This is a genomic window from Shewanella sp. S1-58-MNA-CIBAN-0166 (assembly GCF_040310085.1).
GTDB lineage: Bacteria > Pseudomonadota > Gammaproteobacteria > Enterobacterales > Shewanellaceae > Shewanella.
In genome coordinates this window covers 1-115,343 of record NZ_JBEOPN010000007.1, presented here as the reverse complement: position 1 = coordinate 115,343, position 115,343 = coordinate 1, and the positions used below count along the sequence as shown (strand labels likewise).

General features: G+C 40.8%; 103 protein-coding genes and 1 tRNA gene. 56 read left to right on the top strand and 48 right to left on the bottom strand.

The genetic code is table 11. From position 1 onward, the window contains the following. Positions 1-345: 345 nt before the first annotated feature. Positions 346-1,287: a chemotaxis protein CheV gene (locus tag AAEY99_RS06595; protein WP_101086918.1), complete on the top strand. Its 942-nt coding sequence runs from the start codon at positions 346-348 to the stop codon at positions 1,285-1,287. A gap of 25 nt (positions 1,288-1,312) precedes the next feature. On the opposite strand, the gene AAEY99_RS06590 is transcribed toward AAEY99_RS06595, so the two are convergent. After that, entirely contained in the window at positions 1,313-1,972 is a 660-nt protein-coding gene (locus tag AAEY99_RS06590) for a hypothetical protein (RefSeq protein ID WP_351009731.1), read from the bottom strand. A gap of 64 nt (positions 1,973-2,036) precedes the next feature. After that, the gene (locus AAEY99_RS06585; protein WP_041413601.1) at positions 2,037-2,396 is read right to left on the bottom strand and encodes a DUF2750 domain-containing protein; all 360 of its coding nucleotides are present in this window, start codon (positions 2,394-2,396) and stop codon (positions 2,037-2,039) included. A gap of 485 nt (positions 2,397-2,881) precedes the next feature. Here AAEY99_RS06585 and AAEY99_RS06580 point away from each other — a divergent pair, with 485 nt between their 5' ends. From AAEY99_RS06580 to AAEY99_RS06555, 6 genes are all read left to right on the top strand, one after another. Next, positions 2,882-4,129, top strand: a complete 1,248-nt coding sequence (locus AAEY99_RS06580; protein WP_351009729.1) for a lytic murein transglycosylase — start codon at positions 2,882-2,884, stop codon at positions 4,127-4,129. A gap of 84 nt (positions 4,130-4,213) precedes the next feature. Continuing rightward, positions 4,214-4,696 carry an FKBP-type peptidyl-prolyl cis-trans isomerase gene (locus tag AAEY99_RS06575; protein ID WP_101086921.1) on the top strand — a complete coding sequence of 161 codons (483 nt, stop codon included), beginning with the start codon at positions 4,214-4,216 and terminating at the stop codon, positions 4,694-4,696. Between the two features lie 99 nt (positions 4,697-4,795). Next, positions 4,796-5,023 carry a DUF3389 domain-containing protein gene (locus tag AAEY99_RS06570; protein WP_101086922.1) on the top strand — a complete coding sequence of 76 codons (228 nt, stop codon included), beginning with the start codon at positions 4,796-4,798 and terminating at the stop codon, positions 5,021-5,023. 130 nt (positions 5,024-5,153) lie between these two features. Then, positions 5,154-5,822, top strand: coding sequence for an alpha/beta hydrolase (locus AAEY99_RS06565; RefSeq protein ID WP_351009727.1), 669 nt, complete (start codon positions 5,154-5,156; stop codon positions 5,820-5,822). A gap of 311 nt (positions 5,823-6,133) precedes the next feature. After that, complete coding sequence (gene ushA / locus AAEY99_RS06560; RefSeq protein WP_101086924.1) at positions 6,134-7,852, top strand: bifunctional UDP-sugar hydrolase/5'-nucleotidase UshA; 1,719 nt, start codon at positions 6,134-6,136, stop codon at positions 7,850-7,852. 198 nt (positions 7,853-8,050) lie between these two features. Then, positions 8,051-8,224, top strand: coding sequence for a hypothetical protein (locus AAEY99_RS06555; RefSeq protein WP_174839642.1), 174 nt, complete (start codon positions 8,051-8,053; stop codon positions 8,222-8,224). Between the two features lie 182 nt (positions 8,225-8,406). Here the strand turns inward: AAEY99_RS06555 and AAEY99_RS06550 are convergent, their stop codons facing one another. The 7 genes from AAEY99_RS06550 to AAEY99_RS06520 all read right to left on the bottom strand — a co-directional run bounded on the left by AAEY99_RS06550 (position 8,407) and on the right by AAEY99_RS06520 (position 13,226). After that, positions 8,407-9,252: a D-hexose-6-phosphate mutarotase gene (locus AAEY99_RS06550; protein WP_101086925.1), complete on the bottom strand. Its 846-nt coding sequence runs from the start codon at positions 9,250-9,252 to the stop codon at positions 8,407-8,409. Between the two features lie 281 nt (positions 9,253-9,533). Next, the gene (locus tag AAEY99_RS06545; RefSeq protein ID WP_101086926.1) at positions 9,534-10,148 is read right to left on the bottom strand and encodes a DUF938 domain-containing protein; all 615 of its coding nucleotides are present in this window, start codon (positions 10,146-10,148) and stop codon (positions 9,534-9,536) included. Next, on the bottom strand, positions 10,148-10,810 hold the full coding sequence (locus tag AAEY99_RS06540; RefSeq protein ID WP_101086927.1) for a response regulator transcription factor: 663 nt from the start codon (positions 10,808-10,810) through the stop codon (positions 10,148-10,150). The genes AAEY99_RS06545 and AAEY99_RS06540 overlap by 1 nt, the downstream gene beginning before the upstream one ends. 182 nt (positions 10,811-10,992) lie before the next feature. After that, complete coding sequence (locus tag AAEY99_RS06535; protein ID WP_101086928.1) at positions 10,993-11,430, bottom strand: acyl-CoA thioesterase; 438 nt, start codon at positions 11,428-11,430, stop codon at positions 10,993-10,995. A gap of 167 nt (positions 11,431-11,597) precedes the next feature. Continuing rightward, positions 11,598-11,864, bottom strand: coding sequence for a Rho-binding antiterminator (locus AAEY99_RS06530; protein ID WP_162023310.1), 267 nt, complete (start codon positions 11,862-11,864; stop codon positions 11,598-11,600). A 95-nt stretch (positions 11,865-11,959) separates the two neighbouring features. Beyond that, positions 11,960-12,505, bottom strand: a complete 546-nt coding sequence (locus tag AAEY99_RS06525; RefSeq protein ID WP_162023309.1) for a SixA phosphatase family protein — start codon at positions 12,503-12,505, stop codon at positions 11,960-11,962. Between the two features lie 4 nt (positions 12,506-12,509). After that, positions 12,510-13,226, bottom strand: a complete 717-nt coding sequence (locus tag AAEY99_RS06520) for an SIMPL domain-containing protein (protein ID WP_162023308.1) — start codon at positions 13,224-13,226, stop codon at positions 12,510-12,512. A 390-nt stretch (positions 13,227-13,616) separates the two neighbouring features. On the opposite strand from AAEY99_RS06520, the gene AAEY99_RS06515 reads away from it, so the two are divergent. Beyond that, positions 13,617-14,840, top strand: a complete 1,224-nt coding sequence (locus AAEY99_RS06515; protein WP_351009722.1) for an HD-GYP domain-containing protein — start codon at positions 13,617-13,619, stop codon at positions 14,838-14,840. Between the two features lie 146 nt (positions 14,841-14,986). On the opposite strand, the gene AAEY99_RS06510 is transcribed toward AAEY99_RS06515, so the two are convergent. Both AAEY99_RS06510 and ppsR read right to left on the bottom strand, forming a co-directional pair. Then, positions 14,987-16,051 (bottom strand): 3-deoxy-7-phosphoheptulonate synthase, encoded by a 1,065-nt coding sequence (locus AAEY99_RS06510; RefSeq protein WP_101086933.1) that lies wholly within the window; start codon positions 16,049-16,051, stop codon positions 14,987-14,989. A 206-nt stretch (positions 16,052-16,257) separates the two neighbouring features. Then, a complete protein-coding gene (gene ppsR / locus AAEY99_RS06505; RefSeq protein ID WP_101086934.1) occupies positions 16,258-17,070 on the bottom strand; it encodes a posphoenolpyruvate synthetase regulatory kinase/phosphorylase PpsR in 813 nt (270 codons plus the stop codon). Between the two features lie 126 nt (positions 17,071-17,196). Here ppsR and ppsA point away from each other — a divergent pair, with 126 nt between their 5' ends. From ppsA to AAEY99_RS06475, 6 genes are all read left to right on the top strand, one after another. Beyond that, positions 17,197-19,566 carry a phosphoenolpyruvate synthase gene (ppsA, locus tag AAEY99_RS06500; RefSeq protein ID WP_101087220.1) on the top strand — a complete coding sequence of 790 codons (2,370 nt, stop codon included), beginning with the start codon at positions 17,197-17,199 and terminating at the stop codon, positions 19,564-19,566. 130 nt (positions 19,567-19,696) lie between these two features. After that, positions 19,697-22,744, top strand: a complete 3,048-nt coding sequence (ydiJ, locus tag AAEY99_RS06495; protein ID WP_101087221.1) for a D-2-hydroxyglutarate dehydrogenase YdiJ — start codon at positions 19,697-19,699, stop codon at positions 22,742-22,744. A gap of 9 nt (positions 22,745-22,753) precedes the next feature. Beyond that, positions 22,754-23,209: a DUF1285 domain-containing protein gene (locus tag AAEY99_RS06490; RefSeq protein ID WP_101086935.1), complete on the top strand. Its 456-nt coding sequence runs from the start codon at positions 22,754-22,756 to the stop codon at positions 23,207-23,209. Between the two features lie 128 nt (positions 23,210-23,337). Next, positions 23,338-23,754 carry a MarR family winged helix-turn-helix transcriptional regulator gene (locus tag AAEY99_RS06485; RefSeq protein ID WP_101086936.1) on the top strand — a complete coding sequence of 139 codons (417 nt, stop codon included), beginning with the start codon at positions 23,338-23,340 and terminating at the stop codon, positions 23,752-23,754. 152 nt (positions 23,755-23,906) lie between these two features. Next, complete coding sequence (locus AAEY99_RS06480; protein WP_351009718.1) at positions 23,907-24,539, top strand: 3'-5' exonuclease; 633 nt, start codon at positions 23,907-23,909, stop codon at positions 24,537-24,539. A 375-nt stretch (positions 24,540-24,914) separates the two neighbouring features. Continuing rightward, positions 24,915-25,400 (top strand): VOC family protein, encoded by a 486-nt coding sequence (locus AAEY99_RS06475; protein ID WP_101086938.1) that lies wholly within the window; start codon positions 24,915-24,917, stop codon positions 25,398-25,400. A gap of 688 nt (positions 25,401-26,088) precedes the next feature. On the opposite strand, the gene AAEY99_RS06470 is transcribed toward AAEY99_RS06475, so the two are convergent. Continuing rightward, positions 26,089-26,526, bottom strand: a complete 438-nt coding sequence (locus AAEY99_RS06470) for a SirB2 family protein (RefSeq protein ID WP_335692494.1) — start codon at positions 26,524-26,526, stop codon at positions 26,089-26,091. 412 nt (positions 26,527-26,938) lie between these two features. On the opposite strand from AAEY99_RS06470, the gene AAEY99_RS06465 reads away from it, so the two are divergent. Further along, positions 26,939-27,343 (top strand): NUDIX hydrolase, encoded by a 405-nt coding sequence (locus tag AAEY99_RS06465; RefSeq protein ID WP_335692480.1) that lies wholly within the window; start codon positions 26,939-26,941, stop codon positions 27,341-27,343. Here AAEY99_RS06465 and AAEY99_RS06460 read toward each other — a convergent pair. Together AAEY99_RS06460 and AAEY99_RS06455 are read right to left on the bottom strand one after the other, a co-directional pair. Beyond that, the gene (locus AAEY99_RS06460; protein WP_220487264.1) at positions 27,305-28,327 is read right to left on the bottom strand and encodes a Gfo/Idh/MocA family protein; all 1,023 of its coding nucleotides are present in this window, start codon (positions 28,325-28,327) and stop codon (positions 27,305-27,307) included. The genes AAEY99_RS06465 and AAEY99_RS06460 overlap by 39 nt on opposite strands. Before the next feature lie 3 nt (positions 28,328-28,330). Then, complete coding sequence (locus tag AAEY99_RS06455) at positions 28,331-28,645, bottom strand: putative quinol monooxygenase (RefSeq protein WP_242445139.1); 315 nt, start codon at positions 28,643-28,645, stop codon at positions 28,331-28,333. 129 nt (positions 28,646-28,774) lie between these two features. Here AAEY99_RS06455 and AAEY99_RS06450 point away from each other — a divergent pair, with 129 nt between their 5' ends. Together AAEY99_RS06450 and AAEY99_RS06445 are read left to right on the top strand one after the other, a co-directional pair. Further along, positions 28,775-29,644, top strand: a complete 870-nt coding sequence (locus tag AAEY99_RS06450; RefSeq protein WP_101086941.1) for a LysR family transcriptional regulator — start codon at positions 28,775-28,777, stop codon at positions 29,642-29,644. Between the two features lie 166 nt (positions 29,645-29,810). Further along, a complete protein-coding gene (locus tag AAEY99_RS06445; protein WP_351009715.1) occupies positions 29,811-31,532 on the top strand; it encodes a sensor domain-containing diguanylate cyclase in 1,722 nt (573 codons plus the stop codon). A 76-nt stretch (positions 31,533-31,608) separates the two neighbouring features. Here the strand turns inward: AAEY99_RS06445 and AAEY99_RS06440 are convergent, their stop codons facing one another. Genes AAEY99_RS06440 through AAEY99_RS06425 form a run of 4 tightly spaced genes read right to left on the bottom strand, consistent with a single transcriptional unit; the run spans position 31,609 to position 33,896 of the window. Next, positions 31,609-32,010 carry a CBS domain-containing protein gene (locus AAEY99_RS06440; protein WP_101086943.1) on the bottom strand — a complete coding sequence of 134 codons (402 nt, stop codon included), beginning with the start codon at positions 32,008-32,010 and terminating at the stop codon, positions 31,609-31,611. Then, positions 32,007-32,357 carry a P-II family nitrogen regulator gene (locus tag AAEY99_RS06435; RefSeq protein WP_011637728.1) on the bottom strand — a complete coding sequence of 117 codons (351 nt, stop codon included), beginning with the start codon at positions 32,355-32,357 and terminating at the stop codon, positions 32,007-32,009. The genes AAEY99_RS06440 and AAEY99_RS06435 overlap by 4 nt, the downstream gene beginning before the upstream one ends. Before the next feature lie 3 nt (positions 32,358-32,360). After that, positions 32,361-33,134, bottom strand: a complete 774-nt coding sequence (locus AAEY99_RS06430) for a DUF1538 domain-containing protein (protein WP_101086944.1) — start codon at positions 33,132-33,134, stop codon at positions 32,361-32,363. Positions 33,135-33,158: 24 nt separating this feature from the next. After that, positions 33,159-33,896: a DUF1538 domain-containing protein gene (locus AAEY99_RS06425; protein ID WP_101086945.1), complete on the bottom strand. Its 738-nt coding sequence runs from the start codon at positions 33,894-33,896 to the stop codon at positions 33,159-33,161. Between the two features lie 225 nt (positions 33,897-34,121). Between AAEY99_RS06425 and AAEY99_RS06420 the strand changes: the two genes are divergently transcribed. Continuing rightward, positions 34,122-35,228, top strand: a complete 1,107-nt coding sequence (locus AAEY99_RS06420; protein ID WP_351009711.1) for an energy transducer TonB — start codon at positions 34,122-34,124, stop codon at positions 35,226-35,228. A gap of 47 nt (positions 35,229-35,275) precedes the next feature. On the opposite strand, the gene AAEY99_RS06415 is transcribed toward AAEY99_RS06420, so the two are convergent. The 5 genes from AAEY99_RS06415 to AAEY99_RS06395 all read right to left on the bottom strand — a co-directional run bounded on the left by AAEY99_RS06415 (position 35,276) and on the right by AAEY99_RS06395 (position 40,488). After that, positions 35,276-35,620 carry a hypothetical protein gene (locus AAEY99_RS06415; RefSeq protein ID WP_101086947.1) on the bottom strand — a complete coding sequence of 115 codons (345 nt, stop codon included), beginning with the start codon at positions 35,618-35,620 and terminating at the stop codon, positions 35,276-35,278. A gap of 355 nt (positions 35,621-35,975) precedes the next feature. Then, positions 35,976-36,434, bottom strand: a complete 459-nt coding sequence (locus AAEY99_RS06410; protein ID WP_351009708.1) for a CBS domain-containing protein — start codon at positions 36,432-36,434, stop codon at positions 35,976-35,978. Between the two features lie 106 nt (positions 36,435-36,540). Further along, positions 36,541-38,280: a bifunctional ornithine lipid synthase OlsF gene (gene olsF, locus AAEY99_RS06405; protein WP_351009706.1), complete on the bottom strand. Its 1,740-nt coding sequence runs from the start codon at positions 38,278-38,280 to the stop codon at positions 36,541-36,543. A 13-nt stretch (positions 38,281-38,293) separates the two neighbouring features. Next, on the bottom strand, positions 38,294-39,196 hold the full coding sequence (locus AAEY99_RS06400; RefSeq protein WP_351009703.1) for a UDP-2,3-diacylglucosamine diphosphatase: 903 nt from the start codon (positions 39,194-39,196) through the stop codon (positions 38,294-38,296). 260 nt (positions 39,197-39,456) lie between these two features. After that, positions 39,457-40,488: a Glu/Leu/Phe/Val dehydrogenase dimerization domain-containing protein gene (locus AAEY99_RS06395; RefSeq protein WP_101086951.1), complete on the bottom strand. Its 1,032-nt coding sequence runs from the start codon at positions 40,486-40,488 to the stop codon at positions 39,457-39,459. A 284-nt stretch (positions 40,489-40,772) separates the two neighbouring features. Here AAEY99_RS06395 and AAEY99_RS06390 point away from each other — a divergent pair, with 284 nt between their 5' ends. Then, a complete protein-coding gene (locus AAEY99_RS06390) occupies positions 40,773-41,213 on the top strand; it encodes a DUF4826 family protein (protein ID WP_101086952.1) in 441 nt (146 codons plus the stop codon). A gap of 144 nt (positions 41,214-41,357) precedes the next feature. On the opposite strand, the gene AAEY99_RS06385 is transcribed toward AAEY99_RS06390, so the two are convergent. From AAEY99_RS06385 to AAEY99_RS06360, 6 genes are all read right to left on the bottom strand, one after another. Beyond that, a complete protein-coding gene (locus AAEY99_RS06385) occupies positions 41,358-42,500 on the bottom strand; it encodes a ribosomal protein uL16 3-hydroxylase (protein WP_351009743.1) in 1,143 nt (380 codons plus the stop codon). 93 nt (positions 42,501-42,593) lie between these two features. Next, positions 42,594-43,964, bottom strand: a complete 1,371-nt coding sequence (purB, locus tag AAEY99_RS06380; protein ID WP_182771164.1) for an adenylosuccinate lyase — start codon at positions 43,962-43,964, stop codon at positions 42,594-42,596. Between the two features lie 39 nt (positions 43,965-44,003). After that, positions 44,004-44,636, bottom strand: a complete 633-nt coding sequence (gene hflD / locus AAEY99_RS06375) for a high frequency lysogenization protein HflD (protein WP_281047853.1) — start codon at positions 44,634-44,636, stop codon at positions 44,004-44,006. Between the two features lie 3 nt (positions 44,637-44,639). Then, positions 44,640-45,758, bottom strand: a complete 1,119-nt coding sequence (gene mnmA, locus AAEY99_RS06370) for a tRNA 2-thiouridine(34) synthase MnmA (RefSeq protein WP_335692476.1) — start codon at positions 45,756-45,758, stop codon at positions 44,640-44,642. Between the two features lie 258 nt (positions 45,759-46,016). After that, positions 46,017-46,490: an NUDIX hydrolase gene (locus tag AAEY99_RS06365; RefSeq protein WP_182743905.1), complete on the bottom strand. Its 474-nt coding sequence runs from the start codon at positions 46,488-46,490 to the stop codon at positions 46,017-46,019. Positions 46,491-46,522: 32 nt separating this feature from the next. Further along, the gene (locus tag AAEY99_RS06360; protein WP_101086957.1) at positions 46,523-47,218 is read right to left on the bottom strand and encodes a pseudouridine synthase; all 696 of its coding nucleotides are present in this window, start codon (positions 47,216-47,218) and stop codon (positions 46,523-46,525) included. A 380-nt stretch (positions 47,219-47,598) separates the two neighbouring features. Here AAEY99_RS06360 and AAEY99_RS06355 point away from each other — a divergent pair, with 380 nt between their 5' ends. Then, positions 47,599-49,824, top strand: a complete 2,226-nt coding sequence (locus tag AAEY99_RS06355; protein WP_350978053.1) for an NADP-dependent isocitrate dehydrogenase — start codon at positions 47,599-47,601, stop codon at positions 49,822-49,824. Between the two features lie 155 nt (positions 49,825-49,979). Here AAEY99_RS06355 and cspD read toward each other — a convergent pair whose 3' ends face one another. Continuing rightward, positions 49,980-50,186 carry a cold shock domain-containing protein CspD gene (gene cspD, locus AAEY99_RS06350; RefSeq protein WP_011637711.1) on the bottom strand — a complete coding sequence of 69 codons (207 nt, stop codon included), beginning with the start codon at positions 50,184-50,186 and terminating at the stop codon, positions 49,980-49,982. A 196-nt stretch (positions 50,187-50,382) separates the two neighbouring features. On the opposite strand from cspD, the gene clpS reads away from it, so the two are divergent. Then, a complete protein-coding gene (clpS, locus tag AAEY99_RS06345; RefSeq protein WP_101086959.1) occupies positions 50,383-50,691 on the top strand; it encodes an ATP-dependent Clp protease adapter ClpS in 309 nt (102 codons plus the stop codon). 42 nt (positions 50,692-50,733) lie between these two features. Then, positions 50,734-52,992 (top strand): ATP-dependent Clp protease ATP-binding subunit ClpA, encoded by a 2,259-nt coding sequence (clpA, locus tag AAEY99_RS06340; RefSeq protein WP_101086960.1) that lies wholly within the window; start codon positions 50,734-50,736, stop codon positions 52,990-52,992. A gap of 398 nt (positions 52,993-53,390) precedes the next feature. On the opposite strand, the gene infA is transcribed toward clpA, so the two are convergent. The 3 genes from infA to aat all read right to left on the bottom strand — a co-directional run bounded on the left by infA (position 53,391) and on the right by aat (position 55,105). Next, entirely contained in the window at positions 53,391-53,609 is a 219-nt protein-coding gene (gene infA, locus AAEY99_RS06335) for a translation initiation factor IF-1 (protein ID WP_011496276.1), read from the bottom strand. A gap of 79 nt (positions 53,610-53,688) precedes the next feature. Next, positions 53,689-54,408 (bottom strand): arginyltransferase, encoded by a 720-nt coding sequence (locus tag AAEY99_RS06330; RefSeq protein ID WP_162023297.1) that lies wholly within the window; start codon positions 54,406-54,408, stop codon positions 53,689-53,691. Then, entirely contained in the window at positions 54,398-55,105 is a 708-nt protein-coding gene (aat, locus tag AAEY99_RS06325) for a leucyl/phenylalanyl-tRNA--protein transferase (protein WP_101086962.1), read from the bottom strand. Before aat ends, AAEY99_RS06330 begins: the two co-directional genes overlap by 11 nt. Before the next feature lie 52 nt (positions 55,106-55,157). Here aat and AAEY99_RS06320 point away from each other — a divergent pair, with 52 nt between their 5' ends. Continuing rightward, complete coding sequence (locus tag AAEY99_RS06320; protein ID WP_392343548.1) at positions 55,158-55,646, top strand: outer membrane lipoprotein; 489 nt, start codon at positions 55,158-55,160, stop codon at positions 55,644-55,646. Between the two features lie 234 nt (positions 55,647-55,880). Here AAEY99_RS06320 and AAEY99_RS06315 read toward each other — a convergent pair whose 3' ends face one another. Beyond that, positions 55,881-56,243, bottom strand: coding sequence for a hypothetical protein (locus AAEY99_RS06315; RefSeq protein WP_351009697.1), 363 nt, complete (start codon positions 56,241-56,243; stop codon positions 55,881-55,883). Between the two features lie 424 nt (positions 56,244-56,667). Between AAEY99_RS06315 and AAEY99_RS06310 the strand changes: the two genes are divergently transcribed. Together AAEY99_RS06310 and AAEY99_RS06305 are read left to right on the top strand one after the other, a co-directional pair. Further along, positions 56,668-57,420, top strand: a complete 753-nt coding sequence (locus tag AAEY99_RS06310; protein ID WP_310734189.1) for a Nif3-like dinuclear metal center hexameric protein — start codon at positions 56,668-56,670, stop codon at positions 57,418-57,420. 119 nt (positions 57,421-57,539) lie between these two features. After that, positions 57,540-59,465 carry a monovalent cation:proton antiporter-2 (CPA2) family protein gene (locus AAEY99_RS06305; RefSeq protein ID WP_351009694.1) on the top strand — a complete coding sequence of 642 codons (1,926 nt, stop codon included), beginning with the start codon at positions 57,540-57,542 and terminating at the stop codon, positions 59,463-59,465. A gap of 110 nt (positions 59,466-59,575) precedes the next feature. Here AAEY99_RS06305 and metG read toward each other — a convergent pair whose 3' ends face one another. Next, positions 59,576-61,627, bottom strand: coding sequence for a methionine--tRNA ligase (gene metG / locus AAEY99_RS06300; RefSeq protein ID WP_101086967.1), 2,052 nt, complete (start codon positions 61,625-61,627; stop codon positions 59,576-59,578). A gap of 156 nt (positions 61,628-61,783) precedes the next feature. Here metG and apbC point away from each other — a divergent pair, with 156 nt between their 5' ends. The 9 genes from apbC to AAEY99_RS06255 are packed head-to-tail and all read left to right on the top strand — an operon-like array spanning position 61,784 to position 68,875. Further along, positions 61,784-62,899, top strand: coding sequence for an iron-sulfur cluster carrier protein ApbC (apbC, locus tag AAEY99_RS06295; RefSeq protein WP_101086968.1), 1,116 nt, complete (start codon positions 61,784-61,786; stop codon positions 62,897-62,899). Positions 62,900-62,908: 9 nt separating this feature from the next. Further along, a complete protein-coding gene (gene udk, locus AAEY99_RS06290; protein WP_101086969.1) occupies positions 62,909-63,547 on the top strand; it encodes a uridine kinase in 639 nt (212 codons plus the stop codon). A 23-nt stretch (positions 63,548-63,570) separates the two neighbouring features. Next, positions 63,571-64,155: a dCTP deaminase gene (dcd, locus tag AAEY99_RS06285; RefSeq protein WP_101086970.1), complete on the top strand. Its 585-nt coding sequence runs from the start codon at positions 63,571-63,573 to the stop codon at positions 64,153-64,155. After that, entirely contained in the window at positions 64,155-64,988 is an 834-nt protein-coding gene (gene pabC / locus AAEY99_RS06280; protein ID WP_351009691.1) for an aminodeoxychorismate lyase, read from the top strand. The genes dcd and pabC overlap by 1 nt, the downstream gene beginning before the upstream one ends. Then, entirely contained in the window at positions 64,988-65,998 is a 1,011-nt protein-coding gene (gene mltG / locus AAEY99_RS06275; protein WP_392343636.1) for an endolytic transglycosylase MltG, read from the top strand. The genes pabC and mltG overlap by 1 nt, the downstream gene beginning before the upstream one ends. Beyond that, entirely contained in the window at positions 65,995-66,642 is a 648-nt protein-coding gene (tmk, locus tag AAEY99_RS06270) for a dTMP kinase (protein WP_351009688.1), read from the top strand. Before mltG ends, tmk begins: the two co-directional genes overlap by 4 nt. Positions 66,643-66,669: 27 nt before the next feature. After that, positions 66,670-67,653 carry a DNA polymerase III subunit delta' gene (gene holB / locus AAEY99_RS06265; RefSeq protein ID WP_059743857.1) on the top strand — a complete coding sequence of 328 codons (984 nt, stop codon included), beginning with the start codon at positions 66,670-66,672 and terminating at the stop codon, positions 67,651-67,653. Between the two features lie 51 nt (positions 67,654-67,704). After that, positions 67,705-68,031, top strand: coding sequence for a PilZ domain-containing protein (locus AAEY99_RS06260; RefSeq protein ID WP_182743898.1), 327 nt, complete (start codon positions 67,705-67,707; stop codon positions 68,029-68,031). Positions 68,032-68,086: 55 nt separating this feature from the next. After that, positions 68,087-68,875, top strand: coding sequence for a TatD family hydrolase (locus AAEY99_RS06255; protein ID WP_351009686.1), 789 nt, complete (start codon positions 68,087-68,089; stop codon positions 68,873-68,875). A gap of 483 nt (positions 68,876-69,358) precedes the next feature. Here the strand turns inward: AAEY99_RS06255 and rsmF are convergent, their stop codons facing one another. Beyond that, a complete protein-coding gene (gene rsmF / locus AAEY99_RS06250; RefSeq protein WP_192115046.1) occupies positions 69,359-70,813 on the bottom strand; it encodes a 16S rRNA (cytosine(1407)-C(5))-methyltransferase RsmF in 1,455 nt (484 codons plus the stop codon). A 124-nt stretch (positions 70,814-70,937) separates the two neighbouring features. Between rsmF and AAEY99_RS06245 the strand changes: the two genes are divergently transcribed. Then, entirely contained in the window at positions 70,938-72,164 is a 1,227-nt protein-coding gene (locus AAEY99_RS06245) for a spore maturation protein (RefSeq protein ID WP_162023288.1), read from the top strand. 90 nt (positions 72,165-72,254) lie between these two features. Here AAEY99_RS06245 and AAEY99_RS06240 read toward each other — a convergent pair whose 3' ends face one another. From AAEY99_RS06240 to AAEY99_RS06230, 3 genes are all read right to left on the bottom strand, one after another. Further along, a complete protein-coding gene (locus tag AAEY99_RS06240) occupies positions 72,255-74,900 on the bottom strand; it encodes a PqiB family protein (RefSeq protein WP_351009682.1) in 2,646 nt (881 codons plus the stop codon). Beyond that, the gene (locus tag AAEY99_RS06235; RefSeq protein WP_101087225.1) at positions 74,887-75,483 is read right to left on the bottom strand and encodes a paraquat-inducible protein A; all 597 of its coding nucleotides are present in this window, start codon (positions 75,481-75,483) and stop codon (positions 74,887-74,889) included. Before AAEY99_RS06235 ends, AAEY99_RS06240 begins: the two co-directional genes overlap by 14 nt. A 109-nt stretch (positions 75,484-75,592) precedes the next feature. Beyond that, complete coding sequence (locus AAEY99_RS06230; protein WP_011637688.1) at positions 75,593-76,219, bottom strand: paraquat-inducible protein A; 627 nt, start codon at positions 76,217-76,219, stop codon at positions 75,593-75,595. A 213-nt stretch (positions 76,220-76,432) separates the two neighbouring features. Between AAEY99_RS06230 and AAEY99_RS06225 the strand changes: the two genes are divergently transcribed. The 13 genes from AAEY99_RS06225 to AAEY99_RS06165 all read left to right on the top strand — a co-directional run bounded on the left by AAEY99_RS06225 (position 76,433) and on the right by AAEY99_RS06165 (position 97,322). Next, entirely contained in the window at positions 76,433-76,726 is a 294-nt protein-coding gene (locus tag AAEY99_RS06225; protein ID WP_101086979.1) for a YebG family protein, read from the top strand. Between the two features lie 49 nt (positions 76,727-76,775). Beyond that, on the top strand, positions 76,776-77,234 hold the full coding sequence (gene msrC, locus AAEY99_RS06220) for a free L-methionine (R)-S-oxide reductase MsrC (RefSeq protein WP_101086980.1): 459 nt from the start codon (positions 76,776-76,778) through the stop codon (positions 77,232-77,234). Positions 77,235-77,511: 277 nt separating this feature from the next. After that, positions 77,512-78,123, top strand: a complete 612-nt coding sequence (proQ, locus tag AAEY99_RS06215; RefSeq protein ID WP_011637685.1) for an RNA chaperone ProQ — start codon at positions 77,512-77,514, stop codon at positions 78,121-78,123. Between the two features lie 21 nt (positions 78,124-78,144). Next, positions 78,145-80,196 (top strand): carboxy terminal-processing peptidase, encoded by a 2,052-nt coding sequence (prc, locus tag AAEY99_RS06210; protein WP_162023286.1) that lies wholly within the window; start codon positions 78,145-78,147, stop codon positions 80,194-80,196. Positions 80,197-80,328: 132 nt separating this feature from the next. Next, positions 80,329-82,890, top strand: a complete 2,562-nt coding sequence (gene pepN / locus AAEY99_RS06205; RefSeq protein ID WP_351009678.1) for an aminopeptidase N — start codon at positions 80,329-80,331, stop codon at positions 82,888-82,890. A 90-nt stretch (positions 82,891-82,980) separates the two neighbouring features. Then, positions 82,981-83,196, top strand: coding sequence for a DUF2835 domain-containing protein (locus AAEY99_RS06200; RefSeq protein ID WP_162023284.1), 216 nt, complete (start codon positions 82,981-82,983; stop codon positions 83,194-83,196). A gap of 315 nt (positions 83,197-83,511) precedes the next feature. Beyond that, positions 83,512-85,560: a DUF1302 domain-containing protein gene (locus AAEY99_RS06195; protein WP_101086984.1), complete on the top strand. Its 2,049-nt coding sequence runs from the start codon at positions 83,512-83,514 to the stop codon at positions 85,558-85,560. Between the two features lie 13 nt (positions 85,561-85,573). After that, positions 85,574-86,938, top strand: a complete 1,365-nt coding sequence (locus AAEY99_RS06190) for a DUF1329 domain-containing protein (RefSeq protein ID WP_101086985.1) — start codon at positions 85,574-85,576, stop codon at positions 86,936-86,938. A gap of 58 nt (positions 86,939-86,996) precedes the next feature. Beyond that, positions 86,997-88,007, top strand: coding sequence for a WD40/YVTN/BNR-like repeat-containing protein (locus AAEY99_RS06185; RefSeq protein WP_101086986.1), 1,011 nt, complete (start codon positions 86,997-86,999; stop codon positions 88,005-88,007). A 49-nt stretch (positions 88,008-88,056) separates the two neighbouring features. Beyond that, positions 88,057-90,363, top strand: a complete 2,307-nt coding sequence (locus AAEY99_RS06180) for an efflux RND transporter permease subunit (RefSeq protein ID WP_101086987.1) — start codon at positions 88,057-88,059, stop codon at positions 90,361-90,363. A 328-nt stretch (positions 90,364-90,691) separates the two neighbouring features. Next, entirely contained in the window at positions 90,692-95,539 is a 4,848-nt protein-coding gene (locus AAEY99_RS06175) for an NAD-glutamate dehydrogenase (RefSeq protein WP_351009674.1), read from the top strand. Between the two features lie 61 nt (positions 95,540-95,600). After that, entirely contained in the window at positions 95,601-96,620 is a 1,020-nt protein-coding gene (gene pyrD, locus AAEY99_RS06170; RefSeq protein ID WP_101086989.1) for a quinone-dependent dihydroorotate dehydrogenase, read from the top strand. A 168-nt stretch (positions 96,621-96,788) separates the two neighbouring features. After that, complete coding sequence (locus AAEY99_RS06165; protein WP_192115040.1) at positions 96,789-97,322, top strand: cell division protein ZapC; 534 nt, start codon at positions 96,789-96,791, stop codon at positions 97,320-97,322. 88 nt (positions 97,323-97,410) lie between these two features. Here the strand turns inward: AAEY99_RS06165 and AAEY99_RS06160 are convergent, their stop codons facing one another. The 5 genes from AAEY99_RS06160 to AAEY99_RS06140 all read right to left on the bottom strand — a co-directional run bounded on the left by AAEY99_RS06160 (position 97,411) and on the right by AAEY99_RS06140 (position 102,123). After that, complete coding sequence (locus AAEY99_RS06160; RefSeq protein ID WP_192115039.1) at positions 97,411-98,160, bottom strand: SDR family oxidoreductase; 750 nt, start codon at positions 98,158-98,160, stop codon at positions 97,411-97,413. An 84-nt stretch (positions 98,161-98,244) separates the two neighbouring features. Next, the gene (locus AAEY99_RS06155) at positions 98,245-98,988 is read right to left on the bottom strand and encodes a histidine phosphatase family protein (protein WP_351009669.1); all 744 of its coding nucleotides are present in this window, start codon (positions 98,986-98,988) and stop codon (positions 98,245-98,247) included. A 2-nt stretch (positions 98,989-98,990) separates the two neighbouring features. Further along, positions 98,991-100,058, bottom strand: a complete 1,068-nt coding sequence (locus AAEY99_RS06150) for a phosphotransferase family protein (RefSeq protein WP_351009667.1) — start codon at positions 100,056-100,058, stop codon at positions 98,991-98,993. Further along, complete coding sequence (locus tag AAEY99_RS06145) at positions 100,058-100,891, bottom strand: SDR family oxidoreductase (protein ID WP_101086993.1); 834 nt, start codon at positions 100,889-100,891, stop codon at positions 100,058-100,060. Before AAEY99_RS06145 ends, AAEY99_RS06150 begins: the two co-directional genes overlap by 1 nt. An 11-nt stretch (positions 100,892-100,902) precedes the next feature. After that, positions 100,903-102,123 (bottom strand): acyl-CoA dehydrogenase family protein, encoded by a 1,221-nt coding sequence (locus AAEY99_RS06140; protein ID WP_351009665.1) that lies wholly within the window; start codon positions 102,121-102,123, stop codon positions 100,903-100,905. A 173-nt stretch (positions 102,124-102,296) separates the two neighbouring features. Here AAEY99_RS06140 and AAEY99_RS06135 point away from each other — a divergent pair, with 173 nt between their 5' ends. Further along, entirely contained in the window at positions 102,297-103,223 is a 927-nt protein-coding gene (locus tag AAEY99_RS06135) for a LysR family transcriptional regulator (protein WP_174839640.1), read from the top strand. A 309-nt stretch (positions 103,224-103,532) separates the two neighbouring features. Next, entirely contained in the window at positions 103,533-105,182 is a 1,650-nt protein-coding gene (locus AAEY99_RS06130) for a methyl-accepting chemotaxis protein (RefSeq protein WP_351009662.1), read from the top strand. A gap of 299 nt (positions 105,183-105,481) precedes the next feature. Here AAEY99_RS06130 and AAEY99_RS06125 read toward each other — a convergent pair whose 3' ends face one another. Continuing rightward, positions 105,482-105,796 carry a hypothetical protein gene (locus tag AAEY99_RS06125; RefSeq protein WP_101086997.1) on the bottom strand — a complete coding sequence of 105 codons (315 nt, stop codon included), beginning with the start codon at positions 105,794-105,796 and terminating at the stop codon, positions 105,482-105,484. Between the two features lie 193 nt (positions 105,797-105,989). On the opposite strand from AAEY99_RS06125, the gene AAEY99_RS06120 reads away from it, so the two are divergent. Both AAEY99_RS06120 and AAEY99_RS06115 read left to right on the top strand, forming a co-directional pair. After that, positions 105,990-106,484, top strand: coding sequence for a putative 4-hydroxy-4-methyl-2-oxoglutarate aldolase (locus tag AAEY99_RS06120; protein WP_101086998.1), 495 nt, complete (start codon positions 105,990-105,992; stop codon positions 106,482-106,484). Between the two features lie 25 nt (positions 106,485-106,509). Further along, a complete protein-coding gene (locus AAEY99_RS06115; protein WP_351009659.1) occupies positions 106,510-108,330 on the top strand; it encodes an AsmA family protein in 1,821 nt (606 codons plus the stop codon). Between the two features lie 530 nt (positions 108,331-108,860). Here AAEY99_RS06115 and AAEY99_RS06110 read toward each other — a convergent pair. Next, positions 108,861-110,414, bottom strand: coding sequence for a lytic transglycosylase (locus AAEY99_RS06110; RefSeq protein WP_101087000.1), 1,554 nt, complete (start codon positions 110,412-110,414; stop codon positions 108,861-108,863). 150 nt (positions 110,415-110,564) lie between these two features. Beyond that, positions 110,565-111,344, bottom strand: coding sequence for a hydroxyacylglutathione hydrolase (gene gloB, locus AAEY99_RS06105; protein WP_351009656.1), 780 nt, complete (start codon positions 111,342-111,344; stop codon positions 110,565-110,567). 176 nt (positions 111,345-111,520) lie between these two features. Here gloB and AAEY99_RS06100 point away from each other — a divergent pair, with 176 nt between their 5' ends. Next, a complete protein-coding gene (locus AAEY99_RS06100; protein WP_162023269.1) occupies positions 111,521-112,300 on the top strand; it encodes a methyltransferase domain-containing protein in 780 nt (259 codons plus the stop codon). A gap of 212 nt (positions 112,301-112,512) precedes the next feature. On the opposite strand, the gene rnhA is transcribed toward AAEY99_RS06100, so the two are convergent. Then, positions 112,513-112,986 (bottom strand): ribonuclease HI, encoded by a 474-nt coding sequence (rnhA, locus tag AAEY99_RS06095; protein WP_101087003.1) that lies wholly within the window; start codon positions 112,984-112,986, stop codon positions 112,513-112,515. Positions 112,987-113,063: 77 nt separating this feature from the next. Here rnhA and dnaQ point away from each other — a divergent pair, with 77 nt between their 5' ends. The 3 genes from dnaQ (at position 113,064) to AAEY99_RS06080 (ending at position 115,341) form a co-directional block, all read left to right on the top strand. Then, positions 113,064-113,792 carry a DNA polymerase III subunit epsilon gene (gene dnaQ, locus AAEY99_RS06090; RefSeq protein WP_101087004.1) on the top strand — a complete coding sequence of 243 codons (729 nt, stop codon included), beginning with the start codon at positions 113,064-113,066 and terminating at the stop codon, positions 113,790-113,792. A gap of 10 nt (positions 113,793-113,802) precedes the next feature. Next, positions 113,803-115,140 carry a TIGR03503 family protein gene (locus AAEY99_RS06085; protein WP_182743765.1) on the top strand — a complete coding sequence of 446 codons (1,338 nt, stop codon included), beginning with the start codon at positions 113,803-113,805 and terminating at the stop codon, positions 115,138-115,140. 127 nt (positions 115,141-115,267) lie between these two features. Then, positions 115,268-115,341: transfer RNA gene (locus tag AAEY99_RS06080), tRNA-Asp, on the top strand. Positions 115,342-115,343: the final 2 nt, after the last annotated feature.

The following is a 115,343-nucleotide window of genomic DNA, read 5'->3' as shown; positions in this document are numbered from 1 at the left end:
ATTAATTGAGTTAAATGGTTTTACAACAGTAACAGGCTTATCTATTAGGATAACAGCCGACAGACTTAACAAAGCAAAACCGAGGGTGAATTGATGCCGCGGTTTCAGGAGTCTTTTTATTGGTGTTAACTTTAGTAGAACGTTTGTGAGATGAAATAACTCGAGTTTCGAATTAAACATTTTACGTATTAGGGGTGTTTTTTGATCTTGTTTATATATATTTTTTATTTTTGCGGCATAAATCCTGATTCAACACTGTTTAATGATATTTTTTAAGTATAATTACCCTTGTTAATGATGACGCATCTTTGATGTTGCTTGTATGTTTTTAGGTGGAACCTGTTCATGAGAAAAGTGCTCGATACGGTAGATCAAAGAACTAAGTTAGTTGGCGAAAACCGTTTAGAATTGTTGTTGTTTCGCATTAACTCAACCCAGTTGTTTGCCATTAATGTATTTAAAATCAAAGAAGTGGTTAAGTTGCCACCCTTAAATAAGTTACCCGGCAGTAATCATAATGTTTATGGAGTAGCCAACATTAGAGGGATGTCGATCCCAGTGATTAATTTACGACAAGCGATTGGTTTCTCGCCGATGCCAGTGAATGACGATTGTAACTTGATTATTACCGAGTATAACCGCAGTGTGCAGGCTTTTTTAGTCGGGAAAGTCGAGAATATCGTTAACATGACCTGGAGTGATATTATGCCGCCGCCCAAAACCACTGGCGGACATAATTACTTAACCGCAATAACGAAAATTGAAGACCAAGGACACTTACGATTAGTGTCTATTATTGATGTTGAGAAGGTATTAGCTGAGATTATTGATTACGATGTGAAGTTATCTGACGGTGTGTTAGATGAAGCGCTCGTTTCTTACATGCCTGGTCGTAAGATATTAATTGTGGATGATTCGTCAACGGCGCGTAAACAAGTAAGGGACACTCTCAATCAACTTGGTATAGAGATTATTGAGGCGTCAGATGGATTACAAGCTTTGCGATTATTACAATCGTGGGCTGATGAAGGCAGACAGGTTGCCGATGAATTGCTAATGATGATTACCGATGCCGAAATGCCCGAAATGGATGGTTATAAGTTGACCTTTGAGGTGCGTAACGATCCTCGAATGGCGGCACTCTTTATTACTCTCAATACTTCTTTAAGCGGTAGCTTTAACCAAGCGATGGTGAAAAAAGTCGGCTGTAATGAGTTTATCTCTAAATTCCAGCCCGACTTATTAGTCAGCGTTGTTCAAGATCGTTTACGGAGTATTCTTAGTTAGGCCACAATTGAATGATTAAGTGGTTTTATTGATCCATATCTTCGATTAACTCGTCAAGAATACGCCGTTGATGCCCTGGGGTGATACCAATATTGAGTCTCGCTATTTTGACAGCATGGCCAAATTGAGCTTTACCAAGTAAGGTAACCAGTTGCTGTAAAAAACCACTGTCTAAAGATAAGGTCTTGCTATAGTGGCCAATGGCTTTTGTTAGAGAGGTAAACATTATATCGTCAAACTCGAAACCGGTATGATATTGACTACTGTCACCCGCTATTTCGCCTTCAAGTAAAACCCCGTCCAGACTTAATGGCCAGCCCCGTGCATTCATGCGACTTTGGGCTATTTGATACATCATCCAGGCACTTTTTTTAAATCCACCAAAAATCATACAATCAAAATCTGATTCTTCGAGTTCTTGCTCAGTCCAATTAATGCCAATCGCCAAGTCTTTGCTATATACATGCATTAAATTATCTTTAACCGCATCTCGACAATCCCAAATAGAGGTCAGCAGATTTTTCTTGGCTAACATATGGCATTCTTTACAAGCAGGAATGGCTAGAGAGGGGTGGGGAGTGTGAGTCATTCTATAGTAATCAAAAATATGATTACTGGGTTCGTTGCAAAACCAACAGGTGTGGCGTTTGTCAAAAGGAATATCAATCAGTGTAGGCATGGGCATAATAATATCAAAAAGCTGTTCAATGGCTGAACAGCTTGGGTAGTAAGATCAAATCAATTAATGATTATTCTTTTTCAAAATCAACTAATTCTTTAGCCAATACGATAGGGTCAATTTCTAGGCATTCTTGTTCAGCTTCCCAATCAACACCTATTAATACACCGTCATCATTTAAATCACTTACCCAGTATTCTAAAAACTCAGTCAGTGTAATAGTCACTGGGTTGTAGTCTGCCCACTCATCAGTGCAATGGCTTTTTGCAGCAGCTTCACTTGACCAAAGTGGCATAACATCAGTTTCTTCAAATTCTGATGAGTCACATACAACCCAACCTTCACCTGTTTCATCTTGTAAGCCCCATAAGACTTGATGTTGTTTTACGCTTTCGATAAAGCCTGTTAGTGCTGCTGTTTGTTCTGTCATGATAAATCGCTTAAATGAGTGAGAATTAACATCATTATACGGACTCAATGAATAAGGAAAAGGCTTAATTAATGACAATTTTGTTTATGAGGATCCTTGGTGGTCATTTAGAAACTAAATTGCCCCAGAATCTAGACGCAAATCGGGCATTTAGTCTCTTATTAGAAACTAACACGATTAAATGCGTCAATGTTGTAACTGTATTCGCTGTCGTTCGTTGGGTCATTTAAATCAATCGATAGTCTTGGCGTTATTGACCCGCTTATTTATCAAGCTGTTTGTATGACTCAAATCAAGTGCAGCGATTAAGACGAGTGTCTGTGGTTTTGAGTGACGGCTTCATTATTAATCACTTGTCATCGGTGTTGTTATTTTTCACTTGAATTTGGCATAAATAAACAGGGTTTAATGTTAACAGGTCTTGTTTACTGAAAGCCGATGCGTCACGATATTCAATATTCATTTTTGTAAAATAAGTGTTGTTCATGGCTCATAAAAGACGTTTTTCTGTGTTTATTGCTTCAATGTTTGTATCTAGTACCTTATTGAGTGCCTGTGCTGTGTCGGCATCACCCGATCCTGTTGTTGATGTTACTCCAGTTCAAGAGCATCCCGATTTTGCTACCTGTGTGATTAATTTACAGCAAAAAGCAAAAACGGCAGGGATTTCACAGCAGATTATCGATACAACGGTGGCAAATTTAAAGTTTGTCCCTAGGGTGATTGAATTAGATAATCAGCAGCCAGAATTTACCACTAGCTTTGGTGATTACTTCGACAAACGCGTCACACCATGGCGGGTTGAACAAGGCAGAAAAATGATGGCTAAACATGGGTCATTATTAACTAAGCTAACAAAAGAGTATGGCGTGCCTGGGCAATATATTGTTGCTTTTTGGGGCCTAGAAACCAACTTTGGTAGTTACAAAGGTAGCATGCCAGTGCTCGATTCATTGGCAACGCTAGCATGCGATCCAAGGCGTAGCGATTATTTCACTGGCGAGTTATTACAAGCGTTGAAGTTAAAGCAGCAATATAATTTCGCAGATAACAAAATGGTTGGATCGTGGGCTGGGGCGATGGGGCACACCCAATTTATGCCAACTAACTATCGTAAGTATGCAGTAGATGGTGACGGTGATGGTATTGCCGATTTATGGAATAGTGAAGTGGATGCATTAACTTCTGCAGCTAACTTTCTACAACACCTAGGTTGGAAAGCAGATGAGCGATGGGGACGAGAAGTATTATTACCTGTTGATTACCCGTTTGCTTACTTGGGCGGTAAACACCCGTTACCATTAGTAAAATGGCAAGCGCTTGATATTAAACAATCTAATGGTCAGCCGTTATCGACACCAGATATGCAAGCCGCTTTATATTTACCAGCAGGGCATACGGGTCCAGCTTTCTTAGGGTATGACAACTTTAATGTGATTATGCGTTGGAACCGCTCTGAATTTTATGCCATAGCAGTCGGTCATTTAGCCGACAGAATTAATGGCGGTGCGGAATTAACACGTGCGGTACCTAAGCAGCCAAGGTTAAGCCGAGAAACGGTAAAGCAGTTACAACAAAAACTGAATGATGCTGGGTTTGATGTCGGTAAGCCAGATGGCATTTTAGGTCGTAATTCAGTGCTAGGTTTGCAAGCTTTTCAGCAGCAAAAAGGGCTAATTGCGGATGGATTTCCTGACGAACAAACATTTAATGCATTAGGCATCAAATTATAATGGCCACCTAAAAGGCTACTTTTTTGTGGATGCATTAGCACGCTTTTGCTAAGCTTCGGCAAATTTTAGAGTTAAGGAACGATAATGATCATTAAAGACGATATGGTAGTGCAGTTTAATTACACGCTACGTGATGAAAAAGGCGATGTGCTTGAATCAAATGAAGGTCGTGAGCCGATTGCATATCTGCATGGGCATGACAACATGATGCCTGGTATCGAAGCTGCTATTAATGGTAAAGAAATTGGCGAAAAGTTTACTATTACTCCGCCAGCCGCTGACACTTATGGTGAACGCCAAGAAGATTCAGAGCAGCGTGTATCAGTTAAACATCTTGTCGGCGCAAAAGTATGGAAACCTGGCATGGCTGCAGTGGTGAACACTGAACAAGGTCAACGTCAAGTTACCATCATTAAAGTGGGTAAATTCATGGCAACGGTTGATGTTAATCATCCACTTTCTGGCCGTGAATTAACATTCGACATCGAAATTGTCGGTGCTCGTGATGCATCAGATGAAGAAATTGCTCATGGCCACGCCCATGGTGCCGGTGGTCATCACCACTAATGAGATTGATTTGCTGTTAATTCTTAATTTAACAGCAACTTAATTATTGTATAAATCCCAAGTGAATACTTGGGATTTTTGTTTTTACAGTGAGTTATTATGGTTATTGATTTTTCTTTGGGTAAAATTATTGTCACTGTGCATGAGATTCAATGCCGGTTTCATGATAGTCAACTGGTGCTTGCTGCGTCAGTAGATGATATTAGCTGTTTTCATCAAGGTTTAGTGATTGTTGCCGATGCGGGGACGGTGCGGTGGAGTCTCAAACTTGATAATCCAGCGCAATTAGAGGCGTTACTTGATCACACCGGGATCCACGCACAATAGCCATTAGTCATAAATCTATCTGAATACACTAGATTATTTATGATGTTTAAACGTGAATCGTTCGATGTTAAAAATCAATTAACGTAAGATAGCCACTAATATTGTGACTGTATTGATAGGATTAATAAATATGACTGCTCAGTTAGATAAAATCGTGATTGAACCGCAATCACCTGCAACATCTTGTGTCATTTGGTTACATGGTTTAGGCGATTCTGGTGCTGGTTTTGCACCAGTAGTACCAGTATTAGGCTTAAATAGTCAGCATAGTATTCGTTTTATTTTCCCTCATGCACCAGAGCAAGCTGTGACGATTAATGGCGGGTTTGTGATGCGTTCATGGTACGACATCAAAAGCATGGATTTGCATGACCGTGCAGATATCCAAGGTGTTATGGCGTCTGAGCAAGCAATACGTCAGCTAATCGTCGATCAAATCAGCAGCGGTATACCAGCAGATAAAATAGTCTTAGCGGGTTTTAGTCAAGGCGGAGTCATGAGTTTGTTTACCGGTCTGCGTTTTGAACAAAAACTGGCAGGTATTATGGCATTATCTTGTTATTTACCTAGTGGAGAAGCATTGCCAGAGCAACTTGCTGACGCCAATATTCATACTCCCATCTTCCAAAATCATGGTGAGCAAGATGATGTAGTCCCTATGTTTGCGGGGAAAATGGCACATGATGCTCTGATAACAGCAGGTTATCAGAGTGTTTGGAAAACCTATCCTATGGCTCACAGCGTATTACCTAATCAACTTGTTGATATTGGTCAATGGTTACAACAAGTTTTGAAATAATGCAAATAAGTATTGTTCTTGTTTTGGGATAATCGATGATGTTACGTAGTATTTAAAAAACCAATCTATTTAAATGGCTTAGCAGTAAAAATGCTTAAGCCATTTTTTTACTTTGCATTAACAAGCCCATTAACATGGTTATTGTTTTTCTCAGGGAATTGTTAAAGGGTAAGCTGCTGTTAAATAGTGTATTTAAAATCACATTCTGTCATAAAAGTGACATCAAAATCCGCCAATCTTTGTTATCATTCTGGCCGTGAATAGGATAATTCACGGATTTAAAAATATAAATTATAACATCGGGGTAAATCATGACAAATATGTTAATCAAAGGATTAGTCGCAACGGCTGTACTAGCAGCGTTAACCGGTTGTGGCAGTGACGACGACAATACAGCAGTCGTAGCACCAACAACATGTGCCGAAGCAGGTGCAGATTGTAAAATATTCACAGTATTACACACCAATGATAACCATGGCCGTTTTTGGTCTAACAGTGATGGCGAATATGGTATGGCAGCGCGTAAGACGTTGATCGACCAAATTCGTGCTGAAGTCAGTTCAAACGGTGGCGAAACGTTATTGCTATCTGGCGGTGACATCAACACAGGTGTTCCAGAATCAGATTTACAAGATGCATTACCAGATTTTATCGGTATGAACGAAATTGCCTATGATGCAATGGCTGTCGGTAATCATGAATTTGATAACCCATTAGCAGTATTAGATTCTCAACGTTCAGTAGCAAACTTCCCAATGCTTGCGGCAAACATTTATAAAGCAGACGGTACTCGTTATTTTGATGCTTATAAAGTGTTTGACGTTAACGGTGTTCGTGTTGCTGTTATCGGTTTAACCACCGAAGACACGGCTAAAATCGGTAACCCAGAATTTATTAAAGATTTAACCTTTACTGACCCAACAACTGAAGCAGCTAAAGTGATTGCAGAAATTAAAGCTGCAGATACCGCTGATTTAATTTTCGCAACGACTCATATGGGTCACTATGCTGATGCGCAAAATGGTAGTAATGCTCCTGGCGATGTAACATTAGCTCGCGCACTAGCTGCAGGTGATTTAAGTGCCATTATTGGTGGTCACTCACAAAACCCTGTATGTATGGAACCAGATACTAACGACTATGCAGAGTTTGCTCCTGGTGACGCTTGTACTCCTGACATGCAAAATGGCACTTACATTATGCAAGCTCATGAATGGGGTAAGTATGTTGGCCGTGCTGATTTTGAATATTTCAACGGTGAGCTTCATCTTGCAAGCTACAAGTTAATTCCGGTTAATTTGAAGAAAACGGTTGAAGATGCTGAAGGTAACAAAACTAAAGTTTTAGTTGCTGATGAAATCACAGCCGATGCAGATTTAAAAGCACTACTTTCTTATTACCAAGAACGTGGTCAAGGCCAACTTGATGAGATTATTGCTACTACAGATGCATTATTAGACGGTGAGCGTGCAAATGTACGTAATATGCAAACTAACTTAGGTCGTTTAGTTGCTGAAGCACAGCGTACTAAAGTGGGTGCAGATATCGGCGTGATGAACTCTGGTGGCGTACGAGCTTCTATTCAAGCGGGTGATATTTCTTATCGTGACGTGTTAACTGTGCAGCCTTTTGGCAACATGGTAACGTTGAGCACTATGACAGGTGCAGAAGTCACTGAGTATCTTAATACTGTAGCATCTTTCCAACGTGGTTCTGGTGCTTATGCCCAAATCACTGGTGTGAAAATGACGGTTGATTGTACTGCGCAAACAGTAGCTATCAGTGAAATTAATGGTAAAGATTACAGTGCCACTGATTCATATAGCTTCACTGTACCAAGCTTTAATGCTGCTGGCGGTGACGGTTATCCAACATTAGACCCAATCCAAACAGGTTATGTTGATGCTGAAGTGTTATACACTTTCTTCAAAGACAAAGGCACTATTGCTGCCGCTGACTATGCGCCAATAGGTGACATTGTTTATGAAAACTCAAACAGCCCACTAGGTTGTGAAGTTACTGCAAACTAATTAAACTCAATTTAGGTTAATAGATGGGGTACCCATTTATTATTCCGAGCTAAGGTTAGATTGCAACAAAGGCAGCTTCGGCTGCCTTTTTTATTGGCGAGAGTTTAGTTGACTCGTGGTTTAATAAAGCGGTAATGTAATCAATAGGTTTTGTTACTATTGCTGAACAGTGCATGTATAGGATTGAGAGAAATTAATATGACAGGTACCTACAGATTATTGTTGTTAGTCACTTTAATTGTGCTTGCACTAACGTGTTATCTAGCCGGTAGCCAAACGGGAGCGGTGACTTTTTTTGTGGCAGGTGGATTGCTTGAAACAGCCTTTTGGTTTGGCTTGTTTAAAAAATCTAAAAATAGAAGCATTAGTTAATATTAACTTAAACAGTTATCGGTTATCAGAGGTTGCTTGTTGAATTGCTTATGATGGTATTGGGCAGAGTATTGAAATCGTAAATGGATATTTGAAAGTAACAAAGGCAACCTAGGTTGCCTTTTCTATTATAAAGCTATGACGTTCTCTGAATGGCTGTTTATCTCACTCAATTAGGTGTGTTATTTCCAGCCAATATGAGTGGTTAATGTATGACTTTGTCCAGGTGCTAACACCACGCAGTCTTCCAACACGTTAGCGGCTTCTAAGCACACCATGGTTAAGTAATCGTCTGCATTAAAGCGTGAAAGGCGCATCGACTTGTCTATCCAAGGGTTCCAAAGAACCGCTGATTGACTGTTTTCGCGACTGACTACAATGGTGCCATTTTGTGTATGTAACTCCTGAGTATCACCTAATAGGGTATAAACCCTGTCGGTTTCTCGTTCAAATTTAACGACATCATCGACTTGTTTAAATGGCCCTTCACCAAATTCAATGTATTGTGACCCGCTAAAGCCACTCGCTTGCAATTGATGAATATCTTCAATAGGAAAGTAGCTATGCAATGCTTGGGTAAGCTTCACGTTATCATTTCCATTATTAGTATTCACCAAGCTGACTGATAAGGTTTCGCCTAAGGTGAATAACACCTTTACTTGGGTATTATGGGGCCAATATTGTTTATCCATTTCACTGGCGGGCAGGGTGAAAACTAAATCTACTAATTGGTTACGCATTTTGACGGATTCAAGCGACCAGGTTTTGTTTCGAGCAAAACCATGCTGCGGAAACCCTGGAGTGTCGCTCATACCAAACCAAGGCCAACAAATGGGTATTCCTCCTCTGATACCATTACCAGGTTGGTAATCATCTGCACTTGAAACCCATAATAGTGGTGCTTTACCTACAGGTATAAATTGATCTATTTGTGCACCTTGCATAAAAATACGTGCTTGGCAAAGTGCTGTGTCAACAGCAACATAATCAAGACCATTGGGATGTCTTTTAGTGGTAACCGAACCCATAGTGTGTGTCCTTGTGTATTTTGACTCTAGTCGATAGCTTACAAGGTTTTTGGCAAGTAAGTCACTAATCGTTTGGATGATTTAGAGGTGTTAACGGTCAACTTTAGTCAATAAGTAAACATCAAACCGCTATTGATTCAGTACCAAGCATTGCATCACTTGCCATAGATAAGCGATTACGAGTTCAATTCGCCTTGTTAGCAAAATAACGCGTTTTGATATTACAGATTTGAAATCATCACACTGTATCGATTTAACCCATCTCTAATGTAGAGTTGAGGTTATTTACTAAAATGTAGCAGACGGTTATTGGCTGGCATGGCGATGTCTTCTTGAAGTATTAGCCCTTGTTGTTGTGCTAACTGGCAGATCCATTCAATATCACGGATACCACTATCAGGGTTGTTGTGTTGCAGCCATAAATTGAATTGTTGATTACTGTCACTGGTAAATTGGCCTTGATAATTAAAGGGACCATAAACTGCTAATGAGCCTGAATTAAGCAATACACTACCAACGCCAGCAAAGAACGCTTCAACCATTGGCTTACTCATAATGTGCAAGGTGTTAGCACTGAATATGGCATCTATATCAGATACAAGCAGGGGCCATGGTTGAGTGACATCAAGCCCGATTGCCTGTTGTAAGTTGGGTTGTGTTTGCAAATTGAGCCGAGCTTGTAGGGTAGGTAAATAATGTTGTTGGTCACTTGGTTGCCAGCGGACATGAGGAAGGTGTTCAGCGAAATAGACGCTGTGTTGGCCTGTACCACTGCCTATTTCGAGTATATGTTGCCTATTGGCAAACCACTCTGCCAATAGGGTTAAGATAGGCTGTTTATTATTTTCACACGCTTGTGAAAAAGGCAGCTGTTGTAGCGATAATGATTGAGGCATTACGAGATATCAATTCTGTCCATTTCTAAGTGCTGCAATGCTATCACCGCTTGAGTGCGATTGCGAACACCCAGTTTACGGAATATCGCCGTGGCATGCGCTTTGATGGTTGCTTCTGATACCCCAAAATCATAAGCAATTTGTTTGTTGAGTAACCCTTCTGCAAACATCTGTAACACGCGATATTGTTGCGGGGTTAAGTCTGATAATCGGCTGGCCATTTTATCGGTTGGGTCATCAGAAACTGGCACGATTTGAGTACCTTTTGGCAACCAAATATCACCGTATAACACCGCATTTAATGCTTCTGCCAACGCTTCCATTGACGCAGATTTAGGAATGAATCCGCTACTGCCATAATGTATCGCTCGGCTGATGGTATTGATGTCTTCATGGGCAGATATCACCACTACGGGGATATCTGGATAATGAGTTCTAAGGTGGATCAGGGTTGAGTAACCGTGCGATCCAGGCATTTGTAGGTCCAGCAGGATTAAGTCAAATGGGGTCTCTTTTTGATCAAGAACCCTTTGTAACGCTTCGGCACTATCGGCCTCAAACCATTGAGTTTGTTCAAACGCATTACTCAGCGCTAGCCTTAAGGCATTACGGAATAATGGATGATCATCTGCAATGATGATGTTTAAATTTTCGAGCTTCATGGCGTTTTTTATTCTATGTTGCACGTGAAGATAAACTCAATGTAACAGAAAAGTAATCGAGTATTCTATTGCTTTATGTCACATTGTGATTGATTTGAATAAAAACCGTAAAATTATAGACTTTAGTCGAGTAAATAAAGTGCTAATGCAGCCATCTATCTGACTACATTAGCAAGGGTGTATTAATTGTGTGGCCACACTTGGGTTGGGTTTCTGTTTTCATCTACCGCAACAAAAGTAAATACTCCGCGTATTGCATGTTCTCGATGATCGTTGTACATATCTTCGACATAAATGTTCACTTCAACTTTGAGTGATGTATTACCAACATGAATCACATTAGCAATCAGCTCTGCTAAGCTGCCTGCGGGTATCGCTTTTTTAAAATCGATACGGTCAGAACTGACGGTCACTAATGATTTACGACAAAAACGGGTGGCGGCGATAAAGGCTGTTTCATCCATCCATGCTAAAGCATCACCACCAAATAAGGTGTTATGGTGATTGGTATTAGACGGGAAAATAGCCTTTATAACGCGCGCTTCTGATTGAGCAATACGTGCAGCAATGTCATCAGGGAAATGGTTTTGAGTTTGAGCAGGGTTTTGAGCAAGGGACATACAACTACCTAATGTTATGCAGTTCAACAAAGAATTCAGCGAAAAAAGCCGCGTATTATACTGTATTGCGCGGATCTCTGTCGATGTCGTAGCGCCTGTTTAGTCACCCAAGGGCCAAATTTCGCGGGCCTTTAGGGTACATATTCCGATGAGTTGGGTAGAGTAAACTATTCGATTAACGAGATATGGCTAAATGAGGCATTTTTGCTGAGAACATCAATTGAAGTGATATCGGTTAATATCACTTCAATCGCTTGCTGTTGTTGATTAATGCCCGCAATGGCTTCATGTTTTTGTTGATTGCGACTGACATACAATGTTCGATCAAATTGACCTTGAAGATGGGTTCCATCTGTTAATGTTAGTTTGACCCTATAGCGATACAAACAGATGATCTCAATATAATCGTAAATCTCACATTTAATTGGGTTCATGTCCGTCTCCTATTTGTCTGCTCTATATTTTGCTAAAAACCATCACTCACTCACAATCATTTACCAGCTATCATTTACTCACTTTCAATGACCCGTTAATAGCGTAACAACACAGTAGAAACCATTTGCTTGTTGGCATTGAGGGTCACTATGTATAAGCGATCAAACTCACTTGCATCTGCAATGGGTATTTGTTTTTCTGCCCCGAGACCTTCAACTAAATCTGTTGAAGTATTACTGTGTCCGACCACTAAAATACTACCCTGTTGAGTTAATAGATGTTGGGTAAATGCCGCCATATCACGTGGGTCATAAACACTTAAATCCACTTGCTGATCTTGCGTTACGGCGGTGGCTGTCTCACGGGTGCGATTATAGTCGGTTGTGTACACTTTATCTAAATGCGTACTGGATAGAACTTTAGCTAAACGCAGGGCTCTTAATTGTCCTTGTGCGGATAAGCTAGGGTCTTTGCCTGCAAGTTTTTCGGCATGTCTGACAATAAAAATAACTTGATTGCTCTTGCTATCTACGGCGGTATTGTTAAGCGCAATCGGAGCAACGATTGGCGTCTGTGCCATTAGTGATACGCTGATTAAACTCATACAGCCGAAAACGGCTCTAATGATTGATTGTTTCATGGTGTTAATCCGCTAAATAATATTCGATGGTAGATACGACCCGTACCTGTTTAATATATGGAGTGTTTTTATCTCTATTGTTAATGCTGAATTGTCCTTGAGTCGCTTTTTTTATCTTACCTAATCGGCTTTGTGAATCGGTAGCAAATTTTTCAGCAACTGAACGTGCATTAGTGGTCGACTCTTCGATCATTTTCGGTTTAACGTCATTTAAGCGGCTGAAAATATATTCGACTTGGGCATCATAGTTATTTTGTGAGAAAACAATTCCCATTTTACCTAGCTCAGTTAATTGAGGCATAGCCCCGCGAACTTTATCTATGTCATTAGAATATACCGTAATGGTTTGCGACGCCGTATAGCGCAATTCTATTGGTTGATTTCCACCATACTGTTGCGCCAATTTATCGGTAATAGTGGGCGCGGCGAGAGTGATCTGTTTGGGATCGATATTTTGTTCGGCTAAAAAGTTAACCACTTGGTTGTTTTGTGTTTCAAGCTGTTTGTAGAGTTCATCGAGATTATTATTGGCTGCGGTGAATTGTATCGGCCAAATGACGATGTCGGCAGGATATTCATTTTCTGCCAGGCCTTTTACCGTGACGCTGCGGTCGAGTAACTTGTACTCAACAATGGCTTGTTTGAGTAATACGCCTAATGCGCCTAAGCCCAGTGCAATTAATATTCCGAAAATAGCAGCACTACGAGACGAACTTTGCATAACAACATCCTTATTATAGGTGGGGAGTGATGGAGTAACGTTGGCTTTGTGGCTAACGTTACTTTTTGTTATAGCGTGTTAATTGTCGCATCACACCGTCATGAAACGTCAATATTTTCGCTAATATTATGGATTATTGGCAATGGTAAGCACCCAAATTAATGACAATCATAATCGAATATGAGTTGAATATTGGTTTTATGGATTAATTTTAATCCTAGTTTTGCTTAATGCTTGTCTAGCAACAATACTTAGGTTGGCGTATTACTGACTCATATTGTTATTTAAATCGATCTGACATTTATACGACTCGGTCATCTAAATAAGTCTGTTTGCGCGATTAATGGAATGTAATGGTGTTAGATTTACATCGTTTTAAAAGGAATTAATATGTCATCTCGGTTAACAGCACCGCTTATTCAACATGGTTTTGATGATGGTTTACCAATATGGCGTCGGATCATTTTCACGCGACTGTTTAGTGTGTTGGCTTTGTTATGTATCCCGATTTACATCACCAGCGTATATCTGTGTATTGTTCAAAACCTTTGGGGCATGGCACTATTTGATACTGTGGCTTACGGGGTATTATTATTCATTTTGTTTTATCCACGAATTAGCGATACACAAAAATTTACCATAGGGTGTTATCTTGCATTTGGTATCGGCATCGGGTTTTTACTCGCTATTGGCCCTTCTGGGGCAGGTTTTTTCTGGTTATTCGTTTTCCCTCCTTTGAGCAGTATTCTTCTTGGCGAAAAAATGGCGGTATGGGCCCAGGTGGCTAATGGTATATCGTTATTATTAATCGGTATCGCTTATCATTATGAGCTTGTTGTATGGCCTGATATAAACGGGTTTTCAACCTTAATTTGGTACGTAGTGGTGATTAACTTTCTCGTCACTAATGCAATAGTGACTCAGTCGACCTCTTATTTATTGGGTAAGTTAACTCACTCATTAGAGTCCACTTTAGCCTCTCGTACGGCAACGGTTATGGGCTTAGCTAAATTGGCAGAGTATCGTGATAATGAAACCGGTGCGCATCTGATTAGAATGCAGCAGTATGCCAATATGCTGGCAAAACAAAGATTAACCGATGAACATGTTCCAGAAGAGTTAACTGACGCTTTTATTCAAGAAATTAGCCTCTCAGCCATTTTGCATGATATTGGCAAAGTGGGTATCGCCGATCATATTTTGTTAAAACCAGCGCGCTTGTCGGGAGAAGAATTTGAGCAGATTAAGGCTCATCCAGTGATTGGAGAAAAAGTGCTTAACAGTTTATTAGCGTATGCCCCTCAGTGTACATTTATAAGAATGGGACGTGACATCGCCGGCGCCCATCATGAAAAGTGGGATGGCAGTGGTTATCCTAATGGGTTAGCAGGCGAATCTATCCCGTTGTCAGCCAGAATTGTAGCATTAGTCGATGTGTACGATGCATTAACCTCACCACGATGTTACAAAAGGCCTTTTAGTCATGAAGAAGCGATGGCGTTGATTCTTGAAGGAAAAGGCAAACACTTTGACCCTAAATTGGTCGATAGCTTTATGGTCATTAGTGAACAATTTTCTGTGTTGTCAAAAGCATCTTTACTCGAAGAGGATTAACGTTATTGATAGAGACGTATAAACAACAATGCCAGTCCTGGGGACTGGCATTGTTAAACAATATTATACAGTGTCGATATCAGCCGATATATAAACAGGATTGAGTTAGCTTTGGTGTGCTAGCCCATTAACCGGTAGTAGGGCGATTACTGTGCTAGTAAGGCTTTGCGTTCTTTCGAAGCTTGAGCTAAATCACGTAAAAGTTTTTCAGAATCAGCCCAATGCAAACACGCATCGGTAATACTTTGGCCATACACTAATGGTTCGTCTTTAACCACTTTCTGGTTGCCTTCAATCATAAAGCTTTCTGCCATAATACCTGCAATTGCGGTACTACCACTGCGCAGCTGAGCCATAATGCTATCGGCAACATTTAACTGATTTTTATGCTGTTTCTCACTGTTACCATGGCTAAAATCAACCACCATACGTTGAGTTACGCCCACTTGTTCAAGCTGTGCGCGTGCAACTTCAATATCTTCAGCTGAATAATTTGGGGTTTTACCACCACGCAAAATAATATGTCCAAATGGGTTGCCGTGGGTACGGTAAACCGCCATAGCGCCGTCTTTATCTGGAGAGTAAAAAATATGCGGCGCCTGTGCGGCACGTACAGCATCAACAGCGATATTGATGTTACCGTCAGTACCATTTTTAAAGCCAACAGGGCAAGACAATGCAGAAGCCATTTCGCGGTGAATTTGGCTTTCAGTAGTACGTGCACCAATAGCACCCCAGGTAATAAGGTCTGCGATGTACTGGCCGTTTACCATGTCTAAAAACTCAGTGGCGATAGGTAACTTGAGTTCAGTGATTTGTTGTAATAACTGACGCGCCATTCGCAAGCCTTTATTCGGGCTAAAGCTGCCGTCCAAATCTGGATCTGAAATTAAGCCTTTCCAACCCACAATGGTACGAGGTTTTTCAAAGTACACCCGCATTAAAATGCACAAGTCATCTTTTAGTTCATGATGTAAGGCCGACAAACGCTCTGCATATTCGAGTGCTGCTTTAGTGTCATGGATTGAGCAAGGGCCAATGATGACCAGTAAGCGCTGATCTTCTCCGGCAATAATTGCTTCTACTTCACGACGTTGCGCAACCAAGTAGTCTGCAGCATTTTGCGTTAATGGATATTCTGAAGCCAACTGAGCAGGAGAAATAACTTTGCTTAATAAGGTTGTTCTGAGTTCATCTGTTTTAATTGTCATGCATATTACCGAGAAATCGTGAGATGCATCTGCATCATATTGAACGGGATTATATACCCAAAGAAGTTCAAGATGCGAGGCTTAGCCTCGGATTCTAACGGTTAAAAAACAGATTGCCGTAAAAGGCAAAGACGAATCAACCTGGGTTAAGTTCGTCTTTTGGTGGTTTTTCATTCTATTTCATGCAAAAAATGATTGTTTATAAATTAGAACATATGACGTTCTAAACCGGTGATATCAAGAATTTTGGTGGCAATTTCTTCAACCGAATGGTTGGTGGTATTTACAAAGGGAATACGTTCTTTTTTATACAGCATTTCGACTTCTTTCACTTCAAGTCGACATTGTCTTAATGAAGAGTAGCGGCTATTTTCCATGCGGCTTTGACGTATCTCATGCAAACGATGAGGATCGATGGTTAAGCCAAAGAGCTTTGATTTGTTGCGTTTCAATGCTTCAGGTAACTTGAGGTTATCCATGTCATCTTCAGTAAACGGGTAGTTTGCAGCCTTTATACCAAACTGCATTGACAGATATAAGCTTGATGGCGTTTTACCGCAACGAGACACGCCTAGTAAAATAATGTCAGCTTTATCCATATGTTTCATGGTTTGGCCGTCATCATTCTCCATGGTGTAGTTAATCGCATCGATACGGGTTTCATAACCATGGTTACTTTTACCATGAGTTCGGTGTAATAAAGGCTTAGCTTGTACCCCTAAGTGTTGTTCTAGTGGCGCAACAAAGGTGTTCAAAAAGTCATAATCGACACATTCACTCGAAAAAATCACATTGCGGATCTCAGGATTAATGATTGAGTGGAACACAAGCGGCCTTTCGCCTGTTGTAATAAAACAATCATTTATTTGTTGCTTAACTTTTTGAGCTCGCTGAATTGTTTCAACGAATGGAATCGTAAGTGCTTCAAATTCTATAGGAAATTGCGAAAGTACGGCATGTCCAAAAACCTCTGCTGTGATCGCGGTCCCATCTGAAATATAGAATACTTTTGGTGTCATTCTGACCTCTTGTAGTAATAAAATTACAAATAAAATTATAGATTTACGCTTGTTGTATGGGAGTGTAAGATGCTCTTGCCCTCGTGTGAAGTGGCCACTGAAATAAAAACTTGCGGAGATAAAACTGTGCAGCAATACGTACTCTGGTATCAAGAATTAGGCATGGGCGATGTAAACAAGGTTGGCGGTAAAAATGCATCCCTTGGAGAGATGATCAGCAATCTGGCTAATGCAGGGGTTCAAGTTCCTGGCGGTTTTGCAACGACCTCGCATGCGTTCAATGAGTTCCTTGAACAAAGTGGAGTTAACCAGAAGATTTTTGACATTCTGGCGACATTGGATGTTGATGATGTCAATAAACTGGCAAAAGTAGGTGCGCAGATCAGACAGTGGGTTATTGAAACCCCATTCCAGCCGGCATTAGAAGACGCTATTCGTGAAGCTTACGAGCAGTTGTCAAGCGAAACTCAAGAAGCGTCATTTGCAGTGCGTTCATCAGCTACCGCTGAAGACATGCCAGATGCCTCTTTTGCAGGCCAACAAGAAACATTCCTAAACGTTAAAGGTTTTGATGCGGTCATGCTAGCAATTAAGCATGTTTATGCCTCGCTCTTTAACGACCGTGCAATTTCTTATCGTGTTCATCAAGGTTACGAACATCAAGGTGTGGCTTTATCTGCTGGCGTACAACGTATGGTACGTTCAGACAAAGCAGCTTCTGGTGTGATGTTTACCATGGACACTGAGTCAGGAAACAATGACGTTGTCTTTATCACTTCATCTTTTGGTTTAGGTGAAATGGTTGTACAAGGCGCGGTTAACCCAGACGAATTCTATGTGCACAAACCGATTTTAGCGCAAGGGCATAAAGCTGTTGTGCGCCGAAATATCGGCAGTAAGTTGATTCAGATGGTTTACTCTGATGATGCTGGCCATGGCAAGCAAGTTAAAATTGAAGATGTTTCTGCTGAACAGCGTCGTATTTTCTCGATTAACGATGACGAAGTCATGGAGCTTGCTAAGCAAGCAATGGTTATTGAAAAGCATTATGGCCGTGCGATGGACATTGAATGGGCAAAAGACGGTAACGACGGTAAGTTGTATATTGTTCAAGCTCGTCCAGAAACGGTTCGTAGTCGTGAAGATGTCCAGTTAATTGAACGTTATCACTTAAAAACGAAGGGTGACGTGATCTGTGAAGGTCGTGCAATTGGTCATAAAATTGGTACCGGTATCGCGAAGGTATTAACCTCGATTGATCAAATGGACCAAATTGAACCCGGTGACGTGTTAGTGACCGACATGACAGACCCAGATTGGGAACCTATCATGAAACGTGCTAGTGCGATTGTGACCAACCGTGGTGGTCGTACTTGCCATGCTGCAATTATTGCACGTGAATTAGGTGTACCCGCTGTAGTAGGTTGTGGTGATGTTACCGACCGTATCAAAACGGGCGACATCGTCACAGTATCTTGTGCAGAAGGTGATACCGGTTTAATTTATTCAGGTAAACAAGATTTTGAAATCATCACTAACCGTGTTGATACATTACCTCCTTTGCCAATGAAAATTATGATGAACGTGGGTAACCCAGATCGCGCATTTGATTTTGCACGTTTGCCTAACGAAGGTGTCGGTTTAGCGCGTTTAGAGTTCATCATTAACCGCATGATTGGTATTCACCCTAAAGCTTTGCTAGATTTCAACGGTCAGACTGCTGAACTGCAAAATGAAATCAACGAAATGATCGCGGGTTATGACTCGCCTGTTGAGTTTTATGTTGCGCGTTTAGTTGAAGGTATTGCCACTATTGCATCGGCTTTCTATCCGAAGAAAGTGATCGTACGTATGTCTGACTTTAAGTCGAACGAGTACGCAAACTTAGTAGGTGGTGACCGTTACGAGCCAGATGAAGAAAACCCAATGTTGGGCTTCCGTGGTGCTAGCCGTTATATTTCTGAATCATTCCGCGATTGTTTCGCGCTTGAATGTGAAGCGATTAAACGTGTTCGTAACCAAATGGGCTTAACCAACGTTGAAGTGATGATTCCATTTGTTCGTACCGTCAATGAAGCATCTCAAGTCATTGAGTTACTGAAAGAGCAAGGCTTAGAGCGCGGTAAAGATGGCTTACGCGTTATCATGATGTGTGAACTACCTTCAAATGCCTTGCTAGCTGACCAGTTCCTTGAGCATTTTGATGGTTTCTCTATCGGCTCAAATGACTTAACTCAGTTAACATTAGGGCTTGATCGTGACTCAGGAATCATCAGTCACTTGTTTGACGAGCGTAATGATGCAGTAAAAGCATTGCTTTCAATGGCCATTAAAGCGGCTAAAGCAAAAGGTGCTTATGTGGGAATTTGTGGCCAAGGCCCATCAGATCATTCCGACTTTGCTGCATGGTTAGTTGAACAAGGTATTGATTCTGTATCACTTAATCCTGATACGGTCATTGACACTTGGTTATATTTAGCCGAAGCACATGGCTAAATAAGAGTAAAAATTACAGGTTTATTTATTCTCCAACCTGTATTTTTATCAAGTTGTAATAAAAGCCGCTTTTTAGCGGCTTTTTTTTGTTTATAATGGTTACAATATGCCAATAAATAATAAGTCCTCTATGTTACCTTTGCTATCACATAAACAAACATTAGAACCTATCTATCTTGAGTATCTTGACGCGCTTGAACAAAGCGAGTTTGAAGGTGAAATAGACAAGCGTTACAGTGCGCGGCTTATTCAGGCAACCGATAATTCGGTGTATCAATTTTTGCCCCAAGCGGTGATATATCCTCTACATCAACAAGATGTCGAGCTGGTGTTATCGTTAGCGGCACAACCACAATATAAACAAGTGACCTTTAGTGCGCGTGGCGGCGGAACGGGAACAAATGGCCAATCGCTTACCCACGGATTAATTTTAGATGTGTCACGCCACTTAAACCAAGTGCTAGAAATTAATGCCGAGGAAGGTTGGGCGAGGGTACAAGCCGGTGTAGTGAAAGATGCGTTAAATGACGCCTTACGTCCACATGGATTCTTTTTCAGTCCCGACTTATCAACGTCAAACCGTGCAACTGTTGGTGGCATGGTCAATACCGATGCATCTGGTGCAGGTTCATTAGTTTACGGTAAAACCTCCGATCATGTGTTAGGCATAACCAGTGTACTGATTGATGGCAGCGTATTAACCACCACACCAATCGACCAAGACAAACTGGCTGAGCAACCTTTTGGTGACAACCAACTAGGAAATCGCATTGCCAGTCAAGTCGCAGAAGTTTGTCGCGTAAAGCGTGACACCATCATTGAACGTTTTCCAAAATTGAATCGTTTTCTAACGGGCTATGATTTAAAGCATGTGTGGAACGATGATTTAAGCCAGTTTGATTTATCGCGTATTTTAACGGGCTCAGAAGGTACGCTTGCGGTGATCACCGAAACCAAGCTAAACCTGACCCCATTGCCGAAAACCCGCATGATGGTCAACATCAAATATGATTCATTTGAATCTGCGTTGCGTCATGCCCCATCGTTGGTACAAGCTAAAGCAACGGTAGTCGAAACGGTTGACTCAAAAGTACTAAACCTTGCCCGCGAAGACATTATTTGGCATTCAGTTGCCGAGCAAATTAAAGCGGTACCTAATAAGACCATTGAAGGGCTTAATATGGTCGAGTTTGCTGGCGAAGATGACGATGTGAAACAGAAAGTCGCTTTGCTAGAAGATATGCTCAGTGGGCAGCTCAGCCAACAACAATTTGGTTTAGTGGGTTTTCAAGTTATTACCGACAGAACGGATATTGACAGTATCTATGCCATGCGCAAAAAGGCCGTTGGCTTATTGGGTGCAACAAAAGGCAGTCGTAAACCATTAGCGTTTGCCGAAGATACCGCCGTACCACCTGAAAACTTAGCCGACTATATTATGGAGTTTCGTGCACTGCTCGATAGCCATAATTTACAATACGGTATGTTTGGTCATGTGGATGCAGGTGTACTGCACGTGCGACCAGCATTAGATATGTGTGATGTTGCCGACGAGCAATTACTGAAAGTGATATCTGATCAAGTTGCCGCCTTAACGCTTAAGTATGGCGGTTTAATGTGGGGCGAACACGGTAAAGGTGTCCGTGGTGAATATGGCCCTGCGGTATTTGGTGATGAGCTTTATGCTGTGCTTGAGCAAATCAAAGGCTTGTTTGATCCTGATAATCGCTTAAATCCAGGTAAATTAGTGGCGCCTCCTAAATCTGGCCCATTAATGTTTAACGTCGACAGCGCCAAACGCGGCAGTTTCGACAGACAAATCCCCGTTCAAGTGCGTGATGCTTTTCCAGATGTGATGAACTGTAACGGTAATGGCTTATGTTTTAATTACAGTAGTTATTCACCTATGTGTCCGTCATTTAAAGTCACTGGCGATAGAGTACAATCACCTAAAGGCCGTGCTGGATTAATGCGCGAATGGTTGCGATTACTTGAAGCAGAAGGTGTTGATGTTGACGCGTTAGCAAAATCTAAACCACTAGGGTGGATGCAGCGTACTCAAAATACCCTCAATAACCAGCGCGACTATGATTACTCGCACGAAGTTATGGAGTCGCTTAAAGGTTGTTTAGCCTGTAAAGCCTGTTCGGGCCAATGTCCGGTTAAAGTTGATGTGCCTAAGTTTAGAGCCCAGTTCTTTAATATTTACTACAAACGCTATTTACGTCCAGCCAAAGATTATTTAGTTGCAGGTATCGAAGATTCCTTACCACTGATGGCCGCGATGCCTAAATTGACTAATTTGGCCTCGCAAAATCCGCTGAGCAAGTGGGTGATTAAAAAAGCCATTGGTTATGTAGATGCGCCTAAGTTATCCGTGCCGACACTAAAACAGCGTTTAGATGGTCATGCTAGCCGTGGTTACGATTTAGAAGCCTTGTGCGCAATTCCGCAAGCGCAGCGCAGTAAACATGTATTAGTAGTGCAAGATCCATTTAACAGTTTTTACGATGCAGGTTTGGTTTATCGGTTTATTCAATTAATCGAAAAGTTAGGCTTTAAACCCGTATTACTGCCATTCAAGCCCAATGGCAAACCGACTCATATTAAAGGCTTTTTAGACAAATTTGCTAAAACAGCGCAAAACAGTGCCGATTTCTTAAACCGCGTACATGCCCTTGGCATGCCGATGGTGGGGTTAGATCCTGCATTAGTGTTATGTTATCGCGACGAATACAAAGAGGTCTTAGGTCAGCGTCGTGGGCCATTTGAGGTGCTATTGGCCAATGAGTGGTTAACCGATGTAGTAGTAAACCGAAGTGAAGCATCTGCTTTAGCAACAGATGCACCGCAATTCACCTGGTTTAGTCATTGTACTGAATCGACAGCCAAACCTAATACGGCTAATGAATGGAAAGCGATATTTAGCCACTTTGGTGCCAAACTAAGCAGCGTTAATTTAGGTTGTTGTGGTATGGCGGGCACCTATGGCCATGAACTGGAAAACCTTGAACGCTCAGAGCAGTTATTTGAAATGTCTTGGCAACCAAGCATTGAGAAAATTGCTGAGCATAGCCAAGTATTAGTATCTGGTTATTCATGTCGTAGCCAAGTTAAACGCTTTGCTGGTTTTAAACCGCAACACCCTATAGAAGCGCTACTTAAATTACTCGGATAGGTAAGCATAATGACAGATGAAACAGCAGCATTAGGTTCGTATACTCACCCTCAAGGTGTGGCACTTTGCAGTGATGAAGCGCTGTTTCATATTCAAGCTAATGGCGATTGGCTTTACCTCAATAGTCCGTTGCCTGCAAAGTTTGCGGCTTTGTTCAGTAGTATTTTGCACTGTATCGACAATGAGTATTTATTAATCACCCCGGTCGAAAAAGTCAAAGTTACCGTTGAAGCCTATCCATTCCTGCTGGTGGACTATCATCAAGCCGCATTAACGGAAGTTCAGGTAAATGATAGTCAGTTGATATTTACCAGCAGCATAGGTACGCAGCTCTCAGCCATTAATATCGCAGATATTATCGTCACAGATGATGGCATATACGCGCCATTAATCAGAGGCTTGGTGGGGCAATTAAACCGAGCCTGTTATTATCGTTATATCAATGAATACTTATCTTTTGACTAAAAGAGCTTTTCTTAACGTATAGAGATGGTAATCTAAAATCTGTTCAAGTGTGGTTGAACTGCAGTGTAGGCATTAGTATTTGTCTTAACACAGTCAATTTATCTCACTGACGATGTAGGAGGTATCATTTGAAACGCTTTGAAAGTTTAAGTTACCTGATTTCTCATCTTAATATTGCCTTGCAGCAAGAAATTGATACGCGCTTAAAGCGCTACGACTTAGACAGTAAACTTTGGCCGGTATTATTTACCTTATGGCAAGAGGAAGGTTTAAGCCAAACTGAGTTATCTAAACGTTGTGATGTGGCTAATTACACCATGACTCGTCTGCTGGACCATCTGCAAGTCCAGGGATTTATCACCCGTCATCAAGAAGCGGATAACCGCCGCGCATTCCAAATATTTTTAACCGACAACGGTAAAGCGCTTCAACAAGATTTAATTCATGAAGCTGAGTGGGTCAATCAACGTTTTTTAGCGGCATTAGCTGATGACGAGCAAGATGAGTTTATGCGGCTGTTGAATAAAGTGAATCAGTTTAGTTAATAATTTTTAACGGTGACTAGCGCTCTTTATGGCCAAAGATCATGCAATTTGTCGTGTAAAGTTAGCAGGTTAAGTAAACCGTTACCTAATAATTTGGATGTGGCATCGGGCAAATCCAAGAAGCGATTTATGCCTTGTAAATAGCACAATGGATGAATACTGACTCTCTGGAAAATAAGGATCCAATGGAAAGGCCAACAAAGGAACAAATTCGTGATTTACCCATTTATAATGGTATTAGTCTAGATAATATAATCGTTGTCACAAACAAAGCAGACTCGATAAGTGTAATAGCGGAGTTAAGAACACACTCTTGTTTAGGGTTTGACACAGAGAGTAAACCTTGTTTTATAAAAGGTGAGGTCAGTGATGGACCTCATCTAATTCAGCTAGCCACAAAATCTAAAGTATTCTTATTTCCTACTAAATTTTATGAAAACTTTACTGCAATCGCAGAAATATTATCTGACCCAACAATTAGGAAGGTAGGTTTTGGGTTGAAAGAAGATAAAAAAATTCTTTTTAGAAAATTTGGAATTAAATTAGTCAATACAGAAGAACTATCTTCAAAAGTGATGCGTTTTACGCGAATTAAACAACGCGTTGGCGCTAGAGTTGCGGTTGCGATATTTTTTAATCAACGGCTCTCAAAGAGCGCACAACAATCAAATTGGTCAATATTTCCTCTACACGATCATCAAAAAAAATACGCAGCAAATGATGCACATACCGCACTATTAATAGAACTAGAAATTGAACGAGAAATAGAAAGACAGAGCCATTAATCTCCCTAAAGCATGTGAGTCTCTCACCAATCAATAGACAATATACAGTTATTTGGCCAAGTGAATATAGCTGATCGCGATGAGTTAGGTGCTTATAAACTGTCCGCTTTGGCTCTGCGCTTACCTACTCATTTATAAAACCTGCTATTTGATTTCTACTTGATTGCTTTCAAGCTTCTTTGCTGTGCTGAATCTGTCATATTAACTCTGGCTAAGCCATTACTTGATAAAACTTACTTTTTTGACCAATCAATTGTCATAAATTTTAGTTATTAATTTGATAATATTTGATAATTTTTATTTATTATTAGTTCACTGTAAGATTACTCCATCGAAACAAATGACGAATCAATCAATAGTTTTTAGGGGTAAGTTATGAAAATGAATCACGTAGGTTTGATGGTTGGCGACATGGATAAAGCGGTTGAGTTTTATACTAAAGCGCTGGGTCTAAGAGTGGTAATGGGTAACACTAAGGTTCAAGAAGAACGTGAAACTGCTATTGGCAGAATGTGTGTGGCAGTATTTGGTGAAGGCTTCAAAGGCTTTAACATTGCACATTTAGTCACGACTGACGGTATTGGTGTTGAGATGTTTGAAATGAAAGATCGTCAAGAACGTCATGAAGTTGATTTCACCCGTCTTGGTATCTTCCACTTTTGTTTGCAAACAGATGATTTTGAGGGGGCAATTGCACGTACTGTGCAATATGGCGGGAAAGCTCGTATGGATATCATGCGCTACCACCCAGAAGACGACAACAATCTAACCCAAATGGTGTACTTAGAAGATCCGTTTGGTAACTTGTTTGAACTTTACTCGCACACCTATGAAGAAACTTATTCTACTGATTACGAGTAATTTTTTAAGCTTCTCTGCGCAACATGAAAAAGTTACCAAAAGGTAGCTTTTTTATGTCTGGCGGTAAATTTTCTAGGCTACATTGGAGTATTTCAGGATTAGAAACTCCGTTCACATTAACCCATCAAACAAGTGGTAAAGCTTAATTAAGGTAATGCTTAGCTTCTCATCGCATATAAACCGAAAACTAACATGGCCAACGAAAGCTAGCCTGACTCTGATACGCAGGATGCCTTGAAGCACAGGATCAATGATGTTTCCGATATCATAACGACATTTCCAATATCCATATAGGTCAGATGCGCGAGAAAGGCCTGTCCGGCTCATGCATTCTATTGTAAAGAGTCTTCAACGTCCTCAAATTCACAGTTGAATTTGTCCATTTCTAAGTCAAGCAAACTAACTCGTTTATGTGCAATTCTGAGTTTGATGGCTGACACATTTATGTCCCTAAACGTGTTTGGACTATGGCCTGCTATCACTATCGCCGTGGCGCTTCACCCACACCAGACCAAGAGGAAGCCCACAGTTGTCCTAAATACTTGCGTAGACGTGACACACTCATGCCTAAAACAAGTGACTAATTATTATAAACATCTTAAATCGGCCTAATGAATAAACACCGCGCGCATAAGCATTTGTCTTATTAATAGTGGCTAAAATTAATTAACCACTTTAATAAAACAGCTTAGCAAATAGCAGTTAGCATAGACTGGCCTAAGTCATAAAAAATATTAGCACCTTCTTCAATTCCTTTTGATTTAAGATGGTCGGCAAAACCAAGTCGTGCAGTCATTGCTAACCAAAATATTGTGCTCAGTAAGCCGACAATACGCCACGGTGTTGACTTGGCCCACTTAAGTGCAAAAGTAATAGAGAGCACATACAGTACGAAACCACCTAATTTAGATGAAGCCCAACCATTCACAAAGGGGTACAGGTTAAGTGGATTTGCTACAACCAGATAAATAAAGGTGCAGATAAAGAGAGTATATAAAACATGCGGCCCGATTTTTAGTAATTTATGATTGACCTTGTCAGACCCTTTCATCGTTAACACAAAGTTAATCATAAAAAATATAAACGTAATCGCAATTATTGTTAGATGAGTGTGCTTAACTATCATGTACATATTGTTGTTTCCTAAAAGTAATTTTCATTTAAGACTTATACCGCCTCTAATTTAAAGCAAACCTTGTAACAAACAAGCGTTAGTAAGGTAGCGACTTTTTAAGCATCTTTACCTTTTTAATTAAAATTAATGCCATATGATTACGCAAAATACTGAACTTAAGATTAATCAGGTTGACTTGTCCTAATCAACATACCATGAGTATCGAATATGTGTATGTTTAGAATAGAATTTCTTTCATAAATGTTAGTTTTTTTTATCTATATTACTATGTTCTCAATTACTTATTGAGTAGAGTAGAGTTGATTTGATGTCGTATTCTGAACGATAGATAAAAGTCTAATTCGATTGTTTGAGTGTAGTAATCATCATAGCAATCACAACTAATTTAAAATGGAAAATCATCATGGCATTTAATGATTTATTTAGACTCAGTTCCCACGCTGTTATCACCAATGACGATGGGCAAGTGCTGTTGTTAAAAGCCAATTATGCTGACAAACATTGGGGTTTGCCGGGTGGTGGACTTGACCCTAATGAAACGATTCATCAGGCATTACAGCGAGAATGTTTAGAGGAGTTGGGTTGTGAGGTTGATGTGCAATATCTGTCTGGAGTGTATTTTCACAGTGCATATCAGTCGCAAGCGTTTATCTTTCGTTGTCAGTTACCGCAATGCGCGCAAATACAGCTTAGTGATGAACACAGCGAATATGCTTACGTTGCTGTTGCTGAATTATCGACGATTCAGCAACAGCGGGTGAACGAGTGTTTATCGTTCAGTGGTGTGGTTCGCAGCGCAGCTTTCTAACGCGGCGTTATGCCATGTTGTTAGCATTTGCATGACATCCACAGAGTCACTGAGCTGTACTAAGGGTCTTGGTACTGTGTATTGCTTAGTGTCTAATGCGTTAAGCACTGCTTCTACTTGATAGTAAAAACCATTGCCTTTGGCTTCAACGTCTACTACTTCAACATCTTGTTCATATAACCTAACGGTAAAATGATTACCCTGAGATTCTGGTAACCAAGGGTTTGAGGTGAACTCAATACATCCTAAGCTGCCCAAGATAGTAAAGCCTGCGTGCAGACCATAGTCTTCAGCGGTGTGAAGATGACATTGCACGCCATTGCTGTAACTGACGATGGCAGTCGATTCGCAAATATTACCGTCTTGACCACGTCTTCCGGTCGCTTCTATGTGGTATTGCTGGCTCAGCTCGGTGCCAAATTGTTGCTGCATCACTAGCTGCATTAATGATGCAGGGTAACAACCTAGGTTAAATAATGCCCCAAGGCTGGCAGGGTTAACAAACTGGCTAATGGCAGCGCAATATTGGCCGCGGATACTTTTAACTTCACCTATTACACCACTTGCTAGCGTTTTGCTTAGCTGTTGCATAAATGGGTGAGCTAAATACATTAAGCCTTCAAGGAAAAACACCTTGTTTTGAGCTACTGCCGCAAGACTTTCGATGGTTTTTGGCATATCTACGGACAGTGATTTTTCACATAAAATCGCTTTGCCAGCATCAGCAGCTTTTACCACGTATTCATGATGTAAGTGATTTGGCAGGGCAATGTATATAACATCGACTTCAGGGTTGTTGATTAACGCATCAAAATCAGTAAATTGATGTGGAATTTGATACTGGGTCGCAAACTCTGCCAATGTTGTGGTGTTGCGCCCTGCAACGCCATAAATTGTACTTTGACCTTGTGCTTTAATCGCATCGGCCATTACACCAGAGATAAAACTGGTGCCTAATATTGCCCACTTAATTGATCCAGACATTCATTATCCCTCAGTGGTTAATAGTTGATAGTCAAACGCTTGCTGTAGATCGGTTAATGCCGATTTGATAAATGCTTGGGTATGATCGGCTGCAAAGTGGGCATCAAACGCAGCTTGGTCATCATAACGTTCCCAAAAAACAAACTGTTTAGGGTTGGTTTTATTTTGCAGCGCCATTGCAAGCGAACAACCTGGTTCGCTATTCATATCCACACAAAATTGACGGACAGCTGCGATTCCCTGTGCTAATGGCACTTGGTCTTTAATGTGAATTTCGGCGGTGATGAACACGCCTTGTTGATCCAGTTTGTTATCCATATCGACCCCTTAATAATAATGGGTCATCGTAAACCAGTTCGGCGCAAGGCAAAATGGTTTGATGGTGTTTACAGAAAACACCATAGGTTTATAATTAACACTGGTTTGATGCAGGATTAGGGATATTCAGTGGATAAATTAACCGCGATGCAGGTGTTTAGTCATGTGGCTGAGCAGGGCAACTATGGCACAGCTGCGCATAAATTTAATATCAGCCGGACTATGGTCAGTAAACACATTAATCAGTTAGAGGCCTACCTTGGAATTAAGCTGATTAACCGTACCACCCGCCAGCAAGAACTCACTGAGTCTGGGTTAGTGTATTATCAAGAATGTAAAACGATTTTAGCGTCTATTACAGAAGCTGAAAATACCTTACAGACGATGACAGGCACGCCGCGAGGTAGTATTAGAATTAATGCGCCTGTCAGCTTTGGTAATACCGTGTTAGCACCGATAGTGAATCAATTTTTACTGCAATATCCTCAAATTGATGTGGAATTACGCCTTGATAATCATCTCATCGATCCTATTCACAATAATGTGGATTTAGTGGTGAGAATAGGTGCGTTGGATGATTCGGCGTTAATTGGACGCCATATTATGAATTATGAAATGCAATTTTGTGCGTCATCGCAGTACTTAGCACAACATCCAGTAATACAATCGCGTGACGATTTACGCCACCATCAGTGTCTGGGCTTCAGCTATTCTACCAATGGGTCATTGTCTATTGCACATCAACAAATTTTTGGTAAACGTCATTTCAGATTATTATCAAACAGCGGTGTGGTACTCACCCGGGCAGCCATTGATGGCTTAGGGGTTATTTTACAACCGACTATTGTCGTGAGTGAGGCGATAGCTGCGGGCTTACTGGTGAATATTGATTGTTTAATCCCGCCAGAAGCCATGCCAATTCACTTACTGTATAAAGACAAAAACCTGCCGCTTAAAACCAGAGCATTAATTGATTTTATTGTGGAGCAATTAGCCTAACGGTTGGTATCTAATGGCTCCTTTAATGGCATTATTAATCGTATTAATATTGTTTATAAGATCGAACAAAAATATGTTTGATGTTGCCTGTTTGTTAGACAAAAAGTACATCAGAGGCTAATCTAATATCAAACAATTCGATTGAGTATTTACTATTCGCTTCTTAATGATCTTTTTATTCTTTTATAGTTTTCACGTTACAAGTAAACCTATTGAATTATCAGATGTTGTTGAAGAGTTATTCATTAACGAACACGTCAGTATTCTGCAGGTTGCGAGTGATGATGTTTCGTTTGAGAATGCGTTTATCCAATACCAGCAAGGACAGTTTGCGCCAAATATTGACGGAAAAGTCAGTTTTGGTTTTACTCATGATGTACTTTGGGTGTCTGCGTTGATTAATAATTCAACAAAAAAACCACTAAAAAAGTTTTTTTATCTCGACTCTGCTTGGTTAGATCACGCAGATTTCTATTTTATTCGACAGAGTCAGGTAATAGAAAAAGCATTTACGGGTGACGCCATCCCCTTTAGCCTGCGAACAAATCAAACTCGAATGGTAGCTCAACCGCATGTATTTAAACCCGGTATAACTCAGGTGTTAATGCGGTTTGAGTCAAAAGACCCTTTGTTGATCCCACTGTATTTAACGACCGAAGAAATCATTCAAAGTAATTTAGAAGTGACGAATTATTTTTATGGTTTTTTATACGGCGCTTTTTTTATCTTATTCGTTTATAACATTGTGCTTTCTGTAAGCTTAAAAGACAGTAGCTATATATATTATTCTTTGTATTTATTGTCATTTTTAAGTTTAAATATCGCTTACACGGGCCATGGTTTTAAAGTTATCTGGCCAGAAAATTTGTTTGTGCAGCGCTGGGCAATGATACTTTTTTTATATTGTTACATCATTTTCGGTATCGCGTTTTGCTTTGAGTTCCTTAAATTAAAAGTCTATTTACCTAACGTATATCGTTTTAATAAAACGATATACGCCTGTCTGGTGTTGTTAGTTGTGTCGCTGTTTATATACGCAGATCAATTACTCGCCGTTAATGTTGGTGTGGCATTGACTTCATTATTAGTCGTTATTTTTATTAGCTTAGGTTTTTTAGCCTTAAGAAATGGCCATGCAATGGTCAAATTTTTTATCCCTGCGGTATTTTTAGGTGCGGGTGGTGCAGCCCTTTCTGCCGCAACAACTTGGGGTGCTATTCCGTATAACACGATGTTATTTCACAGTATTGAAGTAGGCATGCTGATTGAAATGTTTATTTTAGCCTTGGCGTTAGCGTTTAATTTAAAACAAGTTGATAAAGCGCGGATTACAGCCGAAGTCATCGCGCAAGTAGATCATTTAACCGGGTTATATAATCGTCGTGCTTTTATTGTCAATGCCAGTCCTCTGTGGGATCTTGGCATGAGAGAACAAAAAACATTTTCGATGATCCTGTTAGATATCGATTGGTTTAAAACAATAAACGATGATTATGGTCATGCTGTAGGTGATGCCACCCTTAAAAGTATTGCCGATACACTAAAGCAACATATTAGAAATAGTGACGTGTTAGCGCGTTGGGGTGGAGAAGAATTTATTATTTTTTTACCTAATACCGACAAATTAGCGGCTATTCAACTGGCTAATTTTATGCGTAAAAAAATTGAAAAAATGGTTGTGTTACATGATGGATGTTCGTTATCAATAACCGCAAGCTTTGGTGTTGCAGAGTGTAATAATCAAATGACAAAATTAGAAGACCTCACCAAAATTGCCGATATAGCATTATACAGAGCTAAAAATAGTGGACGTAATATTGTCTGTGAAATACCGGAAAATTTAACAAGCATAGATCGAGTTGTAGGGCAAAGTCAGCCAATCAGTTAGGTTGCGGTTAGGCTCACTGATCATGAAATCTGTTCCGCTTCATCACGCTAAAATGCCCCGCTGTAGTATATTGATATTATTTTTTAATCATCCCCTTAAGTACAATATTGTCATAAGTGACAAAACCTAAAATCTCACCTGCTTCAATCACCGGCGCTTTATTGATATTAAAACGTTCAAAAAGTCGAGCCGTGTAGCGTACGTCCATATCAGCAGACAATGAAAGCACTGGCTTTATCATGATTTCGTAAATGTTGGTACGCTCTGGTGACTTGTCTTTGGCTAACACTTTGCGGGCGATATCGCTCATGAGTACCATGCCGAATTCGTCATGCTCATTGCGTTTATTTACCACTAATATATTCACGTTATTGCTAATGGCTTCTTGGATCGCTTCGGCCACTGTGTGCATACCATCAACCATGACGTACTGGTTATTCATGACGTCGCGGTTACGTATAGGGGTTGTGCTACTCATATTTGATCCTCAATGTCTTTACTCAACTTTTGAACCTGATGGGCCACACCAACGGCATCCTCAACATCAATTTGTATCGCAATACCTTTGCCTGAATTAGTGTCAAATTCACCTACATTTGAAATGGTTTCGAGAATGTTGCGGCTCATGTGTTCTTCTACCAACCATAAAATCACATCACGCTGAACATCTAAGGTAAGCCCCATAAAGGTTTTCTTTTTTTCTAAGCCTTCACCGCGAGCATGATTAATTACCGTGGCACCCGTTGCACCTGCAACACGCGCTGCATCAAGTACCTTATCGGTACAGTCATCGTCGACAAAGGCGACAATTAATTTAAAGCGCATAGGTTACTCCTTAGTGGCTTTTCGTTTGGATAAATAGTCAACCGCTTGGGCGTAACCCATTACAGTGATCATCGGAAATAAACTGGCAAAGGCAATCAAGCCAAAGCCATCAATTAATGGATTGCGGCCTTCAACATTGGTGGCAAGCCCAAGTCCTAATGCCGCGACTAACGGTACCGTTACCGTTGAGGTGGTTACGCCACCAGAGTCATAAGCTAAAGGGACAATCATTTTGGGGGCATAAAAGGTTTGAATGACCACCACAACATAGCCGGCCATAATGTAATAGTGGATGGGATCACCAACCACAATACGAAAACAGCCTAACGTAATCCCAATCGCCACGCCAAATGCCACTGACATTCGCAGACCTTGAATGCCAATGGTGCCACCAGAGACTTGGTTGGCTTTGATGGCCACTGCAATTAATGACGGTTCTGCGATGGTGGTGCTAAAACCGATTGCGGCGGCAAACACATAAACCCAAAAGTAGTCTTGCCAAATATACGGCTCATTGCCACCATCAGGGTGTAAAAACTCGCTGGTGGTCAGTTGATTGGCCATGCTCTCACCGATAGGGAATAGCGCCAATTGTAAACCCACGAGAAAGAAGGTGAGGCCGATAATCACATAAACAAATCCAAGCAATACTTTACGCCATTGGTTTATTGGGCGTTTAAGCACGCCCAGCTGAAAGCCAAATAGAATTATCGCAATAGGTATGACATCACGAGCAGTCAGTAATAAAGTGCTAATCAGTTCATTTAGCAAAACCACTCCTCATTTTATTGGCGATAGCGATCACTGCAAAAACACCATGCCGTATAGCAATACAAAAATCATTGGACTAAGACTGGCAAAAGCAATTAATCCAAAGCCATCTACCATCGGATTACGACCTTTAATGACGCTTGCCAGGCCAACCCCTAGTGCAGTGACTAAAGGGACTGTAATGGTCGATGTGGTGACGCCACCAGAATCATAAGCGATACCAATAATGTTGGCTGGTGCAAAGCTGGTGAGGATCATCACCAACACGTAACCGCCAATAATGAGGTAATGGATTGGCCATCCCTTAAGAATACGAATGACCCCAAGTAAAATGGCCAGACCAACCGAGATAGCGACGGTTAATCGTAAGCCCATTGCATAGGAGCTCATGGCTTGTTGGTTTGACTCTATCGCACCAGCATTCGCGGCAACCTGTGCCGCTTCGTTTGCAACAGCCGTAAGAGCAGGTTCTGCTAATGTGGTGCCAAAACCTAACGAGAATGAGAAAATAACTAACCAAAACACACTGCCTTTTCGTGCTAATGCTTCAGCCAGTGATTCGCCAATCGGAAATAAACCCATTTCCAAACCAAATACAAAAAAGGTCAGTCCCAATACAATAAACACCACACCCACAAGAATAGATCCAAGTTGTGCAGGCGCTTGATGAAGCACAAATATTTCAAAAAAACTGACCACTAAGATAATGGGTATAAGGTCTTTGAAGCTGCTTAACATCGCTTGGAGCAATTTGATGATGGCTGACATCTTAGCTCCTGTAATGGTTTCGCTGACATAAATAGCCAGCAACTAAATTAGTGTGCCTATGGAACAATATTTCACAACATATTGTTTACAATTATTTGCAGTAAGTTGACGTAGGTCATAAAAATGGGTAAAAGTGGAGGGCTGTTTATTAAAATATTACTCGACCAGTATTTTGCGAAGTGCGAGAAAAGGTTAAGGATAAAATCAAAAAGGATTTAGAACGTTATGAAGACACTTTTACGCTTATCGATAGCAGCGGCTTTTATGAGCCAACTTGCTTATGCTGAACCAGCAAATACAGAAGCTTTTTCACACGCTTACCAGCAATACAATGTTTCTGTTGAAAACCACAACAACCAAGATACGCTGAAATATGCGCAGCAAGCCTATGAGTTAGGTCAAATTAAATTCGGTCACGACAGCTTTGATAGCGCTAAGTTAGCCATTAATTATGCAAATGCGGTAATGGTTGAACCTAAGAAAAAGAATCAAGGCCGTGTTATTGAAGATGACGCGACGCTTAAGGCGCATCAATTATTTACTTCTGCATTAGCTGTATACCGTGAAAACGTGACCGATAATGGTATCGAGTTAATCGATCCTTTGATTGGGTTAGCTGAATCGACAACAGATGATAAATACGCGAAAACGTTATTATTTGAAGCAATAGAGATTGCAGAAAAAGCTGACAATGAGTTAACGGTTGCCGAAGTAAAACTCATTACGTTTCATCGCTTATCGCATACCGAGTATTATACCCGCACAGTGAGAACTTTGGCGTTTGACGCTTACGATATTTATACCAGTAAGTTACCAGAAGATGCCATTAAACGAGTTGATGCTACTTACCTCGTTGCTGCGTTATATGATTCCATGGGTAAGCCAAGTCAAGCAATTACAAATTTAGTTGAAGTTATCAAACAATATCAGGCATTACCTTATAGTCATCCTTATGAACTTCGTGCGCATGCCTTGTTAGTGAAACTGTATGAGCAAAAAGGCCTAGGAGATAAAGCCACTGAGCATTGTATTGCGATTGGTAAAATGACGCCATGGAATGACCAACAAGAACAAACCCCGTTATTTAGAAAACCACCAAAATACCCGCAATCATATGCCCAAAGAAGAAAATCTGGTTGGGTGCAAGTTGAGTTTACAGTTGATGAAAATGGTTTTGTTAAATCACCTGAGATCATTGACTCTAAAGGTGGCACCCAGTTTGAAAAAGAATCGATAGAAGCGCTTAGTCAATGGCGTTATGCGCCTAAATTTGTTGATGGTAAGCCAACAGAAGCAAAATCTACCGTTCAGCTTGATTTCACCATAGGTTAATACCTAAGCCAGCTTGTGTTATACCAATCTCATTGGTTATGTTTAACTTAAGTTAACCAATACAAGCTGAGCATGCCAACACATACAACAACGAAGCTAGTTTCGATTAGGAACTGGCTTTTTTGTAGCTGTTTTTTACCTTGATTTAAAATAGTCACCAATTGGTTTTGTTTGTAAATACGGCAAGAGACTAATTCTGTTTGTGGATCGACTATTAATTGAAAACGACACTTTTTGCCATTATTAAGCAGTACATCATGCATGCTTTGTAAACCAAAGTTGAACTTGCGTGACACCACTTTGCCATTAATAAATACTCGTTCTAGTCCGCACCAATTACTCGCTTGCAACTCAATGTTGTCTTGATTGAGGTGGTATGTAAACTTAATCATAATGCTGTCCTTATCACATGATAGCCACGAGCCCTGTGTCTAATAAAAGCAGAGTAATGTGACATTTTCCAGCATATAAATATGAACAATTTACGAAATGAAGCTATCTAGTTGGCAAGCTTAGTAATATTTATTTTTTGGAAGAGCTATTGCCAAAATATGATTTTTCGGCATTTAAATATTAGCGGTTGATGATAAATGAAGCAGGGTTGTATTGTCGGAATATACGGATAATATACGGAACTTATACATGAGTATTCGATCAAAAGAACAGATCAAAAGAACAGTTCAAAAATACAGTAGTAACAGGCAGACTATTTTTTGTTAACGATTAAATAGATGAAAAGCAGACCATTTACTTCACGTAATAGGCCTTCAATAGATCTTTCCAAGTAATAATGCCCACGATGGTGTTGTTGTCTAATACCGGTAAACACCCTATATCGTGGTCTAAAATAAGTCTGGTTGCTTGGTTGATATTGCAATGAGGGGCGATAGTGAATGGATTGTGAGTCATGACTTGATGAACCCTTTTATGCAGGGTTTCAGTGTCTCGAATTAATTCAGCAGCGGTACCGATATTAGGACTGAGCGCCCGTAGAAAGTCCCGATGAGACAATATGCCACTCAATTGCTCGTTATCAACCACGAGTAGATGATGAAAGCTTACGTTGTCAAAAATTTCTTTTGCCAGTGTCAGCCTGTCATCCATCTCTATGGTAACCACTCGCGTAGTCATGATGTCCGCGACACAGAGATGTTTAGTCGGGTTATCAGGTAATGTCTCTGTCAACAATTCAGTAGCAGTTGTCATAAGCGATTCTCCACGTATTTATTCTTTTATATCAGATAAATATCAGTGTAACAATCATTTAACGGCCAATGACAACGACTTACTCACGTTATAAGCTTGTATCTGGTCAAGATGCAATTTTGTTTTCAGGTAAATGACCAGCCAAGTATTTTTGATATTTTATCGGCTTTAACTGATGAATATCGACTAACACTAAACCATCGATACAGTCTCCAAACTCTGCATCAATACCAAAGTCGAGAAATTGTACGCCATTGTTGTCGCACAATTCGCCATATTGCTTAAATAACGTCGGTACTGATACACCCATATTCGATAGCGTCCGTTTGAGTATTTTAAAGTTCTCAGCATAGTCATCGCCATTAAATAACTGATGCAATTGATGCTGACGTTCGTCGGTGAATTGATATGAATTAAATGAAGTCGCTAAAACGTGTTTGGTGGCGAAGTGGTGTTGGTAAAAAAACACCAGCATCTCTTTGGCGGGAACAGGTAGACTATCGCTTAGCGACACAGGCCCAAAGAGGTAACGATACTGTGGGTTTTTAATCAAAAACGCACCAATACCTTGCCACAAATATTCTAAACTACGGCGGCCCCAATATTTAGGTTGCACAAAGCTGCGGCCAAGTTCGAGTCCTTGGTCAAAATAGGGAGCAAACGCATCGTGGTATTCAAATAGTGATTGGCTATACAGCGCATTTTTACCAATGGATTCGTGGAGCATTTTGGCACTGGCAAAACGATAGGCACCCACAATCTCTAATTCGTCTTTATCCCATAACACTAAATGAAAATAGTGATTATCATATTTATCGGTATCGCGACGTTTACCGGTACCTTCGCCCACGGCTCTGAAGGCGATTTCACGAAGCCGGCCAATCTCACGCATAATCGGACTGCTGTGAGTATGTTTGTATAAATAGATTTGTTTATTGTCTTGGGTTTTACCGAGCAATTCGCATTGTTGTAATGCTTGTTGTAGCTCACTGCGTTTTTCAGGATGAGCAATGGCATTTTGGGTAATGAATAACGGACTGCGATTTTTACCAATGCGATATAAATGATTTTTAAGCAGATTCACTTTAGTTTTAAGCGGAAAGTCTTGAGTGCTGACAACTTCTTTTGCTATTAATTGGCCAATCCGCACTGGCATAACATGATCCATTTGTTTAAACATTTCTTTGACCAGCAATAACGTCGCTAATGGTTTGTAAATCATTGAAGCACCATAAAATGTAGCGGAGTTCTTTGCATCAACATACATAGGTAAAAGCGGCGCATTACAGGCGCGAGCCATTTTTAAAAATCCGCTGTGCCAATGTAAGTCAGTGACACCCGTAGGGCGTAAACGCGATACTTCACCTGAGGGGAAAATCAATACCGCACCTTCATTTTTGAGGTGATGATGAATTTCATTTAAGTGCTGTTTCGGTGTTCCACCAGTCATGTTACGTACTGGCAATAAAATGGAATGAAGCGGTTTAATGGCCATTAGTAATTCATTGGCAACGACCTTGATGTCTGGTCTCACCTGACTAATCAGTTTGATTAATGCCAGCGCATCAAGTGAACCGATAGGGTGATTGGCGTAGATCACCACTCGACCTTCAATGGGAATATTTTCAATTTCGTTATTGGGGACGCTGTAACTGAAATTCAAACAGGCAAGAATTTGTTCAACAAAATCGACCCCGGATAAATGCGCATGTTCGTTTGCAATGTCATTACACTGCTTTTCATGAAGCAAGTAACGTAACATGGCTTTAGTCGGCACGGCTAACCAAGGCTTGTTATGCACATTTGGCAGGTTTTTTTCAACCACATTATCGACAGTAAAAATCATATTTTAGCCTTATTTATGCAACGTGCTGTTTTTGGGGCGTGATGATTGATGCAGCCTCTGAACTGCCAAAATCAATCGTGTTTACTGCTGTAGCTTGCAACGTTTGTTCATCCCACTTAAGCAACTGCACATCTCCAGATTCTGTCTCTGCTATGAGAGTACAATTTTCAACCCAATCACCATCATTTGCGTAAGTGATGATGTGGTTATTAATCGTATGCTGTGATAATTCTGGCTGATGAATATGGCCACATATCACCATGTCGACTTGTTTTTTAATGGCATAGCGCAGTACGGCATCTCGGTATTGGTTAATGGCTTGCTGAGCTTTGTTGACGCGGAGTTTTATGTAGCTGGCTAGTGACCAATATGGATATCCTAGGCGGCTTCTTACTCTGTGTAACTGACGATTTAGCCACAACAACACATCATATAAATGGTCGCCTAATTTTGCGTAGGTACGACTAACACATACTTGTGAGTCAAATTGATCGCCATGAAGTATTAAAAAACGTTTACCACTCAGAGACTGATGAATATGCTGTTTAACGAGGGTAATACCTCTGAAATGACTGTCGGCATAATCTTTGAAAGCCTCATCATGATTACCTGGTATGTAAATAACTTGGGTGCCACTACTGGCCAGTTCGAGGATTTTTTGTATCACTTTATTGTGGCTGTCGGGCCAATAAACACGTTTTTTCAGTGCCCAGATATCGACAATGTCACCGACTAAATACAAGTATTGGCATTGGCTATGATTGAGGAAATGTAATAAAAAGTCTGCTTTACAATCAATGCTGCCTAGATGAACATCCGATATCCACAACGCATGAAAATGCTGAATTTTGTCACTATGCGTTAAGTGAGATAAAGGTTGCCGTTGTTGATTGCTTTTTTTGCTGTGTGAGATCATCCGTCATTCACCCTAATACACAGATTGCGTCAGTGTTGATGTAGAGTAGGGCAGTTATTTGACGCTAAGGTGAACGATTTGTTGCAACTTGATGAACCCGTAACCAGCAATATCTGGAGGGAAGAGTAATAAAAAAGGAAATGCACAGGCATTTCCTTTTAGCTTTTTTTATAAAGTTATGTTTATAAATTGATTTTTATAAATGCATGTTTATAAAGTTATATTAAGGGATTCAAAAGCCTTAATATCAAGCTGATTAACTATCTTGCGGCATCAATAATTGCTTTAGCCATTTCATCGGCTACAGAACCGGTAGTGCGGTTCTCGCTATCAGCACGTTCAAAAATAGTCAGCAGGGTATTGTAAATCTGCTCAACCTTGGCGGTAGAGGCTGCAGCGTCATAGTTTTTCTCAAATGACACATTGATAATACCGCCAGCATTAATCACATAATCTGGCGCGTACAGAATACCCATTTGCTTGAGTTTTTCACCGTGGCGAACTTCAGCTAACTGGTTATTGGCACAACCGGCAACAATGGTCGCTTTTAGTAATGGCAAGGTTGTGTCGTTAAGTGTTGCACCTAATGCACAAGGCGCATAGACATCAACATCCTGGGTATAGATATCTTGTGGAGCAACAACGGTTGCACCAAATTCGGTTGCAACACGGTCAAGCGAGGCTTGATGAATGTCGGTAACAATGAGTTCAGCGCCTGCATCATGTAAATGCTTACACAAGTAATAACCAACGTGTCCCACGCCTTGCACAGAGACTTTAATTCCCTTTAGGCTATCAATGCCGCGTTGATGTTTTACGGCGGCTTTAATGCCAAGGTACGTGCCTAACGCGGTAAGTGGCGATGGATCGCCTGATTTACCTTCAAGTCCAGCAACAAATTCAGTTTCACGACTGGCTATCATGATGTCTGATGTCGATACGCCAACGTCTTCTGCAGAATAATATTTGCCACCTAAACTGTTCACAAAGCGCCCAAATGCAAGGAATAACGCTTCGCGGTCGGTTGTTTTAGGATCGGCGATGATCACTGCTTTACCGCCACCCATGGTGAGACCGGCTAACGCATTTTTATAAGTCATTCCACGAGAAAGACGTAATACGTCTGTTAAGGCTTCATCATCCGATTGATAGTTCCACATACGACAACCACCTACGGCAGGGCCTAGGTTAGTGTTATGGACTGCAATTATGGCTTTTAAACCACTTTGTTTATCATGACAAAAGACCACTTGTTCGTGTTCATCGAACGAAACATGATTAAAAACTGCCACGTGACATCTCCGCTTGCTAGCTTGTTAAAGTAAAGTTCTCACACCTTCTGTTAATTGAGTACAAAAGGCGCAAACGACTGCTTGTTATATTTATTGCAGCACGATAGCATTTAGCGATACTCTCAACAAAGCATGATTTAGTTATTTTTGTCATTGATGTGGAAATTTAGCTTGCCACCTTACGTAAACGTAAAGTAACTTATGTTGCATCAGTGTTTTTGAGATTGAATATCAGGTTGCATTTTTGTTCTAACCTGTAATATAACAATAAGATAGGAAGTATTATGACTGAAGAAGTAGCAGAGCCGGTTGCACAGCCAACACCAGAGCCTGAGGCATTAAGACAAGAGTGGGTTCGTACTCAATTTCAAAAGGCGAACCGTTTTTTGGCTGAGAAAGGGGTGATCCCAAGTAAAGTACTTGCTGACGAAAGCCGTTATCTTGCTCCTTATTTAGCCATTTGGAAGATGGAATCGAAGCAACCTAAAAAACAAACATTTTGGGTAATGTCAGGTGATTTACCTTCGGATTATGTTGATGTGAAAGTCGCGGCAACAGCTCGTGATGCGATTAGACATTTTTCAATGATGTGGCAACTTAAAGCAGAGAACTTGCACAAGTCGGGTGTAACCAAAGATCCTACTCAACTTAAGTTTGCACAATTATTGGTGTCGCGAGCAGAAAGCTTATATAAAATGAATCAAGATGAGAAACTGTGGGGGTAATGCCCTAAGCCACTAGTAACTTGAAGTAATAAGCATAAAAAAGGCACTCACAGTGCCTTTTTTTATTATCTTGAGCTTGATGGATCATATCGATGAGCTCTTGTTGATAGCCGCCATCAAGCTCAGTGACTTATATGCTAATGATTACTCGCAATCGTCTTCGGCTAAATAGAATAACCCTTGATTGAGTAATTCGGTTAGAACATCCATTGCCGCTGGGTTGGCTGTGAATAAACCTGCCTCTTCAGGCGTGATCCTTACCTGGTTAGCCAATAGTTGTAACATGTCATTTGTAACATTAGTAAAGGTGTACACTTCACCATTAATAAACAAACGCTGCTCATTATCATTTTCTAACTGCAATACTTTCAAACCACCAATGCGTTGAATTATCGCGCCTTGCTCAATCGCTTCCAATAACTCATCGGCCGTTAATGGCTCTTCGCCTTCACAGATATCAAGTTCGAAACGATTTTGACTCAGTAGCTTACCTAGCATGGTTTGATAGCTGGCTGGATCTTGAGCCAATTGGGTCAATAAATCCATAATACCCTGCTGGTGAGATTGGCTAATCATCCCTGGTGTTGCTGGCTCATCCACAGAATTAAAACGTTTTTGGCCTTGGTTGCTGTCGATTAAACTATCAGCGAGTTCAGTTAATAATTCTTGCTGACTAGGCGCTCTAAAACCAATCGAATATGACAAGGCTAGCGATAATGTTTCGCCGCAGTGTGGGTACCCTGGTGGAATGTAAAGTACATCGCCTTTTTGTAATACCACATCGATGATAGGTTCGAAGTCGTCAACTAGCGGTGAGTTAGGGTTATCACCACGACGCTTATGTTGACCCTTGTCGCCCACTTTCCAACGACGTTCGCCATCACCTTGAATGATAAACACATCGTAGTTATCGATATGCGGCCCAACACCACCACCTGGCGTGGCAAATGATGCCATTAAGTCATCAAAGCGCCAGTCTGGTAAAAATCGAAATGCTTCGACTAAAGCCTGTGAGTCAGGGTACCAATGGTTTACGGCTTGAACTAATAGCTGCCAGTTGTCTTCACCAAATTGGTCGTAGTCTTCAAATGGACCTTGGACTACGTCCCAGTCATCACCTTTTGTGACCACAACGCGTGATGATATTTCTTCTTCACAGGCTAGGCCGGCAAGTTCATCTGCGGCGATAGGATCTTGAAAGTCGACAAAAGCCTGTTTGATTACAAGTGGTTTTTGCTGCCAATGCTGTTTAATAAAGGCTTGGGTATCAATATTTAATGTGTACATCATTGACCTCAGGTCGAGATAATTAACGAGTGGTAATACAATAAAAAAGCGGCCACATATGCGACCGCTAATGGTATGTATAAGCTTATAAGACTATTTTAGCTCATCAACAAAGGCTTCTGCGCGGCCAATGTAGTTTGCTGGGGTCATTTTTTTCAATTCAACTTTTACGTGCTCTGGTAATTCAAGACCATCGATGAATACTGCAAGTTGTGCGGCATCAATACGTTTGCCACGCGTCAGTTCTTTTAACTTCTCATACGGTTTTTCAATACCGTAACGACGCATTACGGTTTGCACTGGCTCGGCCAATACTTCCCAGTTTTTGTCTAATTCAGCTAAAAGTTGTGCTTCATTCACTTCTAACTTGCTAATGCCTTTCAAGGTTGCTTGATATGCAATTAACGAGTGAGCCATACCCACGCCTAAGTTACGCAATACGGTTGAGTCAGTTAGGTCACGTTGCCATCTTGAAACGGGTAATTTAGCAGCTAAGTGCTGCATTAGCGCGTTAGCGATACCTAAGTTGCCTTCAGAGTTTTCAAAATCAATTGGGTTGACTTTGTGCGGCATCGTTGATGAACCAATTTCGCCTGCGATAGTGCGCTGCTTAAAGTGGCCTAGTGCAACATAACCCCAAATATCACGATCAAAATCGATTAGGATGGTGTTGAAACGAGCAATGGCATCGAACAATTCAGCAATGTAATCATGTGGCTCAATCTGAGTGGTATACGCGTTCCAATTAATGCCAAGGCTGGTGACAAAACGCTGTGACAACTCATGCCAGTTTACTTCTGGGTATGCAGAGATGTGTGCGTTGTAGTTACCGACTGCACCGTTAATTTTACCCATAATTTCAACAGCGTTGATTTGGTTTAATTGGCGATCTAAACGTACCGCAACGTTAGCCATTTCTTTGCCTAACGTTGATGGCGATGCTGGCTGGCCGTGGGTGCGTGACATTAACGGCACGCTTTTATTGTCATGCGCTAATTTTTTGATCGCATCAATAATCTGCTGACAATGCGGCACTAGCACTTGTTCACGCGCTTCTTTTAACATTAAGCCATGAGATAAGTTGTTAATGTCTTCAGAGGTACAGGCAAAATGGACAAATTCATCAATGGCGACTAACTCGGCATTATTGGCAATTTGTTCTTTAATAAAGTACTCAACCGCTTTAACGTCGTGATTGGTGGTGCTTTCAATTTCTTTAACGCGCAGGGCGTCTTGTTCGCTAAAGTTGTCCTTGATGCTGTCTAACACGGCAAGGGCGGTTTCGCTAAAAGGGGGAACTTCTTCAATCTCTGGGCAGCTAGATAATAGCTTTAACCAGTTGATTTCAACTTGAACACGGTACTTAGTAAGACCGAACTCGCTGAAAATCCCTCGTAATGAGGCGGTTTTACTACCATAACGACCGTCTACCGGAGAGATAGCAGTTAGTGCGGAAAGATCCATTTGAAGCTCCTTGATGAACTTTGTTGTAGGGTGATTCGATTAATTGTTATTTTGGCTTTGTTTTGCTGTATCAAATATGGCCTTACGGGCAAACACTAAATGGCGGCGTTTGCCACCTAATTGGCGCCATAATACCGCACTGCGCATTGCAGCAAGCAGTAACGCACGAATTTTGTTTTGCACCTGAGGCTGTTTTAAGCAATCGGGATTACCTGATATTTGTAATTTAGGGCCTAATTCACTGATGATATCACTGTAAATACTGGCAAAATTGGCAAGTACTTGTTCATCGGTAATCGCAAAATGTGCCAGTTGGCGATGCACTTGATTGATGCGCTCTGCCAGCATACCCAAACCATTGGGCGAGCGGGCAAGCTTACGTTCAAGCGCTAATACGCCAACTAAGTAACGAGTGGTTTCGACATCTTTGTTACTGCCATCGCCGAGCTGATTTTGAATCAGTTGGTAGCCATTATCTAAAATGGCTTTATCTTGATAGACCTCAACTGTCGATTCAGGCTCTGTGACTAAAATAGTATTAAGCGTAGCAGCTAAGGCGTCTTTGTCACTTTCGCCGTGGCGTGCTAAATACTGCACTTGGCCAATCGCTTGTAAAATACCCGCGAAGGCCATAGTGCGTTCAAACAAGATGTTGTCTGGAGTTTGGCTCACGGATTATCCTCGAATTAAAGTATCGATTATGCCGCCACCTAAACAGATGTCATCATCATAAAACACGGCTGATTGCCCTGGGGTCACTGCGGCAACCGCCTCATCAAACATCACCGTAATATTGTCTGCGTCATCATAGGTGAGGGTACATCCAACATCACGTTGACGATAACGGGTCTTTACCGTAATCGTGCTGTTATTGGCTGGACCTTTACGATCAACCCAATGGAGCTGATTGACAGTCATACCCGTTGACATTAAACGAGGGTGATTGCCACCTTGCGCCACAATAAGCACATTACGGACTAAATCTTTTTCGACCACATACCATGGGTCTTCATTGCTGTTTTTCAGTCCACCAATGCCAAGGCCTTTGCGTTGTCCAAGTGTGTGATACATCAACCCTTGATGTGTCCCAATCACTTCACCTTCCGATGTTTCGATATCACCAGGTTGTGCTGGTAAATACGTTGCTAAGAAGTCAGTAAATTTACGTTCACCAATAAAGCATATGCCAGTGCTGTCTTTTTTGTCGTGAGTAATGAGTCCCAATTTTTGGGCTATTTCGCGTACTTGATGTTTTTCAAGTTCACCGACAGGGAACAAGCTACGGGCAACTTGTTCGTGGCTTAAGGTGTATAAGAAGTAACTTTGGTCTTTATTGCCATCAACCCCACGGAGCATTTCAACGCTGCCATCGCTATTATCACGACGACGAACATAATGGCCCATGGCGATATAATCAGCATCTAAAATGTCGTCGGCAAATTCAAGAAATGCTTTAAATTTGATTTCTTTATTACACATGATATCGGGATTAGGCGTGCGGCCTGCTTTGTATTCTGCTAAGAAGTATTCGAATACGTTATCCCAGTATTCGGCAGCAAAATTGACGGTGTGCATTTTTATACCTAGCTTGTCGCAAACCGCTTGAGCATCTTTTAAATCATCTGCTGCAGCGCAATATTCATCAGTATCGTCTTCTTCCCAGTTCTTCATAAACAGACCTTCAACTTCGTAGCCTTGCTGCATTAACAAGTAAGCTGATACTGAAGAGTCCACACCGCCGGACATGCCGACAATGACTTTTTTTCCGTTTGAAGTAGGGCTGAGTGATGTCATAAATCCTAAAAACCTTGAAGAAAGATAATGTATATATTGTGCCGCAATGCCGATGTTTCAAGGCGATTGTGCTAGATTTTTGCTAGTCGTTAACTTGAATACTATTAGTTGCGAATATCGCAGAGATTATAGTTGCACATATCGAAGAGATTAATTGGTAAACGGTCAATTAATACGACATTTGTGCGGCGCGTATTCTATCACGCATTCGCTTAATGGGCTATCTTGAGGCACATACAAATAGCCTAATACAAGCCATTAAAAATAATCGACATTGAGCAACGATAACGGCGTGTGCTGTGCGGAATGGTTTTTATCCGTTTGTTGTAAAAAATCTTCAATACTTTTTAGCACTAATGGGCTACGAAGCTGGTTGCCAAGGGCAATGATGTCTGCAAGATTAAGCCAATGGGTAGCGGTAATGGCATTATCACCTGGTGTGGCGTGTTGTTGCTCGGCCAGCTCAATACAAAATGTATAACGAACAAAGGCTAAATCTGTAGCTGCCCGAAATTGATAGATCCCTACTAAGGCTTGTGGTGTCAGATCAAGTCCCGTTTCTTCAACAATTTCACGAGCGCATGCTGCAATAATCGATTCATTGGCCTCTAAATGCCCCGCTGGTTGGTTAAATTTAACCTCACCGTTGATGCATTCTTCAACCAATAAAAATTTACCTTGGCAGTGGATCACGCAAGCTACAGTAGTATTAGGTTTATAGCGTTCAGTCATATTTCCCTCTTGTATAAAGCGTCTGCCAGCGATTACATTGCCGTGCTGATCACTTTGTATTCACCATTTGGTAAATCATCTAGACACCATTGGCCTATTTTATAACGGATTAATCTTAAGGTTGGGTGACCTACATGTGCGGTCATTCTTCTGACTTGGCGATTTCGACCTTCACAAATTTGCACTTCAAGCCAGGTTGTTGGAATGGCTTTACGCTCTCGCACCGGCGGGGTTCTTGGCCAAATATCAGGAGATGTCATTACGCAAACTTTAGCCGGTAATGTCATGCCGTCTTTTAATTCAACCCCATTACATAAGGCATTGATTGCCTCATCTGATGGTTCGCCTTCCACTTGAACCCAATAGGTTTTAAAGGTTTTTTGCGATGGCTGGGTAAGCTTTGCCTGCAATTGTCCGTCGTTGGTAAGCAATAGCAAACCTTCACTATCACGGTCTAAACGTCCTGCTGCGTAAACATCGGCTACTGGAATAAAGTCTTTTAATGTTTGTCGGCCTGCTTCATCGGTAAATTGGCACAACACGTCAAATGGCTTGTTAAATAATACGATGACGGGATTTTCAGGCCGTGGTTTTTGTGGCGGTCGCGATTTTGCCCTGCCACGATTGGCTGTCGCACTTGTTGCCTCTGAATTAACTGGTTTTGTAGACGCGCCAGTTCTGTAAGTAGATGTTTTTTTAAATTGACTGAATTTACCGATTTTTGACATAAAGGTATGGTTAACATCCTTTGCTAATACAAGTGAGTGAAAAGTGAACGAATATAAATCTATTTATGGTAGTTTACTGCGTATTCGCCCTTAGTGGAATTTGAAAATTACTAAGAATGATCTATGATGTCCGCCTAAAAATTGTGATCTGTACCTAATTTATCATTCTGAGATATCGGCTTTAACCGCTAAATCTCAGAGGTTTGAGAACAAAATATAATAATAAAGGGATAGGGGATTTCACATACTTGGCTTATAAAAAAGTGTGCCATGGTCGCTGACCACGGTTAACTTGTGCGAGTGTTATCCACCAAAGCCCGTCAAATGCTTACGCAATTTATTCTAATAAATTATAAATTTACAATAATGTAGGAAACAAAATGAAAGATAACACTCCAACGATCATATACACAGAAACCGACGAAGCACCGGCACTTGCCACGCTGTCTTTATTACCGATTATCCGCACTTTCACTAACGCTGCTGGCGTAAAAGTTGAAACGCGCGATATCTCTTTGTCAGGTCGTGTTATTGCTAACTTCCCTGAAAAGTTAACCGCAGAGCAAAAAATTGCTGATGCGCTAACCGAATTAGGCGAATTGGCTAATAAGCCAGAAGCTAACATCATTAAATTACCTAACGTTAGTGCATCAATTCCGCAGTTAAAAGCCTGTATTGCTGAACTTCAAGCAAAAGGTTATGACATTCCTAACTATCCTGATGAGCCTAAAAATGACGCAGAAGTTGAAGCTCAATCGCGTTATGATAAAATTAAAGGTAGCGCGGTAAACCCAGTATTACGTGAAGGTAACTCAGATCGTCGAGCACCAACGTCAGTGAAAAACTACGCCAAGAAAAACCCACATTCAATGGGTAAATGGGCCAGCGACTCTAAGTCTCACGTTGCTCATATGAACGAAGGCGACTTCTATGGCAGTGAGCAGTCTGTCACTCTAGCGGCAGCTGATAAAGTCAATATCGTGTTGACTCAACAAGACGGCAAAGACGTTGTATTGAAAAGCGGCTTAGCGTTATTAGCGGACGAAATTATTGACTCATCAGTGATGAGCAAAAAAGCGTTAGTGGATTTTTATGCTCGTGAAATCGAAGCGGCAAAATCTGAAGATGTTTTACTATCTTTACACCTTAAAGCGACCATGATGAAAGTGTCTGACCCAATATTATTTGGTCTTGCCGTTAAAGTGTTCTTTAAAGATGTGTTCGATAAGCACGGTAAATTATTTGCTGAGCTAGGCGTTGATGTAAACAATGGTTTTGGTGATGTTTATGCCAAAATTAGCACGTTACCAGAAGCTAAACGTAACGAAATTGAAGCAGATATTGCTGCTGTTTATGCTGCTCGTCCAGCACTTGCGATGGTTGATTCTGATAAAGGTATCACTAACTTACACGTACCTAGTGACATCATTATTGATGCATCAATGCCTGCAGCTATCCGTTCTTCGGGGAAAATGTGGGGTCCTGATGGCCAGTTACAAGACACCAAAGCAATGATCCCAGATCGTTGTTACGCTGGTGTTTATCAAGAAACGATTTCGTTCTGTAAAAAGCACGGTGCATTTGATCCAACAACTATGGGCAGCGTACCTAACGTGGGCTTAATGGCTCAAAAAGCAGAAGAATACGGCAGCCACGATAAAACCTTTGAAATTAAAGCTACTGGTACGGTTAATGTGATTAACCAAGCCGGTGATGTGTTAATGAGCCATGACGTTGAAGCTGGCGACATTTATCGCATGTGCCAAGTGAAAGATGCGCCAATTCGCGACTGGGTAAAACTAGCCGTCAAGCGTGCACGTTTAAGTAATACACCAGCGGTATTTTGGTTAGACAGTAACCGTGCTCACGATGCTGAGTTAATTAAGAAAGTGGCTCAATATCTAGCTGAGCAAGATACTGCTGGTTTAGACATTCAAATAATGACGCCAGAGGATGCAACTCGCTTTACGCTAGAGCGCATCATCAAAGGTGAAGACACTATTTCGGTAACGGGTAACGTGTTACGTGACTACTTAACCGATTTATTCCCAATTCTTGAACTGGGTACCAGTGCTAAAATGTTGTCTATCGTGCCGTTAATGAATGGCGGTGGCTTATTTGAAACAGGTGCCGGTGGTTCAGCGCCTAAGCACGTGCAACAAGTCGAAAAAGAAGGTCACTTACGTTGGGATTCATTAGGTGAGTTTTTAGCACTTGCTGCGTCTTTAGAGCATTTAAGCCAAACGACCAATAATCCTAAGGCACAAGTATTAGCAGACACCTTAGATGTGGCAATTGGTGTATTCCTTGATACCAATAAATCACCATCACGTCGTGTAGGTGAACTTGATAACCGCGGTAGTCACTTTTACCTAGCGATGTATTGGGCACAAGCATTAACTGAGCAAACGGCTGATGCAGAGCTTGCTGCACACTTTGCACCTCTAGCTAAGTCATTGGCTGCAAATGAAACGGTTATTCTTGCTGAATTGAACGGTGCACAAGGCCCAGCAGTTGATTTAGGTGGTTATTACCGTTTAGATGCAGCTAAAGCCGAGCAAGCAATGCGCCCTAGTGCAACATTAAACCAGTTTGTAATTGGTTAATCTGCACAAGAGCTCTCCTAACTAGGTGTGAGTTATTCTGTTAATGAATACATCTTCAGTTGAAGGTGTATTAAATTGATTGAGTTGATGTTTTTTTAGGCAATAAAAAAGACAGGGATTAAAATCCCTGTCTTTTTGTTTTATAGTCTCACCAATTAGATTGTTGGCGAGATGGCTGAAGCATGCATTCCTTTGGGGCCTTCTTCAACTTCGAAGCACACAGGTTGACCTGCTTTTAAGGTACGATAACCTTCCATTTCGATAGTTGAATAGTGCGCAAATACATCTTCGCCACCCTGATCAGGGCAAATAAACCCGAATCCTTTGGCGTTGTTGAACCATTTAACAGTTCCGTTTGCCATACTTCCACTTCCTTCTGTTGTCTACTTACCAGTAAGATAGTAAAACTTATTATCCAGCGGTCTAGTATTCGCCGCCTAACAAACAGAATGAAATTTGTACGAAAATATGTCAAGTAGTAATTAACAAAAAAACAACATTTAATTAATTTAACGATATCAAGTGGTCGGGAACCAAACGAGAGGCTAGAATTAAACAATGGCTAAATTAGGCAATGTAGAACATATTGAAGGAAAGGTTGAATCTGAACTACAACCACCCCATATGTATAAAGTGGTGCTAAACAATGATGATTACACCCCGATGGACTTTGTGGTAGAAGTATTACAACGTTTTTTTGAGAAAAATGAACAGCAAGCTGTAGATATTATGTTAGCGATTCATAACCAAGGCAAAGGATTGTGTGGTGTATTTCCATTTGGGATTGCAGAAACAAAAGTTTTTCAAGTAAATCAGTTTGCAAGAGAAAACCAACATCCGTTACTGTGTACGTTAGAGAAAGTATAAAATCGATATCTCACAGTCTGTGGTTAAATTTAGGGGGTGCTTATGCTGAACAAAGACCTGGAAGTCACCTTGAACCTAGCGTTTCAGCAAGCTAGAGATTCACGTCATGAATACATGACGGTAGAACATTTATTATTAGCGCTGATTGATAATCCTTCTGCCTACGAAGCATTAATTGCTTGTGGGGCGGATGTTAATCGTTTACGAGAAGAAGTGGCTAATTTCATTCAACAAACCACGCCCATTATTGCAGAATCAACTGAAGAACGTGAAACACAACCCACTTTGGGATTCCAACGTGTTTTGCAACGAGCTGTATTCCATGTGCAATCGTCTGGTCGTAACGAAGTTTCTGGTGCCAATGTACTCGTCGCTATTTTTAGTGAACAAGAATCGCAAGCAGTGTATTTACTGCGTCGTTGTGATATTACCCGTTTAGATGTGGTTAATTTTATTTCTCATGGCATGTCAAAAGAAGATGATTCTGGCGAACCACAAGATCAAGAACGCATTGACGAACAATCTGAAAATCCAGAAGATCGCAGCATGTTGGCGCAGTTTGCTGCTAATTTAAATCAATTAGCCCAAGACGGCAGTATCGATCCATTAATTGGTCGTGATGCTGAAATTGAACGTGCTATTCAAACATTGTGTCGTCGCCGTAAGAATAACCCATTACTAGTGGGTGAAGCTGGGGTGGGGAAAACGGCTATTGCTGAAGGTTTAGCTTATCGTATTGTCAATAAGCAAGTGCCTGATGTTATGGCCAATGCAACGGTGTATTCGTTAGATTTAGGCTCATTATTAGCGGGCACTAAATACCGTGGTGATTTTGAAAAGCGTTTTAAAAGCTTATTAAAAGAACTCGCTGCTGATGAGCATGCCATTTTGTTTATTGATGAAATTCATACCATTATTGGTGCTGGTGCCGCTTCTGGCGGTGTGATGGATGCATCTAACTTACTTAAGCCATTATTATCGAGTGGTAAGTTACGTTGCATGGGCTCAACCACATTCCAAGAATATCAAAGCATTTTCGAGAAAGACCGTGCTTTAGCGCGTCGCTTCCAAAAGATTGATATTAATGAGCCTTCAGTTGCCGAAACCACCAAAATTTTGATGGGACTTAAATCTAAGTACGAAGAATACCATGGGGTGCGTTATACCCAAGCTGCCATCAGCAGTGCGGCTATTTTATCGGCCAAACACATAAACGATCGTCATTTACCTGATAAAGCGATTGATGTGATTGACGAAGCTGGTGCGCGCATGGTGATGATGCCGCAAAGCAAACGTAAGAAGACCATTGGTCAAGCGGAAATAGAGGCCATCATTGCTAAGTTGGCGCGTATTCCTGAGAAGTCGGTATCGTCGACTGACAAGGATATGTTACGTAACCTTGAACGTAACCTTAAGATGGTAGTATTTGGTCAAGACAAAGCGATTGAGAGCCTTAGTGCTGCTATACGCTTATCGCGCAGCGGTTTAGGTTCTGAGAAAAAGCCAGTAGGCAGCTTTATGTTTGCAGGCCCGACTGGGGTAGGTAAAACAGAAGTCACTAATCAATTAGCTAATTGTCTTAACCTTAAACTGATTCGCTTTGATATGTCTGAGTACATGGAACGTCATACCGTGTCACGTTTAATCGGGGCCCCTCCAGGTTATGTGGGTTATGACCAAGGTGGTATGTTAACCGATGCTGTGATTAAAAATCCGCATTGTGTGGTGCTACTTGATGAAATTGAAAAGGCGCATCCTGATGTATTCAACTTGTTACTGCAAGTGATGGATCACGGTACTTTGACCGACAACAATGGTCGCAAAGCAGATTTCAGAAATGTCACCTTAGTGATGACCACCAACGCTGGCGTACAAGAAACTATTCGTAAATCGATTGGTTTTAGACAGCAAGATCACACTCAAGATGCCTTAGCTGAAATCAATAAAGTCTTTTCACCTGAGTTCCGTAATCGCTTAGATTCAATTGTATGGTTTAATCATTTGGATATGACCGTTATCGCCAAAGTGGTTGATAAGTTCTTAGTTGAGCTTCAGGCACAGCTAGATGATAAGCGTGTCACGCTAGATGTTAGTGATGAAGCGCGAACCTTGCTTGCAGAGAAAGGTTATGACAAGTCGATGGGCGCACGCCCAATGTCACGTGTCGTCACTGAATTGATTAAACGTCCGTTAGCGGATGAGATTCTGTTTGGTGTGCTTGAAAGGGGTGGTATTGCGCATATTGACGTTAAAGAAGGTGAGATCAATATCGATTGCGAGTCGTTAGAAAAAGTCTCGTAGGAATCAATCCATATACTTGAAAATATGCCATTAAAAAAGATGACCCATGGGTCATCTTTTTTTATGTATGTTAATTGCGCCCAATACCGTTACTTATAAATAAGCCTTCAACTCAAAGCATTTCTTACTGTTCAATTCAATGGGTATTGATAGCAAAATGGGTATTCCCTTTTTAAATCAATAAACATAGTAGTGGATCGTATGAGGTGCTTCTGCAAAACGGATTACAACCATCGCGATGCCTGGTTGAATGCTCTGATAAAGGGATACCCATTACGTTGAACATTCGTCTTGTTTGATGCGTGTTGCTTTACGTTGAATACACTTTATTTATGCAGTTTGGTATAACAACAAAAAAACCGACAGGCAGTCGGTTTTTACATTGTTGAGGCTAGCGATTAACGTGCGCGGAAGACGATACGACCTTTTGATAGGTCATAAGGAGTCAACTGTACAGTGACTTTGTCACCCGTTAAAATACGGATGTAGTTTTTGCGCATTTTGCCAGAGATGTGGGCTATCACCACATGTCCATTTTCAAGCTCTACGCGGAACATTGTATTTGGCAAGGTCTCAAGGATAGTGCCCTGCATTTCAATGTTGTCTTCTTTCGCCATTAATTAGTTATCCCATTAGCCTTCAAATATGAAAAAATCGGGCGTATCATGCCCCAAAAACACTGAACTGTAAAGGGCGTTAACGAGAAAGAGCCGTAAGATTTTCACCAACTTGCCAACCGAGTGCTGTTAAAATTTGATACGGACGGTATTGACGTTTGTAGCTCATTTTCCGATTTTGATCAATTTGATAGCCTAAATATAAAAAACGTTTACCCAATGATTTTGCTAATTGGCATTGGATTAAAATCATCAGCGAACCTAATGAACGGTCGGCATAATCAGGATCAAAATAACTGTAAATTGCTGAGAAGCTGCTCATCATTTCATCGGTTACGGCTACCCCAATTAATCGCTCTTGATCAAACACCTCAATAAACATCGGCGGTAACCAATCTGATAATAAAAAATCATCATATTGGGTTGGCGATGCAGGAAACATTGGACCATCGTTGTGACGTTCATTGATATAACGTTGATACAAATCATAGTGCTCTGGCCGTGAGGTATGAGTGACTTTCCAATGCAAATCTTGGTTGTTTTTTAAGGTTCTTTTTTGGCGTTTAGATAATATAAAATCATTAACATTCAATCTAATAGACTGACAAGCTTGGCAGGAGGGACAACGAGGTTTGTAAATAGCATTGCCGTTACGACGAAAGCCCATCGTCAGCAGTTGTTCAAACAGCGCTGCGTCTATTTGCGGTTCTTGGATCACCAGCAATTGCTCTTTATTACCTTCAATATAATTGCAATCAAAAGGCTGGCTTATTCCAACGCTGACAGATTTAGAATTCAATAAACACCTCTTGTTTGTTCCACATTGACGCTGAAGTTGTACGATCTCTGTACTGATGAAGCACCGTTAAAAACTCGCTTCTAGGTAAGGCTTTAGCCCCAAGGCTAACTAAGTGAGGATTCATTACTTGCGCATCAATCAATTGAAAATCGTGTTTCACCAAGTGTTGATTCAGTATAGCAAAGGCTGCTTTTGATGCATTTGTTTGACGATGAAACATCGATTCACCGCAAAAAATACCGCCCACCGGAATACCATACAATCCGCCCACTAGCTGTTCGCCATCCCATACTTCAATAGAATGAGCACGCCCTTGGAGATGCAGCTCATAGTAGGCCATTTGTATTTCGGCCGAAATCCAAGTGCCATCTTGGGTGTTACGGGGCCCAGCACAACCGGCAACAACATCTAAAAATGCATGATTGATGGTAAAGCGCCATGAAGACTTTTTAAGAAATTTAATTAAGCTTTTACTGCCAAAAGGATGGCTTGGTGTGAACACCGCTCGAGGATCGGGAGACCACCACAAAATGGGGTCATTAGCGTTAAACCAAGGGAAAATACCTTGGTAATAGGCTTGTGCTAGGCGGTCTGGCCGCAAGTCTCCTCCGATGGCTAATAGACCATTCGGATCAGTAAGAGCTTGCTCAGGCGGCGGGAAGCCGATGGATTGATTTAAATAAGACAGTGAGTTCACAATTGAGTATATTATTTGTAATACCTTATCGTTAACTTAGCGGAAAATGGCCATGTTTAAAATCATAACTGTAAGTGTGAAGAGTATTTTTGCAGTATTGCTGACTATTTGTTTGTTTTGTGGTCAAAGCCAAGCTGCTTACGAACGTAATCAAGCCGTTCCAGTTGAAAAAGTGTTATACGGCCACATTGAATCTGTGAAGCATGTGACAGAGAAACAGCTAGTAGAAGACAGTCGAAGCGGTTGGAAAACCTTTGGCGGTGCATTGATCGGTGGTGTCATCGGTCATCAATTTGGTGGCGGTTCAGGTAAAGATGTTGCTACTGTTTTGGGGGCGTTGATTGGCGGTGGCATTGGCAGTCAGCACGGTAACCAACAATATTATCTTGAAACTAAGTTAGTTGAACTAATGATAAAGCAAGAAGATGGTAGCCAAGTTATGGTGATCCAAGATGCGGATCCGGGTATGAGTTTTACTGCCGGAGATGAGGTTAGGGTGGTTTACTTAACCGGTTATGTCAGGGTCGACCTAGCGATGTAAATATTCTCGATGTAATAATTCTCGATGTATTAATTCTTGATGTATTAATTCTCGATGTAGTAATTCTCGATGTAGTAATTCGCGATGTAATAATTCTCGATGTATTTATTCTCGATGTAATAATTCGCGATGTGAAAATGCAACTAAAACAAAAGGAGCCTAGGCTCCTTTTGTTTACACACTGTGGTCAATATTTGCTAACAATACTGTTTGATCTGTTGTTGCTAATAGAGATTAAAATCCACGCGGCAAGGTTTGATGACCAGTTGTGTTTTCGAGTTTTTTACGCCACAACTGCTTAGGCGTTAATCCGCCTGAGTTTGATTGCACTTTTTTACTCGGTTGTTTTTTCGCTGCAGTTTTTGCCGTTAACCTTGCAGCAGGCTCAATAGCTGCTTGGCGCGCAGTAGGTGCTTTTTTTACTGACGATGCAGTTAGTTGTGCATGCATGGATTCAAGTTCGCTAAAGCGCACTGATTTACCGCCGTCAATTTTGTACCAGCTGCCAGCTTGTTCAATAGAAACTGCTTGTCCAGACTGCTTTTCAAGAGCCATTTGTAGTTGGCCGATGACCTCTTCTTTAGTCAATGTTGTCATAGTTAATAACCTATTTGTTATCATGTTAAATGAAGGTTGTTACTAATTTTAATGTGTGAAGGCTACAAAAGTCCAATTAGTGGCTTGAATTGTCGGTTTATCCCTCATAACGTCAGATTTATCAGCGTTTATGACTGCTGTTGTTGAAATATTCGACAGTGAGTTACATTGAATTATTAAACTCATCTCTAGTGAAGGTATTGAATAAATAAGCTAAAATTAGCACGATACCGTTTATTATTCTGAGCAGAGGTTAATTAGTTAAATCCCTAAAAAATCGTACAACTCAGTGGCTGATTCGCTTGCAATTTAACAACGGATAGTAAGTGATAAATGGCCCATTATCTTCTGAGTTGGCTTCAGAGGCTTCTATCCATTTTGTTAGGAAAATATTATGTCAACACATCATCAAGGCTCCTCTACCATTACTCGTCAAACGTTAGGGACATATTTAGACAGTTTTTTAAACGTGTCAGCCTTTAAAGACTATGCTCCTAATGGCTTACAAGTTGAAGGTAAGTCTGATATCCGCACTATTGTGACAGGCGTAACAGCATGCCAAGCATTAATTGAGCAAGCGGCGGCCGTTAATGCTGATGCTATTCTTGTTCATCACGGTTTTTTTTGGAAAAACGAGCCAGAAATTATCACTGGGATGAAGTATCGCCGAATTAAGGTATTAATGGACCATGATATGAGTTTATTCGGCTACCATTTACCGCTTGATGCCCATCACGGTATTGGAAATAATGCCCAACTAGCTTACCAGTTAGGGATTATTAGTCCTCGAGTATATGAACCAGTAGGGCAAGACTTACTCTGGCATGGTCATTTAGAGCATCCTTTAAGCGCCAGCGAATTGAGTCAATTACTGACTAAGGTACTTAAACGTGCACCATTACATATTGGTGATAACAGCAAGCCTATTTCAACCTTGGCTTGGTGTACTGGTGGTGCTCAAGACTATATTGATTATGCAGCCCAAATGGGGGTAGATGCGTTTATAAGCGGTGAAGTGTCAGAACGTACTTATCATGCAGCAATGGAGCAAGGGCTGCATTATTTTGCTGCAGGACATCATGCTACTGAACAATTTGGTATTCAGGCATTAGGGCAGCATTTAGCCAGTAAGTTTGATTTAACCCATCATTTTATTGATATCGTTAACCCAGTGTAGTGGATTAAAATACATCGCTGAATATTGGCCCGCACTTGTACTTGCACTTGTACTTGCACTTGCACTTGTAATTGCAGTGTAAAAGTCGATATTAATTATTTACCCGATAAGGACCCCCAATGACAGAGTACTTTTTACAGGCTTTTATTTATCTCACCGCTGCAGTCATTGCTGTTCCGTTAGCGAATAAATTAGGCTTGGGTTCCGTGTTGGGATATTTGATTGCGGGTGTGGTCATTGGTCCTATTGTTGGTTTAGTGGGCAGTGAAACCAATACCATTCAACACTTTGCCGAATTTGGTGTGGTGATGATGCTATTTTTGGTTGGCTTAGAACTGGAACCCAAAATGTTGTGGGCGATGCGTAATCGTTTACTGGGGCTTGGTGGCTTACAAGTTGTGGGTTCGGTTGTGGTGGTAATGGCTTGTGCAATTTATGCGGGCTACCAACTGAGTATTGCATTAACGATAGGATTAATTTTTTCACTATCCTCTACCGCAATTGTGTTGCAGACCTTATCTGAAAAACGCCTCAATAAAACCCACGCCGGAAAGAACGCATTTTCGGTATTGTTGTTTCAAGACATCGCGGTCATCCCCATGTTGGCCTTTATTCCGTTATTAGCCTTACCTGAGTTAGTTGAGAAAGCCCAAGCTGCAGTTAGTAGTATGAGTGAACAACACGAGCAGTTAAGCCTAGTGGCCTCATTACCTGGTTGGGCATATGCCATTGTACTGGTGTTAGCTATTGGGGCTGTGGTGTTAGGTGGTCACTATCTCAGTAGGCCATTATTTAAAATGGTCGCCGAATCAGGTGCTCGTGAAATCTCTACCGCAGCAGCACTTATGTTGGTCATCGGCATTGCGGCATTAATGAGTTTAGTGGGTATATCACCCGCATTAGGCACCTTTTTAGCAGGCGTTGTACTGGCAAACAGTGAATTTAAGCATGAGCTTGAAGCCAATATTGGTCCGTTTAAAGGCTTATTATTGGGATTGTTTTTTATCACTGTTGGCGCTGGAATCGACTTTACGATTCTATTTGCTGATTTTGGTGAAATAATTGCAATCACCTTAAGTGTTATGCTGATTAAAGCACTTGTGCTGTATTTATTAGCGTTGATTTTTAGGATTAAGGGCAGTGATCGTTGGTTGTTTGCGTTATGTCTGGCTCAAGCGGGGGAGTTTGGTTTTGTATTACTGAGTTTCAGTGTTCAACAGCATGTTATTCCAACTGATCTGGCGCAGACTTTATCTATCGTAGTCGCGTTATCGATGTTTTTAACCCCAGGGTTATTTATATTATTCGATAAAGTGATTTATCCACGCTTTCAAGTGAAAAAAAATCAACGAGAACAAGATAATATTGATGATGAGGGCACGGTGATTATTGCGGGTATTGGCCGTTTTGGCCAGGTGGTAAATCGCTTTTTAATTTCGAATAATATTAAAACCGTAGTGCTCGATTATCAGGTTTCACAGGTCGACGCTATCAGGCGCATTAATACTAAGGCCTATTTCGGTGATGCGACTCGTCCAGATTTATTAAAAACTGCTGGTATTGAACAAGCTTCGCTTTTTGTGGTGGCCATCGATAATAGAGAAAGTAGTGTGGAGTTAGTTAAATACTTACATCATACCTACCCTAAACTTAAGATTGTTGCTAGAGCATTTGACCGTGGTCATGGGCATTTATTAAAAGAGGCTGGCGCTGACGCGGTCGAGTCAGAAACGCATCATTCAGCTCTTGAACTCAGCTTGTCATCGTTACAGTTATTAGGTCATTCGGAAGAATATGTGTTGAGACGAAAGGCAACCTATAAGCGGGTTGAAAAAGAAGCTTCAAAACGTTTATACGATATGTGGTTGAAAGAATCAGTGGGTGAGCGTTTTGGTAACGATTTTATTAAACTGTTTATGTTATATGAAGAGCGATTAAAGCAGGCAATGGATGAAGATAATGCCACTCACCAACAAGATGTAGATATCCAGAACGAAGTTAATGCAAAGCCAAAATCAGATGTTGATGTTAATTCTAATCATTAATGCACTACTTTATACTTGTAGATTAATTACTTAATCACTGGTAGTGTTTTTCTGGATGTGTTTCTGTTGAAAAGACCGCCGAGGCGGTCTTTTTTCTATGTATTTAACAGTTACTTAACGCGCATGCCAGGTTGAGCACCTTCATGGGGTTCTAGTATAAACAGATCTTTACCGCCAGGACCTGCAGCTAATACCATACCTTCTGAATCACCAAACTTCATTGTACGTGGGGCAAGGTTTGCCACCATCACCGTGAGTTTGCCAACCAAATCTTCAGGAGCATAAGCAGATTTAATACCCGCAAATACTTGTTTGGTTTCGCCGCCTAAATCTAATTCAAGACGCAGTAATTTATTGGCTTTCTCGATATGTTCCGCTTTGCTGATACGCGCAATCCGTAAGTCAATTTTTGCGAAATCTTCAAAGCTTATTTCTGGGCTGATAGGATCTTGCTCTAATTGATTAACGGCTTGTGTCGGCGCATCGGTTTTAGGTGCGTCCGTGTTACTGGCTTGCAAGTTCTCTTTAGAGGCATCGATGATAGCTTCAATGCTTTTGGGTTCGATACGCTGCATTAATGCTTTAAATGGCGCTATTTCATGACCTGATAAATCTTGGCCCAAATTGTCCCACGTTAAGGTTAACTGTAAAAAACCTTCAACATCACCGGCCAGTTTTGGTAATACAGGCTTGAGGTAAGTGACCAAGATTCTGAATAAGTTTAATGCATTACTGCAAACTTGATGTGCTTCATCTTGTTTATCGTCTTGCTTAACTAATTGCCAAGGTGCTGCGTCTGCAACATAGGCGTTAGCAATATCAGCTAATGCCATGATTTCACGCATCGCTTTGCCAAATTCGCGAGTTTCATATAATTCGGCAATCACTTCGCTTTTGGCTAAGAATATGTCGGTTAAGCTACTGTCGGTTACCTTGGCTAATTTTCCGTCAAAACGTTTGCCGATAAAACCTGCCGTTCGTGAAGCAAGGTTAACTAATTTACCGACTAAATCTGAGTTTACTCGTTGAGCGAAATCTTCTAAATTTAAATCCAAATCATCAATACGACTATTTAATTTAGCCGCGTAATAATAACGTAGGTATTCCGGATCTAAATTATCTAAATAAGTACGCGCTTTAATAAACGTGCCTTTAGACTTAGACATTTTTGAACCGTTTACCGTGACATAGCCGTGAGCATAAACACTGGTCGGTTTACGAATGCCAGCGCCTTCAAGCATTGCTGGCCAGAATAAACTGTGGAAATAAACAATGTCTTTACCGATGAAGTGATACACCTCCGCGGTAGAGTCTAAACTCCAAAAATCGTCAAAGTTTAAATCATCACGCTTGTCACATAGGTTTTTAAATGAGCCCATATAACCGATAGGTGCATCTAACCAAACATAGAAAAATTTACCGGGAGCATCAGGGATTTCAAAACCAAAGTAGGGTGCATCACGAGAGATGTCCCATTGCTTTAGGCCTTGTTCAAACCATTCGTTAAGCTTGTTGGCCATTTCTTGTTGCAATGAACCTGATTGAATCCACTCTTTTAACATGCCTTCAAATGCTGGCAGGTCGAAAAAGAAGTGTTCGGTATCTTTCATTATTGGTGTAGCACCAGAGACTGCCGATTTAGGATTTATCAGATCGGTTGTACTATAAGTTGCACCACAGTTGTCACAGTTATCACCGTATTGATCTTCAGACTTACATTTTGGGCAGGTGCCTTTAACAAAACGGTCAGGCAAGAACATTAACTTTTCAGGGTCATATAATTGTGAAATGGTTTTGGTTTTGATGTAACCGCGATCACGGAGCTTTAGATAAATATCACTGGCCAAAATGCGGTTTTCGTCGCTGTGAGTACTGTGAAAGTTATCAAACTGGATATTGAAATCCGCGAAATCTTGCTGGTGCTCTTTTTGCACTTGGGCAATCATTTCTTCTGGCGTAATGCCCATTTGCTGTGCTTTAAGCATAATCGGCGTGCCGTGAGCATCGTCGGCACAAATGTAGTGGCATTCATGTCCACGTAACTTTTGAAAACGTGACCAAATATCCGTTTGGATATATTCAAGCATGTGGCCTAGATGGATTGGGCCATTGGCATAAGGAAGGGCACTTGTGACCAGTATTTTACGCTGTGATTTTGTCATTTTGTCTCGATATCAAATTACACCAAAAATATTGCCTGATACTAACTGATTAGCAGACTTTTTTCACCAAAACATGACTTAAAAAGGCTTATTAGTCGCTATTTTTTTACCAAGTTCTGATACACTTGTGCAAATTTCTGGTTCGGAGTTGCCGTTTTGGTCAATACGCATACAAATTATCAATTAAGTGATGAATTATTGTCACCAGTGTTAGATATTTTAGAAGCATTTGAAGATCCTTATTTGCATAAAGGTTTGGTCAGTGCAGGATGTGTTACAGCATTGTCGATAGAAGGAAAACGCCTACAATTAGGCTTAGTTTATCCTTATCCGTGTATGACACAATACCGTGACACCGTGATGGCAATAACCAATAAATTGGCTGTTCTTGACGCCATTGATGAAGTGGAATGTGAAATTGATTTCCAACCACGGGTTTATTCAGCGCTGCCAGCCATTGCACCTATTCCTAATGTAAAACAAGTTATTGCTGTGGCTTCTGGTAAAGGCGGTGTGGGTAAATCAACCACCGCAGTAAACCTCGCATTAGCGTTAAAAGCTGAAGGCGCCGAAGTGGGTATTTTAGATGCCGACATTTATGGCCCGTCTATTCCATTGATGTTGGGCATTCCTAATTTTCGTCCACAATCGCCAGATGGAAAGCACATGACACCTGCATTGGTGCATGGCATTTCTGCGCAATCAATTGGCTTTATGCTAAGTGGTGATGAAGCTGCAGTTTGGCGTGGTCCTATGGCCGCAGGTGCTTTAGCACAGTTACTTAACGAAACGCAGTGGCCTGAATTAGACTATTTAATCGTCGATATGCCACCAGGAACTGGTGATATTCAACTGACATTATCGCAAAAAGTACCGGTTAGCGGTGCGGTGATAGTGACAACGCCGCAAGATATTGCTTTAGCGGATGCCAAGAAAGGCATCACCATGTTCAACAAGGTCAACATTCCAGTACTTGGGATTATCGAGAACATGAGTTTTCATCTTTGTCCTGAATGTGGCCATAAAGAACACCCATTTGGTACTCATGGTGGTAGTCAAATAGCGGAACGTTATAACGTACCATTATTAGGCTCACTGCCATTACACATCAATATTCGTGAATCAATGGACAATGGTACGCCGAGCGTGATGAGCGAACCAGAAAGTGAAGTGTCAGGGATATATCGCGAAATTGCCCGCAAACTAGGGGCAGAATTAGCACTTCAACAAGTACAATCAACCGTAAAAATTAGCATATCAGAAGACGAGTAAGGTTAAGAGATGAATTCTCAGCAGTGTGTCATTATTGGGATTGCCGGTGCGTCGGCTTCAGGTAAAAGTTTAATTGCTAAAACAATTTTTGAAGAATTGTGTCGTGATTTAGGAACAAATCAAATTGGTGTGATCAATGAGGATGCTTATTATCATGATCAAAGCCATTTGACGATGGAAGATCGTGTCAAAACTAATTACGACCATCCAAAAGCGTTAGACCATCAGTTATTAGCGTCTCATTTATCTCAGCTTAAACAAGGTGAGCCAGTTAGCATTCCATGTTACAGCTATACTGAGCATACTCGTATTAGCGACACGTTGACCATGCAGCCTAAAAAAGTGATTATCTTAGAAGGCATTCTATTATTAACCAATCCTAAATTACGTGACTTAATGGATGCCAGTGTGTTTATGGATACGCCATTAGATATTTGCTTTTTACGTCGGTTAACTCGTGATGTTGCTGAACGTGGTAGAACAATGGAATCGGTTATTTCACAATATAAACGAACCGTACGCCCGATGTTTTTACAGTTTATTGAGCCGTCAAAACAATATGCCGATATTATCGTTCCACGGGGCGGTAAAAACCGTATCGCAACTGATATTTTAAAAGCTAGAATTCAGCATTTATTGGCGAAGTAGCCTTATCTAGAAGAGAGTGCAGCATGCGTTTAACTGATATAGAGATTGAGCAATGTTTAGATAATGGCACCATTATTATCGATCCTCGTCCTGGTATTGAAGCCATTTCGGGAGTGAGCGTGGATGTACGTTTAGGCAGCCAATTTCGTGTATTTAAAGACCATACTGCACCTTACATCGATTTAAGTGGCCCTAGTGCAGAAATGCAAATAGCACTTGATCGGATCATGAGCGATAAAATTGAAATAGCTGATGATCAAGCTTTTTTCCTTCATCCTGGCGAATTAGCATTAGCGGTAACCTATGAAAGTGTGACCTTACCTGCAGATGTTGTAGGTTGGTTAGATGGTCGTTCATCACTTGCCCGTTTAGGGTTGATGGTACATGTGACCGCACATCGTATTGATCCCGGTTGGCAAGGTAAAATCGTACTTGAGTTTTTTAACAGTGGCAAATTGCCGTTGGCTCTTCGCCCTGGTATGACGATTGGTGCGCTTAATTTCGAGCGCTTAAGCTCTGCGGTTGCTCGTCCATATAACACGCGTAAAAGCTCGAAGTACAAAGATCAACAAGAGGCTGTGGCAAGCCGGATCAGCCAGGATAAATAATGGCACCAGTTTGGGTTAATCACGTTGAAAACGGACTAATAAGTCCATTTGATCGTGGTGTTGCTTATGGTGATGGTGTGTTCGCAACCATGCGCACAGCATCAGCTGATATGCCCGCAGGGATCCTATTCCTTGACGAGCATATTTCTCGTTTGCAGCAAAGTTGCGAGCGCCTAAGTATTCAGTGGCATCCAAGCGACTTATTAATACAACAATTAATCCTACTCGCCCAACAATACCCACAACATTGTATAAAGCTATTGCTGACGCGTGGAGTCGGTGGCCGTGGTTATCAGGCTCCTTTGAGCGCAAACGTTACAGAAGTCGTGTCAGTGCATCCCATTCCTGAGCATTACCTTGATTGGCAGCAAAGTGGTATCTCGCTAGCATCATCACCCATATGTCTTGGCAGGCAACCACTTCTAGCGGGAATGAAACACCTTAACCGATTGGAACAGGTGCTCATAAAGTCACAACCTCTACCGAGTACTCATCAAGATTGGCTAGTGTTTGACTGTGACGGTAATGTGATAGAGTCATCCATGGCCAATATTTTTGTGGTCAAAAATGGTCATGTGTTTACCCCAGCAATAACCCATGCGGGCGTAAGTGGTGTGATGCGTGAGACATTAATTGATACTCTGCTCTGTCAGGGTTTCTCAGTTATGGCTACACAATTAACACTTGGTGATATTCAGGCCGCGGACAATATATTTATAACGAACAGTTTATTTGGCATTGTTGATGTAACTGCCATTGACGATTTTCAATTTAGCCATTGGACGCAAACACCGCGATTCAGGCACATTTTGAGTGTGAATTTATCATCATGATTAAAACCATAAAAACCTTTTTTTTAGCCAGTCTTATTCCTCTATTTACAGTATTTTGTCTTGGAGGATATTGGCTTGTATCTGGCTTAATCGCTTACCAAAAACAGCCATTACAGTTAACTGAAATTCAAACATTAACGGTTGAACCTGGTACTAGTTTGATTAAGCTTGCGCAACAACTAGAGCAACAATCATTGATTACCGATAGCTGGAAAGTTAAATATCTGGTCAAACTTGAACCTAAGCTTGCCCATATTAAAACCGGTTTGTATCAATTGATCCCAGGCGATACATTAGAAGCGTTATTAAAACGGCTGTACTTAGGCCAACAAGTGGTTTTCAGCATCACCTTAATCGAAGGTAAAACCATTGCCGAGTGGCAGCAAGCACTGACCACGACTGAGCATTTAGCAAAAAATACCGACGACTTTAACCAAGTGCTATTACAAAATGGCGATACCTCTGGTTTGCCTGAGGGTAAGTTCTATCCAGAAACATTCCATTATCATGCAGATGATAACTTACAGACGATTTTAAACCGCAGCTACACCATGATGCAGTTAAGCTTAGCGCAAGCATGGGAAGGGCGCGACCCTGATTTAGCCCTATCATCACCTTACGAATTATTAATTATTGCGTCTATTATTGAAAAAGAAACGGGCAAACCTGAAGAGCGTGATTGGGTGTCTGCAGTGTTTAATAATAGACTTAAAAAAGGTATGCGTCTTCAGACCGACCCCACGGTAATTTATGGCATGGGTGAACGTTATAAAGGTAATATTACTCGTAAAGATTTACGCGAAGCAACGGCATTCAATACCTACAAGATTGATGGTTTACCGCCAACGCCTATCGCTGCACCAAGTCGCGCATCATTATTTGCCGCCGCTAATCCAGCCAAAGTAAATTACTTGTACTTTGTTTCACGCAATGATGGCAGTCATGTGTTTTCATCTACGTTGAAAGCCCATAATAATGCCGTAAACGAATTTCAGAGAAAAAGAAAATGACTCAACAGCAAGGCAAGTTTATTGTCATTGAAGGATTAGAAGGCGCGGGTAAATCAAGCGCGATAGCCCTTGTTAACGATATTATTAAGCAGTATATCGGTCAGGCTCCTGTGTGTACTCGTGAGCCGGGCGGGACTCCTTTGGCAGAAAAAATGCGCGATTTAGTTAAAATTGCCGATGAGACAGATCCATTATGCGATGAAGCAGAATGCTTACTTATTTATGCAGCGCGAACACAATTAATCGCCAATGTTATTAAGCCTGCTTTGTCTGCGGGTCAATGGGTACTTGGCGATAGACACAATCTGTCATCATTAGCTTATCAAGGTGGTGGCCGAGGGTTAATGCCATTAGTGAAAGCGGTCAGTGATGCTTGCTTACGTGGTTTTAAACCCGATCTCACTTTATATTTGGATATTGATCCTACGTTAGGCTTAAGCCGTGCAGCCAGTCGTGGCGAGCTTGATAGAATAGAGCAACAAGCGATTGATTTTTTTGAGCGAGCCAGACGAACCTACTTACAATTAGCGCATGAAGATGACAGCATTGTGGTGATTGATGCCAGTCAATCCATGGAACAAGTGCATAATGATATTGGTATACAATTACAACGCCATTTATCCACTCTTATGAGTGAGCTGTGATTATATTAAAAGGGATAATGTGCCGACATGAGTGATTATCAGATTGACCAGCTGCCTTGGTTAGCCGATCCACATCAGCGTTTTGTTGACCAGCATTATCGAGGCAAAAGCAGTCATGCGCATTTGTTCAACATCGATAAAGCATTAGGAGGCGATAAGCTTGCTAAGGCTGCAGCGCAAACTGTGCTTTGCCAGCAACTCACTCCGGTTGGTGCTTGTGGCCAGTGTAAAAGTTGTTTGTTATTGGCAGCAGGTAATCATCCTGATTTATATATAATCGAACCAGATGGCAACCAAATTAAAGTCGATCAAATTCGTCAGCTCTGCCAAGCGTTAACCCAAACGGCTCAGCAAGGTGGCGCACGTGTAGCTATAATCGTTAATGCCGAACGCTTAAATTTGGCAGCGGCTAATGCATTATTGAAAACCCTTGAAGAACCTGGCGATGATGTTGTACTCATTTTGCAAACCAATACATCAGCCCAGTTACTAGCGACCATTACCAGTCGTTGTCAAACGCTTAATTTTGTTGAGCCAACTAAAAACGAGATCCATCAGTGGTTAGCGGCGCAGCAGTTGTTACCGCCAGCCAATGCCGATGGCAAAATCCATGATGTTACATGGTGTCTTAGTGTTGTTGGTGGTCCTCTTGCGTTAGCAAATAGTTTAACCAGTCAGCATTATCAACAACTGCTGACATTTCGCCAAGATTGGGCCCAAAGTTTACAAACGGGTCATTTAAGCAACAGTTTATTGAAGGTGTCTGAACAACAAATTGTTGATGCACTTAATGTTTTGTATTTGTACTTGCGCCAATATGTGTTAAAAAGTAATAAGCTAAAAACTGAAAACACGAGTCGTCAGTCATTAAATCCACTGGTTCAATCAAAAGTCATTGAACTTGCTGGGCGTGTGATGACCATGTGTCATAGACTTGAAACAATGCCGAGTGTGAACGCGCCAGCCTTGTGTCAACAATATGTGCTCACATTTAGACAGTTGACCCATTAAAACGTTTTTATATTGATTTTTAACCTGCTTATGGAAAGAAAATAATTATTTATGGTCGATCTTGTTGTTAATTACGATACATTACATAAACTTTATCGTGCTTATATGCCTTTTATTAAGCCTGCAGGTTTATTCGTTGCGACTACAGAAAGTCATTTTTTAGGCCAAGAGCTTACTATTTCTTATCGATTACCTAATGCCACCCAAACAAATGAATTTAAAGGCACAGTGGTATGGATTAATCCATTAGGTGCATCTGGTGGGCGCCCAGCGGGTATTGGGGTTAAAATTAAAACTGATGTTGAAAGTCATAAACATCATATTGAAAAATTATTATCAAGCGAACTTGCCTCTAGCGATTTGACCTGCACTATGTAGCTAGGTATTCTTGCGCATCTGTTTTATTTGTTAATGTAGTTGCGAAAGAATTCCCATGCTAATTGATTCACATTGCCACCTTGACCGCTTAAAAGCGGCCCCAGACTCAGCCAGTTTACAATTCATTATGGACAATGCCAAAGCTCAAGGTGTTGACTATCTATTGTGCGTCAACGTTCGTCAGCAAGGCTTTGAAGCCATGCGAGATAAAATGTCTGCCTTTAATAATGTGTTTTTGTCTTCTGGCGTACATCCTCTCGATGTACAAGAAGGGTTGAATATTGAAGACATTAAACGTTTTGCACAAGATCCCAGAGTGGTTGCCATTGGCGAAACAGGCTTAGATTATTTCTATTCAAATGACACAAAAACCTTGCAACAGCAGTGCTTTGAACAACAAATTTCGTTAGCTGTAGAGGTGAATAAACCATTAATTGTACATACTCGCGATGCCCGTGAAGATACCATTAATATGCTAAAAGCAGGTCATGCCGACAAAGTGGGTGGCGTGCTGCATTGCTTTACTGAAAACTGGGAAATGGCCAAAGCCGCCATTGATTTAGGCTTTTATATTTCTGTTTCAGGAATTGTAACGTTTAAAAATGCAGGTGAATTGCGCAGTGTTATTCGCCAAGTACCAAAAGACCGATTACTGGTCGAAACCGATTCACCTTATTTAGCTCCGGTGCCGCATCGTGGTCAAGAAAATCAGCCTGCTTATGTTCGAGATGTTGCCGAATTTGTCGCAGAATTGCGCGGTGAAAAATTCGAAGAGTTAGCTCAATACACCACGGATAACTTTTTTAATTTATTTAAAGATGCCGCTAAGTTAGTTGGCCGCTAAATCAAATCTGCAGCTAGCTCAATCCTGAGACTAACAGCAAATTATCTAATTTGTGGCTTACTTCGCGGCAATAAAGTTCTGATATGCCTGCTGTGCAGGCAAACAAAATAATGTTAGCGCAGTTGCTTAAATAATTGCGCTAACGTTACTCAAATACCACCATGAACCTATGACTTAAGCACATTTTAGAGCGTGCTGGTGGGTGAAATAATAAAAAAAGGCCCAAAACTATCCAATTGTTTTGGGCCTAGGGAAAGGGCTCGATTAAGAGCCTTGCGCTACTGTTGTGGCATCTTAAGATAGCTTAAAATGCCAAATACTGAGTCGAACATGAATTAATTATAGGCACTCAAATTGTGTTGTGCATAAAATTTAATTAATAATGTTGGTTTAGCACTCTGTTTTATCACTGTGTTTTATAGTAATTCATTGATAATTATGTTTTATATTCTTTATTCTTGCTCATCGAAATAGTGTAGCGTGCTATAGGCTCAAGTTAACGTTATCGCGGACCAAATCACGCGGTAAATTGTTTTTCAGTCTATGGCCTAAATGTTTTACAACCCCAAGCACGACTTTATGATAACTCACTAACATTTCGCCTTGTGGCATGATGGCTAACTGCTGCTGTGTCGGTTGATCAAAAGTGCTTGTAGCAATATCACGGCCCATTAAAAAACCTTGTGCTTGCGCCGCACTTAATTCCATTGTTTTTGCTGGATTATGTGCTGCTGCTGATAGAGCAATGACGGCTTCATGTTTTGCTTTGTAGCCTTTTTTCATCGCATCAGCGAGCTTAATGCCAATACGCTGAAAGCGCATTTTGCCTATAAAAGGAATAAATTGGACTGGAAACAACCAATATTCATCGTCACGCAACATGATCACATCATCGCTGGGTAACTCGAGACAGAAGTTGTTTTGAAAGTATTGTGTTAATTCCACTTTTTGCTTTTCGTTTACGGGAGTAAAAGGAAAGTTTTTTTGTAATTTAGGCTGTTTTTTTACTCGCTCGACTGAGGCGGTTTTACGAATTTTGGCGACAAAAAAACCTTCGCTGTCGTAAATTTGTGGCCAAACATGTAAAAAACCTTCTTTAGTGCATGCTTTATTTGCACCATCAAATAACTCAGCCAGTGACACAAACTCAACCGCATCAGGGTAAGTTTGCTGTAAGTGATAACAGATATGTTGGTTTTCTAACTGGCTTAGAGTACAAGTCGAATAGACTAACACTCCGCCTGGCTTTAACGCTAAAAATGCTGATTCGATAAGATCTTTTTGGGTTTCAGCAATCGCAGTAACATCTTCAATATCCCAGTGTTTTAATGCCAAGGGATCTTTACGGACGGTACCTTCGCCGCCACAAGGAGCATCCAATAAAATAGCATCAAACGATTCATATAAATATTCACCAAAGACTCGGCCATCAAAATGGGTTAGGGCGGTGTGGCTGGCCCCCATACGTAACACATTAGCGTGTAATACTTTAACGCGACTGGCAGAATATTCATTAGCGACTAATAAGCCACTGTTATTCATTAAGGCTGCGATTTGAGTGGTCTTAGAACCTGGAGCTGAGGCGACATCCAAGATTATTTCGGCGGCGGTTTCATTGGAAAATAATGCGGTCGGCGGCAGCATTGAGCTGGCTTCTTGGATATAAAATAGCCCTTGAATATGTTCAATGGCATTACCCAGTTGGATATCATCTTTACCCTCAATCCAAAATCCGTCAGCACACCAAGGTACTGGAGACAGTTGCCAGCCGGCTTTAGTCATGATGCTGAAAAATTGTGCAGTACTGATTTTAAGCGTATTCACCCGAATGGATTTACGAAGTGGTTTATCACAATAGGCGATAAACTCTTCTAAAGCCAAGTGAGCGGGTAACTCTTTCTCAATGTGATTGATAAAGTTTATATTTAATTGGGCCATAATAAAAAACGATACATTATTGTTGCAGTAATTGAAGCGATCATATCACGGAATTGTACACCCTGTTTGGCAATGATTACTGTATATTGACGTTAATAAAACCGACTGGCTAATGGAGTGGTGTGTGCTAAATAGAGTGTGGTTATTATTTTTTATCATTGCTGCGTTGTCTATCTCGATTCAATTAGTGAATGGCAATGTCGATGTATTAAGCGAGTCGGTGACGGCATTGTTTGCCAGTGCTAAGTTAGCCGCTGACATCTCGCTTGGCTTAATCGGTGTGTTAGCGTTATGGATGGGCTTGATGCAAGTCGGTGAAAAGGCCGGTGTGGTGGGTTTGTTTGCCCGCATATTTGAACCTTTACTGTCTAAGTTGATGCCTGAGGTTCCTCGTGGACATGTCGCCTATGGCAGCATTAGCATGAATCTTACTGCTAATATGTTGGGACTGGACAATGCAGCAACGCCTTTAGGCTTAAAAGCGATGCATGATCTGCAATCTCTTAACCCTGTAAAATCAGTAGCAACCAACGCCCAAATTTTATTTTTAGTATTAAATACTTCCTCAGTAACATTAGTCCCTGTAACCGTCTTTCTTTATCGTGCCCAACAAGGTGCGGCTAATCCTGCTGATATCTTTTTACCCATTTTATTGGCCACAAGTGTTTCCACCGTTGTGGGACTATTGGTTGTCGCGTTAGTGCAGCGTATCTCGTTAATCAATAGTGTTATTTTGGCTTATGCTGCAACCATTATGAGTGTATTCATGGCCGGGATTGCTTATTTGGTGACATTATCCGCCGATGCGATAGGCCAGGTGTCTATGGTGTTAGGTAACGGTATACTGTTGTTGCTGATTTTAAGTTTTATTTTAGTCGCAGGTTATCGCAAAATTGCCGTGTATGACGAGTTTGTTGATGGCGCTAAACAGGGCTTTAGCCAAGCAATTCAGCTAATCCCTTATTTGCTGGCGATGTTATTAGCCATTGGGTTTCTTAGGGCTTCAGGGGCGTTAGATTATGCCTTACAGCTGTTAGCAAGTGGCGTGAGTGCATTAGGCGCCGATACGCGCTTTATTGATGCGATGCCAACCGCGTTCATGAAACCTTTTAGCGGTTCTGGTGCGCGTGCGATGATGTTAGAAACCATGAGTCATCACGGAGTTGATTCTTTTGCGGGCCGACTAGCAGCTATTTTACAAGGCAGTACCGAAACAACATTTTATGTGTTGGCTGTGTACTTTGGTTCAGTGGGGATCCGTAATGGTCGTCATGCACTAGGGTGTGGTTTAGCAGCAGATTTTGCAGGTATTAGTGCCGCCATCGGTGTGTGTTATTGGTTTTATGGTTAAAAATCAATTATCGAAATCAATAATATAAATAAAAGGCCGATAAATATATCGGCCTTTTTTTTGTACTAATTGTATTATCTCTAGCTGAGGTTACTTAGTTTGTGTAGGTCGCCATTGTGCCCATTCATCTTGCATATTCTCATGCAATGGGAAACGTTCGGTTGCATTGATACGATTACTATCTGATGTTGTATCTTGGGTCGCAAATGCTATACCACCGGCGAGTATCGTTTCTAATGAGCCTGTTTCTAACTGTGCACCCGAAAATAAACCGACGTCTAATTTAATACCAGAGGCATCCCAAAACTGGCTAGTCTGGTTAATTAAGTGACTATATTCAGCATTTACATGGGCAAACAACGTAATTTCAATTCCTGAGTCATCCAACCTGTATCCATCAATTTGTCCGACTTTAATTCCGCGGAAAAATAGCGGTGTACCGACCTTAATAGAACCTAGTTGATCGTCTACTAATTGGAATGCTAATGCATCTTTAGGTACGGTAGCCTCAAAGCTCGAGTGAGGTTGGGCAACAAAATTATCAATAATTTCTGTGCTGTTACCTGGGATAACACCAATATAAGGACCCGTTAATAGTGTTTCTGGGGCATTAATACCCGCTAAAGAAATTTGTGCATCGACGATAAAAAATTCAGTGTCACTGGCACTAAAATGGTTTACGTAATGGCCATAGATATAAGCTTGTGCATTCTGAGTGTTTAAATCTTGATTTAGTTTAACCTGTGACACTTCACCAATTTTATGCCCTTGATAGCGAATAGCCGCTTTTTCTGACACTTTAGTACTCACAGGCAGAGTGAGGTTGATGACTTTAGCCTGCATGAGTGCGAGTGACTTGTTATCATATAATCGTAGATTAGGTTGATTATTTTCAGTATCAACTCTGTCGTCTATATGTCCAAGGGTAATACTGCCATTTATTGCACCTTTCAATGGTGCAACATTGATATCGACACCGGCTAAACTGGCATTGATGGCTACAGCGTCATTACGCCAAAAAACCGTAGTGGGCTTAATTAACGGAACAAATTTATTGTCGATATTGATATCGATATTAAATTTATCCGTTTTAGCTAACCAATTGACTTTATTCACTGAGCCTATTTGCATTTTTTTGTAATAAATTGGCGAGCCTTCAGCTAAGTCGGCACCATCAATACTAGTTAAAGTAAAGGGTGTCAGCTGTTGTTGAGCGTAAAGCGTTTGGGCCGATTCAATTGATTCGTGCAGTGTTAAAGTACTATTAGCCGAAAGCAGCATTTCGCTGTTACCCGGAATTAAGCTAATAGCGCCTTCCAACATCGTAGTGAGGTCGCGAGTTTTAACATTAACGCCCTCTAGTGAAGCATTAATGGCTATGGCACTTTCAGGAACAAAGAAGCTTCCCTTAGTCAGCAAACTCTTAAACTCTGGTTGAATTTCAATGTTATATTCAACAGTTGAAAAGTCTTTACTTAAACCAATACTGGTTATCTGCCCAATAGGCAATTGTTTATATCGCACTTGCGCGCCATTACTGACACCTGTGTGAGTCGTGGCAACTACCGTCAATTTAAGTTTGTCTTGACTGAGCAAATCGGGAGCATGTGATGCCAATTCAAATTGCATCGCCTCTTCGGTTATTTGAGTGCCTGGTAAGACATTAATAACACTGCCAGTAACCAGTCTACTGACGTTTTTGACACCTTTTAATGATAACTCAGCCCCACTTATCCAAAATTGGCTATCACTGGTAATTAATGCTTTGTAATGATGTTCAACCCGAGCAATAAGCTTCACTCCAGTGTCGGTTAAGGTTACTTTTTCTATTTCACCAATAACGATACCGCGGTAGGTGATGGCGGTGCCTTCATTAACATCTTCACTGCTAGATGCAGTTAAATCAAAATGAACACCTCCAATAGCGGTAAGCTCATCCTCATATAGGTTGTAAACATCACCATTTTGGGCCTTTTCAGTGTAGCTGCCGGTATCAAAGCTGATGCCGCCGGCCAAAATAGACGCGATACTTTCAGTGCTGACTTTTATCCCCGCTAAAGAAGCATCGATTTTCAAGCCCGATACATTCCAAAAATGGGAGTCTTTATTGACTAAATGGGCATATTGTTCTTGAACAAATGCGCTGATAATTATTTGTTTATTTCCGTCGAGGCGATAACTGACAATGCTTCCGACAGGTGCTTGACGGTAAAATACAGGCGAGCCAACATCAATCGAACCCAGTTTAGGGGATTTTAGTTCGATCATGAGTCCTTCACTGCCGGGGAGTATTGCAGGCGCTTCACGTTGTGCTTCAAATACGGTTGCAGAGCGACCATCACCAGGTTGAAGGGCAATATAATTACCAGAAAATAACGTATCGAGCCCTTCAACTCCGGTAATACTTGCTTTAGGTTTTACTAACCAAAAAAGGGTGTTTTTATTGAGGAAAGGGTCGGCACGGTAATCCATAATAACTTTAACGTTTACCCCTTTTAGATCATCGTCAATACCAATGTCAGTGACTTTACCTACCGTCAACCCTTGGTATTTGACCAACGTTTTGCCGATATCAATACCCGTAGCACTAGGGAAATGTATTAATATTTCAATGCCGGATTCTTTAATGCTTTTGACCCCTAACCAGGCACCTAATATCAAAGCAACAACCGGTAATAACCATATTGGCGAGAATAACTTTTTCTTCACAATTTTAGGCGATTCAATTTGTGTCATCAGTGTTTTCCAAGCGGTCCCAAAGTAATCGAGTATCTAACACTTTTGCTGCGACTTGCGTTAGTAAGATAACTAACGCAAATGCTGTCGCGGCAGGTGCAGGTTTTGCGTCTAATAATTGCCCCATATTAACTAAGGCAACTGTTAATGAAATAACGAATAAATCGAGCATTGACCAGCGGCCGATCCATTCAATAATGTGAAACCCAACCATTAATTTTCTTTTTGATATTGGTAAGTTAAAACTAATAGCCGTCAAGTAAGTCGCTAAGCCAATAATTTTAAGCCAAGGTACTAAAATACTGGCAGTGAAAACAATGATAGCAATCGGAAACATACCGGTTTTGACTAAATGACTAATGCCACTAAAAATGGTGTCATTGGTGACCACTCCGCGATTAGTTAACAAGGTAATAGGGTAAATATTGGCGACAACAAGTAAAATTGTCGCGGTAACTAATAAAGCCCAACTTTGTTGGATGCTGGCATAACTACGGCTACTTAATTGACTAAAACAACGTCGACAATGACTGTTACTTGTGACGTTAAGTTTGCGACAAACAGGGCATAAACATAAGCCCATTTTCTTGCCCTGAATATGAGGTAAAACCTCAGTTTTCGGCTCGTTATCGGTATTCGCAGTTTGCTTAGGGCTGTCCACTATATGTTCATTGGATGGTGTAATTGGAGTACTAGGCATCTACATAACTCCACATGTGTTCTAGATTATATTCACGTTGTAAAAATAAGATGATGATAAACAACATTGTAAAACTGAATGTTCCCATACCAAAATACACATCGGAAAAGTCTGATAACTGAAAGGCCGACACGAGAAAACTGATGACATAAATTTCTAACATGGTCATTTGTGATATCAAACCATGATTTTTTAACAATGTAGTGTAGGTTCTTTGCCAAAATGAGTTGTGCAGTTTTAATTTTACAATTACAACTTGAGCCATAATTGACAAAATCAATAACCCAGGCGCGATAACTGCAGCAACCATTACCGCTAGGCCTACAACCCAATATCCTTCGGCCCAAACCGTCACAGCAGCTTGCAGCACCGTAGTGGTTCGTACACTGCCAAGGAAGTGGATTTCGAGTACTGGCAATAAATTAGCAGGAATAAAAATAATTAACGCCGCAACGCATAACGCTAGCATGCCATTAATGGAGCAATAAGGTGAATCATAGAGCGCCGTGTGGCAACGCGGACAAAGCGCACGGGCACTTGAAGGCAAAGCTCGTTTTCTCACTGCCAAATCACATGATTGGCATAAAATTATAGAATCATGATCATCAAATTCATGCATGAAGAATTAATCTAATCCATAGTAAAACACATTATTGGGTAGCGAAGAGTCAAACCTCTCTGCTTGGCCTTATATTGGCAGAAAAATGAGTTAATTGTTAAATAATCTCGATTTTCTTGTGCTTGATAATATCAGAATAATCAGAACACTTGCATCATAAGTTAACTATGTGAGATTCTATGCACTGTATATAAAAACAGTGAGGATTACATCATGGCAGTGATAACCCAATTTGTCGTGGTCAGAGAAGGGGTGGAAAAGATGACATTTATATCGAAGAAAGAGGCTGATGCCTACGATAAGATGCTCGATATTTCCGATAACCTAGTGCCATTTCTTATTAAGGCAGACCTCGGACTTGATGAAAATAAATGCGAACAGCTGGCATTTTATCTAGCAAACAATAAAGATGAGCTTTCTAACTTGCTAAAAGGCATCGTACAGGTTAAAAACGCTCCTACAGCGAAAACTAAAAAGACTACGGCTAAAACTACATCTGCAGAATAGTCGTATTCATCACTCATTCTTCGATTGAGTGTCAGCTTAAGGAATGGACATGAAAACCGAATTTTACCAAACATTAAATCGTCAAGCACAAGCTTTACTTGAAGGCGAAGATGATTTGATTGCTGCTATGGCAAATTTTTCAGCGTTGCTAAATGACAACCTAGAAGACCTAAATTGGGCAGGTTTTTATATTAAGCGTGGTGAACAATTAGTCCTTGGACCATTCCAAGGTAAAGTGGCTTGTACCCGTATCAATATCGGCAAAGGTGTTTGTGGCACTGCCGCAGCAGAAAATAAAACCCAACGAGTTGCCGACGTTCATCAATTTGATGGCCACATTGCATGCGATTCTGCCAGTAATTCAGAAATCGTGATCCCTGTTAGGCAGGGTAATGAGGTTGTAGCAGTGTTAGATATTGACAGCCCATTACTGAATCGATTCGATCAAGATGATCAAATTGGTTTAGAAAACATGGTAAAAAGTTTCGAAACTTGCCTATTTGGTTAAATAGCGAACAAATTAGATTAAATCATGGTCGCATTCGCTGTCGCGGGCTTTATAATATGCCGCTATACGCATTTGTGCTGGATTTACTGATGAGCGATGATTAAGCTGAGAGTAAGTTTGGTTAAATTGTTAAGGTTTGTTTCAATGACTTTAGCAAACTGGCGGATAGTGATATTTTGTACGTTAAGCCTTAACAGTAAGGTTTAACGAAAGATGAACGACTGCAAGGCAAATTGTATGCCGCATAATCAGTCCCTTTATTAACGTGGAAGTAAAAATGGAATCAACAGACAAGTTGACCGACACCAACGCAATTTTAGCGTATTTATATGAAACCTTTCCTTTATGCTTTATTGCAGAAGGTGAAACGAAGCCATTAAAAATTGGTTTGTTTCAAGATTTGGCTGAACGGTTAGCTGATGATTCTAAAGTCAGTAAAACACAATTACGTGTAGCGCTTCGTCGTTACACAAGCAGCTGGCGCTATTTGAAAGGCGTTAAAGCAGGTGCTAAACGTATAGATCTTGACGGTAATGAATGTGCTGAATTAGAACAAGAGCACATTGACCATGCTATTTTGACGCTTAAAGAAAGCCAAGATAAAGCTAAAGCAAAACGTCAAGCGTTAGCGCCTAAAAAGCCGGCAAAGAAAGTGGCACCTAAACGTGCTCCTGCCGTTAAAAAGGAACGTCCTGCACCGGTAGCGGCTCCAGTGATTAAACTTGTGCCGGCTAAGCTAGAAGATTTAAAACAAAAACAACGCGTTAATGTTAAATTAGGTGCCACACCTGTTCCTGGTGTTGTGACTGATATTAATAAAGAGGATGTGCTTGTTCAATTAGATTCTGGCTTATCCATCAAAGTACGTGCTGAGCACATACTATTATAGAAATTTAAGGAGTACTTGTTGATGCGAAAACTTACCTTGGCCGCGTCAATTGCCAGTTTATTTGTCGGCTTTTCGGCATGGGCAATTTCACCAACGATTCAAATCAGCGAGTTACCTAAACTAGCACAAGAGCCACAACATAAAGTGGCTAGCAAGCGAGTAACAACTTTGTTTACTCGCTCGCATTATCATCGTTTTGTACTTGACGATGCATTCTCTGAGCAAATATATACCCGTTTTCTTGAGCAACTTGATTATCGTCGTAATGTGCTGACTGCGGCAGACATTGCGAGCTTTAGTCAATATCAAAACCAGTTTGATAACATGGTTGAATCAGGCGATATTAGCCCTGCATTTACCATGTACGACCTAGTACAGAAACGTCGTTATGAGCGTTTTGCTTATGCGTTGTCTTTGCTTGATAAAGAGTTCGATTTTACTCAAGCTGGCGATGCGTATGAATTTGATCGCAAAGATGCGCAATGGCCAAAAGATGAAGCCGAAGTGAATGAACTTTGGCGTCAGCGCGTTAAATATGACGCGTTAAATCTTAAATTAACCGGTAAAAAGTGGCCTGAAATTGTTGAAGTGCTCGAGAAGCGTTACAACAATGCCATTAAGCGTTTAAGCCAAACACAAAGCGAAGACGTGTTTCAAACAGTCATGAATGCGTTTGCTCGTAGTGTTGAACCTCATACAAGTTATTTATCACCTCGTAATGCAGAACGTTTCCAAATGGAAATGAATTTAAGTCTTGAGGGTATTGGGGCCGTGTTGCAAATGGATGATGACTACACCGTCATCAAAAGTTTAGTGGCCGGAGGGCCTGCTGCCAATAGCGAGAAATTATCACCAGAAGATAAAATTGTTGGTGTTGGTCAAAAAACCGGTGACATTGTTGATGTCATAGGTTGGCGTTTAGATGATGTTGTTGATTTGATCAAAGGGCCAAAAGGAAGTGAAGTCGTATTACAGATTTTACCGAATAAAGGCGGGGCTAATGCTAAACCTTTTGAAGTGGTCATTACCCGAGATAAAATTCGTTTAGAAGACCGTGCCGCGACCTCAAAAGTGGTTGAGCCTAAAGAAGGCCAGTATGCCAATCGTAAAGTCGGGGTGATTCAAATCCCTGGATTTTATATGAATTTGTCACAAGATGTGGCTAAAGAAATCACTAAACTTGAAAAAGACAATGTTGAAGGGATTATTATTGACCTCCGTGGTAATGGCGGTGGAGCATTAACCGAAGCGACATTACTCACAGGCCTGTTTATTGACATGGGCCCAGTTGTTCAAATCCGTGATGCTAATGGTGGCATTAATCAAAATCGTGATAATGATGGCGCCAGTGCATATAATGGCCCATTGGCGGTGATGGTTGATCGTTATAGTGCATCGGCTTCAGAGATTTTTGCTGCGGCTTTACAAGATTATGACCGTGCACTTATCGTCGGTGAGTCTACCTTTGGTAAAGGGACTGTTCAGCAACATAAAAGCTTGGGTCGTATTTATGACATGTATGAAAAGCCAATTGGTCACGTACAATATACTATCGCTAAATTTTACCGTATTAATGGTGGCAGCACTCAATTAAAAGGCGTTACGCCTGATGTCCGTTTTCCAAGTGCTTTAGAGGCTGGCGAATACGGCGAGTCAGAGGAAGAGAATGCTCTGCCATGGGATAAGGTTCCCGTTGCTCAGTACTCTACTTTAGGGAATATCAACCCTATGCTGATCAACAATCTTGATGTTAAACATAAAGAGCGTATCAGCAAAGATGTAGAGTTCAGTTATATATACCAAGACATTACTGAGTTTAAAAAACATCATAAAGACAAAACAATATCACTTGTTGAGAGTGAACGAATTGCTTCTCGTGAAGACGATGATAAGCGTGCTTTAGACCGAGCAAACGCACGTCGAATCCATCAAGGTTTGGCTGCCGTGAAGTCTTTAGACGATATTGAAAAAACAGATGATAGCAAGTTACCTGATCCCTTTTTAGATGAAACGGCTTATATCACCCTCGATATGGCTGACGTAGAAAAAATAGCTAAAACTAACTCAAAGTAATTTTTTATTACTGTTAAAAAACGCGCTTAGGCGCGTTTTTTCTTAATCACAATCACTAAAAACAGTACCAATTCGATAAAGACCACGCCCATTTAATCATATTGGCATTAGTACCGTTCAAGAGGAACATGTATGAACCAAGCGCAAGAAAAACACCTAAAAGATTATACCAAGCCTTCATTCACCATTACCCATGTTGATTTGAACGTTATTTTGGATGGCAAAAACACTAAAGTGACAGCCATCAGTAAGGTGATCCGTAATGGTGAGCATCAGCATGATTTAGTGCTTGATGGCGAACAACTTTCGCTAAGTACAGTGAAACTTAATGGTGTAGCAGCTAACTATCGTCAACACGACAACCAATTAATAATTAGTACGGACCAAAATGAGTTTGAATTAGAAGTGGTCACTTTGCTTGACCCTGAGGCAAATTCGAGTCTTGAAGGGCTTTACATGTCAGACGGTGCTTATTGTACCCAATGTGAAGCAGAAGGATTTCGCCGGATCACCTATTTCTTAGATAGACCCGATGTTCTGGCTATTTATACCGTGCGCGTTGAAGCCGATAAACAGGCATTTCCATTTTTGTTAAGTAACGGCAATTTAATTGATAAAGGGGAGATGCCTCGTTCTGGTCGTCATTTTGTCAAATGGCATGATCCATTCCCTAAACCAAGTTACTTATTTGCCTTGGTCGCTGGAGACTTTGATTTACTTAATGACAGTTTTACGACTCAAACTGGTCGTGAAGTCAAACTGCAAGTTTTTGTTGATAAAGGCAACTTACATAAAGCTGATCACGCTATGGCATCATTGAAGAAATCAATGAAATGGGATGAAACTCGTTTCGGTCTTGAATATGATCTTGATATTTATATGATTGTTGCAGTTGATTTTTTCAATATGGGTGCGATGGAAAATAAAGGCTTGAATGTCTTTAATACCAAATACGTGCTCGCTGATAAAGCCAGTGCAACAGATGAAGATTATCATGGTATTGAGTCGGTTGTAGGCCATGAGTACTTCCATAACTGGACAGGTAACCGAGTCACGTGTCGTGATTGGTTTCAGTTAAGTTTAAAAGAAGGCTTAACGGTATTTCGTGATCAAGAATTTAGTTCCGATGTTGGGTCGCGCGCAGTTAACCGAATTCATGCTATTCGAGTGATGAAAAATCAACAGTTTGCTGAAGATACCGGTCCAATGTCACATCCTATTCGGCCTGAAAGTGTAATTGAAATGAATAATTTCTACACTGTGACGGTATATAATAAAGGCGCTGAAGTTATCCGCATGATGCACACCATTCTAGGCGAAGAAGGCTTTCAAGCTGGAATGAAGTGCTATTTTGAGCGTCATGATGGCCAAGCGGTAACCTGCGATGACTTTGTTAATGCTATGCAAGATGCTAGCGGTAAAGATTTAACCTTATTCCGTCGTTGGTATAGCCAAGCTGGTACACCCGTTGTGACGGTAAAAGACCGTTTTGATGCGGATAAAGGTGAGTACCATTTAACCGTTACTCAACAAGTGATGTCGCAAGGTGTGAAGGGCCAAACCTTGCATATTCCGTTCAGTGTTGAGCTGTTGGATAGTGTAGGGCAATCAATAGTCAATAAAGTGCTAGATGTGACTAAGGCCAACCAAACCTTTGTGTTTGATGGACTAGAAAGCGCACCTATAGCATCTTTACTACAAGATTTTTCAGCACCTGTTAAATTGGTTTACGATTTTAGCATTGATCAACTTGTGCATCTTATGCGCCATGCTTCTAGCGAAGTGGCGCGTTGGGAAGCATCTGTGCAGTTAGTGAGCCAAGCCATTTGGAATAACGTTGCTCAGTTGCAAAAGCAGCAAGTCATGATGGTTGATACTCGTGTTGTTGAAGCATTTAGAGGCGTCATTTTAGATGCGAATATAGACCAAGCTTTAGTGGCTGAAATTTTGTCTATTCCTACTGCTTCTGCATTAATTGAGCAGGTAGATAGTGTTGATTTAGATGCTTTGGCCAAAGCCAGAGAGTTTGTTGTTGAAGAACTTGCATCAGCTTGTGAAGATGAATTATTGGTACGTTATCGAGAGCTGATACTTTTAGATAACGCTGGTGCTCGTGCATTTAAAAACATTGCCTTGTCATTGTTATGTCAAGTGACCGATACTCATGAATCGTTAGTTGAAAAGCAATATTATTCAGCTAAAAATATGACTGATAGCTTAGGGGCTTTGAAAGCGGCAGCTACAGCCAAACTAGCCTGTTTACCTATGTTATTAAGTGACTTTGAGTCTACGTGGGAATCAACGCCATTAGTGATGGATAAATGGCTGACATTACAAGCGTTAGTGAATAGCGATGAAGTGCTAGATCAAATTAAAACGCTGACAAAACACAGCAGTTTTAGTTTTTCTAACCCGAACCGAGTACGTTCATTGATTGGGGCTTTTGCCGCCGCAAACACTTATCAATTTCATCGTGCTGATGGCGAAGGCTACCGTTATTTGACTAAAATTTTAGTCAAATTGAATAAGTCGAATCCACAAGTCGCATCGCGAATGATCACACCATTAATTCAGTTTGCCAAATTCGATCAACATCGTCAGCAATTAATGAAACAGTGTTTAGCAGAGTTAAAAGCTTTACCGGATTTATCGAAAGATTTATATGAAAAAGTCACTAAATCATTGGCCGAATAATAGCGTCAACGACTATTCATCTAGTATGAATAGTTAGACTGTTTAGTATGTTAAAAAGGAGAGCTTGCTCTCCTTTTTATGGAGTAAATTATGGAGTTATTATTTTCTCTTAACGTAAGTTATGAAGCATTTCTACCATATTACCAAGGACTTGCAGAGAAAGTGCAAGTAAGAGATCACCACGGTCGTGTGTTGCATATCAATGGTAAGTATTTTAGACCTTATTTAACCCCTCAAGGTATTCAAGGACAGTTCAAATTAGTCCTTAACCAAGATGGGAATTTCAAATCACTTAATAAATTATAGAGTATTTACTTCAAACGTTTGATTGATTAGTGGTGTGTGAAGTAGCACCCCGTTAATATATATAAGTCTATGAAAATAAACTTTTTTCGTTAATGGTTAAATGACTGTAATTATATCGTCTGTGTTAATTCAAATATAGGCTGGTTTTATTTTGTCGTTTTTACCCCGACATCGTTAATTTTCTTAAACATTTTCTTTTTTTTGACCTTGCTCAATATAGTTAAATGCTGTAACAATGGTGTTGCCTGTGGGCTAACAAGATGTTGGTTAAATTCCTATAACAACTAATCCAACAGGTTACGGAGATGAACTAAAATGAATATTGTTAAAAAAAGATTTAACAAGTCGGCTCTCGCTTTGGGGGTGGTGTCGGCATTATGTTTGGGGATGAGCACTTCAGCCTCAGCCGTTTCTTTTGATTGGGGTGATGTACGAGGTACATTTGATTCAACTTGGACTGCAGGTGCGAGTTGGCGTGTGTCAGACCGCGATTGGAATAATCAAATCGGAAAGGTAAACCAACCACAATTCGATTGGTCTGGTTATTCGGCATTTGGTGGTGCGTTTGGATCAACCAAATATACCTCAACAGAAATTTGGACTCAGCCTGGTTCTTATTCAAGCAACAATGACTTAAGTAATTTGTTGTATGCACAAGGTGATACCACGTCTGAGATTGTTAAAGGTCTCCACGAATTATCATTAAAGTATGAAAACTACGGTATCTTTTTACGCGGTATGTATTTTTACGATCGCAAATTAAATGATGGTGATTATGGCTTTAACGATCCATTAACCGGAAAAGAATTTGATCCTTGTGAAGATAGCAAAGCGTCAGAAGTGCAATGTAAAGATATTCGCTTACTAGATGCATTTGTTTACGGTAACTGGGATTTAAATGACGGCGCTAACCCATTAAGTGTTCGTGTCGGTAACCAAGTCGTTTCATGGGGCGAAAGCACCTTGATTTCTCACGGTATTGCTGAAATCAATGCTGTAGACTTAAATATTCTTAATGCACCAGGTGCGGAGCTCAAAGAAGCATTCCGTCCACAAGGCATGGTTTGGGCATCGTTAGGTTTATCTGAAAACTTAAACCTAGAAGCATTCTATCAGTATGATTGGCAGCCAATTTGGATCCCTACACCGGGGTCAAACTTTGCAACCAATGATTTTGCTGGATATGGTGGCTATAACCAAAATGCACAATTGGGTTTCAACTCCAATCCAGATATCAACCAAGATTTCCTTATTTCAGAATATTCACGTTTATATGAAGCTGCAGCCGCTACTGGGTTTAACTCAGCATATGCCGCTTACATGACTGCTTATTCAACTAAGGTTGCTTTGGTTCAAGATGCTGCAGATCCTAGTGATGATGGCCAATTTGGGGTTAAATTAGGCTATTACTCTCCAGAACTGGGCGAAACTGAGTTTGGTTTTTATTACATGAATTACCACAGTCGTCGTCCAATTATTAGTGGTACTGCCTCTAACTTTACTGCAGAAGCTATTGGTCGTGATTATGGCCGTTTAGCACAAAGTGGTGGGAACATTGACCGCGAACTTTTGTTAAGTATGGAAACCTTTACCAAATCGCAAATTGTATATCCTGAAGATATCCAGTTGTATGGTTTTAGTTTTAACACTTTGGTAGGCGACACTTCTGTTGCCGGTGAAATTTCTCATCGTGTTGATGAGCCATTGCAAATTGACGACGTTGAATTACTTTTCTTAGCGATGCCTCAGCAGCTAGCTAATGCCGGTCTTCGTCCTGATTTAGATGGTATTTCACAAATGGATAATGTGGAGCCTGGCTCAAACGCTGAGGGGTATATACTTACCGATACGACCCAAGCACAGGTAACCTTTACCCACTTATTCGGCCCGACATTAGGTTTAGATAATCTAACCATGCTTGCTGAAGTCGGTGGTGTGTGGATCCATGATATGCCTGGTTTTGACGAATTACGTCTAAACGGTCCAGGAACAGCTCGTTCTGGTGGTAACCCAGAAATGACTGGCATTATTGCCGCATTACATAATGGTCCTGAAACCAATCCATTCCCAACAGATTTTGCGTGGGGTTATCGTTTAGTGGCGAAAGCTGACTTTAACAATGTGTTTGCTGGTGTGAACATGTACCCAAGAGTGATTTTCTCTCATGACGTTGATGGCATTACACCGGATCCAATGTTCTTATTCACCGAAGGCAGAAAATCTGTCGCTTTGGGTGTGAACTTTGATTATCAAAGTCGTTGGGGCGCAGATATTTCTTACAACAGCTTCTTTGGTGGCGTAGGAACAACAAATGCGATGACAGACAGAGATTACATCTCTTTCAACGTCAAGTATTCGATTTAGAAGGATAATTATAATGAAGAAACTGACGATATTATCGGCAGCAGTGATGCTAGCACTAAGTGCACCTGCTGCGCTGGCGAAAGTATCACAAGCTGATGCAGACAAATTGGGTACAACATTAACCCCTATGGGTGCAGAAAAAGCGGCTAATGCCGATGGTTCAATTCCTGTTTGGAGTGGTGGTATTAGCAAACCTATAGCGGGTTACACTAAGGGTATGCATCATCCAGATCCTTTCCCAACTGACAAAGTGCTATTTACGATCACTAATGAAAATAAAGCCCAGTATGCTGAGTTTTTAACCCCGGGTCAGAAACAATTATTTGAAGTATATCCAGATACTTACAAAATGAATGTCTATGAAAGTCGCCGTACTGCAGCCGTACCTCAATATGTTTATGATGCGACTAAAGCCAATGCCGTTAGAGCTGAGTTAGTTTCACAAGGTAACGGTATTACTGGGGCGACCATTGGTGTGCCATTTCCAATCCCTGCTAACGGTTTAGAAGTGATTTGGAATCATATTTTACGTTATCGTGGTGTTGATGTAGAAACCTATCGTAGCCAAGCTGCGCCGATGTCTAATGGTTCTTACACTTTGGTTGAAAACGCTGAGGAAATTCGTTTTGAATATTCTCGTCCAGAGGTGACATTAGAGAAACTTAAAGAAACAAATACATTGTTTTACTTTAAACAAGTTGTGACTCAACCAGCACGACTTGCTGGTACAGCATTACTTGTAAAAGAAACCATGGATCAAGAGGCTCTTCCACGCCAAGCTTGGACTTATAACACTGGACAACGCCGAGTTCGTAAAGCGCCTAACGTAGCTTTTGATACACCTGGTACTGTGTCTGATGGGTTAAGAACAACAGATGATTTCGATATGTTTAACGGCTCTCCAATGCGTTATAACTGGGAATTAGTCGGTAAGAAAGAGATTTACATTCCATACAATGATTATCGTTTACATTCAGATGCGTTGAAATATGACCAAATTTTAAAACCTGGCCATATTAACCCTGAATATCCACGTTATGAAAAACATCGCGTATGGGAAGTCAAAGCGACGTTAAAAGAAGGCATGCGTCATACATATAAAACTCGTGTGTTTTATATTGATGAAGATTCATGGCAAGTTGCAGTAACTGATATATATGATAATCGCGATGAGCTTTATCGTGTTGGTGTCGCTCATCTTATCAACTATTATGAAGTGCCTGCGCTTTGGAGTACCTTAGAAGTGTTCCACGATCTTCAATCTCGCCGTTATTTAGCAATGGGTCTAGACAACGAAGGTCGCATGTATAATTTTGATGCATCGCTTTCTGAAGCTAACTTTACCCCAGACGCCCTAAGACGTGCCGGTATTCGTTAACAAGCCATAAATAAAATGGGGCGCGGTTGCGCCCCTATAAATTGTAAAGGAAGTTTGTATGACGTTTAGCATGCTTCGCAGTGCAGTGGCGATTGGGATTAGTGCATGTTTATATACTACTTCAGTAGATGCTCAACTCGATCCACTCTCTGTTCAGATTCAACCCCTAGCTCAATCCTCTTTATTGCTTGATATTGCTAATGCTGGTGACAAACTTGTCGCGGTAGGCCAACGCGGTAATGTGTTGCTTTTGGACAATAATCAATGGCACCAAGTCGCGACCCCTGTATTGTCTCAATTAACCAAAGTGTTTTTTTTCGACGACAAACAAGGTTGGGCTGTCGGCCATGATGCCACCATCATCCACACTCAAGATGGTGGATTAACGTGGTCGGTGCAGATGCAATCTGCTGAAATAGAGAAACCTTTTCTAGATATTCGTTTTTATAGTCCCGTTGATGGTATTGCGGTGGGCGCTTATGGATTATTTTATCGCACCGCTGATGGCGGTAAAACATGGCAACAAGAATTTCATCAAGAATTATTATTTGAAGAAGATATTGCCTATTTAAATGAACTTAAAGCAGAAGATGAAGCATTGTATTTATCTGAGCGAGCTTCATTATTACCCCATTTCAACCGTTTAATTCGCCTGAAAGATAAACGATTGTTGCTTGTGGGTGAGCTTGGCTTGGTCGCGGTATCGAGTGATAACGGCCAAACATTTTCGAAAACTAACTTTGATTATGATGGTTCAATGTTTAATGCCATTGAAGTTGGCGAAGATGTTTATGTCATGGGCTTACGTGGTCATGTGTTTAAGTCAGACTTAACGCTATCCGCATGGCAAGAAGTTAATTTACCTGTCCAATCATCAATTAATAGCGCACTTATTACCGCTAGTAATGACCTATACCTGGTGGGAAATGCTGGGATTGTGTTGTCAGTAGATGATGATAAAGCAACAATTGTTGCCAGACGCCAAGGTGAAAATATAGTGGCAATTGCTAAAGACAGTAAAGGCCAGTTATGGTTTGCCGGTTCTAAGGGACTGTTCCAGCTTGATTAACCTTTTGGTTAAACTGGACAATTAAAACAACAATAATAGGGCCGAAAAGATGTTAGAAAAACTGGTCAATGGATTTGAATCTCATTTATTCCGCAATCGAAAATGGGTCATCATTTCGTTTATTTTTATTACTTTTTTCTTAGGGTATCAAGCCAGCCAATTAAAAATGGATGCTGCTTTTAGTAAAAATATCCCACTCAATCATTCGTACATGCAAACGTATACCAAACATCAAAAAGATTTTGGTGGTGCTAACAGTATTATGGTGGCGGTAGAAGATACCAGTGGCAATATATTTAACCCGGTATTTTTTGATGCGCTGAAAAATGTGCACGATCAATTATTTTTTATTCCGGGTGTAGAACGTTCTCAGGTTAAGTCGTTATTCTCACCTTCAACTCGTTTTACCGAAGTCGTAGAAGACGGCTTTGCCGGTGGTCCGGTGATCCCCGCTGATTTTAGTAATGATGATTACGGTCTTAAAATCGTTCGTGATAACATTGAAAAAGCTGGCATTGTAGGCCGACTTATCGGTAATGATTACACCTCTGCCATGGTGTCTGCGCAGTTAATGGAGTTTGACCCTCAAACGGGTGAGGCTATTGATACTATTGCGTTTGCAAATCAATTAGAGCAAGAGCTTCGTGGCAAGTTTGAAAACGATAAGATCAAAATTCATATTATCGGTTTTGCAAAAATGGCTGGGGATGTTGCTGAGGGCGCTAAAGGCGTACTGCTGTTCTTTTTAATCGCCATTGCGATTACTGCTGTAATGGTATACCTATTTTCAAAATCGATAGTGCTAACCGTCTTGCCACTAGTGTGTAGTTTGGTTGCAGTATTTTGGCAATTAGGATTATTAACCGTGGTTGGCTTTGGTTTGGACCCAATGTCGATTTTAGTGCCGTTTTTAGTGTTTGCTATTGGTGTTAGTCACGGGGTACAGATGATCAATGCTGTACGTCGTCGTGTGCTTGATGGCCAAACAACTAAAGCCGCTGCAGCGTCCGCATTTCGTAGCTTATTAGTGCCCGGTGGTGTTGCATTATTATCTGATACGGTTGGTTTTTTAACCTTACTGTCAATTGATATTGGTATTATTCGTGAGTTGGCTATTTCTGCATCGTTAGGTGTCGCGGTTATTATTTTAACCAATCTGATTTTACTACCATTGGTGATTTCATATTTTGAATTACCGAGTAAGCAAGACAGTCCTGAAAAACGTCAAAAAATTGAAAATATTTGGCGTGGTTTGTCTAAATTTGCGACCCCTAAATATGCCATTGTCGTATTGATTTCGACTGCGATACTTTACGCGGTTGGTTTTCAACAAGCGTCCAAAATGCAAATTGGTGATTTACAGGGCGGGGCGCCTGCACTGCATCAAGACTCTCGTTATAACCAAGACACTTTCTTTATCACTAAACATTTTTCAATTACAACTGATGTAATGTCTGTGATTGTAGAAGCTACACCAGAAGCCTGTACTTATCATTCATTGTTATCTCAGATAGATCAGTTCGAATGGATGATGGCAAATACACCTGGGGTAGAGTCAACGGCAAGCTTGGCATCTATTGCTAAGAAAGTGAATGCAGGATTTAACGAAGGTAACCCTAAGTGGGAGATTTTACCGCGTACCACCGCGAGTTTAGTCCAAGCCGTTGGCCAAGTACCGACAACATCTGGTTTGCTCAATAGTAATTGCTCGGTTATGCCTGTGTACTTGTTCTTAAAAGATCACAAAGCTGAAACCATCGAGGTGGTTGTAGACAAAGTTAAAGCGGTTGCCGCACAACTTAACTCTGACACTTTGCAATTTAAGCTAGCATCAGGTCCTGTTGGTGTCATGGCCGCCACAAATGAAGCCGTGAGCGAAGCTCAGCTACCAATGATGCTATATGTATATGGCGCTGTGTTTGTACTGTGTTTAATTAGCTTTAAGTCACTCAAAGCGACGATAGCGGTAATTATTCCACTTTATGTGGTATCAACATTAGCGCAAGCATTAATGACCTTGCTTGATATTGGTTTAGCGGTGAGTACCTTACCGGTGATTGCATTAGGTGTGGGTATTGGCGTTGATTACGGGATTTATATCTTGTCGACGATGTCCAATAAACTCAGTAATGGCATGCCGGTGCAACAAGCGTATTTCGAAGCACTCGTTGAACGTGGTAGTGCGGTTATCTTTACCGGCCTAACGTTAGCCATTGGAGTGAGCACTTGGTTCTTCTCAGACCTTAAATTCCAAATGGATATGGGGATTTTGCTGACATTTATGTTTTTAGTGAATATGTTGGGAGCAATTATTATTCTACCCGCACTTTCAGCGATGTTTTGGCGAAAAAAGTAACTAAAACATGTGATTAAATAAAAAAGGGAGCTTAGCTCCCTTTTTTATTTTGCATAGTTACTCTATGCAAACGACTTAAATGTCATTTTAAACGCTAATCTATGCTGCCGACTGGATTTATAGAGGATGTACCACTAAAATTTTCCTCGATATAGCAGCAATTTAGTAATAAACTTTGCACAAGATCTCAAATATGAGTTTCTTTTGTTAAACGAAAAACAGTTATTTACGTGCTACACACAAAATGACTCGGACCGACACAATCAACAAGCCGAAGCATCCATATAATGATAAGAGCGCTGCCATAGACGCTTAAGGAATCTGCAACATGGCCTTGAAAGATGCAATGCCTTCAGTACTACTGGAAAATGTAGTCAATTTAATTCACACAAAAATCCCTCATTCTCAAGCCAAACAAGTTGAGCAATTTGCCAATTGCCTCTACGCCCATATGTCAAAAGACGATCTCAATGCTCGTAATGACAGTGATTTATATGGTGCTGTAGTGAGCCTTTGGAATGCGCTGAATAAAACGGCCCAGGATCAAACCCACATCCGTGTATTTAATCCTAGCCAAGCAAAACATGGCTGGCAGTCAACTCACAGCATTATTGAGGTTATCCAACTTGATATGCCTTTCCTGGTTGACTCGCTCTCAATGGCGTTAAATCGAATGGGCATCACTGCCCATGTGATGTTACATACGCCATTAGCCGTTGTACGTGGTAATAACAACAATGTGTCAGATGTGTCATTTGTTAATGACACAACTGATAACAGCAATAATGTTGCTGTATTCTTGGTCGAAATTGATAAACAAAATAGTGATGCTGACATTAAAGCGATTGAAAAAGAAATTCAATCTGTACTTGCTGATGTCTCAGCGTCGGTCAATGATTGGCAATTAATGTCAGATACATTAACCGAGACTATTAAGCAATTACCTTCACGTCCATTCCCTGGTGATAAAACGGAATTGAAAGAGTCAGTTGATTTTTTAAACTACTTGAACAACCATCATTTCACTTTGCTTGGCTATCGTTATTACGATTTAAAACGTGTTGAAGGTGATGTTGAGCTTGTTCCTAATATTGAATCTAGCTTAGGGCTAATGAACCGTTCAAAAACCTCACACAGTGAGCGTGGTTTATTACTTTCAAGTTTATCTGATTCAGCCCGTAAAGAGGCATTAGATGAAAGCTTACTTGTTCTCACCAAGAGCTCTGCTAAAAGTCGTGTACATCGTCCGGCTTATGTAGATTATATTGGTGTTAAACGTTTCGATAAAAAAGGCAACGTAATCGGTGAAGATCGCTTCATTGGTTTATATGCTTCAAATCTTTATAACCGTAGCCCACGCGAAATTCCATTATTGGGCGAAAAGGTTCAGCGCATTCTTGATAATTCTGGGCTAACTCCGCGCTCGCATGATTATAAAGCGTTGATGAACATTCTTGAAAACTTACCTCGTGATGAGCTAATTCAAGCTAAAGATCCTGAGCTATCAAACATAGCTCATGGTGTTTTGGAAATGCAAGATCGCGATAAGTTAAAGCTGTTTGTGCGTAAAGACGGTTATGGTCGTTTCTTGTCGTGTTTAGTGTATGTGTCTAAAGACCGCTACAACACAAAGTTACGCCAAGACACTCAACGCATTTTGGCACAACATTTCCAAAGTAATGAAGATGTTGAATTCACCACGTATTTTTCTGAGTCTACTCTGGCTCGCACTCACTATATTATCAAAGTTGATAATAACAATATGGATGTTGATGTGGCCGCCATTGAAAAAAATCTTATTGAAGCCGCTCGCTCGTGGGATGACAAACTGCACACTGCATTAAACAATGCCGTTGGTGAACAAGCTGGAACAGGACTGACAAAGCGTTATTTAAATGCGTTCCCACCTAGCTATAAAGATGATGTATTACCAAGTTCTGCTGTGGTTGATATGCAGCATTTAGAAGCTTTGGATGATGATCACAAGTTAGGCATGTTGTTCTATCAGCCACAAGAGTCGGCGTTAAATGACAATAAAGTTCGCTTAAAACTGTTTCATAAAGACGAGCCAATTCATTTGTCTGATGTTTTGCCAATGCTAGAAAACTTTGGCTTACGCGTGATCAATGAACGTCCGTACGAAGTGAAAACCAATGATGGCGCGACATTCTGGATTTTAGATTTCTTAATGACAGTGCAAGGCGCTGCCACAGAGAATCTAGCCGACAGTCAAGACCGTTTCCAAACGGCTTTATTGCAAGTGTGGCAGAAGAAGTTAGAAGATGACGGCTTTAACCGCATGGTACTGTCAACAGGCCTCAGTGGTCGTGAAGTGTCTATTTTGCGTGCTTATGCTAAGTATATGCGTCAAATTGATGCAACATTCAGTCAGTCGTACATCGAAGAAACGTTTAGCCGTTATCCTAAATTAGCGGACTTATTGGTGAAAATGTTCATCCGTAAGTTTAACCCTAAACTAAAAACGCGCACCTTAAGTAAGTTCCTTGAACAGGTGAACATACAACTTGATGACGTTTCAAGCTTAGATGATGACCGTATTATTCGTCGTTACTTAGATTTAATTAACGCCACATTACGAACTAACTTCTATCAAACTGCTATTGGCGGAAAAGCGAAAGACTATATCTCGTTTAAATTTGCACCGAGCTTAATCCCAGAAATGCCTAAGCCGATGCCTAAGTTTGAGATTTTCGTGTATTCGCCTCGTGTTGAAGGTGTGCATTTACGCGGTGGTAAAGTGGCCCGTGGTGGTTTACGTTGGTCTGATCGTCGTGAAGACTTCCGTACCGAAGTACTCGGTTTAGTAAAAGCACAACAAGTTAAAAACACCGTGATTGTGCCTGTAGGCGCAAAAGGTGGTTTTGTGTGTAAGCAACTGCCGACAGAAGGTGGCCGCGAAGCATTATTCACTGAAGGGCAAGAATGTTACCGTATCTTTATCCGTGCGTTATTAGATATTTCAGACAACATTGTTAATGGTGAAGTGGTTCCACCCGCAGATGTTGTACGTCACGATGAAGACGATCCATATTTGGTTGTTGCTGCTGACAAAGGCACGGCAACATTCTCAGATATTGCTAATGCGATTGCGATTGAATATAACTTCTGGTTAGGCGATGCGTTTGCTTCTGGTGGTAGTAACGGTTATGACCACAAGAAAATGGGTATTACTGCACGCGGTGCATGGGAGTCGGTTAAACGCCATTTCCGTGAAATTGGTGTAGATTGCCAAACGACTCCATTTAGTTGTGTTGCGATTGGCGACATGGCTGGTGACGTATTTGGTAACGGTATGCTGTTATCTGAGCAAACTCAATTGGTCGCTGCATTTAACCATATGCACATCTTTATTGACCCTACGCCCAAAATTGCAGAAAGCTATGCTGAGCGTCAGCGTTTATTTGTACTGCCACGCTCAAGCTGGGAAGACTATAACGCTAAACTGATTTCTAAAGGCGGCGGGATATTCTTACGCTCTGCTAAGTCAATTAAATTGACACCAGAAATCAAGAAAATGTTGGACACTGACAAAGACACCATGAACCCAACTGAACTGATGAAAGAACTACTGAAAATGCCAGTAGACTTGATTTGGAATGGTGGTATTGGTACCTACGTTAAGTCGAGCAAAGAATCGCATGCTGAAGTAGGCGACCGTGCCAACGACACCTTACGTGTTAATGGTAAAGAAGTACGTGCAAAAATCATCGGTGAAGGCGGTAACTTAGGTTGCACTCAATTAGGCCGTATTGAATACTGCGCTAATGGCGGCCGTATGAATACCGACTTCGTCGATAACGTTGGCGGTGTAGATTGTTCAGATAACGAAGTTAACATCAAAATCTTCTTAAACACGTTAGTGGCAGAAGGTGAGTTAACCGTTAAACAGCGTAACCGTTTACTTGAAGACATGACTGACGAAGTCAGTGAAATTGTGATTAAAGATTGTAAAGATCAAACCCGTACGATTTCGGTTACCCAAGTGCATGGTGTGTCACAGCTTAAAGAGCAAATTCGTTTTATTCAGTATCTTGAAAAAGACGGTAAACTTGACCGCGCACTTGAGTTCTTACCAACTGATGACGATCTTGCCGAGCGTTTAGCCAATGGCCGTGCATTAACTCGTCCTGAGTTATCGGTATTAGTTGCTTACGCTAAAATGGTACTTAAAGAACAGCTCGTGACACCTGAAATCACTGAAGATGCATTTTTAAGTAAGTTATTAGTGGCTTATTTCCCTAAAAAGTTACAAGCAAAATACGCTGATAAAATGACCGCACATCCTCTACGTGGTGAAATTATTGCTACATCATTAGCTAATGAATTGGTTAATGATATGGGCTTTAATTTTGTACAACGTATGCAAGATGAGACCGGTGCAACAGTTGCTGAAGCGGCTATTAGTTATACTATGGCCCGAGAAATCTTTGGTCTTGATGAGTTAACCGCTTCTATTACTGAGTTAAATGGTGTTATTCCGGCACATGTGCAGGGTGAAATGCTACATCAGTTACGTCGTAATATGCGTCGAGCATGTCGTTGGTTTATTCGTCATCGCAATCGTGCTCATGATATTGATCAAACAGTGGCATTCTTTAAGCCTGTATTTGAACAGCTTAAAGCTAACGTTGACCAGTATATGATTGAAGCTGAAGTTAAAGTGATTTCTGCTGAAATTACTACTCTAGTAAAAGAAAATGTCCCTGAAGCAGTTGCACTAATTGTCGCTAAAATGAGTACATTATTCTCTGCGTTAGACATTGCACAAATTGCTCAAATCGAGAATAAGTCAGTTGATCTGGTATCAGAAACTTACTTCAAACTCGGTGCAAAAGTTGAATTACATTGGTTCTTAGAACAAATCAATGCTCAACCTGTAGCAAACCATTGGCAAGCACTTGCTCGTGCGGCATTCAGAGAAGAACTTGATTGGCAACAACGAGCATTAAGTTCTGCAGTATTACGTACTTGTACAGATACTTGTGATGCAGATAGTGTTATTAATCAATGGATTACATTAAACAAACCATTGCTTGAAAGATGGTATCACATGCTAGCCGACTTCAAGGTTTCTCAAACCCATGAATTTGCTAAGTTCTCAGTCGCCTTAAGAGAACTGAACTTGCTGATTTTGCATTGCGAAGGTCAGAAGTAGTTTTTATAATGTGAATAAGCCCTGGCGATTGCCGGGGTTTTTTTTAGGTCTAGGAGAAAACATGTTTTACAAACTCGCGCAAAAAGTAATGTTTCAGATGGACCCTGAGTTAGCCCACAATATCGCGATTGGCAGTTTGAAAATGACCGGAAACAATCTGTTAAATTGTTTCTATCGTCAACAGGTTAAATCTGCTCCTGTAACCTGTATGGGACTGACGTTCCCAAATCCTGTCGGCTTAGCTGCAGGATTAGATAAAGACGGCGAGTCAATTGATGCTTTTCATGCAATGGGTTTTGGCCATGTTGAAGTCGGGACAGTAACACCACGGCCACAAGCCGGTAACGATCAACCGCGTTTATTTCGATTAAAACCTGCCAAAGGCATTATTAATCGCATGGGTTTTAATAATAAAGGTGTCGATAATCTGGTACGTAATTTAATGGCCAAAAAGTCTGACATTATGGTTGGCGTGAACATAGGTAAAAATAAAGACACTCCAGTAGAGCAGGGTAAAGATGACTACCTAATTTGTATGGAAAAGGTTTATCAATATGCGAGCTATATTGCAGTTAATATTTCCTCTCCTAACACTCCTGGTTTACGTTCAATGCAATACGGTGAGTTATTAGATGACTTACTTAGCTCAATTAAAGCCAAACAAACTGAATTAGCCGCTAAACACGGTAAATATGTGCCAGTGGCGCTAAAAATTGCGCCTGATTTAAGCTCAGAAGAAATTAGTGCTATAGCTGATTCATTGATGAGTAATCAGTTTGATGGTGTTATCGCTACCAACACCACCTTAAGCCGCGATAATGTGGTTGGATTAAAAAATGCTGAAGAAATGGGTGGCTTAAGTGGCAAACCGTTGACGGATTTATCAACACAAGTGATCAAACAATTAGCGATCTGTTTACAAGGTAAGATCCCGATCATTGGTGTTGGTGGGATCAATAGTGCAGCAGATGCTTTAGCTAAATTTGACGCTGGCTCAACTATGGTGCAGATATACTCTGGTTTTATCTATCAAGGTCCTAAATTGGTTGATCAGATCGCTAGAGCTTATTGTAAAAAATAGTGACTAAAATATAACGTTATTGATCAAAAATCATGCCGCGATCGAATTTTAGATCATTCGATCGCGCTAACACTATGAAATTTATGTTATAATTTATAATTAAATTTTGATATTGGGTGAAAAATAAACTATTATGCACAAGTGTTCAACATTTAGGTGCAGATTGCCATGTTATTAATGCCAAACAAGGACTGGCATTGGGAATACAATGAAACTTGCAAGCAGCTAAGTATTTCATTGGGTTCCGAGATGGAGTTCTTAACCCCATACAAGACAAAACAATTAATTCCAGATGCGTTAACCGCAACTGAATTTAATCTTGAACATGCAAAATTCTACATTAAAATGCTCGAAACACTTCCTAAAGTGCTACACATCTCTGATGCAGGTATTGTACAAACCGCTTTAAATGCCACCGCTGCCCATTTTTTATTGCAATCACAAATGCCCAAGTCTTGGTTTTTCGACGTGAGTGATGAGTGTGTTTATTGCGAAGTCGGTAAGTTATTTCAACTTAATTGTGGTTATTCAAAAGTATTAGCATTAGTGGTTGATAATGGCTTACAAGCCGCAACAGTGATGATTCTATCGCAATACTGTCAGTTATCAGACAGCAAATCGCTAGTACAATTCGACACCATTAAAGTGATGCATAATCGTTTGCACCCATTGCGTAAAGCCAGACAAGTCGTGGCAGCTTAATGAATATCATTGAAGTTAATGTGCGTAATAAAATAATGCCAAACATAGAGTTTGGCATTTTTGTTTTAGCTCATTTTCTTAAAAAAATTTAACTCATTTTACGCAGCACACTAAGCGGCGCAATACGTAATACCCAATGCAAAATAGCCCATGGATAACTCGGTACATAAGCATTAGCTTTCTCTTTTTGAATCGCTTTCACCATAGCTTTACAACCTGTCTCGGTGTCGACAATAAACGGAACCGTTTTAACTTTTTCATTAATCTCACTGCGAATAAAGCCAGGGTGTATACACGTCACTTTTATTGGTGTGTTCATCACATCGATACGGATACCTTCAGATAACGACGTTAAGGCTGCTTTTGTAGCCGCATAAACGGTCATGGCACGTCTAAATCCACGCACTGCACTAATCGATGAAATAGTGACAAGATGGCCATTGTTTTGCTCACGAAAAATGGCCATCGCAGCTTCACACTGGGCAATGGCAGCAATAAAGTTAGTTTGCGCAGTTTGTAAGTTAGCTTCAAAAAAACCGCGACCAATTGCAGCACCTTTGCCCATTCCAGCATTAACAATGACGCGATCTAGTTGGCCTAATTCTTGTTTAAATTGACTAAATACTTCAAATACTTGTGGGTGGTCGTTCACATCAAGTGATTTAATTATCACCTGTATATTGGGATTAATCACCAATAATTCTTGCTTTAATTCTTCGAGGCGGTCTATTCGTCTAGCACACAAGGCTAGATTATGGTTTTGCTTAGCAAATTCAATTGCCATACCGCGGCCTAAACCTGAACTCGCCCCAGTGATTAATATGTTTGTCCGTTTCATAATGTGCTCTTTATTTTTGTTTTAATTGTTTTGCTAAATGTGTTGAGCATCGTCACTTAACGATACTCACAAAGTGAATATAACTTAAATCAAGCTGCATAAATGGCGTTGCTCCCCATCAAAAAAGCTATGCTCATTTAAGGTAATTAAACTCAGTCGTTGTCGTTTTAACTGTAATTGGCTCACACCGCAATTAACTAGCTGTTTATTGATATTAAAAAATTGACCTTCTGGTACTGATAATATTTGCATTATCGCGGCACTAATTACGCCACCAGAGGTGAATACAAACACAGTGTCATTGTCATTTGTCTGCTCGATCAGTTGTTGTAATCCTTGGCTTACACGTTGAGTAAAGTGTTGCCAAGATTCGTTATAGTTATAGTTATAGTTATCGTTATCGTTATCGTTATCGTTATCGTTAGCGTAATTTGATTGTTGTTGCCATTGCTCAATGGCTTGACTAAATAATTCGATAAAGGCCCTGGTGGGTGAAGCTTGTTGTTGAAGGTAATGCTTCATCGCTTCTGGATTGGCTAAGTCTGGTCGATAAACCGCAATCACATTTTCATGGTCAAACTCATTCCAAAGAGTACTTATCTGTAATGACTCATTCAATAAAAGTGGTGACAACGTCGATAAACAAGCATCACGAGTTTGTTGATGACGAGTCATGTTGCCGCAAATAACATGGTTAGGTTGAATTAAGCGTTGGTTAAAATACTCACCCAAATGCCTTGCTTGGCTATGGCCTAAACTTGATAAGTTGTCATAGTTATTAGCGCCAAAGCTTGCTTGCCCATGGCGGATTAAATAAATATTCGCCACGGTTATCCTTTTTGCTTCATTGCACGTTTACAGCGCCACAACAAATAATGTGAAAAAATCCAAAATTGTTTGAATGCAGTGTTGCGTGTTTGTTTATGGTGATAGCGATAATAAATTTGCTGCACTATGCCTGCTAAACGGAATAAACCAAATACTTCATAAAAGCGAAAATCTTCAATAGTGATGTCCATTTTGTCACAGTAATATTTCACCACTTGCTCGCGAGTGAGCATGCCATCAAGGTGTGTGGGTTGGCGGCGAGTCATTTGAGCTAAAAAGTCATCATCGGCTTCAACCCAATAGGCGAGGGTATTGCCCAAATCCATCAATGGATTACCGAGTGTTGCCAGTTCCCAGTCAAGTATTCCATTGACCTTACTGATGTCATCTGGATCTAACACCACGTTATCAAACCGAAAGTCATTGTGGGTTAGGCAAATGGTTTCTTGTGCTGGTTTATGTTGTTGTAGCCAAGTCATCACACTTTTACCAGAGGGCACATTCCAAGTTTTAGCTTGAGTGTAGCGCTGGCTCCAGCCATCAATCTGACGCTGAGTATAACCTTCGCCTTTGCCGATGTGGTTAAGGTTAGCGGCATCAATATCCACTTTGTGTAACTCGATTAAACAATCAATCACATTGGTGCAAAGGGTTCTGGCTTGTTGTTTATCGACTTTTAAGCCTTTAGGAAGATTTTGTCTTGGGATAATGCCATTGAGCTTTTCCATGACATAAAACTCAGTCCCTAAGACATTGTCATCATCGCAATGTACCAGCATTGCAGGCACATAAGGGTACACGGGTTTAAGTGCTTGCTGTAATCGATACTCGCGCCCCATGTCGTGAGCACCTTTGGCTTTGGTGCCTTTAGGTGCACGGCGTAAAATAAGCTCGCGATTAGCGTAGCTTAAACAGTAAGTCCAATTGGATGCACCGCCAGTGTACTGGGTTATGGTTAACTCACCTTCAAGCCCATTAATGTGCTGTTTTAACCACGGATCGATAACCGCTGCGTCAAGCTCCTCGCCGGTACGAACCGTTTTAGCTTTATCAAGATATTGTTGGTTCATTAAGCTTGTTCCTCCCTTAACAATTGCCTAAGACGCTGTGTTTGTTTTAACACTAGTTTAAAATACCAATGTAAAGGCAATAAACGTTTTAACTGATAAAGCCGTTTGCCTTGTTGATGTGTCAGTAATAGAAATTGTTTGTTCTTTTCGCCTTGATAGGCGATATCTGCCACTTGTGTTGCATTGATAGGTGACTTATCAAATAGCTTACCCATGAGTTTTTCCATGGTTGGTAATTGGGTGCGTAAGCTAGTACCAAGATTTGTTTTAAAAAAGCCAGGGCATAACACGCTAACATTAATATTGTCATCGGCAAGTTCTAAGCGCAACGTTTCTGACAACGATACCACAGCCGCTTTTGATGCATTATAACTGGACATAAATGGGATTGGGGTTAAACCCGCTTGTGATGCCACATTCACAATACTGCCAACACCTTGTTGTTTAAAAAGCGGTACAAATTGCTGACACATGTTAACGATACCAAATAAGTTGATTTCCATAATCCAACGCCATTGCAACATAGGTTCAGCTTCTATTTTATCTGCAGAAGCCACGCCGGCATTATTGATTAATACATCGATATGTTGCCAACGCTCATTCAGTACTTTTACGAGGGCTGTAATGCTGTCTGTGTTGGTGATATCGCAAGGCACGAAAAAAGCCTTGCCTCCTAACGCTTCGATTTCTTGGCACACCTGTTCGCCAGCTGGTTGATTAATATCAGCAACGCACACTTCGGCATGCTGACTCGCCCATTTAAGTGCAAGTGCTTTACCTAAGCCCGATGCCGCGCCGGTGATCACCACATGTTGTTGTTCTATTGGTTTCATTGTTATCACCATTATTGGTACTTTGCTAACTCAAGTCGCGACACCATGGCCATATGCACTTCATCCGGTCCATCGGCTAAACGTAAACTGCGGGCCATAGCTGCAAAACCTGCTAATGGTGTGTCATGGTTCATGCCTGCACCACCATATATTTGAATCGCCATATCGACGACTTGGGTCAGCATATTCGGGACAACCACTTTAATTGCAGAAATATCGGTCATGGCGTGCTTGACGCCTAAGTTATCAATTTTCCACGCGGCATTAAGTGTCAGTAATCGAGCTTGCTCTATTGCCATGCGCGCTTGGGCTATACGTTCAAGATTACCGCCTAATTTGATAATAGGCTGACCAAAGGCGATTCGAGATTTACCGCGCTCAATCGCTAATGATAAGGCTCGTTCTGCTGCGCCAATCGCGCGCATACAGTGATGAATACGACCGGGGCCTAATCGACCTTGAGCTATTTTAAAGCCTTTACCTAAACCCATAATGACATTACTTTTGGGCACACGAACATTAACGAGCTCCATCTCACCATGGCCATAAGGTGCATCATAATCACCATAGGCGGTTAGCATACGTGTGATGCTGACCCCAGGCGTGTCCATCGGCACCAATACCATGCTATGACGTTGGTGTTTTGGTGCGTCGCTATGAGACAGTCCCATAAAGATCATGATCTTACTATTTGGATGGCCCAAACCCGTTGACCACCATTTGCGGCCATTGATGACAACATCATCACCGTCTTCAATAATAGTGGCTTGCATATTGGTGGCATCCGACGAAGCCACGTCAGGTTCTGTCATCGCAAATACTGATCGGATTTCGCCAGCTAGTAGAGGTGTTAACCATTGTTGCTGTTGTTGCTTATCACCAAAGTGATAAAGCACTTCCATGTTACCGGTATCTGGTGCATTACAATTGAAGATTTCTGGGGCCAGAAGCGATCGCCCCATTGCTTCAGCTAAGGGGGCGTATTCAACACAAGTCAGCCCTTTACCTAATGTGGCATCAGGTAGAAATAAATTCCATAATCCTAGTGCTTTTGCTTGAGCTTTAAGTGCTTCTATTTGCGGTAACAGTTGCCAACGAGTCCAATCGCAACTGTGATTGATTCGTCTATTTTCTGCGAGTAATTCAGCTTCAATTGGGAGGATATATTGATTAATAAACAACGTTACTTTCGCTAAATATTGTTGTGATTTTTCTGTAGCGTAGATATTCATTTAAGCATCCTGTGTGACGTAAGCCTCAGTTATTGTCAGCATGTGACCAAGCTATTGTTAAGAGTTCAGCATATCGCAGTATTTTGAGTGAATGAAATGAAATAACATGCTAGGTTGTAATGAATGCTATTCATAGATGTGTGTGGCAAATTCATTTAACAATAGAGGTCAAGATGGCAGATACTAAAGCAATTCAGCAGCTTGACCTTAATTTGTTGAAAATATTTGAAGCGCTTTATTCTGAACAAAACATGACTTTAGCGTCAAAGTCGTTGTTTATAACGCCATCAGCAGTAAGCCATGCGATAAAACGATTACGTTTAGTGTTAAACGACCCGCTATTTGTACGCCAAGGCCTGCAAATGCAACCGACAGCTGCTTGTCAACGTATGGCTCCGCAACTTATAAGTGCGCTAAATCGAATAAGGCAAATATTGCAGCAATGTGGGGAGTTTGACCCGCTTACTACGGAGCAAACTTTTAAAATAGCCATTCATGAGGCCCTAGAAAGCCAAATAATGCCGACGCTGATTAAGCAAGTTTCGCAGTTAATTCCGCATGCGAAAATAGCCAGTATGTCATTATCTCGGGAAAATATAGCGCGTCAATTAGCCAATGGGGAGGTGGATTTAGCCATTGATGTTGCGCGAGCGGTGAATGCCCCTTTAGCCCATAAAACTCTGTTGTCAGATCCATTTTGTGTGTTGATAGACCGTCGACAACATGCAATGTATTTAGAGCCTAGTACGAAGCTGACTCCAACCGACTATGCCAATGCTGAGCATGTAGCAGTATCGAGCAGGCCCACTGGCCGAGTAATGGAAGATATTTTGTTACAACAACAAGGTATTAATCGGCACATTAAATACCGATGCCAGAGTTACCAAACAGCCGCGAAAATTGTCATAGGGTCGCCTTTTATGTTGACCTTACCGCGCTCTTTAGCGGAGCAATTTACACATCCAGATTTACATGTGTGCACAATGCCATTTGAACTACCGGACATTGATACCCATTTATATTGGCACATGAATACTGAGACCGATCCCGCTTTTGTGTGGTTAAGAGCACAAATTGAGATGGTTATTGTTGCGAAGTAATCATCTTTATTGCGGAATAGAAACGCTATTGAGCAGAAATATCGATTGGCATATCGAACCAGATCAAGCTGCATTATTACGATAGATGCAGCATGGAGTAATTAAGGGTCCCTTTTTAGCCATTATAATAAAGTCTACTATATTTGTCGGTTGCGAAGCACTATCGTGAACAACTCATCAACAAAACACAGCAGTGATGAAACAGTCCTGTTACTGAGTCTATTTTATACTATAACTAACATTGCTGAGTTCGTGTCAGTTTTCATCTCATAACCATTTTAATAATAATCATAATGTCATGGTGCCTGTATGAACCCAATTAATATGTTTTTTCGTAAAACGACAATTGCAAACCGTTTATTAGGAATGTTGGCATTAGCAATCATTGCTACTGTTATCGTTTTCTGGTTTTCATTAACACGAGTTGAAAACGTGTTAATTAATGAAAAAGAAGCCAAACTGAATGCTTTGGTAGACATCGCTACCACCATCGCGGATAAATATTATCAAGATGCTCAGTCTGGAATCCTGAGCGAAGATGAGGCCAAAGTCATGGCTTTGGCAGCAATTGATAAATTACGCTATTCAGGCAATGAGTATTATTTCAGTATTGATACTCAAGGGACGATGATCCAACATGCTTTTGCTAAGCAATTAGTCAATACCAAGGTATTAGCAATGCAAGATCCAAATGGCGTTAAGCTGTTTGAACAAATGATCCAACGTACCGAACAGCAGGATTCAGCACGAGTAGATTACATGTGGAACAAACCACAACAGGAACAACCTAGTCCAAAAATGTCAGTGGTCAAGCGTTTTAGGCCCTGGGGATGGATTATCGGGACGGGTATCTATGTCGATGATATTCAAAATGATAAAAATCAATTTATTACGCAATACTTATTGTTATTGGCTCTGGTTTGGCTGCCTGTCATCTTATTGCTGTTTTTTATCATTCGCAGTATTTCAGGGCCGATGATTGAAACCATTAGCGCGTTTAAAAATATTGCCAAGGGCGAGGGGGACTTGACCTTACGTTTGTCTGAAGAGGGTAATGATGAACTCAAACAAATCGCACATCATTTCAATGCTTTTATTGATAAAATCCAGAAAGTCATTATATCTGTCAGCCACTCGGTTGATGAGTCGAGTCGCTTAGCACAAAATATGTCGACGATTGCACAGCAGGCCAATCAAATCTCATCTAACGTACAAGCCGAAACTGAGAATGTGGCTACTGCGATAAATGAAATGTCGATGACCGCATCAGAAGTGGCTTCTAATGCGCAACTGGCAGCAGACAGTACCCACCATGCTGATAAAGAGGCAGACAAATCTGCTAACGTTGTTGATAATGCGATGAAAAAAATATCTGAATTATCCAGTGAATTAGCCGCGACAGAAGAGGTTGCTAAAGGCTTACAAGTAAGTTCAAGTAAGATTGGTCAAATTCTGGATGTGATTGTGGGAATAGCAGATCAAACTAATTTGTTAGCGTTGAATGCTGCCATCGAAGCAGCTAGAGCGGGAGAAGCTGGTCGAGGTTTTGCTGTTGTTGCTGATGAAGTTCGAACGCTTGCTAGCCGAACTCAAGCTTCAACAAGTGAAATTAATCTTATCATCGACGCAATCAGAAGTGCCATTGACAGTGTTAATGCTTCTGTTGCTAGGGCTAAAGTTAAATCATCTGAAACGGTCAATGAAACTCAACAAGTTGTAGTTGCGCTTGAAAATATTAAGTCTTCAATTGAGCAAATATCGCAAATGAATGTTCAAATCGCAGCAGCCACAGAAGAACAAAGCACTGTTATTGGCGAACTGAATATGAATATTACTCGCATCAATGACATGTCGTTAGAAAATCGAGCTCAGAATGAGCTCATTAACAAAGGCAGTATGGATATAGAACAAGGTGCTATTCAGTTACATCAACTTGTAGACCAATTTAAAGTAAAATAACCCGCCGTTAGTCAGGTTGGTTCTATAAGCCTGACTAGCTTCCGTTCGAGATAATGAATGATGCCCAAACAGCTCTTTATCTCACAGACTCTGTAACTTACTATCGATGGTGTTTTCACTTGAAATAGCCATGTTATTGATATAGTAACTGATTGATGAAAAAATCATTATGAGTTAAATACATCGCAAGTTTGCCATAGCAGACTTGAAATAAATCCATTTTAGCGATTTATTTCACCTGTTCACTCAAGCTGAGGTTACTTATTCTCTCAGAAATAGATTGAATTATTTCAGCAGTACTAGTGTGATATTTGCACCATAATGTTGATGACATCTTGATATGAGATATTGTACTGGCGTGAGAGGTTAATTATCTTAGTTTTATAAGTTTGAATATGCTCTTGTTTAAGCAGGTTTACTTGTTTCTGCTCAACAATAGTATTGACCGTGTCTTGCAAGATTAATAAACGGCGCAAACTGAAATCCAACGAGTCAATATACGCTGTCATTTGCTGCTTATTACGGGCATTTTCAAGGTTTGTGGTAGTGCGTTGTTCGAAGTCTAACTCATCAAACGCATCCATCATTTTCTGTAAATTTAAATCTTCACTCATAAGTATGATTTTTTACGTTATTTTTATAAATTATATTCATTTTTATTGAATAAGTCACTCTTTAACTTGATTTGTGGGTATGTTGATATACTAAGTTAACGGTACTTTTTGAGTGTAATAATATATCGTTAACAATACTTGTTGAATATACTCATTCTCGGTAACCTAAGATTTTGATCTACAAGGAGGAGTCATGTTAGATCTATTGCCAGACTTATTTGATCACTACCCTGAACAATTGACGTTGTTGTCAAATCCATGGAAAGCATTCGGCGCAAAATCGATATTCTATGGTGAAGTCGTGACCGTTAAATGTTTTGAAGACAATTCAAAAGTAAAATCTGAATTAGCTAAAAAGGGTCACGGTAAAGTATTGGTTGTTGACGGAGGTGGCTCAACAAGACGTGCATTGCTTGGCGACATGATAGCCTTAAGTGCATGCGACAATGGTTGGGAAGGTATTATCATTAATGGGTGTATTCGTGACGCTGGAACCATTAACACCATGTTAATTGGTGTGCAAGCTTTAGGCGCTAATCCCATTAAAACTGACAAAAAAGGCGTAGGAGAGGTCAATGTGACAATTGAGATTGCTGGCATCAGTATTTCTCCTGGAATGATGATCTACGCAGATTTAAATGGTGTTGCTGTCAGTAGGCAGGCACTGGATTTAGCTATTTTAACTTAAAATAGCGACAGACAAGGAAGCAAAAATGAAACTAATAAAGTGGTTGTTAGCAATAGTGCTAACGTTAGTGATAGGTGTAACTGTCTACCTCACAATGTTTTTCGATTTAAATAATTTTAAACCGCAAATTGTCGATGCGGTAAAAAAACAAACTGGCCGTGATTTACAAATCAGCCAAGATTTAAGTTGGAGCGTGTTTCCCTCTTTAGGCATCAAGCTTGGGGGCATTTCGTTATCGAACCCAAATGGGTTTACCCCAGCTTCGATGCTTGATGTTAATGAGGCCGTGGCTAATGTGGCGTTGATGCCATTATTTAGCCAACAAATTGAAGTTGATTTATTAAAGCTTGATGGCTTAACACTCAACTTAGTCACTCAAAAAGACGGCAAGACCAGTTTTGATGGTTTGACTGCTGAAACATCGGCAGAAAAACCGCAATCAACCTCAAGCAATTCAGAAGCGATGTCTTTACAGACCTTAGATATTGGCGGCATTGAACTTACCAATACGAATATCAATATTATTGATATGGCCAGCAATACCACTCAAACCTTCAGTCTAAAAAGTTTTACTTTAGGACAGTTCAGCCTAGGACAATTCGCTGATTTTGCTTACGAGTTTTCAGCGACACTGCCTGATATGCAGTTAGCGTCATCTGGGCAAGGCAACGTTAAAGTCGACCAAGCATTGCAGAATGTCACGATTAATGATTTTGACATGGTGCATAAAGCCCAAGGCGATAGCTTGCCAGGCAAAGCGATTACCGCAGAGCTGAGTACACAAATGACGATGGCATTAGATGCCAAAACCATTGAGCTGCAATTGACTAAAATGTCAGCTATGGACTTAGCTGCCACTGGCGATATTAAGATTAATTATGGTAATAGCATTCCTAAAATTGCGATGAATCTTGATGTTGGCGATATTGATGTCGATGCATTACTGCCAAAGCAAGAAGGCGATGCGAAAGAAACTGAGGCAACATCTGAAACTGCGTCAACTCAAGAACCTGATTTATCGGCATTAAAGAGTATAGATTTAACTCTAAACTTAACCGCTAAATCAATTAAAGTCAGTAATATGTTAACGCAAAATTGGCAAATGAAAATGGCCATTAATAAAGGTGTATTAACGTTATCGTCGCTGACAGCCGATTTATATGAAGGTAAGCTAGCACTCAGCGCTAAGCTTGATGGTCGTAAAGCGGTACCAACTTATGTGTTTGATAAAAAGTTAACTGGTGTGCAAATTCGTCCGTTATTAATCGATGCTGCTGAAGTGGATTTACTTTCTGGAACAGCGAGTTTTGAAGTTAAAGGCAGCGGTGCCAGTTTGATTGCTGATAATCTAAAAAACAATCTTAATGCAGAGGGTCAGTTTGAAGTAGCAGATGGCTCGTTGTATGGGGTTAACATTCCACAGATGATCCGTAGCGCGCAGCAAAAATTGAAAGGTGATTTATCGGCAGATAAGAAAGAAGAGCTGAAAACCGATTTTACCAGTTTGACCGGTAGTTTCACGATGAAAGATGCTGTTGTGACTAACCCTGATTTAGCGATGGCTTCACCGTTAATTCGCTTAAATGGTAAAGGCACAGCAAACATTGCCACCGAAGCGTTGGATTACATCTTAACAACCAGTGTCGTTGGGTCATTATCAGGACAAGGCGAAGCTGCTGATGAGTCACTGAAAGGTATCGACATTCCGTTAACTATCAAAGGTACATTTCAAGAGCCTAAGTTTGGCATTGATACCAAAGCGTTATTGGAAGGCCAATTTAAAGATGAGGCTGATAAAGCTAAAGAAAAGCTAAAAGAAGGATTGTTTAAGAAGCTTGGAATTTAAATCATCCATTAATGACAAGGGCTGTAGGTGCTTCTATATGAATAATACTACAGCCTTATTCAAAGCGGCTTTGTTACTGCTATACGGTTTGCCGTTAACTAACCTCAACTCGGTGTAAGAAGTGGGATATGTGAGTCGAAATGACAATATTCAGCCTATTTTATATCAAACTTGTCATTTGTTTTGCTAACAAGGCGCATTGGTACGTCAATAGCTAGCCTATTGCAAGTCAATGCAACAAAGTTAGCGAGACAAAGGAAAGGACTGTTTGATAACCGTTTATTATCCCGAGTCGAGGTTATCTAGGCTAAAAATGGATAGTAATGTACAGTAATAACAGTATGGTTAGCCTAATCAAATTATTGAACACTGTGAACCAGTGGATTTATTAATGCTAATGTTATGCCATAAAAAAACGGACAAGTGATAACTTGTCCGTTTTTTTATGGCTGAAATTAACTGAGTGTTTAACTCATACCAATAGCTATTTTAGCCTTTGTTCATTAATTGTGCCTTATTGGCAAAGCTAACTAGCTATTGGTCATAATCAATTTCAGTATCTGTCCTGGTTGGATCAATTTACTGTTTTGTAAACTGTTCCATTCGATTAACTCTGCAACGGTAACCTTATATTTAAGTGCTATACGCGCTAAAGAGTCACCTGATTGTACGCGATAGCTAACCGTTTTATCATTGCTTGCAGTGAGAGAGGCGACTTCATTAGGAAAAATAACTAATGATTTGCCAATGGCTAACGTGGATTGTTTTTTAAGATTATTCCACTTCATTAGTTGTGCGACGGTCACTTGCTGTGACTGCGCTATCTTCCATAATGAATCACCAGATTTAATGGTATAAGCTTGCTTGTTCGAGCTTGATTTAACCACGGTTCTACGCGCGAGTACTTGGTCTGCGGTCATGGTGACGAGATCGGGATCTTTTGCCGCAACAGGAATAATTAAAAAACGACCAGCAACAATATTATTGCCTTTAATACCGTTACTGCTTCTTATTAATGTTGCAGTGGTTTCAAATTGGTCGGCAATTTCACTGATGCTGTCACCAGATTTAATTTTATACCGAACCCAGTTAATACGGGAGTTTGGTTCAATAGTGGCTAATGCTCGTTTAAAGGAAGCCGCTTTTTCACTAGGTACAATCAATTGATGTGGACCTTGTGGGGCTGTTGCCCAGCGCTTTAAACCTGGATTAATCGCTTTTAAATCATTTATGTCAATTTGAGCCAAATCAGCAGCTAAGTTAATGTCGAGTTGGCTTTCAATATTGACTACCTCTATTTGAGGTGAATTATCAATAGGGATTAAATTGATACCGTACTTATCTGCATGTTTAATGACATCGGCCAATGCTAATAACTGAGGCACATAATGAGCTGTTTCCCGAGGCAGCGATAGTGACCAGAAATCTGTCGATTTTCCACGGGCCTGGTTATGTTTTATTGCATTGAATATTCGGCCTTCACCTGAGTTATAAGCGGCAATGGTATATAACCAATTGTGATCCATTTTGGCGTAGAGGTATTCCATTAAATCTAAAGCAGCTTTTGTCGATGAGGCAACATCACGGCGTCCGTCATACCACCAATTTGTCTTTACACCGAACGACATGGCCGTTGGCGCGGTTAATTGCCATAATCCCGAGGCATCACTTGGTGAATAGGCGAGTGGATCAAAGCCACTTTCAACAATAGGTAACAATGCTAGCTCTAAAGGTAAATTACGCTTTTTTAACTGTTCGACAATGTAATACAGATATGGCTGAGCACGTTGAGTCACGATTTCTAAATGCGTAGGATTCTCGATGTACCATTGGCGGTATTGAGCCACTAAAGCATTATCGACAACAGGAAAGCGCATTTGATTGCCGATCATGAGCCATAAATCGTTAACTTGAGCAACTTGTTCTTCAATTTGATCAAGGGTTACGGTCGCTGATTTTTTGTTTTTAGCGTTAGCTGTAACAGTGTGGGTTGTACTATCAGAACTTGGCTCTGCAGTATGGAGTGTCTGGCACCCCGTTATAGCCAGCATACTGCCAGCTATAATAATCAAGTTTGCTTTCATTTGAAGATACACTTCCTCAAGTTCTCAGGGCGTTAAAAAAAGGACGAACATACCAAATGCCTATGAGACTCTTTTGGTCATGCTTTAGTTCAGTTTGGCATTGTAGATTAAATTATTTGGCATGTCTTATTAAAGTGTTTTCATGTTAATCTAAAATTGATTTTTCCATTCCCTTAACAATGTAAATGTCTGAATATCATCTATATTTGTTATTTTGTATTCTGTTGATATTGCGACTTGAGTCTCATTTAGATGACAACGTAGGAACGGGTTTATGGCTTTTTCTGTCGCGATTGTGCTAGGTATCGTTGGTATGTTTTGTGAGCGTAATTGGCCAACTTTGTGGGCATAATCAATCAACTGTGAATTATTTGGTGTGACATGTAAGGCGAAATCGACATTGGATTGTGTGTATTCATGAGCACAAAAGACTTGGGTTTGGTCGGGTAAGTTTGCCAGCATCGTTAACGATTGCAGCATTTGTGTCGGTGTGCCTTCGAATAAACGTCCACATCCGCCACTGAATAAGGTATCACCACAAAATAATTTATCATCAATATAATAGGCAATATGACCTAAAGTATGCCCAGGAACTGCCATCACTTGGGTAAGCCCTAAATGAGGTATCTCAATATTTATATCCGATGAAACGGTTAAAGGATGGGTTAAACCATCGATAGGTTCGTTACTCGGACCATAAACAATAAGACTGTTGTTGAAGTGCTGCTGCAGTTGTTTTATACCGCCAGTATGGTCGCTGTGATGATGAGTAATGAGTATGCCGACTAAATTAAGTTCTGTTGTAGCTAGGTAATCGATAACACTTTGGCCGCAGCCAGGGTCAACTACATAAGCATCAAGGCTACTTGTTTGATGAATTAACCAGAGGTAGTTGTCATTAAAAGCTGGAATGGTATGAACGTTAAGCATAATCTGACTCGAGTGATGATTGACTATCTGTTAGGGTAACGGATATCGTTAAATAACTTCAAGTGAAGTTATCCTGAAAGTATCAATGATGGTTAGCTGAACATTAAATGAGCTATGGTAAAGTTGATGGGTTGAGAGAATATGACATTTTTGCAAAGTAATCGTTGGCGGGCTCCATGTTAAAACCCCTTATTTGGCAAGATTTACCTTTTGGTGAATTATTGCAAGCTGAGATTGAAGCAAAATTAGCCCCATGGTGGCCGCGAATATTTGGCTATCATTTACTTAAAGCAGGGGCGTTAAGTAGCCAGTTAAACAGTTTACATTGCAGCATAGCACGGCATTTTTCTGTTTATGATGGTGCAGATGCGAGTATTCAAGCCGATCCGCATCATTTACCTGTACAACAAAGTGCCATTGATGCGGTGTTAAGTTGTTTTCTTTTAGAATTTGAATCAGACCCTTATCAAATTTTACGAGAGTTCGACAGAGTGCTCATTAGCAGTGGTTATATTTTTATTGTTGGTTTTAATCCCATCAGTCCGGCTTTTATAGGCAAAATATTGCCTAAATATCAAACTCAGTTACCTTGGAACGGGCAGTTTTTTATGCCATCAAGAGTTAAAGATTGGCTTGGGTTACTGGGATATAAAGTACTAGCAGATGAACGGTTAATGTACCATTCGTTATTAGGGCACCGCGGAGTCAATACGCCTAATCAACCGAGCAAACCTCAACAAGCACCATTGTGGCAAAAAAGTATCGCCAACTGGCTACCTAGTACTGGCAGTGTTTACTTAATCGTGGCTCGAAAAATGACGACGCCACTTACACCGATTAAAGATAAGTCGAAGGTCAAAGCGCCTAACTGGTCAACGGCGCCATCGGCAGGTCGTACCGGGTTAACTCACACTCCGAGTATTGAGACCCAGACATTAAACAATTCAAAATCATAAAAAGTAACCTCAACTCGGTTTAAGAGATGAGGTCCGTAAGCCAAAATCAGAAGGGTTGAGCTATTTCATAGCAAAATATTACTTTTGCTACCAGGGCTGATTGAAGCGGTAATATCTAGCTTATTGCAAGTCAATGCACCCCGTTAGCGTAGCAAAGGACTTTTTGATAACCAGTGATTATCCCGAGCTAGAGTTAAATAGCGATGACCTCACTATTCTGGGTTATAACCGGTATCAGCTTGTCGAGGCTTAGCTTCAGCCGCTTTGCGTGCTAATACATCACAACGTTCATTTTCAATGTGGCCGGCATGGCCTTTTACCCAGTGCCAGTCGATCTTGTGTAATTGACTTACCGCATCTAGACGCTTCCATAAATCGACATTTTTAACTGGTTGTTTAGTTGAGGTTATCCAGCCCTTTTTCTTCCAACCATGGATCCAAGTCATAATACCTTGGCGCATATACTGGCTATCGCTGGTTAAAATAATATTACAGGGTTCGTATAAGGTTTCTAACGCGATAATTGGGGCTAAAAGTTCCATACGATTATTGGTTGTTAATGAGAATCCATCGGCGATTTCATGTTGCTGATGTTTATATTTCATTACCACGCCATAACCGCCAGGTCCTGGATTTCCTAAGCAAGAGCCATCAGTAAAGATATACAGCTGTTTGAGTTCGGCCATCAAGTTGTTACCATAGCGAAATATTCGCGCCAGTATACTCAATTTATACAAAGGCGAGGGCTGAATGAGTAAAAAATATGAACATTATTTCTAGTGCAAGTCGTCAAGTGATCCTCGATACCGAAACTACCGGTATGAACCAAGCGGGTGGACCGATTTATGTGGGCCATCGCATTATTGAAATTGGTTGTGTTGAAGTGATTAATCGTCGCTTAACAGGTCGAACGTATCACCAATATATTAATCCTGGTCAAGCGATTGATGAAGAGGCAATTCAAGTTCACGGTATTACCAATGACCGTGTTGCCAACGAACCGCGTTTTCATCAAATAGCCAAAGATTTTATCGATTTTATCGATGGCGCTGAAATTGTCGCTCATAACGCCAACTTCGACGTGAGCTTTATGGACCATGAGTTTTCAAAACTCAATCCAATTGGGCCTAAAACCAAAGAGATTTGCAGTATCCTCGACAGTTTAGCCATTGCAAAACGTCTGCATCCAGGCCAAAAAAACAATCTAGATGCATTGTGTCGACGTTATGGTATCGATAATGGCCGCCGTACTTATCACGGCGCATTACTCGATGCGGAAATTCTTGCTGATGTTTACTTAATCATGACAGGTGGACAAATTAAGTTTAATTTGTCCAATGAAAAAGCGGGTCAAGAAGGTGGCGGAATTAAAAATATCGATCCGGCGGCGTTTAATCTTAAAGTCGTTGGTGCATCAGCCGATGAAATACTATTACACGAACAACGACTTGATCTCATTGCGAAGTCAGGTAAATGTCTCTGGAGAGGGTAAACCAACCTTTATGAGTGCCACTCGCGCCGGTTATCTTGCTATTTCATGTTTATTGTTGCTGAGTCTTATCTTTGCTTGGCAACCTAATGCCCAAGCTGCAATGGTCAATGCATCGCAAGCAGCAGAACTTAAAAATCGTTTTCGAATCGATTATATGGTTGATCATTTAACGTTAGTTATCCAACGAAGCTATGGTTCTGCGCCTGTCGTGGTGATTTTACCTGATGGCAGCAAATGGTACTCAAATCGTCATCCTCAAACGGTAAAATGGGTAGATGGTATTGCTGCCGATATGATTTATATCGAAAAACCGATGCCAGGGCCTTGGCAGTTATTAGGCAGTGTGGTTGAAGGATCGACAATACAAAAAATCTCTGCATTAGACATTGCTGTGCAACCATTACCGCAACCACTTTATCAGGGTGAAAGGTTAAAAGTTACAGCAAGACTCTTGGGTGATAATTTAACCATGAGAATGCCGGGTTTGGAGTATATGGTCGAATGGACTGCACGTTTTACCAGTGCGCATCTTCCAACTGACGACAATTTCGCAACGGGTACCATTATTGTTGGTGCTTATAAAGACAATGGTGAATTGTTGGACGAAACACCTGACGATGGCATCTTTACCGGAAGCCATAATTTACAACAACCTACCGGTCATTATGTACTCAATGTCACTGCACGAAATAATGTCTTTGAGCGTGAATATGTGATGCCGTTTGAGCTCTTGCCACAACCAATCAAAGTCAAAATGGTACCCAATAGCGATCCATTAAAAGGCATATGGCAGATACAGTTAACGGTTGATGAATCTGTGGTGAAATTAGCAGAAACTCATTTTGAGTTTGACTTAGTCGGCCCTGCTGGGTTGTTGCTGCCTATTACCTTGCAAACCATGACCAGTGCAGATCAAATTCTATACTTACCTAAAGTGACTGAGTTTGGCAGTTATCGTGTTAAAGGCAGTGTGGTTTCTACTACGGTTGATGGCCGAGAAATTGTGCTCAATTTACCTGAAATGTTTTTTAATTTAGTAGAGCCCCCAGCTCCAGTCCCAACAGTTGAAGAACTTGCTGAAAAAGCGGCCATTCAAGCAGAAATTGAAGAGAAAGTCGCTAAAGACGATGCGATGTTCTGGATTATTACCATTAATGGCATACTTTTTTTCGTTGGTATTATTGGTTTGGTTATATGGCGTAAAAAACAAACGCTGGCAAAGGCGATGGCTGCGGCGGAAGAAAGGTTAAAGCAAAATCCAGTAAATGAAGATAAACCTAAAGACAGTATTCTAGAAAGCGTCGACTTAGATGATATTGATTTGAGTATGCCAGATGATAAAAACTAAGCCACTGAAGTGAGTGGTTTTTGTACTAAAACTTGATAATTGTACATTTTTTAACTAAATGAGCGAAAACAATTAAAAAACTGTTGACGATTAATTATCACAACTTTATTATTCATCGCACTTGTGTGGAGCGGTAGTTCAGTTGGTTAGAATACCGGCCTGTCACGCCGGGGGTCGCGGGTTCGAGTCCCGTCCGCTCCGCC

Bases quoted from the DNA above. Each gene is read 5' to 3' on its own strand.
- AAEY99_RS06595 (WP_101086918.1), top strand. From the start codon at position 346: ATGAGAAAAGTGCTCGATACGGTAGATCAAAGAACTAAGTTAGTTGGC.
- AAEY99_RS06590 (WP_351009731.1), bottom strand. From the start codon at position 1,972: ATGCCCATGCCTACACTGATTGATATTCCTTTTGACAAACGCCACACC.
- AAEY99_RS06585 (WP_041413601.1), bottom strand. From the start codon at position 2,396: ATGACAGAACAAACAGCAGCACTAACAGGCTTTATCGAAAGCGTAAAA.
- AAEY99_RS06580 (WP_351009729.1), top strand. From the start codon at position 2,882: ATGGCTCATAAAAGACGTTTTTCTGTGTTTATTGCTTCAATGTTTGTA.
- AAEY99_RS06575 (WP_101086921.1), top strand. From the start codon at position 4,214: ATGATCATTAAAGACGATATGGTAGTGCAGTTTAATTACACGCTACGT.
- AAEY99_RS06570 (WP_101086922.1), top strand. From the start codon at position 4,796: ATGGTTATTGATTTTTCTTTGGGTAAAATTATTGTCACTGTGCATGAG.
- AAEY99_RS06565 (WP_351009727.1), top strand. From the start codon at position 5,154: ATGACTGCTCAGTTAGATAAAATCGTGATTGAACCGCAATCACCTGCA.
- ushA (WP_101086924.1), top strand. From the start codon at position 6,134: ATGACAAATATGTTAATCAAAGGATTAGTCGCAACGGCTGTACTAGCA.
- AAEY99_RS06555 (WP_174839642.1), top strand. From the start codon at position 8,051: ATGACAGGTACCTACAGATTATTGTTGTTAGTCACTTTAATTGTGCTT.
- AAEY99_RS06550 (WP_101086925.1), bottom strand. From the start codon at position 9,252: ATGGGTTCGGTTACCACTAAAAGACATCCCAATGGTCTTGATTATGTT.
- AAEY99_RS06545 (WP_101086926.1), bottom strand. From the start codon at position 10,148: ATGCCTCAATCATTATCGCTACAACAGCTGCCTTTTTCACAAGCGTGT.
- AAEY99_RS06540 (WP_101086927.1), bottom strand. From the start codon at position 10,810: ATGAAGCTCGAAAATTTAAACATCATCATTGCAGATGATCATCCATTA.
- AAEY99_RS06535 (WP_101086928.1), bottom strand. From the start codon at position 11,430: ATGTCCCTTGCTCAAAACCCTGCTCAAACTCAAAACCATTTCCCTGAT.
- AAEY99_RS06530 (WP_162023310.1), bottom strand. From the start codon at position 11,864: ATGAACCCAATTAAATGTGAGATTTACGATTATATTGAGATCATCTGT.
- AAEY99_RS06525 (WP_162023309.1), bottom strand. From the start codon at position 12,505: ATGAAACAATCAATCATTAGAGCCGTTTTCGGCTGTATGAGTTTAATC.
- AAEY99_RS06520 (WP_162023308.1), bottom strand. From the start codon at position 13,226: ATGCAAAGTTCGTCTCGTAGTGCTGCTATTTTCGGAATATTAATTGCA.
- AAEY99_RS06515 (WP_351009722.1), top strand. From the start codon at position 13,617: ATGTCATCTCGGTTAACAGCACCGCTTATTCAACATGGTTTTGATGAT.
- AAEY99_RS06510 (WP_101086933.1), bottom strand. From the start codon at position 16,051: ATGACAATTAAAACAGATGAACTCAGAACAACCTTATTAAGCAAAGTT.
- ppsR (WP_101086934.1), bottom strand. From the start codon at position 17,070: ATGACACCAAAAGTATTCTATATTTCAGATGGGACCGCGATCACAGCA.
- ydiJ (WP_101087221.1), top strand. From the start codon at position 19,697: ATGTTACCTTTGCTATCACATAAACAAACATTAGAACCTATCTATCTT.
- AAEY99_RS06490 (WP_101086935.1), top strand. From the start codon at position 22,754: ATGACAGATGAAACAGCAGCATTAGGTTCGTATACTCACCCTCAAGGT.
- AAEY99_RS06480 (WP_351009718.1), top strand. From the start codon at position 23,907: ATGAATACTGACTCTCTGGAAAATAAGGATCCAATGGAAAGGCCAACA.
- AAEY99_RS06475 (WP_101086938.1), top strand. From the start codon at position 24,915: ATGAAAATGAATCACGTAGGTTTGATGGTTGGCGACATGGATAAAGCG.
- AAEY99_RS06470 (WP_335692494.1), bottom strand. From the start codon at position 26,526: ATGATAGTTAAGCACACTCATCTAACAATAATTGCGATTACGTTTATA.
- AAEY99_RS06465 (WP_335692480.1), top strand. From the start codon at position 26,939: ATGGCATTTAATGATTTATTTAGACTCAGTTCCCACGCTGTTATCACC.
- AAEY99_RS06460 (WP_220487264.1), bottom strand. From the start codon at position 28,327: ATGTCTGGATCAATTAAGTGGGCAATATTAGGCACCAGTTTTATCTCT.
- AAEY99_RS06455 (WP_242445139.1), bottom strand. From the start codon at position 28,645: ATGGATAACAAACTGGATCAACAAGGCGTGTTCATCACCGCCGAAATT.
- AAEY99_RS06445 (WP_351009715.1), top strand. From the start codon at position 29,811: ATGATCTTTTTATTCTTTTATAGTTTTCACGTTACAAGTAAACCTATT.
- AAEY99_RS06440 (WP_101086943.1), bottom strand. From the start codon at position 32,010: ATGAGTAGCACAACCCCTATACGTAACCGCGACGTCATGAATAACCAG.
- AAEY99_RS06435 (WP_011637728.1), bottom strand. From the start codon at position 32,357: ATGCGCTTTAAATTAATTGTCGCCTTTGTCGACGATGACTGTACCGAT.
- AAEY99_RS06425 (WP_101086945.1), bottom strand. From the start codon at position 33,896: ATGTCAGCCATCATCAAATTGCTCCAAGCGATGTTAAGCAGCTTCAAA.
- AAEY99_RS06420 (WP_351009711.1), top strand. From the start codon at position 34,122: ATGAAGACACTTTTACGCTTATCGATAGCAGCGGCTTTTATGAGCCAA.
- AAEY99_RS06415 (WP_101086947.1), bottom strand. From the start codon at position 35,620: ATGATTAAGTTTACATACCACCTCAATCAAGACAACATTGAGTTGCAA.
- AAEY99_RS06410 (WP_351009708.1), bottom strand. From the start codon at position 36,434: ATGACAACTGCTACTGAATTGTTGACAGAGACATTACCTGATAACCCG.
- olsF (WP_351009706.1), bottom strand. From the start codon at position 38,280: ATGATTTTTACTGTCGATAATGTGGTTGAAAAAAACCTGCCAAATGTG.
- AAEY99_RS06400 (WP_351009703.1), bottom strand. From the start codon at position 39,196: ATGATCTCACACAGCAAAAAAAGCAATCAACAACGGCAACCTTTATCT.
- AAEY99_RS06390 (WP_101086952.1), top strand. From the start codon at position 40,773: ATGACTGAAGAAGTAGCAGAGCCGGTTGCACAGCCAACACCAGAGCCT.
- AAEY99_RS06385 (WP_351009743.1), bottom strand. From the start codon at position 42,500: ATGTACACATTAAATATTGATACCCAAGCCTTTATTAAACAGCATTGG.
- purB (WP_182771164.1), bottom strand. From the start codon at position 43,964: ATGGATCTTTCCGCACTAACTGCTATCTCTCCGGTAGACGGTCGTTAT.
- mnmA (WP_335692476.1), bottom strand. From the start codon at position 45,758: ATGACATCACTCAGCCCTACTTCAAACGGAAAAAAAGTCATTGTCGGC.
- AAEY99_RS06365 (WP_182743905.1), bottom strand. From the start codon at position 46,490: ATGACTGAACGCTATAAACCTAATACTACTGTAGCTTGCGTGATCCAC.
- AAEY99_RS06360 (WP_101086957.1), bottom strand. From the start codon at position 47,218: ATGTCAAAAATCGGTAAATTCAGTCAATTTAAAAAAACATCTACTTAC.
- AAEY99_RS06355 (WP_350978053.1), top strand. From the start codon at position 47,599: ATGAAAGATAACACTCCAACGATCATATACACAGAAACCGACGAAGCA.
- cspD (WP_011637711.1), bottom strand. From the start codon at position 50,186: ATGGCAAACGGAACTGTTAAATGGTTCAACAACGCCAAAGGATTCGGG.
- clpS (WP_101086959.1), top strand. From the start codon at position 50,383: ATGGCTAAATTAGGCAATGTAGAACATATTGAAGGAAAGGTTGAATCT.
- clpA (WP_101086960.1), top strand. From the start codon at position 50,734: ATGCTGAACAAAGACCTGGAAGTCACCTTGAACCTAGCGTTTCAGCAA.
- infA (WP_011496276.1), bottom strand. From the start codon at position 53,609: ATGGCGAAAGAAGACAACATTGAAATGCAGGGCACTATCCTTGAGACC.
- AAEY99_RS06320 (WP_392343548.1), top strand. From the start codon at position 55,158: ATGTTTAAAATCATAACTGTAAGTGTGAAGAGTATTTTTGCAGTATTG.
- AAEY99_RS06315 (WP_351009697.1), bottom strand. From the start codon at position 56,243: ATGACAACATTGACTAAAGAAGAGGTCATCGGCCAACTACAAATGGCT.
- AAEY99_RS06305 (WP_351009694.1), top strand. From the start codon at position 57,540: ATGACAGAGTACTTTTTACAGGCTTTTATTTATCTCACCGCTGCAGTC.
- metG (WP_101086967.1), bottom strand. From the start codon at position 61,627: ATGACAAAATCACAGCGTAAAATACTGGTCACAAGTGCCCTTCCTTAT.
- udk (WP_101086969.1), top strand. From the start codon at position 62,909: ATGAATTCTCAGCAGTGTGTCATTATTGGGATTGCCGGTGCGTCGGCT.
- dcd (WP_101086970.1), top strand. From the start codon at position 63,571: ATGCGTTTAACTGATATAGAGATTGAGCAATGTTTAGATAATGGCACC.
- pabC (WP_351009691.1), top strand. From the start codon at position 64,155: ATGGCACCAGTTTGGGTTAATCACGTTGAAAACGGACTAATAAGTCCA.
- tmk (WP_351009688.1), top strand. From the start codon at position 65,995: ATGACTCAACAGCAAGGCAAGTTTATTGTCATTGAAGGATTAGAAGGC.
- holB (WP_059743857.1), top strand. From the start codon at position 66,670: ATGAGTGATTATCAGATTGACCAGCTGCCTTGGTTAGCCGATCCACAT.
- AAEY99_RS06260 (WP_182743898.1), top strand. From the start codon at position 67,705: ATGGTCGATCTTGTTGTTAATTACGATACATTACATAAACTTTATCGT.
- AAEY99_RS06255 (WP_351009686.1), top strand. From the start codon at position 68,087: ATGCTAATTGATTCACATTGCCACCTTGACCGCTTAAAAGCGGCCCCA.
- rsmF (WP_192115046.1), bottom strand. From the start codon at position 70,813: ATGGCCCAATTAAATATAAACTTTATCAATCACATTGAGAAAGAGTTA.
- AAEY99_RS06240 (WP_351009682.1), bottom strand. From the start codon at position 74,900: ATGACACAAATTGAATCGCCTAAAATTGTGAAGAAAAAGTTATTCTCG.
- AAEY99_RS06235 (WP_101087225.1), bottom strand. From the start codon at position 75,483: ATGGGCTTATGTTTATGCCCTGTTTGTCGCAAACTTAACGTCACAAGT.
- AAEY99_RS06230 (WP_011637688.1), bottom strand. From the start codon at position 76,219: ATGCATGAATTTGATGATCATGATTCTATAATTTTATGCCAATCATGT.
- AAEY99_RS06225 (WP_101086979.1), top strand. From the start codon at position 76,433: ATGGCAGTGATAACCCAATTTGTCGTGGTCAGAGAAGGGGTGGAAAAG.
- msrC (WP_101086980.1), top strand. From the start codon at position 76,776: ATGAAAACCGAATTTTACCAAACATTAAATCGTCAAGCACAAGCTTTA.
- proQ (WP_011637685.1), top strand. From the start codon at position 77,512: ATGGAATCAACAGACAAGTTGACCGACACCAACGCAATTTTAGCGTAT.
- prc (WP_162023286.1), top strand. From the start codon at position 78,145: ATGCGAAAACTTACCTTGGCCGCGTCAATTGCCAGTTTATTTGTCGGC.
- pepN (WP_351009678.1), top strand. From the start codon at position 80,329: ATGAACCAAGCGCAAGAAAAACACCTAAAAGATTATACCAAGCCTTCA.
- AAEY99_RS06200 (WP_162023284.1), top strand. From the start codon at position 82,981: ATGGAGTTATTATTTTCTCTTAACGTAAGTTATGAAGCATTTCTACCA.
- AAEY99_RS06195 (WP_101086984.1), top strand. From the start codon at position 83,512: ATGAATATTGTTAAAAAAAGATTTAACAAGTCGGCTCTCGCTTTGGGG.
- AAEY99_RS06190 (WP_101086985.1), top strand. From the start codon at position 85,574: ATGAAGAAACTGACGATATTATCGGCAGCAGTGATGCTAGCACTAAGT.
- AAEY99_RS06185 (WP_101086986.1), top strand. From the start codon at position 86,997: ATGACGTTTAGCATGCTTCGCAGTGCAGTGGCGATTGGGATTAGTGCA.
- AAEY99_RS06180 (WP_101086987.1), top strand. From the start codon at position 88,057: ATGTTAGAAAAACTGGTCAATGGATTTGAATCTCATTTATTCCGCAAT.
- AAEY99_RS06175 (WP_351009674.1), top strand. From the start codon at position 90,692: ATGGCCTTGAAAGATGCAATGCCTTCAGTACTACTGGAAAATGTAGTC.
- pyrD (WP_101086989.1), top strand. From the start codon at position 95,601: ATGTTTTACAAACTCGCGCAAAAAGTAATGTTTCAGATGGACCCTGAG.
- AAEY99_RS06165 (WP_192115040.1), top strand. From the start codon at position 96,789: ATGTTATTAATGCCAAACAAGGACTGGCATTGGGAATACAATGAAACT.
- AAEY99_RS06160 (WP_192115039.1), bottom strand. From the start codon at position 98,160: ATGAAACGGACAAACATATTAATCACTGGGGCGAGTTCAGGTTTAGGC.
- AAEY99_RS06150 (WP_351009667.1), bottom strand. From the start codon at position 100,058: ATGAACCAACAATATCTTGATAAAGCTAAAACGGTTCGTACCGGCGAG.
- AAEY99_RS06145 (WP_101086993.1), bottom strand. From the start codon at position 100,891: ATGAAACCAATAGAACAACAACATGTGGTGATCACCGGCGCGGCATCG.
- AAEY99_RS06140 (WP_351009665.1), bottom strand. From the start codon at position 102,123: ATGAATATCTACGCTACAGAAAAATCACAACAATATTTAGCGAAAGTA.
- AAEY99_RS06135 (WP_174839640.1), top strand. From the start codon at position 102,297: ATGGCAGATACTAAAGCAATTCAGCAGCTTGACCTTAATTTGTTGAAA.
- AAEY99_RS06130 (WP_351009662.1), top strand. From the start codon at position 103,533: ATGAACCCAATTAATATGTTTTTTCGTAAAACGACAATTGCAAACCGT.
- AAEY99_RS06125 (WP_101086997.1), bottom strand. From the start codon at position 105,796: ATGAGTGAAGATTTAAATTTACAGAAAATGATGGATGCGTTTGATGAG.
- AAEY99_RS06120 (WP_101086998.1), top strand. From the start codon at position 105,990: ATGTTAGATCTATTGCCAGACTTATTTGATCACTACCCTGAACAATTG.
- AAEY99_RS06115 (WP_351009659.1), top strand. From the start codon at position 106,510: ATGAAACTAATAAAGTGGTTGTTAGCAATAGTGCTAACGTTAGTGATA.
- AAEY99_RS06110 (WP_101087000.1), bottom strand. From the start codon at position 110,414: ATGAAAGCAAACTTGATTATTATAGCTGGCAGTATGCTGGCTATAACG.
- gloB (WP_351009656.1), bottom strand. From the start codon at position 111,344: ATGCTTAACGTTCATACCATTCCAGCTTTTAATGACAACTACCTCTGG.
- AAEY99_RS06100 (WP_162023269.1), top strand. From the start codon at position 111,521: ATGTTAAAACCCCTTATTTGGCAAGATTTACCTTTTGGTGAATTATTG.
- rnhA (WP_101087003.1), bottom strand. From the start codon at position 112,986: ATGGCCGAACTCAAACAGCTGTATATCTTTACTGATGGCTCTTGCTTA.
- dnaQ (WP_101087004.1), top strand. From the start codon at position 113,064: ATGAACATTATTTCTAGTGCAAGTCGTCAAGTGATCCTCGATACCGAA.
- AAEY99_RS06085 (WP_182743765.1), top strand. From the start codon at position 113,803: ATGAGTGCCACTCGCGCCGGTTATCTTGCTATTTCATGTTTATTGTTG.